A 109,262-nucleotide genomic window follows, 5' to 3' on the forward strand; every position below is an offset into this window, starting at 1 on the left:
GGTCGTCGACGTGGTCCGCGAGGTCACCGGGCAACCCCTGCCGGTCGAGGTGGCCCCACGCCGCGAGGGCGACCCCGCGGAGCTGGTCGCCTCCTCCGCGCTGGCCCGCGACGAACTGGGCTGGGTGCCGCAGAAGCCGACCCTGCACGACATGGTCGGCGACGCCTGGGCCTTCTACCGCGCGCACGTCCTGGAGCAGCCGCCAACCGAGGAGGCACCGTGACAAACCCCACCGGCGACGTCGCCGCACGGGCCGCCGAGGGCTTCACCAGCCGGTACGGCGGCAACGCGGCCGGCCGCTGGGCGGCCCCCGGCCGGGTCAACCTGATCGGCGAGCACACGGACTACAACGACGGGTTCGTGCTGCCCTTCGCGCTGCCGCTGCGGACCGTCGTCGCCGCCGACCGGCAGGACGGCGAGCAGTGGACGGTCTGGTCCGAGCTGTCCGACGAGACGATCACCTTCGGTGCCGACGACGTGGCCGAGCCGGGTCGGGTCACCGGCTGGGGCGCGTACGTGGCCGGGGTGGTCTGGGCGATGCGCGACGCCGGCCACGCCGTGCCCGGTGCCCGCCTGGCGATCGCGTCCGACGTGCCGCTGGGCTCGGGCCTGTCGTCCTCGGCCGCCCTGGAGTCGGCAGTCCTCACCGCCCTGCTCGACCTCGGTGGTCTGGACCTGCCCGCCGAACGACTGCCGCGGCTGGCGCAGCGGGCCGAGAACGTATACGTCGGCGCCCCGACCGGGATCATGGACCAGTCCGCGTCGATCCGCTGCCGGGCCGGGCACGCGCTCTTCCTCGACTGCCGCGACGAGTCCGTCGAGCAGATCCCCTTCGACCTGGACGCCGCCGGCCTGGCCGTGCTCGTCGTCGACAGTCGGGCGCCGCACCGGCACGCCGACGGCGAGTACGCGGCCCGCCGCCGGTCCTGCGAAGCGGGTGCGAAGGCGCTCGGCGTAGCCGCGCTGCGGGACGTGTCAGTCGACCAGCTCGACGCCGCGCTGGCCCGGATCGACGACGAGGAGACCCGACGCCGCGTCCGGCACGTGGTCACCGAGGACCAGCGGGTGCTGGACACTGTGGCGCTGCTGCGCGCCGGCCGCGTACGGGACATCGGCCCGCTGCTCACCGCCTCGCACGTCTCGATGCGCGACGACTTCGAGATCACCGTGCCCGAGATCGACACCGCGGTCGAGGCGGCGCTGGCGGCAGGCGCGCTCGGGGCCCGGATGACGGGCGGCGGCTTCGGCGGCTGCGTCCTGGCGCTGGTCGAGACCGATCGGTCCGACGCGGTGGCCGCAGCCGTCACGGCCGCCTACGCCGAGCAGGGCTTCACCGCCCCGAACACCCTGACGGTCCTCCCCGCCCCCGGCGCCACCCGCCTCGACTGACCCGGGTTGATCAAGAGGTTCGCGTCAGTCCGAGCCCGGATTCTGACGCGAACCTCTTGATCACCGGCGAGGTCGAGGGTGGGGAGCGGGAAGATCGTGCTTGTTCATGGAAGTAGTGGCCTCCCCGGAGGGGGAGGCCACTACTTCATGGATTGAGCGCGATCTTGGCGCAGCGCAGCGCAGCGCGGCGGGCGGGCGGCGCTAGCTGACTTCGACGATCATGGCGGCGCCCACCGTGCGGTTGGTGGTCTCGTCGATGATGACGAAGCCTCCAGTGGTGCGGTTGCGGCGGTACTCGTCGGCCAGCAGCGGCACAGTCGTGCGCAGCCGCACCCGACCGATCTCGTTGAGCCGCAACTCGTCCGCCGACTCGTCCCGGTGCAGCGAGTTGATGTCGAGCCGGTAGTGCAGCCCACGCACGATCGCCCGCGCCGAACGGGTGGTGTGCTTGATCGCGTACCTGCCGCCGACCCGCAACGGGGCTGTCTCGTCCATCCAGCACACCATCGCCTCGATGTCCTGGGCCACCGCCGGTGCGTTGTTCGGGCGGCAGATCAGGTCACCCCGGGAGATGTCGATCTCGTCGGCCAGTCGTACCGTCACCGACATCGGCGGGAACGCCTCAGCGACCGGCCCGTCGGCGGTCTCCACCGCGGCGATCCGGCTGGTGAAGCCGGACGGCAACACCATCACCTCGTCACCGGGCTTGAGCACGCCGGAGGCGACCTGGCCGGCGTAGCCGCGGTAGTCGGTCACAGTCGTGGACTGCGGACGGATCACGTACTGCACCGGGAACCGGACGTCGACGAGGTTGCGGTCGCTCGCGATGTGCACCCGCTCCAGGTGGTGCAGCAGCGACGGACCCTCGTACCACTGCATGTTCTCCGAGCGGGCCACGATGTTGTCGCCGCGCAGCGCGGAGATCGGCACCACTGTCAGGTCCGGTACGTCGAGCTTCGCGGCGAACGCGGTGAACTCGTCGGCGATGCGCTCGAAGACCTCCTGCGACCAGTCGACCAGGTCCATCTTGTTGACGCAGAGGACCAGGTGCGGCACCCGCAGCAGGGAGCACAGGAACGCGTGGCGGCGGGACTGCTCGACCAGACCCTTGCGCGCGTCCACCAGGATCAACGCCAGGTCGGCGGTGGACGCCCCGGTGACCATGTTGCGGGTGTACTGGATGTGCCCCGGAGTGTCGGCGATGATGAACTTGCGCCGCGGCGTGGCGAAGTACCGGTACGCCACGTCGATGGTGATGCCCTGCTCCCGCTCGGCGCGCAGGCCGTCGGTGAGCAGCGCCAGGTTGGTGTACTCGTCGCCGCGGGCCGCGCTCACCGCCTCCACCGCGGCCAACTGGTCGGTGAAGAGCGACTTGGTGTCGTAGAGCAGCCGGCCGATGAGTGTCGACTTGCCGTCGTCCACGCTGCCGGCGGTGGCGAAGCGCAGCAGGTCCATGGGCCGGGCCTCCGGCCCGGCTCCGGTAACAGCCCGGGCCTCCGCATTGGCGGACGCCGCGATCTCGGTGGTCATCAGAAGTAGCCCTCCCGCTTGCGGTCCTCCATGGCGGCCTCGCTGACCCGGTCGTCACCACGGGTCGCGCCCCGCTCGGTGATCCGGGTCGCCGCTACCTCCTCGATGACCTTCTCCACGGTGTCCGCGTCGGAGCGGACCGCCGCGGTGCAGGAGGCGTCGCCGACGGTGCGGTAGCGCACCTGCGCCTTGAACCGTTCCTCGCCCGCGCGGGGGCGGAAGAACTCGTTGACGGCGTAGTACATCCCGTCCCGTTCGATCACCTCGCGCTCGTGCGCGTAGTAGATCGACGGCAGCGGGATGCGTTCGCGGGCGATGTAGTGCCACACGTCCAGCTCGGTCCAGTTGGACAGCGGGAAGACCCGGATCGACTCGCCCGGGTGGTGCCGGCCGTTGTAGAGCGACCACAGCTCCGGCCGCTGGTTCTTCGGATCCCACTGGCCGAACTCGTCGCGGAAGCTGAACACCCGTTCCTTGGCGCGGGCCTTCTCCTCGTCCCGGCGGGCGCCGCCGAACAGCGCGTCGAAGCGGTGCTTCTCCACCGCGTCCAGCAGCACCGGCGTCTGGATCCGGTTACGCATCCCGTCGCCGGACTCGCGGACCATGCCGCTGGCCAGGGCCTCCGGCACGCTCGCCACCACGAGATGCAACCCCAGCTCGGCGACCCGCTGGTCGCGGTATTCGAGGACCTCGGGGAAGTTGTGCCCGGTGTCGACGTGCATGACCGGGAAGGGGATGTTGGCCGGGGCGAACGCCTTCTGCGCCAGGCGCAGCATGACGATCGAGTCCTTGCCGCCGGAGAAGAGCAGCACCGGGCGTTCCATCTCGGCGACCACCTCGCGCATCACGAAGATGCTCTCCGCCTCCAGGGTGTCCAGGTGGGAGACCCGGTAGGCGGCGGGCGTGGTCATGACACCGGCTCGATTCGCTCGCTCATCCGATTTCCAGACCTTTCCGGTCGGGCATGTCAAGAAAGTCCGCTCAGGCTACCCGGAATGTCTCTGCAGCGCTGCAAGCAACCGGGTGGCGAGATCCTTGCGACAGACCAGCAGGTCCGGCAGGCGTGGATCCGCCTCGTTGTATTTCAGCGCAGAACCATCGATCCGGGAAGCGTGTAGTCCGGTGGCCGTCGCCACAGCGACAGGCGCCGCCGAGTCCCACTCGTACTGACCGCCGGCGTGGATGTACGCGTCCACCTCACCGGTGACCACCGCGGCGATCTTCGCTCCGGCCGACCCCATCGGCACCAGCTTCGCCCCCACGTCCTCGGCGAGGTCGGTGAGGAACACCGGCGGCCGGCTCCGGCTCGCCGCCAACCGGATCACCCGCGTACCCGCCGTCGCCGCCTCCACTGTCATCGGCGGGTACGCCGGCGGGTAGTCAGTGCCCAGCACCCGGTGCTGCGCCGGCAGGCCCACAGCCCCGGCGACCAGCCCGTGCGGACTCGGCGCGTTGCGTGCCCAGAGCGCGATGTGCACGGCCCAGTCCGAGCGGCCCTCCTCGGCGAACTCCCGGGTGCCGTCCAACGGGTCGACGATCCACACCCGGTCGGCGGTCAGCCGCGACACCGCCCCGGCGTTGACCTCCGCCGCCCAGGCCAGCCGCGACCCCTCGTCCTCCTCGGAGAGCACCGCGTCGCCCGGCCGCCACTTCGCCAGCTCCGTACGGATCAGGTCGTGCGACACCTTGTCCCCGGCCGACTTGAGCGCGCCGGCGTCCGTGAAGCCCAACTCCGTACGCAGGTCGAGCAACGCCTGACCGGCCCGGGCCGCCAGCCACCGGGCGAACGCGCCGTCGATCATCGGAGGACTGCCCATCTGTGTCCGCTCCCGTCACCTCGCCGCGGTCCGTACCCGCACGGGCACCCACCGCGAGGCACTCGCCGGTCGCGGCCCGCCAAGAGGCGCAGACTACCGGCCCGGTGCGGCTGATCCGGTACGCCCCGCCCGGCTCAGGCCCCGTGGTAGAGGTTCTGGGTGGGTTCCACGCCCTTGAGGATCACCGACTCCACGACGTCGGCAGCACGGTCCACCAGGAAATCCAGCTCCTTGCGTTCCGCCGTGCCGAAATCCGACAGCACATAATCCGCCGGGTCCTGCCGCCCCGGTGGCCGGCCGACGCCGAACCGCACCCGGACGTAGTCCTTCGTACCCAACGACTTCGACATCGAGCGCAGGCCGTTGTGCCCGCCCTCGCCGCCGCCGCACTTGACCCGCACCTGGCCGAACCCGATGTCCAGCTCGTCGTGCACCGCGACCACCTGCGCCGGCGGCACCTTGTAGAACTGCGACAGCGCCGCCACCGGCCCACCTGAGAGGTTCATGTACGTCAGTGGCTTGGCCAGCACCAGCTTCGGCCCACCGAAACCCAGCCGTCCCTCGGCCACCTCGGCGACCGCCCGCTTGTGCCTACCGAACCGCGCGCTCACCCGAGCGGCCAGCAGGTCGGCCACCATGAACCCGACGTTGTGCCGGTTCCCGGCGTACTCCCGGCCCGGATTGCCCAGGCCGACGACCAGCCACGGCCCCGCCTCGTCCGTCACGACCCGTCCCTTCCGACGCCCGTCCCACCGACTCCCGATACGCCGACAGGCGCCCCCGATCCTCCGGGGACGCCTGTCGCACAGTACGAACCGATCAGGCTTCGGTGCGCGCCTCGGTCGTCTCGTCGCCCTCGGCGGCCGGGGCGTCCGCGCCCTCGGAGCCCTCGGTGGTCTCGCCGACCTCGGCCTCGGCCTCGTCGGTGGCAACCTCGACCTCGGGCAGCGTCGCCTCGAGCTGCTCCGCGGTCGGGGCGGCGGTCACCGAGGCGACGGTCAGCTCCGAGTCGGCGGCCAGCTCGACGCCGGCCGGCAGGTCGACATCGCCGGCGGTCACCAGGGTGCCCGCCTCCAGGCCCTCGATCGACGCCTCGAGGTGGTCCGGCACCTTGGTGGCGTCGGCGGTCACCGAGAGGGTGTCGTGGTCGTGCACGATCAGGGTGTCCCGTGCGGCCTCGCCGGTCAGCTGGACCGGAACCTCGACGGTGACCTTCTCGCCGCGGCGGACCAGCAGCAGGTCGACGTGCTCGAAGGTGTCCTTGATCGGGTCACGCTGGATCGCCTTCGGCAGCGCCAGCACCTGGGTGCCGTCGGTGATGTCGATCGCGAAGAGCTGGTTGGCGCCACCCTTGCGGATCGCGGCGGCGAACTCCCGCGACGGCAGCGCGATGTGCTTGGGCTTCTCGCCGTGGCCGTACAGCACGGCGGGCACCTTGCCGGCCCGGCGGGTACGGCGGGCACCACCCTTGCCGAACTCGGTACGGGGCTCGGCGCTGATCTTTACCTCGGACACGGGGAAACTCCTGATGCTTTTCGCTGCGGCGGCTTGTCGTCTGGCGGTGCTGGGGCGAGGGGCTCGCTGGGGCTCATGCGTCATGAACGACTGCCCGGAGCACCGCGTCGATGACGGTGCCTCCGTGCGGCGCTATTCAGCGGCCCGCCGGGCACCCTCGCCGTGGCAACCGCACCAGTCTACCCGAGCTGATTCCACGGTTTCCGGCAGTCCCCGATCACAGCTCCAGGCCGGCGCGTCGGCGGTGTTCCCGCCAGCGAGTCGGCCCCGTTTCGACCAGTTTGTCAGCCCGAACCCGTACCGGCACGGCGACTGGCGGAACCGGGGCCCGCACGCGCAGCTCAGCTCAGGCCACCGAAGAGGGTGGTCACCGAGCCGTCGTCGAACACCTCCCGGATCGCCCGTGCCAGCAGCGGCGCGATCGACAGCACTGTGAGCTTGTCCAGCTGCTTCTCCGGAGGCAACGGCAGCGTGTTGGTCACCACGATCTCGCTGATCGAGCTGTTCTTCAGCCGCTCGATCGCCGGATCGGACAGCAGCGCGTGGGTGGAGGCGACCACGATCTCCGCCGCGCCCGACTCCTTGAGGATGTCCGCCGCCTTGGCGATCGTGCCACCGGTGTCGATCATGTCGTCCACGATCAGGCAGACCCGGCCCTCCACCTCACCGACCACCCGGTTCGCCACCACCTGGTTCGGCTTCATCGGGTCGCGGGTCTTGTGGATGAACGCCAGCGGGCAGCCGCCCAGCCGGTCGGTCCACCGCTCGGCCACCCGCACCCGCCCCGAATCCGGTGCCACCACGGTCATCGGCCGGCCGGCGTACCGGTGCTCCACGTACTCCGCCAGGATGTCCATCGCGAAGAGGTGATCCACCGGGCCGTCGAAGAAGCCCTGGATCTGCGCGGTGTGCAGGTCGACGGTGAGGATCCGGTTCGCGCCTGCCGTCTTCAGCAGATCCGCCACGAGCCGGGCCGAGATCGGCTCCCGACCACGGTGCTTCTTGTCCTGCCTGGCGTACGGGTAGAACGGCAACACCACGGTGATCCGCTTGGCGGAACCCCGCTTCAGCGCGTCCACCATGATCAGGGTCTCCATGACCCAGGTGTTGACCCCGTGCGTCACGGACTGCACCACGAAGGCGTCCGATCCACGCACCGAGTCCTTGAAGCGTACGAAGATCTCGCCGTTGGCGAACTCGTACGCGTCGGCCGGCGTCGGCGCCACGCCGAGCACCTCGCCGATCTCCTTGGCCAGCTCCGGAAAACCCCGTCCGGAGAAGAGCATCAGGCTTTTGCGGTTTTCGGCGACGATGCTGCCCATGGGCCCGTCTGCTCCCGTTTGTCGGCGGTACCCGGCCCGGTGGTGGTGGGTCGGGGACTAGTCGGTTGCAGTATCTCCCGCGCCGGACGTACCGCCCACCGTCTCGGCCCGCCCGTGCATTGCCTCACTGTCGCTTGCGGCGGGTGCCACATCCGACGCACCCTTCGCGTCGCCGGCCCGCTGCGCGGCCTCGGCCGCCGCCGTACCGGCCCGCCGCTTCACCACCCAGCCCTCGATGTTGCGCTGGCGCGCCCGGGCGACACCCATCGCGCCCGCCGGCACGTCGTCCACGATCACCGAGCCGGCCGCCGTGTACGCGCCGTCGCCCACCTCGACCGGTGCCACGAACATGTTGTCCGCTCCCGTACGGGCGTGGCTGCCGATCACCGTGCGGTGCTTGTTGACCCCGTCGTAGTTCACGAAGACGGAGGCGGCCCCGATGTTTGTCTGCTCGCCGATCGTCGCGTCGCCGACGTACGTCAGGTGCGGCACCTTCGAGCCGGCGCCGATCTGCGAGTTCTTGACCTCGACGAAGGTGCCGACCTTCGCCTTGCCGGCCAGTCGAGCCGCCGGCCGCAGGTACGCGTACGGCCCCACGCTGGCGCCCTCGCCGACCTCGGCGCCGACGGCGTGGCTGCGGACCACCGACGCCCCCGGACCGACGATCGTGTCGACGAGCGTGACGTCCGGGCCGATCAGCGCGCCGGAGCCGACCACTGTGGCGCCGCGCAGTTGGGTGTTCTGGTCGACCACCGCGTCGCGGTCCAGCGCGACGGTCACGTCGATCCAGGTGGTCGCCGGGTCGAGCAGGCTCACCCCGGTGCGCATCCACGCCTCGTTGACCCGGTCGCGCAGCAGAGCCCGCAGCGACGCCAGCTCGACCCGGTCGTTGCAGCCCAACGTCTCGACGTGGTCGGCGGCCACGTGTACCGCGACCGGCTCCCCGGCCGAGCGCAGCAGGCCGAAGACGTCCGTCAGGTACTCCTCGCCCTGGTCGTTGTCGGTGGAGAGCTTGCCGAGCGCATCGCGCAACCGCGCCGCGTCGAACGCGTAGATCCCGGCGTTGATCTCCCGGATGGCGCGCTGCGTCGGGTCGGCGTCGCGCTCCTCGACGATCTGCTCCAGCCGCCCGTCGGCGTCCCTGACGATCCGCCCGAGGCCCGTCGGGTCGGGGACCTCGGCGGCCAGCACCGTCGCCGCGGCGGCCGCCTCCTCGTGTGCCGTCACCAGCGCGCCCACCGTCTCCGGGCGCAGCAGCGGCACGTCCCCGTTGATCACCACGACGGTGCCGGCGCCCTCCGGGACGGCCTCCAGCGCGATGCGTACGGCGTGACCGGTGCCGAGTTGCTCGGCCTGGAGCACGGGGGTGGCGTCCGGGGCGATCTCGCCCAGGTGGCTCCGGACCTGGTCGGCGCCGTGCCCCACCACCACGACGGTGCGGTCCGCGGCCAGCGGCGCGGCCGCGCTCAGCACGTGGCCGAGCAGCGTACGGCCGAGCAGGGGGTGCAGCACCTTGGGCAGTGTCGACTTCATCCGCTTGCCCTCACCGGCGGCGAGCACGACGACGGTACGACTGTGGGGCTGGGGCACGGTGTGGCTCCCGTCGGGACGGCGGACACTCTCGCGGCCATGCTAACCGCGGGGCCCGGCACGGTTCCCTCTTACCCCCAGTGGAGCCTAAAACGGACTTAGGGGGGCAGCTCGGCCGCCAGGGTTCGAACCTGAAATACGGGTACCAAAGACCCGGGTGTTGCCAATTACACCACGGCCGATCAGCGACATGAGGGTGTCGCATCAGGGGATGGGTATCCCGGGCTACACCTTAGCGCCCCGAGCGCCGGACGCCACCGCTCATTTCGTCCCGCCCAACCCGACCCGCGCCGGGAGCGTCCGGGAGAGTGGCCCGGACGAGACGAGACCCTGTCGGCCGCCCCACGCCAGAGGCTTCTGACCTGGTTATTTGGGCAGCTTGTCGAGGCCTGTTGGAACTTCCCCGTGCGATCTACGGTGCCGTAAGTTACGGTGACGTAGGCGTAGCTTCGTGATCGTTTCCGTCCCCCTCTGCGAGGTGCCATGACCACCGTGCTCGAACCCAACACCGCCGCCCCCGGCCCGAAACCGCTCACCGACGGCAGCCAGTCCTCCGGGATCCTGGCCGCCCTCTGGGCGTTCGTGGTGATCCCCTTCGTGGCCCTGCTGGTCGCCGTCCCGGTGGCCTGGGGTGGCTGGCTGGGCTGGACCGACGTGATCATCGCCCTGGTCTGGTACGTGGTGTCCGGGCTGGGCATCACGATCGGCTTCCACCGCTACTTCACCCACGGGTCGTTCAAGGCGAAGCGCTGGCTGCGCGCCTCGCTGGCAGTCGCGGGTTCGCTCGCGGTGCAGGGCGAGATCATCCAGTGGGTGGCCGACCACCGTCGGCACCACGCCTTCTCCGACCTGGAGGGTGACCCGCACTCGCCGTGGCGCTTCGGCACCAGCTTCTGGGCGCTGACCCGGGGCCTGTTCCACGCGCACGTGGGCTGGCTGTTCCGGCGCGAGTTGTCCAACCGGCAGCGGTTCGCACCGGACCTGATCGCCGACCGCGACATCAGCCGGGTGGACCGGCTCTTCCCGGTGCTGGTGGCCATCTCGCTGCTCGGCCCCGCGGTGATGGGCGGCCTGATCACCTGGTCGTGGCAGGGCGCGCTCACCGCGTTCTTCTGGGCCGGGTTGGTCCGGATCGGCCTGCTGCACCACGTCACCTGGGCGATCAACTCGGTCTGCCACGTGTACGGCGAGCGCCCGTTCGTGATGCGTCAGGGTGACCGCGCCTCGAACTTCTGGCCGTTGGCGATCCTGTCCTTCGGCGAGAGCTGGCACAACCTGCACCACGCGGACCCGACCTGCGCCCGGCACGGCGTGCTGCGCGGCCAGGTGGACATCTCCGCCCGGGTGATCTGGCTGTTCGAGAAGGTCGGCGCGGCCTCGCAGGTGCGCTGGCCGAAGCCGGAGCGCCTCGAGGCCAAGCTGGTGAAGCCTGTCGCACCCCGATAAACCGGGCGGTGCACCGGGAGACCGCCTGGCAGGATGGCCGGGTGACCGAGCGACGCGGGGGGACCGGACGGCTCGGCAGACGGGGAGCCGAGCCCGATCCGGGCACGGTCGGACGGCGTGGCGGGGCGGCTGGACCGCCCGCCGGTGAGGCGACGACGTGAACGGGCACGACGGAGGCACCATCCCACGGCAGGGCGTCACCAAGCGCCAGCGAGGCGGCGACATGTCCGAGGCGAGCGACGGTGTCGGCGGCCGGGCGACTCCGCCGGTCCCGGCACCGAAGCCCAAGCCCGCTTCCCGGGTCCGCATGTCGGCGGCCCAGCGGCGGGAGCAGCTGATCGCGACCGGCCGGCAGTTGTTCGCCGAGCGTGGTTTCGACGCCACCTCCATCGAGGAGGTGGCGGCCCGCGCCAAGGTCTCCAAGCCGGTCGTGTACGAGCACTTTGGCGGCAAGGAGGGCCTCTACGCGGTGGTGGTGGACCGGGAGGTCCGGGCCCTGTTGGACCGGATCACCACGGCGCTGACCGCAGGGCACCCCCGGGAGCTGTTGGAGCAGGCGGCGTTGGCCCTGCTGGGCTACATCGAGGAGGAGACCAGCGGGTTCCGGGTGCTGGTCCGCGAGTCGCCGTTGATGTCCGGCACCGCCAACTTCAGCAGCGTGATGAACGACGTGGCCCACCAGGTCGAGCACATCCTGGGCGCCGAGTTCAAGAGCCGCGGCTACGACCCGAAGCTCGCCGAGCTGTACTCGCAGGCGCTGGTGGGCATGGTGGCGTTGACCGGCCGCTGGTGGCTGGAGGTCCGCAAGCCGCGCAAGGAGACGGTGGCGGCGCATCTGGTCAACCTGGCGTGGAACGGGTTGTCGCACCTGGAGGCGAAGCCGACGTTGATCACCACTCGGCGCGGCTGACCCCGTTCAGCGGCGGTGGGAGTCGGCCACCGGGTGTTTGCGCAGTTCCAGTTCCGCCTCGGCGTGTTCCGGGGGGCCCACCTTGTCGTACAGGCCGGTGCCGAGCAGGACCAACCCGAACAGCATCGACACGACCACCGTCGACATCGAGAAGTTGAGGAAGTTCGCCTCGGTCTGGAGCACCGACATCATCAGGATGCTGGTCACCAGGAACACCACACCGGCGGTGAGGTTGATGTAGTGGCCGAGGTTGGTGCGCCGGGACGCCCCGATGATCAGGACCACCCCGAAGACCACCGAGGCGAGCGAGAAGGCCAGGTTGGTGCGCAGCCCGAGCGCCCAGTGGCTGCCCCTGTCGAAGAGCGGGTCGCCCAACGTCTCGGCGACACCCCAGACTCCGAAGACCAGGATGTAGACGCCGATCAGACCGGCGAGGACCCGGTAGATCGGCCGAGCCGGATGGTTCACCGGAAAGTGCGGCATGCCCCTGACCCCAATTTACCCGAGTTTGACCGTTTCAGGAGGATTGTCACCCGAGGCAGAGCCAGCTGTCCGATGAACCACAAAGCCGAAGGGTCCGCCGAATGGCTGGACCAGGTCAGGTTCGCGCCGGAGCCCGAGCTGCGCAGGGATCAAGCCTGACCGCCCGGAGCAGCTCGGACTCCGGCGAAAACCGCAACAGCAACCTCAGAGGACGAGCCGAGCCTTCTGGAAGGCCTCCGCCTCCTCGTCCGACCCGACCTTGCCGTACATGCCGACCATGAGCAGCACCAGGGCTGCCGAGAGCACCACGACCACAGTGGTGATGCTGAAGTTGAAGATGTTCGCGTCGGTCCGGATGAACGCGAGACCGGCCAGGCCGATCACCATGAGGGCGTACGCCAGCCACTGGTTGATCGCCACGTCGATGTTGCGGCCGAGACCGGTGCCGATCAGCACGACGACCCCGAGCAGCACGCTGAGCAGCGAGAAGCCGAGGTTGGTGCCCTGGCCGAGGACCTTCGTGTCATCCTGCGCGAGGATCTCGTTGCCGGCGCTCGCGATGATGCCGAGCACACCGAAGACCACCAGGTACAGACCGGTCAGCCCGCCGATCGCCCGGTAGATCGGCCGCGCGGGGTGGTTGACGGGGGTGTGGGCCATGTCTGAGTCTCCAACGCCGTGGGGTGAGGTGTCGCCGACGATTGTCCCGCATGTGGCGGTGTGACGCCGCACACGGCCCCCGGCCCGGCGCGCCCGGCCGAATCAGCTCTCGGGAAGCTCCTCGGCGAGCGTCATCCAGGTCTCCTCGATCCGCTCCCGCTCGGCCCGCAGGTCCTTGAGCTGGGTGTCCAGCTCGGCGACCCGGGCGTAGTCGGTGGCGTCGGCGGCGAGCTGGTCGAGCAGGGTGGCCTCACGCTGGTCGAGCTTGCCGAGCTGGCGTTCCAGGCGGGTCAGCTCCTTGCGGGCCTGACGCACCTCGGCGGCGGACATGCCGCCTCCCGAGGAGGCGGCGGGCTCGGAGGTCGAGGTGACGCCCGCCCGAGGAGAGCCGGCCCGTTCCGCGGTCCTGGCGAGGTATTCGTCGACGCCGCCCGGCAGGTGCACGAGCCGGCCGTCGCCGAACATCCCGTACGCCGTGTCGGTGACCCTCTCGATCAGGTACCTGTCGTGGCTGGCCACGATGATCGTGCCGGGCCACGAGTCGAGCAGGTCCTCCAGCGCGGCGAGGGTGTCGGTGTCCAGGTCGTTCGTGGGCTCGTCGAAGAGCAGCACGTTGGGTTCGCCGGCGAGCAGCCGCAGCATCTGCAACCGGCGACGTTCACCGCCGGAGAGGTCACTGACCGGGGTCCAGAGGCGGCGGTCGTCGAAGCCGAAGACCTCGGCGAGCTGGGCTGCGGAGACCTCCCGGTCGCCGAGCTGCACCCGGCGGGCGACCTCCTCGACGGCCTCCAGGACCCGCAGGTGCCCGGGCAGTTCGGCGAGTTCCTGGGAGAGGAACGCGGGCCGCACCGTGGAGCCGGTGTTGAGGCGGCCACCGTCCGGGCGGGTGATGCCGGCGAGCATCCGCAACAGGGTGGTCTTGCCGGCGCCGTTTGCGCCGAGAATGGCGATCCGGTCACCGGGGCCGACCAGCCAGGTGACGTCGCGCAGGATCTCCTTCGGGCCGGCGTGCAGCTCGACGTTCTCCATCTCGTACACCTGCTTGCCCAGGCGCGACACCGCCATCCGCTGCAACGACATGGTGTCGCGGGCCGGCGGCACGTCGGCGATCAGCGCGTTCGCGGCGTCGATGCGGAACTGGGGCTTGGAGGTACGGGCCGGCGGGCCGCGGCGCAGCCAGGCGATCTCCTTGCGGAGCAGGTTCTGCCGGCGGGCCTCCGTGGCGGCGGCGACGCGCTCACGTTCGGCGCGGGCGAGGGTCCAGGCGGCGAAGCCCCCCTCGTACGCGCGGACGGTCTGGTCGGCGACCTCCCAGGTGTTGGTGCAGACCGCGTCCAGGAACCACCTGTCGTGCGTGACCACGACCAGGGCGCCCCGGCGGCCGACCAGGTGCCGGGCCAGCCAGTCGACACCACCGACGTCGAGGTGGTTGGTGGGCTCGTCGAGGATGAGCAGGTCGGATTCGCGGACGAGCAGCGCGGCGAGCGCCACCCGCCGCCGTTCGCCACCGGACATCGGGCCGACTGGCTGGTCGAGGCCGAGGTGCGGCATGCCGAGGCCGTCGAGAATGTTGCGGACACCAGCGTCGCCGGCCCACTCGTGCTCGGCGCCCATGCCCTCGCCGAGCCAGGCGGTGCCGAGCACGACGTCCCGGACTGTGGCGTCGGGGGCGAGGGTGAGTTGCTGGGGCAGCCAGAGCACGCGCAGGTCACGGCGGTGGGTGACCCGCCCGTCATCGGGATCCTCCTGCTTGGTGAGCAGGCGCAGCAGGGTGGACTTGCCGGCGCCGTTGAGGCCGACCACACCGATCCGGTCGGCGTCGTCCAAGCCGAGCGAGACGTCCGTGAGCAGCCGCCCGGCGGCGCCGTACCCCTTGGACACCCGGTCCAGATTGACGATGTTGGCCACGTTCCACCCTTCAAGATCAAGGCGTCCGGGTGCCGGCGGGCACCTCGGGACGCCTGACCCAAGGGTACGCGGGCGTTCCGGTCACCCGCGCCGCGCGCCCGCGGCCCGCGCCGGGCTGGCGGGACCCGCCGTCAGCCGACCCGGGCGCCGGCGACCGGACCGTGCGCGACCCGGGCCTCCCGGCACACTCCTGCGCTGGTCAGCTCGGCGGCGATCCGTTCGGCGCTCGCCGCGTCGGCGGCGAGGAAGACGCACGTCGGGCCGGAGCCGGAGACGAGACCCGCGAGCGCGCCCGCCGCCTCACCCGCCTTGAGGGTGTCGGCCAGCGCCGGGCGCATGGCCAGCGCGGCGTCCTGAAGGTCGTTGCCGAGCGTACGGGCGAGCACCCGGGGATCCCGCTGACGCAGCGCACCCAGCAGCGCGTCGGTGCTGCCCAGCGGCACACCGGCGGTGCCCGCCTCACGCAGCCGGTCCAACTCGCGGTACGCGGCCGGGGTGGACAGGCCGGCGTCGGCGATGGCCACCACCCAGTGCCAGGACGTCGGGCGGACCAGCACCGGGCTGACCGCCTCGCCCCGACCGGTGCCCAGCGCGGTGCCCCCGTAGATCAGGAACGGCACGTCGGAGCCGAGGTCGGCGGCGATCCCGGCCAGTTCGTCCCGGGACAGGCCCGTCCCCCACAGCGCGTCGCAGGCCACCAGCGCGGCGGCCGCGTCGGCGCTGCCACCGGCCAGCCCACCGGCGAGGGGGATCTGCTTGCGCAGGTGCAGGCGGGCGTGCGGGAGCACCCCCGCGTACCCGGCGAGGGCGTGCGCGGCACGGATGATCAGGTTGGAGTCGTCGAGCGCCAGCTCGCCGGTGCCCTCCCCCTCCATGGTCAACGCCAACGTGTCGCCCCGCCGGGCGGTCAGCTCGTCGTAGATGGAGATGGCGTGGTAGACGGTGTTCAGCTCGTGGTAACCGTCACGGCGCAGCGGACCCACCCCGAGGTGCAGGTTGACCTTCGCGGGCACCCGTACCCGCACCGGGCCGGTGGCCCCGCGTCGCTCGTCCTCGCCGTCCGGTCGCCAGGCCTCGGTCACGGGGTGACATCCCGTACGGGCAGGCGGATGTCGAACGGCTTGGCCACGATCTGCTCCTCGGCGTCCTCGGCGGGCAACGGCGACAGCCTACTTCGCGGCCGGCGTACCGACCGGAGCCGACGCGGCGATGGCGGCGAACTGCGCGACGGTGAGCGACTCCCCCCGGGCGCCGGGGTCGACGCCGGCCGCGGTGAGCGCGGCGGCGGCCCGGTCCGCGCCGCCGGCCCAGCCGGCCAGCGCGGCGCGCAGGGTCTTGCGGCGCTGCGCGAACGCCGCGTCCACAACGGCGAAGACCCGCTCCCGGGGTACGTCGGCGCGGGGCGGCTCGTGACAGGTGAAGGCCACCAGGCCGGAGTCGACGTTCGGCACCGGCCAGAACACGTTCGGCGGCACCCGGCCGGCGCTGCGGGCCTGGGCGTACCAGGCGAGCTTGACCGACGGGATGCCGTACACCTTGGAGCCGGGACCTGCGACCAGCCGGTCGGCGACCTCCTTCTGCACCATCACCAGGCCATGCCGCAGGCTGGGCAGCGCGGCGAGCAGGTGCAGCACCACAGGCACTGCGACGTTGTACGGCAGGTTCGCGACGAGCGCGGTAGGTGCCGGGTCGGCCAGTTCGGCGGGGTCGATCCGCAGCGCGTCGGCGCGGTGCACGGTGAGCCGGCCGGCGTCCGCGCCGGCGTGCCGGGCGACGGTCTCCGGCAGCGCCCCGGCGAGCACCGGGTCGATCTCCACGGCGTGCACGTGCCCGGCGACGGGCAGCAGTCCCAGGGTCAGCGAGCCGAGGCCCGGGCCGACCTCCAGAGCGACGTCGTCGGGGGTCAGGCCGGCGGCCGTGACGATCCGACGCACGGTGTTGGGGTCGTGCACGAAGTTCTGGCCCAACTTCTTGGTGGGCGCGACGCCCAGACGGGCGGCGAGTTCCCGGATCTCCGCCGGGCCGAGCAGGCTCACCACGGGCCGAAGACCCGGTCGCCGGTCGCCGAGATCGCCGCGCACAGCTCGTCGAGGTCGGTGCCCGTGGTCTCGGCGAGCGACCGGACGGTCAGCGGGATCAGGTACGAGGCGTTCGGGCGGCCCCGGTGCGGCGTCGGCGTGAGGTAGGGGGCGTCGGTCTCCACCAGGAGCTGGTCCACCGGAGTGAGCGCGGCGGCCTCCCGCAGTGCGGTGGCGCTGGCGAAGGTGACGGTGCCGGCGAAGCTGAGCAGGTAGCCCCGGCGGACGCACTCGCTGGCGAACTCCGCGTCACCGGAGAAGCAGTGCAGCACCACCGTGTCCGGGGCGCCCTCGTCGTCGAGGATCCGCAGCACGTCCGCGTGCGCGTCCCGGTCGTGGATGACCAGGGCCTTGTCGTACCGCTTCGCGATGGCGATGTGCGCCCGGAAGCTCGCCTCCTGCGCGGCGCGGCCCTCGTCGCCGGTACGGAAGAAGTCCATCCCGGTCTCGCCGATCCCCCGGACCCGGTCGCGGGCGGCCAGCGACTCGATCTCCCGCAGCGCCTCGTCGAGGTCGGGCAGCCGGGGCGCCTCGTTGGGGTGCAGCGCCACGGTGGCCAGCACCGCCGGGTACGCGTCGGCGGTGTCCGCGCCCCACCCGGAGGAGGCGACGTCCACGCCCACCTGGACCAGCCGGTCCACGCCGACCTTTGCGGCCACCGCGACCGCAGCGGCGACCGGGTCGTCGGCCGGCCCACCGCCGGGCACACCGGCCTCGCTGACGGTGATGTCCAGGTGGGTGTGGCTGTCCAGCACCGGCCGGGGCAGCGGCTCGGGGGCGGGCGGGAACTCTCCGGCCCGCCGGGCGGCACGCTCACGGCGGGTTTCAGTCGGCTCGCTCATCAGCGACAGCATCACACACCGGGCCTGGCCATCCGCCCGCCACCCGGCGTTCACCTCGACTACGCCGCGCGACTCTAGCGTCGCCGCGTGAGCGAGCCCAGCAGTCCCGCCAGCGAGCGCACCGGGCTGCGCGTGGCGTTCGACGGCGGCGTGTACCCGGCCGAGGAGATCGCCCGGGGCGCCGCGTACGAGTTGTTCAGCGCCGACGAGGTGACCGGCTTCGAGTGGGCGCCCCGTCCGGGCAGCGCCCTGCCGTGGCGCAGGTTCGTGCACGTCACCGAGGTGTCCGCCGTACACGGGGCGACGCAGCCGGTCGAGGAGCCGGACACGCCGCTGATGATGCCGGCGCACCGGGAACGCGGGTGGGCGCACCTGCACCAGCTCAGCCAGCAGCCGTCCGCCTCCGGCGACCCGCTGCTGGTCGCGGCGCGCGCGTCGGCTGTCGTACGGCGGGGCACCCGGATGGTGAAGGTGCTCTCCGCCCGCCAGCTCGCCGGCTACGTACGGGGCTGGCTGCCGCACGGCTTCTGCTACCGGGAACACGACGTGGCGCACCTGCGTACGCCGTCGGCGACCACCGTGCTGCGCACCGACGGCGAGGTCGGTCGGGACGGCTCCGACGTGGCGTACGCGCTGCGGTGGCGGGCCGCCGACCCTGGCGACTACGACGTGCCGGTCGGCGAGGCGCACAGTGGCCTGACCGCGTTGGCGTCCCGGGACCGGCTGGGCCCCCCGGTGCTGGGTACGGGTTTCGTGCCGAGCAACGGTCAGCTCATCCCGGAGTTCATCACCCGGGACTTCGCGGACCTGCCGATGCCAGCGAACGCCGCCCTGCTCGCCTACCCGAGCGAGGGGGTGGAGGTGGTGCTGTACACCTACCAGGCGGAGCAGCGCGGCTGGCTGCGGATGGTGGGCCCGCAGTGGCGGCACCTGCTGTCCGCGGTGCCCGGCCTCTCTCCCGACCAGGAGTACGTGCCGACCGGGGACGCGCCGCGTTCCACGCAGCTCGTCGGCGTGCACGGCGACACCGAGTACGAGGCGGTGGCGGACCTGCCCGGCGGGTTCCGGGTGCTGGCCATGACCCGGGCGGCCCGCTACCCGGTGGACGCGGTGGCCCGCCGGCTCCGGTTCGCGCGGTGGCGGGGTGTGCCCTGCCTGGTGCTGCGCGAGGAGGCCGGCTGGCTGCGGCTGCGGCTGCGTTTCCCCGACCCGGACGCCGTTGTCGCCACCGGCGCACAGTGCCACGACCGTGGCGTCTACGAGACCTGGGCGCCCGGCGCCGAGGTGACCGACGACCAGGTGCTGGACGCCAGGTACGCGATGTGACGCCGCGCGGCGGGGCGATGTGCTCCCGCCGCGCGGCTCGTACGCTCAGCCGGCCAGCCGGGCCAGCTCCTCGTCGACGATCGACGGGTCGAGCTTGCGGAACACCGGCTTCGGCGCGGCCAGCGGCCGGCCCGCCTCGATCGGCACCGACTCCCAGCGCACGCCGACGGTGTAGTCCCCGGTCAGCACCGGGTACGACGGACCGCCGTCGAGGTCGTCGACCTGCTCGATGACCGGCATCGGCGCGTGCACGCCGGTGCCGCCGAGCAGCTCGTGCACCTGCTGCGCGGAGTGCGGCAGGAACGGGGTGAGCAGCGTGTTGGCGTCGCTGACCACCTGGAGGGCGACGTGCAGGATGGTGCCCTGGCGGGGCTTGTCGGCCTCGCCCTTGAGCTTCCACGGCGCCTGCTCGGACAGGTACCTGTTCGCCTCGGCCACCACCCTCATGGCCTCGCCGATCGCCTGCTTCTGCCGGTGCCTGCCGATCAGGTCACCGACCGTGCCGAACCCGGCGCGGGCCACCGCGAGCAGCGCCTCGTCGGCCTCGGTGAGCCCGGCCGGGTCGACCGGCGGGATCGCCCCGAAGTTCTTCGCCGCCATCGAGATCGACCGGTTGACCAGGTTGCCCCATCCGGCGACCAGCTCGTCGTTGTTGCGGCGCAGGAACTCGGCCCAGGTGAAGTCGGTGTCGTTGCTCTCCGGGCCGGCCGCGGCGATGAAGTAGCGCAGCGCGTCGGCGTCGTAGCGCTCCAGGAAGTCCCGGACGTAGATGACCACCTTGCGGGACGAGGAGAACTTGCGCCCCTCCATGGTCAGGTACTCGCTGGAGACGACCTCGGTGGGCAGGTTGAGCCGGCCCAGCCCACCCGGCTCACCGTCGCGGGAGCCCTCACCGGAGTAGCCGGAGAGCAGCGCCGGCCAGATCACCGAGTGGAAGACGATGTTGTCCTTGCCCATGAAGTAGTAGGACCGGGCGTCCTTACCCTGACCGTCGGCGGACCACCACTTCCGCCACGCGTCCGGGTCGCCGGAGCGGCGGGCCCACTCGATCGAGGCGGACAGGTAGCCGATCACCGCGTCGAACCAGACGTAGATCCGCTTGTCGGGGCGGTCCCGCCAGTCGTCCAGCGGGATCGGTACACCCCACTCCAGGTCACGGGTGATCGCCCGGGGCTGGAGGTCGTCGAGCAGGTTGCGGGAGAACCGCAGCACGTTGGGCCGCCACCCCTCCCGGGTGTCCAGCCACTGCCGCAACACGTCGGCCAGGGCCGGCAGGTCCAGGAAGAAGTGCTCGGTCTCGACGAACTTCGGGGTCTCCCCGTTGATCCGCGACTTCGGGTCGATCAGGTCGATCGGGTCGAGCTGGTTGCCGCAGTTGTCGCACTGGTCGCCGCGCGCGCTGTCGTACCCGCAGATCGGGCAGGTGCCCTCGATGTACCTGTCGGGCAGGGTGCGCCCGGTGGACGGCGAGATCGCGCCCATGGTGGTCTTCGGCACGATGTAGCCGTTGCGGTACATCCCCTCGAACAGCACCTGCACCACCGCGTAGTGGTTGCGGGTGGTGGTGCGGGTGAACAGGTCGTAGGACAGCCCGAGGCCGTGCAGGTCCTCGACGATCACCCTGTTGTACCTGTCGGCCAACTCGCGCGGGGTCACCCCGTCGGCGTCGGCCTGCACCTGGATGGGGGTGCCGTGCTCGTCGGTGCCGGAGACCATGAGCACGTCGTGGCCGGCCATCCGCATGTACCGGGCGAAGACGTCGGAGGGAACGCCGAAACCGGAGACGTGGCCGATGTGGCGGGGGCCGTTGGCGTACGGCCAGGCCACTGCCGCGAGAACGTGACTCATGAGCAGCAAGCCTAGTGACCCGTGCCGGGCGCCCGCGAACCAATAGGGGGTGCCGGGCCGGCGGACCGGGCCGACCACCCCGGCCGTTGGTCCGATTTGTCGCCGACACGCGTCCGAGCTGCCCGTTCCGCCTCCTTCGCAGGTGTGCAATGAACGTCGTGAGTGGCAGACGAGCGGCGCGGGACCAGGACGACAGGCACACCGGGTCGGCTGTCGACGACGACGCCGGCTCCGAGGTCGGCGGGTCCCGGGCCGCAGGCGTCCCGCCCCAACCGCGGCTGGTGCCGGTCACCGACCCGGGCGCCGGCGCACGTCCGGGCCCCGCTGGGGAACAGCGCCCGACACCGGCGGGGCGTGCGGCGGCGGGGCTCGACGCCACCCCGGCCCGTCCGGCGTCCGCCGCGCCGACACCCGCAGCCCGTTCCGGCCCGACGGCGCCGGTGCCCGGCCCGACCCGGCCCGCCGCGCCGACGACCCCCACCGGGCCGGACCGGGTGGAGGCCGTCGAGGTGGAGCCGACCACGGGTGCGCCGGTGGACGCGGTGCCCCGCCGCGTGCCGGTACGGCAGCAGAGCCGCTGGCACCGCGACGCCAGCCGCGCCGACGGCGACGTGCCGGCCGACGACGACAGCGCCTTCTGGGCGCCGATCGAGCAGGTGCACTGGGACGGCACACCGGTCCGGGAGGACGCCGCCGCGGAGCGGGAGCGCGGTTCCGGCCCGGCGGGACGCCGCTCGCCCGCGCGTACCCCCCGACCGCCGGACCCGCTGCCCGGCCTCACCGCGCTGGTCCTGCTGAGCCTGGTCGTGGCCTTCTTCGCCTGGGTGAGCGCCGGCCCGTTCTGGCTCGCGGTCGGGCACGCCCGGGTCGGCACGGTGGTGGTGGACGGCTGCTCCGGCGCCGGGCTCACCCAGCGCTGCCGGGGAATCTTCACCGCCGACGACGGACGGTTCGTGGCGCACGGGGTACGGGTCAGCGGCGTACCTGCCGGACGCGATACGCCGGGCACGTCGCTGCCGGCGCGGATGACCGGCCCGGACGCGGGCACCGCGTACGCCGACACCGGGTTGACCCGGCACCTGCGCTGGCTGCCCGGCCTGCTGGTGGTGCTCGGCTGCGCCGCAGGCATCGCCCGGTGGACCGGCTCGACCCGGCTGCCCGGGCGGCGGCACCGGCGCCTGGCGGTGGCCGCCGCGCTCGCCGGCCCCGCGCTGATCACCCTCGGGTTCCTCGCCGCCGCCTGGTGAACAGGCCGTCGGCGCGAGCCGCGGTCAGCTGTGCACGATCGTGTAGACGTCGCGGCGGCGCAGCGCGTACTCGGTGGCGACGTCGGTGATCGCGTCCCGGCGGGAGCGGCCGGCCGCCTCGCGCTCGGCGACCGCCGCGCGCAGGGTGTCGTCGTCGGGGCGTTCCCGCGGGATCGCCGGGGCGCCGGCCACCACCAGGGTGATCTCTCCGCGCGGATCACCCTCGGCGGCCCACCGGGCCAGGTCGCCGAGCGGACGGCGGAGCACCTCCTCGTACGTCTTGGTGAGCTCGCGGCAGAGCGCGGCGGGCCGGTCCGCGCCGAACGTGTCGGCCAGGTCGGTGAGCGCCGCGCCGATCCGGTGGGGCGCCTCGAAGAAGACGAGGGTGCGCTCCTCGGCGGCGAGGGCGCGCAGGCGGGTGCGGCGGGCGCCGGGGGTGCGCGGGAGGAAGCCCTCGAAGCAGAACCTGTCGCAGGGCAACCCGGAGACGGCCAGCGCGGTGGTCACCGCGCTGGGGCCGGGCGCGACGGTGACCGGCGCGCCGACGTCCAGCGCGGCACGGACCAGCCGGTAGCCGGGGTCGGAGACGCTCGGCATCCCACCGTCGGTGACAAGCGCGACCACGTACCCGCCGAGAATGACCTCGACCAGCTCGGGCGTGCGGCGCTCCTCGTTGCCCTCGAAGTACGAGACGATCCGGCCGCCGATGGTGATGTCGAGGTCACGGGCGAGCCGGGTGAGCCGCCTGGTGTCCTCGGCGGCCACCACGTCGGCGCTGGTCAGCACCTCCCGGAACCGGGTCGAGGCGTCGGCGGGGTTGCCGAGCGGGGCGCCGAGCAGGGTCAGGCGTCCAGCTTCGGACATTTCACCCACGAATTCGTCTCCTTCATTGACAGCGGATACCGGTATCAGGGACGACGGGCGCCACCGGACACCTTGGCAGCCTACGATCGCCGGGTGACGAGTGCGTCGACAGCGCAGAGCCCGAGCGCCGAGCCGGCAAAGATGGTCGAGGTGACGAGCGACCACAGCCCCGAGGCGGAGCCGACCCCCCCGAGTGCCGGTGGCGGCGGGGTGGCCGCCGTGGTCCGCCGACGGTTCGCCACGGTCGACAACCAACTGGACCGGTTCTCGTGGCTGGCCACCGCCGTGGTGGTGGCCATCGCGGGGATCCTGCGCTTCGTCGGCCTGTCCAGCCCCAAGGGCAAGATCTTCGACGAGACGTACTACGCCAAGGACGGCTACGGGCTGATCAGCCGCGGCGTCGAGTGGAACTACAAGGACAACGTCCCGTCGTACGTGGTGCACCCGCCGCTGGGCAAGTGGCTCATCGGCCTCGGCGAGTGGGCCTTCGGTTACCAGGACGCCGATTCGCGGGTCTCCGTGCCCGGGCACCTGTTCACCACCGCCCCGGAGTTCGGCTGGCGGTTCTCGGCTGCCGTCATCGGCACGCTGTCGGTGCTGCTGCTGGTCCGCATCGGCAGGCGGATGTTCCGCTCGACGGTGCTGGGCTGCGCGGCCGGCCTGCTGCTCGCGCTGGACGGCTTCCACCTGGTGCTGTCCCGCGCGGCGCTGCTCGACATCTTCCTGCTGTTCTTCGTGCTGGCCGCCTTCGGCGCCCTGGTGCTCGACCGGGACGCCAGCCGTCGCCGCTGGGCACGCGCGCTCGACGACGGGCTCGACCCGAGCCGACCGGGCCGCGCGGGCCGGCCGCCGACCGGGTGGCGCACCTGGCCGTGGTGGCGGCTGGCCGCCGGGGTGCTGATCGGCTGCGCCTGCGCGGTGAAGTGGAGCGCCCTGTACTTCGTTCCGGTCTTCGCGCTGCTGGTGATCCTCTGGGAGGTCGGCGTCCGCCGCTCGGCGGGGGTCCGCCGGCCCCTGCGGGACACGCTGCTCGACGAACTGCCCTGGCTGGTGCTCGCCGGTGTGCTCATCGTCGGCACCTACCTGGCCACCTGGTCGGGCTGGCTGCTCACCGACGACGGCTACTACCGGCTCGCGTCGTCCTACCCGAACGCCCCGCTCAGTGACCGCCCGGTGATCGGGCCGCTGATCAACCTCTTCGAGTACCACCGCGCGGCGTACGGCTTCCACGCCCAGCTCGACGACGCGCACAAGTACCAGTCGTGGCCGTGGCAGTGGCTGCTGCTCGGGCGCCCGGTGGCGTTCCACTGGTCCGGCGAGGGCGCCTGCGGCGCGCCGAGCTGCGCGTCGGAGATCCTGCTGCTCGGCACCCCGCTGCTGTGGTGGTCGTTCCTGCCCGCCCTGGTGGCGCTGGCCTGGCTCGGGGTGGCCCGCCGCGACTGGCGGGCCGGCGCGATCCTGCTGACCGTGGCGGCGGGGCTGCTGCCCTGGTTCTGGTTCGCTCTCCAGGGTCGGACGATGTTCTCGTTCTACGCCGCGCCGGCGCTGCCGTTCCTGGTGCTCGCCGTGGTGTACGTGCTGGGCGCGCTGATCGCCCCGGCGGGTGGTGAGGTAGGTGACGTGGCCCCGCTGGTCCCGGGTGACCCAGGTTACGAGAGGCGGCTCGTCGGCAGCATCGCGGCCGGGGCGTACGTGCTGCTGGTGGCGGCCTGCTTCGCGTACTTCTATCCGATCTTCGTGGGCAAGCTGATCCCGTACTCGGACTGGCTGTCCCGGATGTGGCTGGACGGCCGCTGGATATAGGCACCGGCAGGCGACGCGCCGCACAGCGCGACGGAAACGGGCCCCCACGCGTGCAGCGTGGGGGCCCGTTCGACAAAGACGCGCGCCCCGATCGCCTGCCACGGGGGAAGCGGGCGATTGGGGCGCGCATGAAGAGCTTAACCACGGCGCACCACCGGCACAACGGGTCGACTTGGGTCAGATTTCCGACGGATGGTGGCCGATCCGATATTCGTCCTCCGATAGTTGACCGAGGGTGACCTGGCGTGGACCCAGAGCGCGGGTCAGGTCGATCGAGAGCCTGGTCGGAGCGCCTCGGACGGACCGGGCACCCCGATGATCATCCAAAGTGGATCTCACTACACTGCGGGCCGTGATCAACTTCAGACGATCGGCGGCCGTCCTCTTCGGACTGCTGGCGACCACCGCGCTGACCGGGCCGGCCCCGGCGGCGGCCGGCGACGAGGAGCCGGTGGCCGAGCCGCCCCGGGTCGAACTGGTACTCGACGTCAGCGGCTCGATGCGGGCCGCCGACATCGACGGACGTAGCCGGATCTCGGTCGCGCAGCAGGCGTTCAACGAGGTGGTCGACGCACTGCCGGCGGAGACACAGCTCGGCATCCGGGTGCTCGGCGCGACGTACAAGGGCAAGGACAAGAAGGTCGGCTGCCAGGACACCCAGCAGATCGTCCCGGTCGGCCCGGTCGACAGGTCGGCGGCCAAGGCGGCCGTGGCGACCCTTCGACCGACCGGGTTCACACCGGTCGGGTTGGCGCTGCGCTCCGCCGCGCAGGACCTGGGCACCGGGGCCACCACCCGCCGGATCGTGCTTATCACCGACGGGGAGGACACCTGCGCCCCGCCGGACCCGTGCGAGGTGGCCCGGGAACTGGCCGCCCAGGGCACCAGCCTGGTGGTGGACACCCTGGGCCTGGCACCCGACGAGAAGGTCCGCCGGCAGCTGCTGTGCATCGCCGGGGCGACCGGCGGCACGTACACCGCCGCGCAGAGCGCCGAGGAGCTGACCGGCCGGATCAAACAACTTGTCGAACGCGCCGGCGACACCCACACCCGGGCGCCGACAGTCGTCGGCGGCGCGAACGCCTGCGCGTCGGCGCCGCTGCTCGCCCCCGGGGTGTACGCCGACCGGGAGGCGTTCTCCGAGCACCGCTGGTACCGGGTGCCGGTGCGCCCCGGCCAGGAGCTGCGCGCATCGGTGAGCATGGCGCTGGACCGGCCGGTGAACCGGGACTACGGCGTGCTGCTGCGGGCCACCGCCGCCGACGGCCGGGAACTGGTCCGCGGCGCGGACGCCGGCAGCGGACGGGCCGACGTGCTCTCCGCAGGGCTGCGCTGGTCGGCCACCGCCGACGACGAGGACGCCACCGAGGCCGAAGAGACGTCGGCGCCCGTCGTGGAGCCGACCACCGTGTGCCTCGTGGTGAGCAACTCGTTCGCCGCGCGCCCCGGCACCGCCGCCACCCCCGGCATGCCCGTGGAGCTGACCATCGACGTGGTCGCCGCCGCGCCCGCACCGAATGGACCGGACCTCGGCCGGGGCTGGATGCTGCTGGTCCTGCTCACCGTGGCCGGACTGCTCACCGGTCTGCTCGCCGGACTGCTCACCCGCTGGTGGGTCGCCACCTGGAGGGAGAACTGATGCGTACCGCACCGTTCCGGTCGATGGCGGCGTTGCTCGCCGCGGGTGCGGCCACGCTGCTGCCCGCCGCGGCCGCCGCCGCACCGACGCCCTCGCCCGGTGCCACGCCCGTCAACCGGGCCGGCACGTCGTTCCTCACCGCCACTCCGATCACCGCCGGCCAGCCGGTACGGGTGGACGCCTCGATCGGCGACCACCTCTACTGGTCGTTCCAGGCGACGGCCGGCCAGGTGCACGAGATCAACGCCACGGTCACCTTCCCCAAGGCACGCGGCGGCGCCTCCACCTGGACCGTCGACGTCTTCGACGGGCTGCGCCGGCGTCAGGCGTGTACCGCCGGGGCGCAGACCCCGACCGTGGACGCGCAGACGTCGAGCGTGGCGCTGGGCTGCACGCTGCGGGAGGTACGCCCCTGGGCGGAACCGTGGTCGGCCGACCCGCTGCCCGGCACGTACGTCATCCGGCTCTCCGTGATCGACCTGCCCGAGCCGGACCTGGGCGCGCCGATCGACGTCGACCTGCTGGTCGGCACCATCGCCGACCGGGGTGCCTCGGCCGACGACGGCGAACTGGCCGCGCCGCTGGTGCCGAACACGAAGGCGGGCACCGTGCTCAACGCCGTACCCCCGGTGGACCCGGAGGCCGACGACGACGGCGACTGGCCCGCGGACTGGCTGCCGGATCTCGGCTCGCGCTGGATCTGGACCGGCGTCGGCGGCGTGCTCGCCGCGGTGGCCGGAGTGGTGGGTTTCGCCCTGACCCGGCGGCCCCGGCGCGCCTGAGCCGACCCGCCCGCCCGGTGGCCCCGCCCGACGGCGGGGCCACAGGCGTCTTCAGGCGCGTCGCGTGCCGCGGGGCAGCCAACCGATGAACCGGTCCTGGAGCGACATCACCGGGGCGGCGCGCAGATCCTCCGTGGCGGCGGCGAGACAGGAGCCCAGATAGACGCTGAGCATCGCCCGGTCACCCCCGTACTCCGCCAGCAGCCGGCTGCGCTTCGTCGCGCACGGCCACTCCTCACCGCAGGAGCCGCAGCTCCAGCCGGGGGTCGTCGGGGCGTGATCGTCAACCCGCCCTCCCGGCCGTTCCGCACCATCGGTCATCGCATGTCCTCTCCAGATGTCCACGGACTGGCGGCTGCCGTGCCCGGCCAGTAATTGATGGTGGTCCCCCCGGAGCCATCAGGAGGGCGCGACGCGTCCCTCCGGTGATACATCTTTGCGGTACCTTCGGCGGTCGTGGGAGTCGGAAATTTGACGATTGAGCGATCGCCCCGCTACTACCCGTCAGTAGGGGGCAGCTGTGCGTGATCTCCTGCCGCCATCGGTCGCCGTGGCCGTCGCCACCGCCGACGACTGGACCGGCGAACTGCTCGCCGCCGAACAGGCAGGCCTCAGCGCGCAGGCAGTGCAGGCCCGCCGACGGGACTTCACGGCCGGGCGGGTCTGCGCCCGCCGGGCGATGGCCGTCCTGGGCCTCACGCCGACGGCCGTCCCGGCCGCCGCCGACCGCGCGCCCGTCTGGCCGGCCGGGGTGGTCGGCAGCATCACCCACACCACCGGCTACTGCGCCGCAGCCGCAGCGCGCAGCACCGACATCAGGTCCGTCGGGATGGACGCCGAGCAGCACCGCGAGATCAACCAGGGGGTACGCCGACTCGTGCTGCTGCCCGAGGAGGAGGAGGCCTGCGAACGGCTTCCCGCCGGCATCTCCTGGCCTGTCGTGTTCTTCAGCGCCAAGGAGACCGTCTACAAGGTCTGGCACCCGATCGTCGGGAGCTGGCTCGACTTCCACGACGCACGGCTGGAGGTGGACCCGGACGCCGGCACGTTCACGGCCCGCATCGCACCGGCCCGGGTGGACGCCGCCGACGTCGTCGACCCGCCCGCGACGATCAGCGGACGGTTCGTCGTCGCCGACGGGCTGGCCCGCACCGCCGCCGTCCTGCTGCCCCGCTGACCCTCCGGGTGTCCATCCTGGTCGGTTCCGATCGGATGTGGACGCGCTGCGGCGCGACGACAGGGCTGTCGACGACGCACGGTAGCGTCGGCGGGTTCCCGAACCGCACGTACCGAGGCGTCAAGGAGTACGGTGACCCACCCCCAGCCCCCCGTCGGGCCGCAGGACCCTCAGCAGCCGAACCCGGAGCCGCCGACGCAGGCGATCCCGGCGACACCGCAGCCGGGCACATCGGGCCAGTGGGCACCACCGACACCGCAGCCGCCGTTCGCAACCGCTGCCGCTCCCGACCAGACGTGGCCACCGCCGCCGTTCTCCGGGGGCGCGTACCCGGCGGCCGGTGGTCCCGGCCACCCGATCACCATGCCCCCGCCCGTGCCACCGAAGAACTCCAAGACGACAGTCGTGGCCGTCGCAGTCACGGCTGCCCTGCTCACCCTGCTCTGCTGCGCCGGAGGCATCGTGGCGGCGGTCATCGGCGCGAACCGTGCCGGGAACCAGGTGACCGAGGCGCTGCCCACGCCCCATGCGACCCGGGGCGTCGGCCAGCCACCGGCCGACCCGCCGAAGCCGACCCCACGGTCGGCCACCGGCGACACCCGGAACATGTCGGCCGGGGACACCCTGGTCATCGATGGTGACGACGGCACCGTCGAGATCACCGTGACGAAGTTCAGCACCGCCACCAAGCCCTGCAAGTCGTACGGCCTCAAGCCTGACGAGGGCATGTACGTGATCGCCGACGTGACGGTGACGGTGACCAGGGGCACCGGCTCGGCGAACCCGCTCTTCTTCCAGTGGGTCGCCGCCGACGGCACCGAGAAGAACGCGGTGGGTGGGGTGTTCTCCGGCTGCGGTAAGCCGATGCCCGCCGGCAGCGACCTCACGGCCGGCAGCAGGCGCACCGGCAGCGTGGTGTTCGACGTGCACGACACCTCGGGGGTGCTGGAGTACCAGCACCGGTTCGAGACCGCCGGCTCCTGGAAGCCCTGACGGACGGGCGTGGGGCCGGTCCGCAGGGCCGGCCCCACTGCGGTTCCGTACGAGGACTACCGCGCCCACGCCTCCTCGGCGGTGACGACCGGACGCCCGGTGCGTACCGACTCCTCGATGGCGAGGCTGACCAGGTGGTCCTGGCACGCCTCGGCCAGCGGGTAGGGCGCCGGCCCCTCGTCCCGTGCCCACGACCCGGTACGGGCGAGGATGTCGGCAACCGCGATGTCGTCGTCGGACATTCCACTGCCGACGAACGGATTGCGGTAGACGACGCGGCCGTCGAAGCTGATGTGCTTCAGGTCGAGCCCTTCGAGGTTCAGGTCGAGGCCGGTCTGCCGCCGGATCAGGGCCGACTCCACAGGCGTGCCCGGGTCGACCAGGCGGACGACCCGGTCGTCGACCAGCTCGCCGAGCGATCCCCGGACCACCAGCCGACGCGTACGCAGCGGGTTCCACCACTGGTTGTCGGTGAAGTCGTACAGACCCATCCGCCCGCCGAAGTCGATTGTCGCGAGGGTGGTGCTGAGCTGCTGCGGGGTGCTGTCGCCACTCCAGCCGCCGGGCGACAGCGGGTTGGCCAGCGGCGCGACGAACGCCCGCGCGCTGACCTCGGCGGCGTCGTACCCGACGCCGAGCAGGCCACGGATCAGCGACACGGCGTGGTAGAGGTGCGTCGAGGAGATCTGCACCGAGGTCGGCTCGCCGAGCACCCCGGCGCGGATCACCTCCAGGCGGGCCGCGTGCCCGGGCATCAGCAGGTACTGCTCGGCGACCTGCACCAGACCGCTGCCGCCGACGTCCGACCAGAGCGACCGCAACCCCTCCACGTCGGGGGCGGGCGGCGTCTCGGCGAGCACCGGCACACCTGCCGCGACCACCTCACGGGTCGCCTCGGGCGTCACCGACCAGGGCACCGACACGATGACGAAGTCCGGCCGTTCGTGGGCGAGCAGCTCCGCCGTCGTGCGGAAGGTCCGCACACCCCACCCGGCCGTCACCACGTCACCGCGCGACGCGGTACGCGTAACCACCCCGGTCGCCCGGAACCGCTCGGGTAGAAGTCGGGCCAGGCGCAGGAAGAACTCGCCCCGCCAGCCGCTGCCGACGAGGCCGAACCGGGTCTGGGTCGTGGCTGTCATCAGGGCTCCTCACGTCGGCATCCGGATGCTAGCCGCTCTCCCCGCTACGGTTACGACCGTGATCGCCACATCGCTGGGTACCGCCGCGCGGCCACTGGACTACTACCTCGTGCTGGCCGGACAGAGCGGGCCTGAGGTGCGGGGAATCGTCGTCGAGGAGTTCGTCCGGCACGCTGACCACACGACGGCGGGGTTGGACAGCGCCGGCTGGACCACGTCGGATGACGGCTGGTGGAGCTCCGCCTCCTTCAGCCGAGGCCTGCGCGGCGACCCGGAGTTGCGGGCGCGGGTGGTGCCCACCTCCCGTCAGGTGGCCGAGAGCGTTCACCGCACGCTCGGTGGGGGCGACCTGCCCGCGGAGGCGGTGCTGCGCACGTACTTCCGCGAGCGCCTGGATCTGGCGTCCGCTCCCCCGCTGCGGCTCCGCCCCGCGCGGCCACCGAGCGGGTTCCGCGAGCGGCGCGTGTACCGGGTTCTCTTCGCCGGCGACCTGCGGCCGGAACAGGTGACGCACCTCCGGTCGCGCTGGCGGACGGCAGAGGGCGGGGACGCCGGATCGCTCGCCGGCGGTCACCTGGACGAGGGCGGCACCCTTCTCAGCTGGGACCTGCGCCGAATTGGTCACGGCCTCGCCTGGTGTCTCGACCTGACCGTCCTGATGAGATCCGAGCCGACCGACGCAGCCGTGGGTGTGGCGCTGTCCGAGCTGACGAGCGTTCTGCGAGAGCAGGGCCTGATCCCCGTGACGACCGAACGCTTCGCCTGAGCGGGTCAGTGGGAATGGCGTTCACAGGCCGGGTGTCCGCTGACTAGCCTCGACCCTGTGCGGATTGGCGTGAACGTCCCGAACTTCGCCCCCGGCACCGACCCCGAGATGCTGCGGCAGTGGGCGCAGACAGTCGAGGGCCTCGGTTTCGACATGCTGATGGTCTCCGACCACATCGCGGTGACCCCGGACGTGGCCGAGCAGTATCCTGCGCCGTTCTACGAGCCGTTCACCACGCTGTCCTGGCTGGCCGGGTTGACCCACCGGATCCGGCTGGGCACCACGGTGCTCATCGTCCCGTACCGGCATCCGCTGCTCACCGCCCGGATGGCGGCCAACCTCAACCGGCTCAGCGGCGGCCGGCTCGTCCTCGGCGTCGGGGTCGGCTGGGCGCGGCAGGAGTTCGAGGCGCTCGGCGTGCCGTACCGGCGGCGCGGCGCGTTGACCGACGAGTACCTGCACGCCATGCGTGACGCCTGGCGCGACACCGACGACTACGACACGGAACCCATCCCGCTCTGGGTCGGCGGCAACAGCGACGCCGGAATGCGTCGCGCCGTACGCCTCGGCGACGCATGGCATCCGCTCCGGTTCACGCCGGGATGGCTGACCGAGGCGGCGGGACGACTCCAGGCCATCGCCGACGAACTGGGTCGCCCGGCACCCCCGATGACGCCGCGCATCGCGCTCCGCGAGACCCGTGAACCGGTCACCACGCCGGACCGGCTCGCCGGTGTCGGCACCATCGAGCAGATCCTCGCCGACCTCGACCAGATCCGACTGCTCGGCGCCGAGACGGTCGTACTCGACCCGTTCAACGGCGACCTCACCGAGATCCGTCAACCCGAACGCGCATGGCAGACCCTCGCGGCCGTGGCCGCGTACCACCGCACCTTCCAGGAGGACCGATGACGCCAGACGACGAGCAGTTCCTCCGCCGAGCCGTGGCCATCGCCGACGAGGCGGGGGCATCAGGCGAGCGGCCGTTCGGCTCGCTGCTCGTCGGCGCGGACGGCACGATCCTGATCGAGGACCACAACACGGTGGTCTCCGACTCGGACATCACCGCCCACCCGGAACTGAAACTCGCCCGCTGGGCCGCCCGGCAACTCGCCCCCGACGTGGCGGCCGGCACCACCATGTACACGAGCTGCCAGCCCTGCCCCATGTGCGCGACCGCGATCGACCGCTCCGGCCTCGGCCGGGTGGTGTACGCCCTGTCCAGCGAACAGTTCGAGCAGGTCAAGCCGGCCACACCGCCGCTGCCCCCGGTGCGGTACGAGGGCCCGGCGCTGTTCGACGAGGCCCGCCGGCCGATCGACGACCACTACTAGGGCCTTCGGTCCGCCGGAAGGGTTCGCGCGGCGGTCGGGGTGTGGCCGACCAACCGATGGGTACGGAATCGCCATGCTGAAGCGAGCGGTGTGGCAGGGGCTGGTGGCCGGGTTGGCGGGAGCCGCGGTGATGACCGCGGCGGAGAAGCTGGAGCAGCGGGTGACCGGACGCCCCGACTCGTACGTGCCGGCCCGCGTCCTGGCACGGATCACCGGCATGCCCGAGGCGCCGACCCGGCAGCCGCGGTGGCGGAACCTCGCGATGCACTACGGCCAGGGCGCACTCGTCGGCGTGCTGCGCAGCACGATGGCGCAGGTCGGCCTGCGGGGCGTCTGGGCGTCGAGCATGTTCACCGCCGCGCGGCTGACAAGCGACCAGATTCTCGAGAACGCCACAGGCGTGGGTGCCCCGCCGCTGACCTGGCCGCGCTCCGAACTCGCAGTCGATGTCCTGCACAAGTCCATCTACGGCTTCGTCACCGGCGCGGTCGCTGACACTCTCGCCGCCCGTGACGGCGCCGGCCCCGGCCAACGACACGCGGCCATGCGTCCCGGCCGCCACTCCGACGTCGGCCCACTGCCGCGAAGCGCCGCCTACGCCGTACGGGCCCGGCGGGGATGACCGGCACGCGGTTCTGAATCCGCTGAGCAGCCCAGCAGGGCAAGATCGAGAAAGGCCGTTTCCGCCTGGCGGAAACGGCCTTTGATCTGGGGTGGAGCTGAGGGGATTTGAACCCCTGACCCCCTCGATGCGAACGAGGTGCGCTACCAGTCTGCGCCACAGCCCCCCGCCGGCGAACCGGCTTCGGTCCCACCCGGCTTACACCGGGCGGGCCGGGAGCAAGGCTAACAGGTCGCCGACCCTCACCGCGAATCCGCCCCCGGCGCGGCGACGTCACGCTGTCGGAGATCCACTTGGGTGCGCGCCGACAAGGCACTCAGGCGCCCCGGCCGGCCTCGTAGGGGCGGCCGCGCAGGCCTCCCGCGCGCCGGTACGACACCGAACCGCCGTTGACTGCGGCCGGCAGGTCCCCGGGTCGGTCGAGGCCCATCGCGGCGCGGCGTACCCCCTCGCGTTGGGCGGCGAGGCGGCGCTGGGCCTCCCGGCGGGCGGCGGCGCGGCGGGCCTGTTCGCGGCGCACCTCGGCCTGCCGGGCGGCCAGCCAGGCCGCCTCGCGGGCGCGGGCGCGGCGGCGACGGCGTCCGGCGAGGGCCTGACCACGCAGGTGGACGACGTAGGCGGCCAGCAGCAGGAAGGTGACCCCGAAGCTGATCCAGAAGCCGGGGCTGACGAACAGCACGCCGATCAGTTCGACGACGTTGAGGAGCAGCAGGGCGGCGAGGACGCGGCGGCGTCGGTAGACAGCTGGCGTGTGGTGCCGGCGGGGTGGCCGTCGGCGGGGTCGCTTCGCGGCGGGTGGCACGGCGCGCAGCCGGCCGGAGCGGCGGGCCACCGGCGGCGCGGAGACCGGCACCACCAACGTCCCCGTAGTCGCATCCTCACTCAGGGTGACGACGAGTGAGCGTGGCGGCTGGACCGGTTTGCGGCCCGGCACAGTGCGACGCCGTCGACGGCGCTGGAGCACCCGCGCCGTCGACTGCGCCCGCTCCGCCACCAGCCGCTCGGTGGCGTCGTACCGGCGGACCAGCGCCGGGGCCAGGGCGAGCAGGCCGGCGGCGGCGAGGACGGCGAGGAGCACCGAGGTCGGCACCCTCACCCCTCCCGTCACCGAATTCGGAGCAACCGCCGCCGGACCGCAGGATCTTCCACCAATCGCGCTCGGGTGCGTGGATCGTCCGGACAGGCAGCGCTTGCCACAGCTTGCAGTTACTTGAGGTTACGGCGCACCGACCGTCATGCCACCGCGCCGCGCCGATCCCGTCCGTGGGACGGCTCACCGTGCGGCGGCGCGTACCCGGTGCCAGCGGGCCAGCAGTCCGCCCTCGGCGGCGATCTCCTCGCTGGTCATCGCGTATCCGATGTGGTCCCGCCAGGCGCCGTCGATGTGCATGTAGCGCACGTGGTACGACTCCTCGCGGAAGCCGAGCTTCTCCACCACCCGACGGGACGGCCGGTTCTCCGGACGGATGTTCACCTCCACCCGGTGCAGCCCACCCGGGCCGAACGCGTGGTCGACGGCGAGCGCGAGCGCCGTCGGGATCACTCCCTGGCCGGCGACGCGGGCGTCCACCCAGTAGCCGACGTACCCGGAGCAGAACGCCCGCCGCACGATGCTGCCCACGTTGAGGTGCCCGACCAGCCGGTCCCGGTCGGCTTCGCGCAGGCAGACCGCGAAGGGCATGCCCTCGCCCTCGCGCGCGGACCGGCGCTGGTCGCGGTGCACCCAGCGGAACGCGGCAGGTGAGTTCATCTCGTCCCAACTGCCCGGCAGCGACGACTCCCAGGGCGCCAGCCAGGCCCGGTTGGCCCGGCGTACCTCCGACCAGGCCGCCGCGTCGGAGCGCCGGTACGGCCGCAGCAGCACCGGACCGTCGACCAGCACCGCCGGCCATCCGGGCGCCCGGGCTGGTCCGAAGAGACTCACCCGCACAGTCTCCCGCGCGGGACCGGTTCGTGCGCAAGTGGACCCACGATGTGCCGGTGACACCGCGAAGCCGTCACCGGCGGCGGTCCAGCAGCAGGACGTCCACGGTGGAACCGGCGGCGGCGGTGGTGACCCGTTCGCCGAGCACCAGCAGACCGTTCGCCTCGGCGAGCCCGGACAGGGTGAACGGCCCACCGCGCAGCGGCTGCACCGTGTACCCGCCGCCGCGCCGCTCGGCGACGTGCGCGGGCCGGAACTCGCGCAGCCCGCCCGGCGACGACACGGTCTCCAGCAGGTGCGCCCGGACGCTGGGTCGGAACACCGGTTCGGCACCGGCGAGCAGTTGGATGGCGGGGCGGGCCAGCACCTCGAAGCCGATGAGCGCGGCGCCGGGGTCGCCGGGCAGGCAGACCACCGGCACCTCCTCGGCGCCGACCGTGCCGAACCCGAGCGCGGTGCCGGGATAGAGCGCCACGTCGGTGAACGTGACCGGGCCGGCACGGCCGCCCTCGCGGCGGGACAGGATGCGACGCACCATGTCGCCGGGGCCGGTGCCGGTGCCGCCGGTGGTGATGATCAGGTCGGCGCGCAGGGTCTGGTCCTCCAGCAGCCCGCGCAGCCCCTCCGGGTCGTCGTCGCAGATCCCCACCCGGTACGCCAGGGCGCCCACCTCGGCCGCGGCGGCGGTCAACGCGTGCGAGTTGGCGTCCACCACCTGCCCGGGCTGGCTGCCCCGGCCCACGTCGACCAACTCGTCGCCGGTCGCCACGATGACCACCCGTGGGCTGGGCCGGACCACCACGTGCCCGATGCCTGTGGCGGCGAAGACCGCGACCAGGGCCGGGGAGACGTACGTGCCGGCGCGGGCGAGCAGGGTGCCGGCGGGCAGTTCCTCACCGGCGCGGCGGACGCCGTACCCCCGCTTGGGGGTGCGGAAGATCTCCACGGCGGCCATGCCCTGGTCGGTCCACTCCACCGGGACCACCACGTCGGCGGCGACGGGCAGCGGCGCCCCGGCGGCCACCGAGAAGCACGAGCCCGGGGTGAGCCGGACGGGTCGCCAGCTGGCCGCGCCGAGGTCGCCGACCACGTTGAGGCGGATGGTCCGCCCGCCGGGCGTGCCGGAGGGGGCCGGGACGTAACTCGGGCCCCGACCCCCTCCGGAGATGTCCTCCCAGCGGGCCGCGTACCCGTCCACGGCCGCCTGGTCGAAGGCCGGGAACGCGTGCGGCGCGACCACGTCCTCGGCGAGGACGTTGCCGTGTGCCTGGGTGAGGTCGAGGTCGAGTGGCGGCAGCGCTCGTAACCTGCGCAGCACGCTGCCCAGGTAGTCGGCGAGCGGCGTCAACTCGTTCGCGGCCGCCTCGGCGTCGGCCGTCGCTGTCATGTACCAGTTCCGCCTGCCGCGTCGGCCTTGACGAACTCGGCCAGCCAGGAGCGGAACTCGGTGCCGAGGTCCTCGCGTTCGGCGGCGATCTGCACGACCGTCTGGAGGTAGCCCAGTGGCATACCCGTGTCGTAGCGGGTGCCCCGGTAGACGATCGCGTGCACAGGCACGCCCTCGGTGCGCAGCAGCTCCATGGCGTCGGTCAGCTGGATCTCGCCGCCGCTGCCCGGCTTGGTCCGCCGGATCGCGTCGAAGATCTTGCCGGGCAGCACGTACCGGCCGAGCACCGCGAGGTTGCTCGGCGCGTCCTCGGGCTGCGGCTTCTCCACCATCCCGGTCACCTTGACGACCTCGCCGATGTCGGTCAGCTCCGACTCGGCGGGCTCGACGGAGGCGATGCCGTACCGCTTGGTGTCGGCCGGGTCGACCTCGAAGAAGGCGAGCACCACACCGCCGGTGCGGGCCTGCAACTCCAGCATCGCCGGCAGCAGCGGCTCGGACGGCTTGACGAACTCGTCGCCGAGCAGCACCGCGAAGGGCTGGTCACCGACGTGCGACTCGGCGTACCCGACGGCGTGGCCGAGGCCGAGCTGCTCGGGCTGGCGGACCGTGTAGATCTCGGCCAGCTCGCTGGGCCGGCGCACGGCGGCCAGCCGCTCGGCGTCGCCCTTCTCCTCCAGCCTGGTTTCCAGGTCGGGGCGACGGTCAAAGTGGTCCACCATCGACGTCTTACCCCGACCGGTGATCAGCAACACGTCGCCGATGCCGGCCTGGGTGGCCTCCTCGACGATGTACTGCAGCACCGGCCGGTCCACCACCGGCAACAGCTCCTTGGGCACCGCCTTGGTGGCCGGCAGGAAGCGGGTGGCCAGTCCGGCGGCCGGGATTACGGCCTTGACCGCCAGGGGACGGCCGGTTGCGGCGACCGTCGATGAGGGGTTCGCTGAGTGCTCCGACATGCCGCGAGACTATCGGCCACGGCTCTGCCGCGGCGGGTGTGGCCCAGAAGACGCGCCGCCGCCCGGTCCCGGCCGTGCGGCGTCCGGACCGGCCCGGGCGCCCTCCGCGGCATCGGCCGCCGGGTCGTCGGCCACCTCCGGCCGGGCGTGCGCCGGCCCCGGCGGCGACGATTCGGGTACGCCCACCGCCGGCTCCGACCGGGCGTGGCCGCCCGGCTCCCGGTGGGCCTGCACCTGTCGGCCGGCACGCGGCAGCCCGTCCGGTGGGCTGAGGGCGCCGGCCAGCACCTGCAACTCCCGGGTCGGCACGTCGGGGCGTACCTCGGCGACCCGGTAGGTGTCCCGGCCGGCCGCCTTCGCGGCGTAGAGCGCGTCGTCGGCGGCCTCCAGCACCTCCCGTCCGGTGCTGCCGTGGTCCGGGTAGACGGCGATGCCCACCGACACGGTCACCATGACCGGCCCGGCGTACGCCTCGACGGCGATGGGTGCCTCCCGCACGGCGGCGCCCAGCCGCTCGGCCACTATCGCCGCGCCCCGGGCGTCGGTCTCCGGTAACAGCAGGACGAATTCCTCGCCGCCCTGCCGGAAGGCCAGGTCGACCTCGCGGATCTCGCCGCGTACCCGCCTGGCGAACTCGGCGAGCACGGTGTCCCCCGCGGCGTGCCCGTACGTGTCGTTGACGTCCTTGAACCGGTCCAGGTCCAACGCGAGGACGCTGAGCATCCGGCCGAACCGGCTGGCCCGCTCCACCTCCCGCCGGATCGACTCGCGCAGGTAGCGGTAGTTCCACAGGCCGGTGAGCGGGTCGGTGAGCGACAGCCGCTGGGCCTCCTCGTGCACCCGGACGTTCTCCACGGCCACGGCGGCGTGCCCGGCGAAGGTGCGCAGGGTGACCAGGTCGTCGTCGTCGAACTCGTCCGCGCCCACCCGGTCGTAGAGGGCCAGGACGCCTAGTGCCGCCGCCGGCGTACCTGCCTCGTCGGCGGTGGAGGTGCCGGTCGGCGCGGCGGGCCCGCCCGGGGTGGCGAACGGCACGGCGACGTACGTGCGGCAGCGCGGCTCACCTGCGGGGACCTCGGTCGGCTCCATCCGCCCCCGCTGCGGCTCGCCGGTGGCGGCCACCGCGCCGACCACGCCGACGCCCACCGGCACCCGCAGGGTCTGCGGTTCGTCCGGGTCGCCGTCCGGCCAGCGCCCGTCCAGCCCCTCGCTGCACTGCGCGGCGAGTACCCCGCCGGCCTCGACGAGCAGCACCGCGCCGGCCCGGGCGCCGGTGGCGGCGATGGCGCTGTGCAGGATCACCCGCAGGATGCGTTGCAGGTCGTGCGTGCTGGCCAGGGTGTCGCCGAGCACCGCGAGATGGCCGCGCAACTGGTCGCGGCTGCTGGTGAGCGCCGCGACGTACGACCCGGTCTCCCGGGTCATCCGGTTGAACGCGGCGGCCAGCCGGCCCAGTTCGTCGCGGCTGCGCACCGGCACCCGGGCGGTCAGGTCGCCGTACGCCACCCGGTCGACGGCGCTGGCCAACTCCACGAGCGGTCGGGTGGTCACCCGGGCCAGCCGCCAGGCGGTAAGCACGGCGAGCAGGCCGGCCAGCACGACCGCGCCGAGCAGCGTGACGTGCAGCCCGGGCGGACGTTCGCTGGGCACGGACAGGACCAGCGGCAGCGGCTGCCCGCTGGACGGGCCGATCCTGCGCACGTATCGGCCGTCGGTGGTCTCGGTGACCCGCTCGCTGTCGACGGCGCCGGCGGCGGCGAGCACCGCGTCGCGGACGTCCCGGGACTCGGTGGTGTGGGTGACCCGGTCGCTGCCCGCGCCGCCGAGCAGGGTGACCGCCACGCCGGTGACCGCCGCGAGCCGGGTCACGAACGCCGGGTCGACGAGTTGTGCGGCGGCCACAGTGCCGAGCAGGGCGCCGCCCCGGTCGCGCAGGTCCACCCGGGCGGCGAGCGCGTGCACCGGCCCGGGCTGCGTCTCCCCGGTGCCGGAGCAGTCCCGCCAGGGGATCGACGGCGCGCCGGCCGAGGCGTACGTGACCCGGCCTGTCACGTCGGTGATCAGTACGGCGGCGGCCAGGCCCCGGCTGACCAGTTGGTTGGCGGCGGCGGACGGGTCACCGTTGAGGGCCACCGCGTCGGCGGTGGCCCGGAGTTGCTGGCAGAGCGCGTCGACGGAGGTGCGCACTGTGGACGCCGCCACGGCGAGACGCTCGGTGGAGCGGCTGCGGTCCACCGCGGCGGCGGTGGACGCGACGAAGAGAGCGCCGAGCAGGACGGGGCCGAGCACCACCACGAGGAAGGCTGCCGTCAACCGCCCGCGTAGCGTCACTCGGTCCCCCCGGAAGTTCCGCCTCCGTTGCTTGCGATGCTGACACAGAGCGACCGTGGTGGAGGCGTTGCGTCAGGAGTGTTGCGTGCCGGATTTTTCTTATGAAGCGGAAGCGACAGCTGTGGCGAAGCGGGGCGCCCGCGCCGAGCTGCTCGCCCGCCGCCGAGCACTGTCCGCGCCGGCCCGGGCCGAAGCCGCCGGGCGCGTCCAGGCCGAGCTGGTAGCCCTGGTACGCCGGCTGCGACCGCACCGGGTGACGGCGTACGTGCCGGTCGGCTCCGAGCCGGGCGGCCCCGACCTGCCGGCGGTGCTGCGGGCGGCGCTGCCTGCCGACGCCGAGTTGCTGCTGCCGGTGCTCCTGCCCGACCTGGATCTGGACTGGGCCGCGTACACCGGGCCGGAGCGCCTGGTCGCCGCCGGCCGGGGTCTCCGGGAGCCGGACGGGCCCCGGCTCGGGGTGGAGGCGGTGGCCGACGCCGACCTGGTGGTCGTACCGGCGCTCGCCGTCGACAGGAACGGCCGGCGGTTGGGTCGCGGCGGCGGCTCGTACGACCGCGCGCTGGCCCGGGTGCCGGCCGGGACGCTGACAGTGGTCCCGCTGCACGACGGAGAGCTGGTCGAGGCGTTGCCCGCCGAACCACACGACCGTCAGGTCCGCGCGGTGCTCACCCCCTCCGACGGGATGCGTACGCTTGACGGCGGCCCGGATTCGTCGCGTGGTGTCGCGCCCCACACGTCCGCTGGACGAACCCGGGGCGAATGACGCACCATTGGCACTCGAATACGTCGAGTGCCAACTGGCCGAGCCCAGATCCGGAGGAGAACGTGCCCACGTACCAGTACGCCTGCACCGCGTGCGGTCACCAGCTCGAGGCGGTGCAGTCCTTCTCTGACGAGCCGTTGACCGAGTGCCCGGCGTGTCAGGGGCGGCTGCGCAAGGTCTTCAACTCGGTAGGCATCGTCTTCAAGGGCTCCGGCTTCTACCGCACCGACTCGCGCGCCTCCGGGTCCGAGACATCGGCCGGCGGCACGGCCAGCAAGCCAGCCAAGTCCGAGTCGTCATCGGGTGGGGATTCCGGGTCGTCCTCGACGTCCTCCTCGTCCGGGTCGTCCTCGACGTCCGGGTCGTCGTCGTCCTCGTCCGGCGGTTCGTCCTCGGGCGGGTCGAGCGGCGGCAAGGCGCCGGCGGCCAGTTCCACGTCCTGACCCGTCGGGCACCCCTGGTGCCGTGACGTCGGGTCGGCTGACAGTCGCCTCTTAGCAGGTCGAGCCTGCCGGTGGGCGGTTGTCCACAGGCCGGCCGGTTGTCCACAGGCACGCCCGGACGGCCGACCGACCGGTCTCCGACCGGCCTAACCTGCCGTCCACGGGCGTCGCCGCGACGCCCCGACGGGAGGCGGCGGGGCGATGGTCGATCCGGATTCGACGCGGGCGTTGCGACCGCTGCGCCGACCCTCCCTGCCCGGCGGTCGCACCCTGCTGCGGGCCGGCCTGGTCGCCGCACTGCTCGGCCTGGCCGCCGCCGTCCTGCACACCCCGACCGGCTGCCCTGCGGCCACCGGCAGCACGCCGTCCCCGGACCGCGCACCGACGGCAACGGACGGGCAGATGCCCGTCCCCGGCACGGGACCCACCGAGGCGGGCGACCGGAGCGGGCCGTCGTCCAGCCCCGGGCCGCTGCCGCTGCCCAGCGGGTCGGTAGGGGTGCCGGTCCGGTTGGCCGAGCCCGCCGCGCTGGCGGTGGTCCGCCCCGGCGCCCGGGTCGACCTGCTCGCGGCGCCCCCCGGTGAGGCGGGCACCGAGGCGACCCTGCTCGCCGCCGGAGCGCTGGTGCTCGACGTGCTGGGCGGCGGCGCGACCGACGGGTCGGCGGCGCTCTACCTGGCGCTCCGCCCCGACCAGGCACAACGGGCCGTCGGGCTGCCCGAGGGCAGCCGCTTCGCCATAGTCGTCCGCGGCTAGCGCGGGTCAGTCCCAGTGCGGGGGGCGCTGGGACAGCAGCCAGTCGTCGTTGCCGCCGGCCCGTTCGCCCCAACCGTGATCGGTGTCGTCGGACGTCTGCTCGGGCAGCACCACGAAGTCGTCGCTCAGGTCGACGGTACGGTCGTCGTCGCCGCGCGCTCCCCGCGTGCCGGGGTCCTCGGTGCTCACGAACGGCAAGACTAGCGCAGCCGAGGGCGGCCGCGCCGGCCAGAAGCGGCCGGGCGGACGACCTGATTGGTAGCGTCGGACGGCGTGACGACCCCCAGCGGTGCCAGCACCCCCGACGACTACTGGCGGCGGCCCGGCCCCGGCGACGGCGGCGCCGCGGAGCCCGCCGGGCCGGCCCCCACACCGACCGGTGGGTACGCGGGCCCTCCGCCGAGCACGCCGCCGCCGGCCGGCTGGCGTCCGCCCGTACACCTTGAGCCGACAGCGCCCCGCCGGCTGCCCGCGCAGGACAATGCCGCCCTGGACGCGGCCGAGCAGCGCTCGCAGCGGGTCACCTACGGTTTCGGCGCGGCGGCCGGTGTGGTGCTGGTGGTGCTGGTCTGCCTGCTCTGCTCGCGGATCATCTTCTGACCGCGACAGGTCAGAGGGTGGTGCCCCAGACCGCCTCGGCGCCGGAGTGACCGGTCAGGTAGACGTAGACCAGCGAGGCGATGGAGAGCGCGACGACGGCCACCGCCAGCACCGGGGTGACCAACGCCGGCAGCCGCGGCACCCGCGGATGCCCGCTGGTCGCCACCAGCAGCAGGATCGCCACGATCCCGAGCGGCACCACGATCCGGAACAGGATGTCGCCGTACCGGGAGTGCTCGAAGATCTGGTCGAGGATCGGCCCCTGGAAACCCTTGGCGACAAGCGCGTCGGTGAACGCCTCACCCGACTCGACGGCCACGAAGGTGGTCACCGGGGCGGCCACGGCGAGCAGACCCAGCGCCCAGTCCAGCCGGTGTCGCCACCGGGGCAGACCCACGTACGCGATGGCAAGCGCCGCCAGCAGCGGCACGAACAGGACCACCGCGTGGATCACCAGCACGTGGACCGGTAGACCCAGGATCTCCTCGAACATCGAACCTCCAGGTGGATCAACGGTCGCAGGACCGCCAGCCTACGGGCGGCCGGCCCGCCTCCGAGCTCTCGAACTCAGACACGCACGGCGGCGCGCTCGGGTTCATCGATCGGTTCGGCCCGTCGGCTGTGTCGGTGGCCACCGCGGCGGCATGCCGGTTGTCGATGCCTGTCGTCCGTGCTGTCATTGGCCCATGTCCGGTGCCGAGGAGCTGCTGCGATCGAGAGGGCTGCGGGTCACCCGACCGCGCCTCGCGGTGCTCGACGTGCTGGCCAGTGGTGGCCACCTGGAGGTCGACGAGATCACCAGGCGGGTCCGGGAACGCCTCGACTCGGTCTCCACCCAGGCGGTGTACGACGTGCTCGGCGCGCTGTCCCGGGCTGGGTTGTCCCGCCGTATCGAACCCGCCGGCAGTCCCGCCCGGTACGAGGCGCGGGTCGGCGACAACCACCACCACGTGGTCTGCCGGGGCTGTGGCGAGATCGCCGACATCGACTGCGCGGTCGGCAGCGCACCCTGCCTGGAGCCGAGCATCTCGCACGGCTTCGAGGTGGACGAGGCGGAAGTGACCTTCTGGGGTCTCTGCCCGGGCTGTCGGTCCCGCCGGTCCGCCGACCGCTGACCCACTGCGCCCGGCACCCGCCGGCGAGCGGCGAGGTCGGCACTGGCGTGGCACTCTTGGGCGGTGGACTCCGATGACCTCGGCCTCTTCGGTCCGGGTTCGGTCACGTGGAAGGTGCACGACGAGCCGATCCTGATCGTCGCCGGCCTGCGCTCGCTCTACCTCCAGGCGTTGCACCCCAGGGCGATGGCCGGGGTCGCGCAGAACAGCGACTACCGCACCGACGCCTGGGGGCGGCTGGTGCGCACCGCCACCTTCGTGGGGACCACCGTCTACGGCACCACCGCCGAGGCGGAGGCGGCCGGCGCCCGGCTGCGCCGGCTGCACGCCCGTCTGCGGGCCACCGATCCGCGCACCGGTGAGGAGTTCCGGATCGACGATCCCGACCTGCTGCGCTGGGTGCACGTCGCCGAGGTCGAGTCGTTCCTCGACACCGCCCGGCGGGCCGGCCTGCCGCTGACCGACGACGAGGTGGACCGCTACTACACCGAGCAGCGCCGCTCCGCCGCGCTCGTCGGCCTGGACCCGGCCACCGTCCCCGGCACCGCCGCCGAAGTGGACGACTACTACCGGGCCGTACGGCCCCGGCTGCGGATGACCCGGGAGGCCGCCGAGACGGCGCTGTTCCTCACCGCTCCGCCGCTGCCGTGGAAGCTCAGCCTGCCCGCCCGGCTCGGGCTCACCCTCGGCCCGCCACGCTGGGCGTACCTGGGAATCGCCGGCACCGCGCTCGGGCTGCTGCCGGCGTGGGCCCGCCGGATGTACGGCGGGCTCGGGCTGCCCACGACCGCGCTGACGGCGGACCTGAGCGTGCGCGCCCTGCGTCTCGCGCTCACCGCGGTGCCCCGCCGTTACCTGGAGGGCCCGTTGACGCAGGCCGCGAAGCAGCGGGCCGAACGGCACGCCGCCGCGCGGCAGGCAGCGACATCGCCGGCGGCGCAGGACGGGCGGCAGGAGGTCGCGGCGCTGCTGGCCGACTGACCAGGGCCGCGCCGGGCCCGGTCAGCCGTCGGCGGGACGGTCCATGGCAGCCCACGGCTCCTTGCCGGGAGTCTGGGAGCCGGTCGGGCAGTGCCGCCGGAAGTCGCACCAGCCGCAGCGCGGGCCGGGTGCCGTCGGGAACGCCTCATCCGCGTCGCCACCGTCGGCCACCGCCCGCTCGGCGGCCATGATGTCGCGGGCCGTCTCCTCGGCGCGGGTCACCTGCCGGGTCAGCGACTCGACGGTGTGGGCGTGACCGGCGACAGTGCCGGTCGGCAGGTGGTGCAGCTCCACCCGGCGACAGGGCCGGCGGAACACCCGCTCGGCCGCGTACGCGTAGAGCGCCAACGCCTGCGAACCCCGCGCGTCGTCGGTGTCCAGCCCCGTGCGGCCGGTCTTGTAGTCGACGATGACCAGCTCAGGCCCGTCCGGGCCGGGGCGGGAGTCGATGCGGTCGGCCCGACCGTTGAAGGCGAGCACCGCCGTCTTGACCGCGACCACCCGCTCCACACCCAGCGGGTCGGTGTCCGGATCCAGCGTCTCGACGTACGCCTCCAGCCAGCCCAACGCCCGCCGGAACGCGGCGCGCTCCTGCTCGTCGTCGCGGTAGCCCTCGCGCACCCAGGTGCCCTTGAGCAGGGTGGCCAGCGTCTCGGACCGGCGCCGCTCGGTGGGCAGCGCATACCAGTTCTTCAGGGCGGTGTGCACGCTGGCGCCGAGGGAGTTGTGCGCCCACGGCGGCCCCTTCGGCGGGGTCGGCCGGTCGACGTAGGAGTAGCGGTAGCGGCGTGGGCAGTCCGCGTACGCGCCGAGCTTGCTCGGGGTGCAGACGAACAGCCGCTCCGGCATGCCCTCGAAGCCGAGCTGCTCGGGGGCACCGGCGCGCTGGTGAGGCGGCCGGCCGCCGGCGGCGGGTCGTCCGGCTGGTGAGGCTCGTCGCACGCCTGCGATCCTGCCATCCACCCCCGACAACGCGGTGCCCCGGTCAGGCCATGTTCACGTACTGCGTCACGAAGGCGGCGACCGCGTCAGCGATGAGCTGCACGGCGATCGCGGCCAGCAGCAGCCCGGCGATCCGGGTCAGCACCTCGATGCCACCGGGCCGGAGGATCTTCACGATGCCGCCGGAGAAGCGCAGGACGATCCAGACGGCGACCATCACGGCGAGGATCGCCACGGCGATGGCGCTGAACTCGCCCAGCCCGTCGGCCTGCTGGACGAAGAGCATGGTGGCCACGATGGCGCCCGGGCCGGCGAGCAGCGGGGTGCCCAGCGGCACCAGCGCGATGTTCGAGGTGACCTGCTGACTCGGGTCGTCGGCCTTGCCGGTGAGCAGTTCCAGGGCGACAAGTACGAGCAGCAGTCCGCCTGCGGCCTGGAGGGCCGGCAGGTCGACGTGCAGGTAGTCGAGCAGGGTCTGGCCGGCCACCGCGAAGATCACGATGACGCCGAGCGCCAGCGCCACCGCCTGCCAGGCGGCACGGTTACGGTCCCGGGCCGGCAGCGGGCCGGTCAGCGCCAGAAAGATCGGCATCATGCCCGGCGGGTCGGTGATCACCAGCAGGGTCACGAAAACCTCGCCGAACAGCTTCAGATCCACGTGATCAACCTAGCTGTGGCACGGTGGACGAAATGCTCGGATCAGCCTGAAGCGACCTCGGTCACCCCGGCATCGACGATCCGCTCGTACGCCTCGACGCCCGTGGTGAACGCGCCGAGCTGGACGGTCTTGTGGGTGCCGTGGAAGTCGGACGAGCCGGTGACCAGCAGGCCCAGCTCGGCGGCGAGGGCGCGTACGTGCGCCTGCTCGGCCGGGCTGTGGTCCTCGTGGTCGGCTTCCAGCCCGGCCAACCCGACGGCGGCCAGGTCGGCGATCAGCTCGTCGGGCACCACGCGTCCGCGTCTGGTGGCCCGGGGATGGGCGAAGACCGGCACACCGCCGGCCGCCCGGACCAGCCGGACGGCCCGGAACACGTCGATGTCCTCCTTGGGTAGCCGGTACCGCTCGCCCAGCCAGTCGGGACCGAACGCCTCCCCGGTGCTGCCGACCAGACCCGCCCGGATCAGCGCCTGCGCGATGTGCGGTCGGCCCACCGTGCCACCGCCCGCGCCGGCCAGGATGTCCGGCCAGCTCACGTCGATGCCGTCGGCGCGCAGCAGCGCGACGATGCGTTCGCCGCGCTCCTCGCGGGCCGCGCGTACCCGGGCCAGCTCGGCCACGAGTTCCTGGTGGTCCGGGTCGAACAGGTACGCCAGCAGGTGCAGCGGCACCGCCGGGTCGGTGCCGGACCAGCGGCAGGACAGCTCCGCTCCCCGGATCAGGCGCAGCCCCGGCGGCAGCGCCCGCACCGCCGGCTCCCAGCCGGCGGTGGTGTCGTGATCGGTGATCGCCAGGACGTCCAGCCCGGCTCGGGAGGCCGCCCGGACCAGGTCGGCCGGGCTGAGCGTGCCGTCGCTTGCCGTCGAGTGGGTGTGCATGTCGATCCGTGCTGCGGGTCCGGTACGCGAGATCACGGCCCCGACGGTACCCAGGAGGTCGGCGCCACCGTCAGGAGCCGGTCACCAGGATTGGACGGTCCCCCGGTCGCAGGTCGGCGACGGGGGACGGCTCGGCCGGCTTCCCGGCCCGTACCTGGTCGACGTCGACCCGGACCAGCTGGCCGGTGCCGTCGACGTACGAGGCCGCCGATCCGGTCGTCCAGGCGACCGCGCCGGTCACCGGCGGGCCGGCCGGCAGGGCGCTCAGGGCCGGACCGAGCCGGCGCAGGTCGACAAGCAGGGACCGGTCGGCCTTGCCTGCCCTCCCGTTCACCAGGAGCCACCGCCCGTCGGGGGAGATCCCGCCGGCGCCGTCCGCGCTCAGTTCTGGGCCGCAGCCGGTGCCCACCGTCTTCAGCGCGGGCGTGGGGTCGAGCACGGCCAGGCAGGTGTCGCCCGGCTCGCCCGCGGCGACCTGACCGACCAGACGCCCGTCCGGCAGGGTGCCGTAGATGTTGAGGGTGTGCCGGCCGCCGTCCGGGGTCAGCTGCCCGGCACCCGGCCGCCACAGGGCGTGCCCCGGCGCGTCCGGATCGAGCCGGACCAGCACGCTGTCGCCGACGAACCGGACCGGCTCCGCCCCGGCCGGCACCGGCGTGCGCGCCGAGCCGATGAGCTGGGTGCCGATCACTCCCGCCACCACCAGGTCGGTGCCGTCGCGCCAGGCGACCTGTCGGCCGTCGGGTGCCACCGCGATCCCGCCCGCCCCGGCCAGCAGCACCTGCACCAGCCCGTCGTCCTGGGCGACCCAGAGGGATCGGCCGGCCGTGGTCTGCGCGCCGACCACAAGCAACCCTCCGCCGGCGGGCAGAGGTCGGGCGCTCTCGGCCGGCCCGACGCTGGGCAGTTCGAGTCGTTTCCCGTCGGCGCTGATCAACGTCCCGCCGACGAGCAGGTCGGCGGACATGCCGGGCGAGGGCAGGGGGGCGGGCACGGTGGCCGTGGGGATCGGTCGGGCCGACGGGTCGGGGTCACCGATGACGACGATGGGTGAGCCCTCCCGCCCGGAGTCCTGACCGAGTTGGGCCATGCCGGTGCTGACCAGGACTGTGGCGATCGCCGCGAGCGAGAGGCCAGCCGCGGTACGCCTGCGGCGGATCCGGTTCCCGCGGCGGATGGCCTGGCCGGCGGGGTCGGCGCTCAGCGGACGGGCGACAGCGACCTGGCGCGAGAGGGTCTCCCGCACCGCACCTTCGATCTCGTCGGGCCGCACGTCGTATGGACGCGCCGGCCGGCCCGTCAGGTTGTCGGACCGGCCCCGGTACCCGCTCACTTCTTCTCTCCGGGACCGGTGCCAACGGGCACGGCCGCCGGAGCGGAGGGCAGCTCGATCGACGGACCGATCGGGCGTGGGGTGGCCGGACGGGGAGCGGACGGGTCGGACACCGGCCGGGGTCGAGGCGTACCGCCGACGGCGGTGTCCCTCCGGCTCGGACTGCCCGCGCCGCCGGCGGTGGCAGCCCGGCGGGTGCGGTTCGCCCCGGCCGGCGTGGCGGCTTCGCCGTCCAGGTCCGGCAGGGCGGATCCCATCCGGCGGCGCAGGGTGGCAAGCGCCCGGGACGCCTGGCTCTTCACGGTGCCCGGGGAGATGTCCAGCATCGCGGCGGTCTGCGCCTCCGACATGTCTTCGTAGTAGCGCAGCACAAGCACCGCGCGCTGGCGCGTGGGCAGCTCTTTGAGATGCCGCCAGAGCAGGTCACGGTCCAGTTGTTGCTCGATCTCGTCGACACCGGCCCGTTCGGGAAGCACCTCGGTGGGGCGCTCCCCGTGCCAGCGCCGCCGCCACCAGCTCGTGGAGGTGTTGACCATCACCCGTCGGGCGTACGGCTCGACGGCCTCGATCCCGCCGAGGCGCTTCCATGCCAGGTAGGTCTTGGTGAGGGCCGTCTGGAGCAGATCCTCGGCCGTGGCCCAGTCACCGGTGAGCAGGTACGCGGTGCGCAGCAGCGCGGCGGAACGAGCCGCGACGAAGTCGCGAAACTCCTCCTCCAACGCGTCCCTGCTCGCCACCGCCCACCTCCCGCCACCCGGCCGTCCTGGCAGAGTGCCACGTCAGAGGCCGTCTGGTCCATGACGAAAGGTGCGCACTTGCTCCGATGTTCGGACGAAAACCTTCACGCCCCGTCGTCGGCCTTGGCCTCGTCGGCCTCCTTGCCCAGCCGGGCCTCCACCGCCTGCGGCTCGTACATCTCTTCCACCACTCGCAGGTAGAGCTCGTTCGGGTTGGGCAGGTTCTTGATCTCGCGGAGGGCCTGCTCCTGGCCGGCCGACTCCAGCACGAACGTGCCGTAGTTGAGCGCCCGGCCGGTCGGAGTCTGCTCGTACTTCATGTCGGTGACCCGGACCAGCGGCATCATGGCCACCTTGCGGGTGACGATGCCGTTGACCACCATGACCCGCTTGTTGGTCAGGATGAACCGGTCATACCACCAGTCGGCGACCTTCCACGCCACCCAGCCCATCACGGCGAACCAGAGCAGCACGGCGATGGTCGTCAACGCGCCCACGTTCTGCCCGGCGAGGAAGCCGGAGAGGTAGCCGAGCACGAAGGTCGCCGCGACGCCGATCAGCAGCGGGGTGGTGAGGTGGACCCAGTGCCGCTTCCACTCGCCCCGGTAGCGCTCGGTGGGGAAGAGGTAACGGGCGACGAGTGAGCTGGGCTCGTCCTCCAGTGGCAGCACCCGCCGAGGGGCCGCGCCTGTCGCGTCCGCGCGCAGCCCGGCCAGCTCGTCCTCGGAGATCTGCGGCGGCTGGTAGCTGGCCTCCGGATCACGGATCCAGGCGCGCCCGGAACGACCCTCACCGGCGTAGCCGGGCCCGTCGCCGTAGCCGACATCGTCCGACAGGGACGGCCCGTCGGACAGGCCGGGGCCGGCACCGTAGCCCGGGCCGTCATCCGGCCCGATCCGTGGAATCGGCTCGGTGTCCCGCTCGCGACGTTCCCGGTCGGGGTCGTCCGGGTCGAAGGGTGGACCGGAGGGGCTACCCATCGGCGGCTAGGCGACGAGGCTGGTGAAGAAGTCACCGAAGCCCTGGGCGATGTCAACGATGCCACCGCCGAGCGACTTGAACACATCCGCCGCCGAGTTTGGCCGGTAGGCGACGAAGAAGATCAAGAATGCGATTCCGGCCCAGGTGAGGACCTTCTTGACCATGGCGGGCCATCCTCTCGCGCGGCGCCGGGTCCCATTACCGCAGCGGCACCCAGAGTATCAGTGTGGTGTCGTACAGTGAATATCTGCGTCCGTTCTCCGTCAATCAGGGAGGGTTGTCAAGCCTTACCTGATAGGTGCGGAGATGGTGCGCCGTACACGAGTTCGGGCGGAGTCCACTCGGTCAGGTCGTGCAGCACGACGTCTTCCGCGAGCAGGTGTCCCGCACTCGCCGGCCAGGCTATCGCATGCAGCCACATTCCCCGAGCCTCGCCGGCGTACGCGCTTCGATCCGTTCGTGAATTCACCAACCACAGTGGAGTCGGGTGACCGCCGACCCTGATCCGGGCCTGCCCCACGTGCTCCGGATGACCCGGGCCGGGGTCGGTGAGCGCGTCGACCAACTGCGGTCCCGGGTCCGGACCGGACAGTCCGGCGAGTCGCGTACCCAGGCCGACACCGGGCTCCTCGGCCACGAAGACCAGGTCGGCCGGGCCTCCACCGAGCGGCGCCGGGCCCGCACAGGCCACGGCGGTCGCCCGCACGCCGGTCCGCTCGTCCCCCGCGTACGCCACGCCGGTGAGGGTCCAGCCGGGCGGCAGCGGCCACGGACACCAGAGCGGCGTCACAGGCGCGTCCGCGGTCGCGGTGATGCGGTCCACCACGCTCGCCACGATCTCCGGTCCGATGTGTTCGGGCACGTGCAGCGGCGGGACCGGCCCGCAAGCCAGGCACCTCGACTCGGTGTGCATCAGATCCGGCGCCCGTACCGGGCCCCCGCATCTCGGACAACTCACCGCGACACTCACATCCCCACCGTCGCCCCGCACCGCCCGCGCGTCAAGCCGGACCGTCCGATCGCGCCGGCGCGGCGCGGGTTCAGTCCGGCGGCGGACCGGCGTGGGTACGGATCCACGCGTGCATGGCGATCCCGCTGGCAACGCCCGCGTTGATCGACCTGGTGGAGCCGTACTGGGCGATGGAGTAGAGCTGGTCGCAGGCCGCGCGGGCCGGCTCGGAGAGACCGGGCCCCTCCTGGCCGAACAGCAGCACGCAGTCCCGAGGCAGGGTGCCGGTCTCCAGCGGGAGCGAGCCGGGCAGATTGTCGATACCGAAGACCGGCAGCCCCCGCCCGGCAGCCCAGTCGACGAACTCCTCGATCGTCTCGTGGTGACGGACGTGCTGGTACCGGTCGGTCACCATGGCGCCGCGCCGGTTCCACCGCCGACGTCCGACGATGTGCACCTCGGCGGCCATGAACGCGTTGGCGTTGCGGACCACCGTGCCGATGTTGAAGTCGTGCTGCCAGTTCTCGATGGCGACGTGGAAGCCGTGCCGGCGCCGGTCCAGGTCGGCGACGATCGCCTCGTGCCGCCAGTAGCGGTAGCGGTCGACCACGTTGCGCCTGTCACCCTCGGCCAGCAACCGCGGGTCGTAGCGGCTGTCGTCCGGCGGGTCCCCCGGCCAGGGGCCCACACCCACCTCAAGCTGGTCGTCGGTCACGGTCATCAGAGGGTACGGACCACCGCGGCGCCCGCCGCGACGGCCCGCCGATGTCAGCCCAATCCGAGCGCGCGGCCGAGCCGGTCCAGGAAACGCCTGTCGGCCGGGCTCGGCGGCTGACCGGCAGCGCCCGGTGCCGCCCGGCAGACCCGGGCCGCGACCGACTGCACCCACTGGCGGTACGCGGCAGAGTCGGCGGGGTCGGCGCGTCGGCGCAGGACCCGGACCGCCGCCCGGCAGGCGGCCAGCAGATCCACCAGGTCGGTGAGTCGCTCGCCGGGCTGTGGGGCGCCGTCGTGGCGGGCGTAGATCGCGGCGACGACGGCACGGACGAGGTCACTGTCGAAGGCCCGACCGGCCGCCACCGCGTCCAGGCCGGCGAGGCCCGCCGGGACGCCCCGCTCGGGACGGCCCGGCCCGGGAGCGGCGGCAGCAACGAGCACCCGACCGGGAAGGCTCGTGAGCAGGTCCCATTCGGCGGCGGAGTAGGCAGCGGTGGTCAGCGGTGCGGCACGGCGGCCGGCAGAGGACGGCTCTCCGGCGACGGAGTGGCTCATCGGAACCTCCGGCGTCAGCATATGCCCCGAAACGGGACCAGGGCCCGACCCCGGCAGAACCTGCTGAGGGGAAGGAGCCCTGGTGGTGCGGCGTTCGGGACGCCACGTGCGTTCAGCGCGGGGTGGGGAAGCTCGGGCGCTCCGGGTCCACCCCGTCGGGGACGGCGCTTGCCGCGTACTCCCGCTTGGGGACCATGACCTTGCGACGGAAGACGCAGACCATGGTGCCGTCCTGGTTGTAGCCGCGGGTCTCCACCGACACCACGCCCCGGTCCGGCTTGGAGCCGGACTCCCGCTTGTCCAGCACCGTGGTCTCGCCGTAGATGGTGTCGCCGTGGAAGGTGGGCGCCACGTGCCGCAGCGACTCGACCTCCAGGTTGGCGATCGCCTTGCCGCTGACGTCCGGCACGGACATGCCGAGCAGCAGCGAGTAGATGTAGTTGCCGACCACGACGTTGCGCTTGAACTGGCTGGCCGACTCGGCGTAGTGCGCGTCCATGTGCAACGGGTGGTGGTTCATGGTGAGCAGACAGAAGAGGTGGTCGTCGTACTCGGTGACGGTCTTGCCCGGCCAGTGCCGGTAGACCGCGCCGACCTCGAACTCCTCGTAGTAGCGGCCGAACTGCATCCTGGTCCCCTTCGACGGGCGGCGATGGAGTTCGGCACAGCATGCCTTACCGGTGGTTAAGGCGATCGGTGGGGCGTGACCACGGCGGAAATGTCACACCTGTCACTCGCACGGGGGGAGACGCAATGAGCGGCGGGGCCCTCCCCGGCACCCGCCGCCCACGCTCTGATGCGAGGAATTCTGCCCTACGGCAGCGTAGGTTCGACAGAGATCGAGGTCACATTTATCTTTTTGTAACACTACTGTGCGTGACGAAACATGAGTTGATCGGCGATCTCCGCAGGCCGGATACCTCCTTGTCAAGGCTCAAGTTACCGATTCGTAGTGCTCAATCGCGTGGATCTCCCTGGAAACGCTCCCATCACGGCTGGTCACGCAAGTGCGTCGTGCACTTGCGTTCCGCACGACCGGCACGGACAGACGCGGATCGATGACTCGCGGGGGCCCCGGGCAGCCCGGGGCACGTTTCGCGCCCCACCGGCCGGGAATTCGATACGGTCAGCCCTGGTTCTACGGGACGTAGGTAAACCGCGGTGATCGGAGAGTGCAATGGCAACCGTTGAGCTGACCTCGGCGAACTTCGACGAGGTGACCGGCAACGACGGCATCGTCCTGGTCGACTTCTGGGCCGACTGGTGTGGCCCGTGCAAGCGGTTCGCCCCGGTCTACGAGCGCTCCTCGGAGAAGCACCAGAACATCGTCTTCGGCAAGGTCGACACCGAGGCCCAGCAGGAGTTGGGCGCCAAGTTCGACATCCGGTCGATCCCGACGATCATGGCGATCCGCGACGGCGTCATCGTCTTCGCCCAGCCGGGCGCGCTTCCCGAGTCCGCCCTGGAGAACCTGATCGAGCAGGTCGAGGCACTGGACATGGACGACGTCCGCAAGCAGCTGGCCGAGCACAACCACTGAGTCGTCCCCACGACGACATGCGCAGGCCGGGCCCGGTACGGGCCCGGCCTTCGTCGTACCCGGAGGAAATGCGCATGATCAGCTTCCCGGGCAGACCGAAGTGACCGTCGGTGGGACCCGACACGGTCGGTACATCCCGTATCGTCACGACCCGATGGAGACCCTGACCACCCGCGGGCGCGTGACCCGGCTCGGCGCGACCGCACTCGGCCTCGCCCTGCTGGTCGTCGGCACCTTCTGGGGCAGCGACGACGACTTCCCGTTCGGCCCGTTCCGGATGTACTCCACCTCGAACCCGCCGAACGCACCCGCGCCGGACACCCGGGTCGAGGGCGTGAACACCGCCGGGGCCGTGATCGACCTCGATCAGAACGCGACAGGCATCCGCCGCGCCGAGATCGAGGGCCAGCAGGCCCGGTACGCCGCCGACCCGGCGCTGCTCACCGAGGTCGCCGACGCGTACGCCGAACGCCACCCGGACGCCCCCGCGCTGGTCGAGGTCCGCATCGTGATCCGCTGGCACGGCATCCGCGCCGGCCGGCCGACCGGGCAGCACACCGACGAGACGGTCGTCCGTTGGCAGGCATCCCGATGACCCGCTGGCTGACCGAGGCCGTGCCCCGGGGGCGGGTGGCCGCGTTCCGGACCGTGATCTACCTCTTCGTGGCCGCCGACCTGGTGATCTTCACCCCCTGGGTACGCACCCGGGTCAGCGTGCCCGGCGACCTCTACCAACCACTGCTGATCGGCCGCCTGCTCCACCTGCCGACGCCTACCGCGGCGGTGGTCGCGGTGATCTTCTGGTCCCTGCTGGTGCTCGCGCTCCTCGCCGCCACCGGACGGGCACCGCGACTGCTCGGCTGGGCGGTCTGCGCGCTGTACCTGGAGTGGATGATCATCGCGATGAGCTACGGGAAGGTCGACCACGACCGGTTCGGGCTGCTCGTCGCGCTTGCCGTACTGCCCACCGCCGGTCGGGCCCGGCACGGCGACACCACACGCACCGAGGCCGGCGGCTGGGCCCTGCGCGTCACCCAGATAGCGGTGATCTGCACGTACTTCCTGGCCGCCTTCGCCAAACTGCGCTTCGGCGGGCTGGACTGGCTGACCGGCTCCGTGCTGGCCCGGGCGATCATCAGGCGCGGCACCGACCTGGCCGACCTTGTCGCTCAGGTGCCCTACCTGCTGATCGTCGCCCAGTTCGGCATCGTGGCGTTCGAGCTGCTCAGCCCTGTGGTCTTCTTCCTGCCACCCCGCTGGCGACTCGCCATGGTCGGCTTCTTCTACTCGTTCCACGCGGTCACCATCGCGACCATCACCATCTCGTTCGCGCCGCACCTGGCCGCGATGACCAGCTTCCTGCCGCTGGAGCGGGTCCGCCCGATCGTCTGGGCCCGCCGCCTCGCCGGCCGCCCCGCGCCCGGGCCCGTGACGGGCGCGGTCGACGACCCGGCCGAGCCCGGCACGGAGCCGGACCCGGCATCCGTGTCGCTCGGCGATCAGGCCCCGGTGGTCGGGCGACCGGCCGGGCCGTAGAGCCGCTCCCGGGCTTCCTGCGGCAGCGAGCAGGCGGCCGTACCGCCCGGCAGGCGATGCCTGTTGCGCGCCACCCAGCGGTACAGAGGCCAGGCCGCCGCGCGGGCCGGTGGAAACCGCAGGCCGGCCCCGGCGACCCGCCACAACGGGCCGCTCGCGGCGAGCAGCTTCGCGATGGCGTCCGGTCCGGCGGCGCGGGAGCCGTCAGCACCGACCCACTGCACGGCCTCCTCGCACTCGGCCGTCGTGAGGCCGAGCGCGTCGAGGTCGGCGAACTGCCAGGGCACCACCCGCGCGGTGGTGGGGATCCGGCGTTCGATGAACTCCGCGCAGGTCGTGCAGAACGCGCAGTCACCGTCGTAGACGAAGGTCGACGTCTCCATGCCGTCCATCCTCCCCCGCCGCACCGTGGATCAGTCACCGGTGTCCGGCGGGTCACTTGCGTCGATCTCGTACACGTGTTCGAATAGTGCCCATGCGCTGGGACAACCTCACCGCTCCCCCGGTTGAGGGAGACCCCGAGCGGGCAGCGCCAGCGACGCCACCCCTGCCGCTGGCGCTGCCCGGCGCCGTCGCCCGCACCTTCGACACCCCCGAGTTCGCCGGGATGACCTTCTACGAGGTGCAGGCCAAGTCCATCCTCAACCGGGTGCCCGGGCAGTCCCGCGTGCCGTTCGAGTGGACGATCAACCCGTACCGAGGCTGTTCCCATGCCTGCGTTTACTGTTTCGCGAGAAATACTCACACTTATCTCGATCTTGATGCCGGTGTCGACTTCGACCGGAAGGTGATCGTCAAGGTCAACGCCGGCGAGCTGGTGCGGCGGGAGCTGGCCGCCCCGAGGTGGCGGGGCGCGCACGTGGCGATGGGCACGAACGTGGACTGCTACCAGCGCGCCGAGGGGCGCTACCGGCTGATGCCGCAGATCATCGCGGTCCTGCGCGACTTCGCCAACCCGTTCTCGATCCTGACCAAGGGCACGCTGATCCTGCGGGACCTGCCCCTGCTGCGCGAGGCCGCCCAGGTGACCAGGGTCGGCATCTCCTTCTCGGTGGGGTTCGTCGACGAGCAGCTGTGGCGCAGCGTCGAGCCGGGCACACCGCACCCGCGCCGCCGACTGGACGCGGTCCGGGCGCTCGCCGACGCCGGCTTCTCGGTCGGGGTGCTGATGGCACCGATCCTGCCCGGCCTCAGTGACAGCGACGAGTCCATCGACGCGACCGTGTCGGCGATCGCCGCCGCCGGGGCGAGCAGTGTGACCCCGCTGGCCCTGCACCTGCGTCACGGCGCCCGCGAGTGGTACGCGCACTGGCTGGGCCGGGAGTATCCGCACCTCGTGCCCCGCTACCGCGAGCTGTACCGGGCCGGCTCCTACGCGCCGCAGGCGTACCAGCGGGAGTTGACCGCGCGGGTGCGCATCGCGGCCCGCCGCCACGGCCTGCACCGCGCCGAGACGGGTGACAACCGCAGCCTGCCCGAGCCGCCACCACCGCCGGACGCCGAGCAGCTCACCCTGCTCTAGGCCGAGGCCGGAGCTACAGTCGGCGGGTGCGTACCGCTCAGCAGATCCTCGCCGACTCCGCCGTGATCGCCGTCGTGGGCGCGTCCCGCGACCCGCGCAAGGCCGCGCACAGCGTGCCGTTGCAGATGCAGCGGTACGGGTGGCGCATCATTCCGGTCAACCCGACTGTCGACGAACTCTTCGGCGAGCGGGCGTACAAGACGCTTGCCGACATCCCGCACCCCGTCGACCTGGTGGACGTGTTCCGGCCGGCCGCCGACGCCGTACAGGTGGTCCGGGACGCGGCGGCGATCGGCGCCCCGGCCGTCTGGTTGCAGCTGGGCATCGTTTCGGCGGAGGCGCGGCGGATCGCCGAGGAGGCGGGAATGGACTACGTCGAGGACCGCTGCCTCATCGTCGAACGCGCCGCCGCCGGCCTGACCCGCCTCCGCTGAGCAGCCGCCCGCCTCGCCCGCTACGACTCACGCATCCAGTCGTGTGACTCGATCCCCAGGAAGGCGTCCCAAGCACGACAGTAGGCCTGTGATCGTGGTCCGAGATCGCTCCATATCTGCCGCAGGTCGAACCCGGCATCCGCGGCGGTCACGAGGGATTCGAGGAAACCCGTGGCAACGGCGTCTGCCTGATGCTGGTCACCGGATTCGAGGACCTCGTCCAGGATGTGGAGGACGTTCCTGCGTTGCTGTGGCGTCAGATCCCGCACCCGTTCAGCGAACACCTGGGCCAGGTGCGTCAGGCGCAGAAGTAGGGGCAGGTCGTACCCGGGCTCCCCAGGCTCCACGTCTTCCCGCCACCGGTCGGCCTCGGTTTCGTCCTCGGCGGCGAGCAGGTCACTGATCGCCATCAGGTCCGCCCACCAGGGCGGGGTGGGCCTCACGGTCGGGCCGGAGCACTGGGCATGTCGCGGACGATAGTGGGGTGAGCGTGATACCTCAGAGTCATTTTCATACCTCTGAGTCATCACGTTCGAGGCCATCAGTTGCTCGACGGGCGGCGGACGGGCCGCGCGGACATTAGAGCTTGTACTCCTTGAGCAGGCCGCGGGAGATGATTGTCTTCTGGATCTCGGAGGTGCCCTCGCCGATGAGCAGGAACGGTGCCTCGCGCATCAGCCGCTCGATCTCGTACTCCTTGGAGTAGCCGTAGCCGCCGTGGATGCGGAACGCCTCCTGCACGACCTCGGCGCAGTACTCGGACGCGAGCAGCTTGGCCATGCCTGCCTCGACGTCGTTGCGCTGGCCGGCGTCCTTGAGCCGGGCGGCGTTGACCATCAGGGCGTGCGCGGCCTCGATCTTCGTACCCATCTCGGCGAGCTTGAAGGCGATCGCCTGGTGCTTGGCGAGCGGCTGGCCGAAGGTCTTGCGCTGCTGGGCGTACTGCACGGCCAGCTCGAAGGCGCGGATGGAGATGCCGCAGGCACGGGCAGCCACGTTGACGCGGCCGACCTCGATGCCGTCCATCATCTGGTAGAAGCCGCGGCCCACCTTGTCGGCGCCGCCGAGGATGGCCGAGTCGGGCACCGTCACGCCGTCGAGCACCATCTCGGTGGTCTCGACGCCCTTGTAGCCCATCTTGTCGATCTTGCCGGGGATGGTGAGGCCGGGGGCGGTCTCGCCGAAGCCCGGCTCCTTCTCCAGCAGGAAGGTGCTCATGTTGCCGTACACCGACTCGGCGCCGGTGTCGGTCTTGACCAGCGTGGCCACCACCGAGGAGTACGCCCCGTTGGTCAGCCACATCTTCTGCCCGTTGAGCACGTAGCTGTCGCCGTCGCGGACCGCGCGGGACTTGATCGCGGAGACGTCGGAACCGGTCTCCGGCTCGGACATCGAGAAGGCGCCGCGCACCTCGCCGGTGGCCATCCTGGGCAGCAGGCGGGACTTCTGCTCGGCGGAGCCGTGCTGGGAGATCAGGTACGCCACGATGAAGTGCGTGTTGACGATGCCGGAGATCGACATCCAGCCCCGGGACAGCTGCTCCACCACTAGCGCGTAGGTGAGCAGCGACTCGCCGAGCCCGCCGTACTCCTCGTCGATGGTGAGGCCGAACAGCCCCATCTCGCGCATCCCGTCGAGGATGTCGGTGGGGTACTCGTCGGCGTGCTCCAGCCGCTGGGCGTGCGGGATGATCTCCTTGTCGGCGAACTCCCGGACGGTCTCCAGAATCGACTGCTGCACGTCGGTCAGGCCGGGTGTCTGGGCGAGTCGAGCCATCTCAGCCTCCGGGGATCAGCGCACTACTCATGGGTAACTGAACGCTCGGTCAGTATCGGCTCCCGGACCGGCGAGGCCAAGGTGACCAGTCCACACAACCGCTGTGAAAAGGTTCACCGCTGCGGGTAGCGTCCGGCAAGAGGGACGTTTCCGACACCGGCAGGAGGACGACGCCGTGAGCCACCCGCCGCCGTCGGGACCTGGCGACGAGCCACCGCCGTCACCCTACGAGCCACCCCGGGACCAGTCGCCGTACGCGCCGGGCCAGCCGTCCCACGAGCCGCCCCCGGAGCGCTCGCCGTACGGGCCGCCGGCGGACGAACCGTCGCCGTACGGGCAGCCCGGGCCGCACCAGGCGGGGCACTGGGGCCAACAGCCGCCGTACGGCGCGCAGGGCCCCTACGGCCAGTACGGCCCACAGTCGGCCGGTCCGGGGCGGGGCACGAACGTGCTGGCGATCCTGTCCCTGGTGTTCGCCTTCGTGTTCCCCCCGGCCGGCGCAGTCCTCGGCCACGTGGCCAAGCGGCAGATCCGTACCAGCGGCGAGGAGGGCGACCAGCTCGCCACGTGGGGGCTGATCCTCGGGTACGTCTTCACCGGACTCACAGTGCTGGCCTGCTGTGGCTGGCTGGCCCTGGTGATCTTCAGCAACACCGGCGACAGCGGCGGCTACTGATCGGCCACGCCGGTCAGCGGAAGCGGGCCTCCCGGACGCTGTTGCCCCCGTCCACCACGAGCATCTGACCTGTGATGTACGAGGCGGCCGGTGAGCAGAGGAAACTGATAGCCGCGGCGACCTCGTCCGGAGTGCCCGGTCGACCCACTGGTGTGCCAAGCCCCTGCTTGATCTCGGCCATCGTGGACGCCGCTGTGTAGATGGTGCCGGGCGCCACCGCGTTCACCGTCACCCCGTCGGCGATCATTTCCATGGCCAGCGCCCGGGTCAGCCCGACCACCCCTGCCTTCGCCGCCGCGTACGCGGCCTCGGTGGGCAGCGCGTTGACCGGACCGGCCGTGGCCGACAGGTTGACGATCCGGCCCCAGCCGCGCTCCGCCATCCCGCCGATGAACGCCCTGCTGCACAAGAAGGCGGTGGTCAGGTTGCGGTCGATCTCGCCGCGCCACTCGTCGTAGGTCAACTGCGCGACCGGCCGCAGCACCTCCGGGCTGGCCCGGCTCGCCAGGCCGGCGTTGTTGACCAACACCTCCACGTCGCCCAACTGCTCGGCGACCGCGTCGGCCAGAGCGCCGACCTCGGACTCGTCGGTCAGGTCGGCGACGAAGCCGGTCACGCCCAGCTCACCGGCCCGGTCGTGGATGCGCCGCGTGGTCGAGACGATAGCCACCCGGGCGCCCAGGTCGGCGAGACGGCGGGCCGTGGCGTACCCGATGCCGTCCGCGCTGCCCGCCCCCGTCACGAGGGCGACCCGCCCGTCGAGCCGCATGGTCACCGGGTCGGCGAGCGCGACAGGCTCGTCAGGGCCGGGACCGCCGGCCGGCGTGGCCGCACGGGCCCGTCGCGCCATGCCGGGCCGGCTGACGTCCCGTCTCGGTCGGCTGCCGGAGCGGTCCGCAGCGCGCGCGTCTATTGCCATGCCAGGGATCCTGCCCGTTGCGACCGGCCCGAGCAACGCGGCACCCGGTAGCGGGGGCGTCGTGTTTACCCGACGCTGGCTACCCTGACGGCGCACCCCGACCTGACGGAGACTTCGCATGACCAATTCCCCACCGCCCGGCGGCTGGACCGACCCCACGTGGTCGGCGCAGCCGTCCAGCGCGCCGCCGGACCCGACCCTCGTGGCCGGTCAGCCGGTGCCCACCCAGCCCGGCCCGGCGGACCCGTACGCGCCGATCGACCCGTACGCCGGCGCGCAGCCCCCACCGGGCCAGCCGGTGCCCGGATATCCCCCGCCCGGGTACGGCCCGGCTGGGTATCCACCGCAGTACCCCGGCTACGGCTACCCGCCGGCCCCGAAGACCAACGGGATGGCCATCGCGGCGCTGGTGCTGGCCCTGGTCGGCTTCGCGTCCTGCATCACCGCGCCGGTCGGCGCGATCCTCGGCCACGTGGCTCAGAAGCAGATCCGGCTCACCGGTGAGGGCGGCGAGGGGATGGCGAAGGCGGCCATCATCATCGGCTGGATCCTCACCGCGCTCCTGGTGCTGCTCATCATCTTCTACATCGTGGTGATCGTCCTCGCGATCACGACCGGCGCCAGCAGCGACAGCGGCTACTGACGGCGCACCGCCGAGGGTCGGGGTGATCACCAGTGGTGCCCACCCCGACCCCGCCTGTCACTCCGGTGGGGTGAAGGACGACGTACGGCTCATTCCGGCGGCCCGGCCCTTGGCGGCGATCACGAGCGCCATCTTGCGGGACGCCTCGTCGATCATCTCGTCGCCGAGCATCACCGCGCCCAGCTTGCCGCCAGCCTCCGAGGTGTAGTGCTCGTACGCGTCGAGGATCAGCTCGGCGTGGTCGTAGTCGGCCTGCGCCGGCTGGTACACCTCGTTGGCGGCGTCGATCTGGCCCGGGTGCAGCACCCACTTGCCGTCGAAGCCCAGCGCCGCCGAACGCTTCGCCACCTCGCGGAACCCGTCCACGTCGCGGATCTGCAGGAACGGGCCGTCGATGGCCTGCTTGTCGTGCATCCGGGCGGCCATCAGGATCCGCATGAGGATGTAGTGGTACGGGTCGCCCGGATAGTCGGGGATGAGCGCGCCCACCACCAGCGACCTCATGTTGATCGAGGCCATGAAGTCGGCGGGGCCGAAGATGATGGTCTCCACCCGAGGCGAGGCACCCGCGATGGCGTCCACGTTGACCAGGCCGGCGGCGTTCTCGATCTGCGCCTCGATGCCGATCCGGCCGACCTCCAGGCCGAGCGACTTCTCGATCTGGGTGAGCAGCAGGTCCAGCCAGTGCACCTGCTCGGCGTTCTGCACCTTGGGCAGCATGATGCAGTCCAGGTTCGCGCCGGCGCCCTCGACGACCTCGATGACGTCCCGGTAGGTCCACGGGGTGGTCAGGTCGTTGACCCGGACCACCCGGGTCTTGCCGGCCCAGTCGCCCTCGTTGAGAGCGGCAACGATGTTTTTGCGCGCGTCCGGCTTGGCCAGCGGGGCGACGGCGTCCTCCAGGTCGAGGAAGACCTGGTCGGCCGGGAGGCCCTGCGCCTTGCCGAGCATCTTGACGCTGGAACCGGGTACGGCGAGGCAGGACCGGCGGGGACGACCGACTGCGGCCATGGGTGCACTCCTTCCAGCGTCCGGCGGGCACGCCGACGCCAGCTGACGACAGATCCGAGAAACTTAACGATCCCAAAGGGCGTAGTGACGCCACGGTAACCTCGCGCCATGACCGGGGTGAATGCACCTGTGGAAGATCTCACTGGGCGTCGACTGGTGGTGGTGACCGGAGCCAGCTCCGGCATCGGGCTGGCCGCCGCCGAGCACCTGGCGTGCCGTGGTGACCAGGTGGTGCTGGTCGGGCGCGACCCGGCCCGCCTCCAGGCCGCCGCGGAACGCGTGCGGGAAGCCTCGGGTGAGCGTCCGGAGCTGTTCCGGGCCGACTTCGCGGTGCTCGACGACGTACGCGGGCTCGCCGAGCGGCTGCGCGACACGTACGACCGCATCGACGTGCTCGCCAACAACGCGGGCGCGATCGCGCTGCAACCGCTCACCACCGTCGACGGCTTCGAGATGTCGATCCAGGCCAACCACCTGGCCCCGTTCCTGCTGACCAACATGCTCGCCGACCGGATCGGCCGGATCGTGGTCACCGCCTCCGGCGCGCACCGCTTCGGCAGGCTCAACCCGGACGACCTGAACAGCCCGCTGCGCCGCTACCGGCCGATGGGCGCGTACGGCACCAGCAAGCAGGCGAACATCCTGTTCACCGCCGAGGCGGCCCGCCGCTGGCCGCACATCCCGGCGTACAGCTTCCACCCGGGGGTGGTGCGCACCCGGTTCGCCAACGACAGCAGGCTTGTCGCGTTCGGCATGCGGGTCCTGCCGTTCCGCAGCCCGGAGAGCGCCGCCGGAACGCTGGTCTGGCTGGCCAACCAGGACCCGGCCCGGCTGGTGCACGGCGGCTACTACTACAACCGCCGACCCCGCCGGCCGTACCGCAAGGCCGCCGACCCCGGACTCGCGGCCCGGCTCTGGTCGGCCAGCGCCGAGGCGGTCGGCATCCCCGCGTAGTCGGGCCTCCACAGGGGGTGTGTTCACAGTGGACTTACTGATACGGTCGATGCGGTCCAGTGATCAACGCCGATTAGTGAGGGAGACCCGCATGACCGAGCAGGTTGAGGCCTTCGAGCCCGTGGCATCGGACGACTACGACCAGGAGCTGACCTGCCTGGAGCCGCCGGTCGAGTCCTGACCAGTCGTGCGTGTCCGTGTGTCGCGGCTGGTCGTCTTTCTGTGGCGTGATGGTCAGCTCGTCTGTGACGATCCGCTGCGGCACCGGCAGTTCGCGCTGACTGTTGAGGCGGAGCGGCTGCTGCGCGACTACGCCGACTGGGCCGAGCCCACCGGCAAGCTCGCGCAGCAGCTCCTCGCCGCGCACGTCCTCGTCGCCGAGGGTTCGTCGGAACACGCCCAGGAGGAACGTCTCGCCGCCTGGCGCGACCTGGGCCCGGCGGCCACCTACTACCACCTGGCCAGCCGCACCCTCGGCAAGGACGTCTTCCGCTCCGCCGCCGAGGACGCCGCCGTGCTGCGTGCCAAGACCACCCAGCCGGATCCGGTCAAGGAATACGAGGGGCCCCGCACCGCCCTGCCCCGCACCGACCCGCCGGCCGTCGACTTCACAAGGGTCCTCGACGCCCGGCGGTCGACGCGATGGTTCGATCCCGAGACCCCGGTGCCGCTGTCGGCGTTCGCCGCCCTCCTGCGGTGGACGGCCGGGGTCAGGCGCGAGGTGGATGTCGCGGGAGTCGGGACGGCGTTGATGAAGACAGTGCCGTCCGGCGGATCCCGCCATCCGGTCGAGGTCTACCCGGTGATCCGCGACGTGGCGGGGGTGGAGCCCGGCGTCTACCACTACTCCGTGCGCCGCCACGAGCTGGTGCGGCTCACCGACGCGAGCGGCGAGGAGCGGCTGCGCGAGTGGTGCGGTGGGCAGCCACACGCCGCCCAGGCCGGCTTCCTGCTGATGTACGCGGCGGTCCTCGACCGGACCGTGTGGAAATATCCGGCGGCGCGGGCGTACCGGGCGCTCCTGCTCGACGTCGGCCACCTGAGTCAGACCGTCTACCTCACCGCGACCGCGCTCGGTCTCGGGACGTTCTTCACCGCCGCCACCCGGGACGAGCCCGTCGAGGACACCCTCGGCCTGTCCTGGTCGGAGGAGATCTTCCTCGGGGTGTCAGGCGTCGGCGTGCCGCATCCCGCCGAACGGGACCGGCAGGCGGCGATGCTCGACGGTGGCGAGGCCGCCTTCTCCTTCCCCCCGGACGCCTGGCACGGACGGGGCGAATGACGCCGAGGATCACCGTCGACCTGGCCCGGCTCGACGCGAACATCGCGCGGTACGGCGCCCTCGCCGACGAGGCAGGCGTCGCACTGCGCGCACACGTCAAGGGGCACCGTACGCCCGAGATCGCCGCCCGGCAGGTGGCCGCGGGCGCGGTGGGCGTCGCCGTCCACTCCGCGGCCGAGGCCGAGGCCTACCTGGCGGTGGGCGTGACCGACGTCGTGGTGGCGTGGCCGTGGCGCGACCCGTGGCGGTGGGACAGGTTCGCCCGGCTGGCGCGGCGCTGCGCGGTGACTGTGCACGTCGACCACCCCGACACGGTGGCCGGCCTCGGCGCGTCCGCCGTGGCGTACGGAGTCGCACTCGACGTGCGGATCGAGGTCGACACCGGCCTGCACCGGGGCGGCGTCGACCCGGAGGCGGCCGGGAAGCTTGCCGAGTCGATCGCGGGGACCGACGGGCTGCGCCTGACGGGCGTGACCGGGTACGTGGGGATCACCGATCCCGTTGCCGCCCGCGACCGCTTCGAAATGGGCCGCCACCAGGCGCAACTGCTGGTGTCGGTCGCGCGGCGCATCCGGGCCACCGGAGCGGCCTGCCCGACGGTGAGCGTCGGCGGCACACCGACCCTTCTCGGCGCGCTTGACGTCGCCGGCGTGACCGAGGTCTGCGCCGGCGCGTACGCCCTGCTCGACGGCGGGCTCGCCCGGCTGGGCGAGTGCGACAGCGAGGCGGTCGCGATAGCCGTCACCGCGACCGTCACCGGTACCGACGGACCGGTGCCGCGCACCGACGCCGACGAGCTGCTCACGGGCGCCGACCAGACCTGGATGAGCGGTGTCGTGATGACGGGCCTCGACGGCACGCCGGTCCACGCCGACTCGGTGAGCGTGGGCGACGAGGTGCGGGTCCTGCCCGGGCACGTCTGCCCGGTGGTGGCCCGCCAGCCGCTGCTGCACGTGCTCGACTCGGGCGAGCCGGTGGCGCGGTGGCAGGCGCTGGTCCGCCCGGACCGGGCATGACCGACACGGTGGCGGGCGCCGGTCCGCCGGCACCGGACGTGACCGACACGGTGGCGGGCGCCGGTCCGCCGGCACCGGACGTGACCGACACGGTGGAGGTCACGGATCCCCTGCGCGAGCGCCGGTTCGTCCAGTTCGCCGCCGCCCGGACGATCTCCGTCTTCGGCAACGCCATGGGCCCGCTCGCGCTGACCTTCGCCGTGCTCGACCTGCCCGACGGGTCGGCTCCGGCGCTGTCCCTCGTGCTCGCCGCGATCTCGGTGCCCAGGATCGCGTTGATGCTGTTCGGCGGCGTCATCGGCGACCGGCTGCCGCGCCACCTCGTACTCGTGGCGGCGGAGCTGATGTGCGGCACGGCGTACGCCGCGATGACTGTCCTCGTCCTGACCGGGCGGGCGGGCGTCGCCATCCTCGCCCTCTGCGCGGCCGTCGCCGGCACCGCCTCGGCGCTGCTGCTGCCCTCCCTGAACGGGCTGACCGCCGAACTGGTCGCGCCCGGGGCACGGCAACGTGGCAACGCCGTGCTGCGGCTGGGCACGAACACCGCGACGGTGGCGGGCTTCGCCGCCGGCGGCACGCTGATCGCCTGGCTGGGGCCGGGCTGGGCGCTGGCCCTGGACACCGCGACGTTCGCCGTCGCCGCCGGTCTCCTCGCGCGGCTCCGCCTCGACCGGGCCCGCCGGACGACCGGCCGGAACCTGCCCGCCCAACTCCGGGAGGGTTGGCGCGAGTTCGTCAGGCGGCGCTGGCTGTGGCAGATCGTGCTCGCCGCGGCGGTGGTCAACGCCGCCGTCGGGGTCACCTTCGGGCTCGCGGGCCCGCTGGTCGCCCGGACCCACCTCGGTGGCGCGGGCGCGTGGTCGGCAGTCCTCGCCGGGTACGCGGTGGGCATGTTCGCCGGGGTGCTTGTCGCGATGCGGGTCCGGACGACCCGGCCGCTGCGCGTGGCAGTGCTTGCCGTGTCGATGCTGGGACTGCCGGCGCTGTTGCTCGGCTCCGGTGCCGCGCTGCCAGCCGTGGTGCTCGCCGCAGTACTGGCCGGCGTGGCGTTCGACGTCTTCGGGGTGCTGTGGGAGACGACAGTCCAGTCCGAGGTGCCGGTCGAGGCGATGTCCCGCGTGAGCGCGTACGAGTGGCTGGGGGCGGTGGGTCTCGGGCCACCGGTCATGATCGCCGCCGGCTTCGTCGTACCCGAGATCGGCGTACGGCCGGCCCTGCTCTGCCTGGCCGGGGTGATCTTCGTAGCCGCGCTCGTCCCGTTGGCCAGTTCCTCCGTCCGGCACTACGAAAGGCAACCCGATGGCCGAATACATTGACGCCTTCGCCACGGCGTACGACCGCTTCTGGGCGCCGTACCCGGAGCGGATGGGCGAGGCGTGGCTGCGCCTGCACGCGCACCTGGCACCGGGAGCCGAACGGAGCCTGCTCGACGTCGGCTGCGGCACGGGCATCGTGGCCGCCCGGTTCGCCGCCGCCGGCTACCGGGTCGTCGGGGTCGACGTGTCGGCGGCCATGATCGCCCGCGCCCGCGAGCGGCTGACCGGCACCGACGCGGTGCTGCTGACCGCGGACGCCACGGACTTCGAGGTGCCGCGCCCCTGCGCGTTCGCGCTCTCCACGTACGACATCGTCAACCACGTGGGTGAGCTCGACCGGGTGAGCGCCTACCTGCGTCGCGTCCACGCGGCGGTCACCCCGGGCGGCTGGTTCGGCTTCGACATGTCCACGATCAGAGGGCTCAGCGCCGACGTCCCACCTGTCAGTCGGGAGGATGGCACGGCATCCGTCGTGGCGGCCCGTGGCCCGCTCGACGGCGAGCGCCGCCCGCTGCACATCACAGGTGAGCTGCGCACCGACGACGGGCGTACGACCCCCTTCGCCACGACGATCACCAACACGGCACACCGGGTCGCCGACGTGCTCGCCGCGCTGACGGACGCCGGCTGGGTGCCGAAGCACGTCACCGCCGTCGACGACCTGCTCACCGACGTGCCGGATCCGGAGGCGCTGCCCCGGGTGGCGGTGATGGCCCAGCGCGCCTGACGCCCCGTCCCCGCCGCCACCGGCAAGGCCCGTCACCAGCACCACGGCCGTCGGCATCGATGGGTAGCGTGACCGCCATGCTCACTCTCGTCGCAGTCGTGGAGTATCCCACCGGGGCCGAGGCCGCCGGGCAACGCTACGAGGACACGGTGCTGGCCCTGCTCGGCCGGCACGGCGGCGGGTTGGAGCGGCGGCTGCGTAGCGTCGACGGGCAGTGCGAGGTGCACGTGATCCGTTTCGCGGACCGGGCCGGGTACGAGTCGTTCCTCGTCGACCCGGAGCGGGCCGCCCTGCGTGCCGCCCTCGGAGAAGCCGCGCCGAACACCAGGGTCATCGAGGCGCACGAGGTCTAGGCACTTGTCGAGGTCGCCTCTCTTCCCCTACTTCATCACGGCCCACCAGCAGAAACAAGACTTGATCTTGGCGTGTCCGGAGGCCAGGGTCGGTGCATGGAATTCGATGCGACAGCCACCGCCCGGCGGGCCCTGTGGATCGGCGGCGGACAGTGGGCCGGCAAGTCGACTGTCGCCGTCACGCTCGCCCTGCGGCACGGGCTCACCGCGTACCTCTACGACAGGCACGACGCGCGCGGCCACGACGACAGGCGCATCGCCGACCGGGTCCGGCGGGGCGAACCGCCAGCAGGGCCCGACCCGGAGACCACCTGGGTCCGCACCGATCCGGCCCGGATGGCGGCCGACACCCTGGCCGCCTTCCCCCGTCGCTTCGCCTGGGTGCTTGACGACCTGAGCGCGCTGGTGCCCGGCCGCCGCGTGGTGGCCGAGGGGTGGGGGCTACGGCCGGAGCTGGTGGCACCCGTCGTCGATTCGGTACGGCAGATGGTGGTGCTGACACCCACCGCCGAGTTCCGCGCCCACCAGATGGCACGGCTGCCACGGGCCAGCTTCGCCGTACCGGGCCTCAGTGATCCCGAACGGGCCCTGCGTAACCGCTGGGCGCGGGACGAACTGGTGACGGCCGACGCGGTCGCCCAGGCCGAGCGGCTGGACGTACGGGTGATCCGGGTCGACGGGACGTTCGACGGCGACCAGTTGACCGACCTGGTCGCCGAACACTTCGCCGCGTACCTCTGAACGTCGTCAGCCGTCCAGCGGGGCCGGGTCGGCCGGTAGCGGGGTGGGTGGTGTGACGCGACGGCCGGCCCGGGCGCCACCCAGCACCACCACCGCCACCCCGACCAGCAGCAGCGCCATCCCCAGCAGCGCGTACGGGCGGGGCGACTGGCCCAGCCACGCCCAGCCGAGCAGCGCCGCGCCGGGCACCTCCAGCAGGATCAGCACGCTCACGGTGGTCGCCGAGATCTTGTGCAGGGCGTAGTTGAACATCGAATGCCCGAGCAGTTGGGCGCCGGCCACCAGGGCCAGGATGGCCAGCCAGGTGCGCGGGTCGAAGCCGACCAGTCGTACGCCACCGAGAAGGCAGACCACCAGCAGGATGAGCGCGCAGATGCCGTAGCAGATGGTGGTGTACGTGGTGGTGCTGATGCTCGCCCGGGCGCGTTCACCGAAGGCGGTGTAGACGGCGGCGAAGATGCCACCGGTCACCGCCAGCAGGTCACCGACGACGGCCCTGCCGGACACGCCCACGTCGGCGCCGGTGGCGATCACCGCGCCGCCGGCCGCCACCGCGACGCCGATCCACACGACCAGCGGCAGCCGCCGCCCCTGGGCGCGGGCGATCAACCCCTGCCAGATGGGCTGGGTGGCACCCAGGGCGGTGGCCGCGGCGACCGAGGTGAGCTGCGCGCTCGGCACCCAGGTGGCGAAGTGCCCGGCCAGCGCGACACCGGACAGGACACAGAACAGGCCCTCGCGCCGGCCGGCGCCGACGGTCAGCCTGCGGAACTCGGCCCGGCGCCGGGCCAGGGAGAAGGGGCTCAGCACGGCGACCGCGAGCAGGTTGCGCCAGAACGCGATGGCAAGCGCGGGAGCGGCGGCGTACGCGATCAGGGGCCCGGACGACGACACAGCGACGACGGCCAGGCCGACCGCGCCTGTGGTCAGCGGGTCCAGGGACGGGCGGGATGACTGTGGGGCCACGGGGAGCAATCCTCACACGTATGACGGCCAACACGGACGGTCAGCACTCCGTTACGATCACGCGGTCCCGTCGGCGACCCCTGACCGCCCGGAGGCGTTCCCACATGCCCAGCTACCAGGCGGTTCTGTTCGACTTCTTCGGCACGCTCACCCGTTCGGTGCAGCGCGGGGTGGCCCACCTCGGCACCGCCGAACTGCTCGGATGCCCCACCGACACCTTGACCGAGGTGCTGGACCGCACCTACTACGAGCGGGCCACCGGCCGGCTCGGCGACGCGGAGGCGACCCTACGGTGGGTGTGCGCCCAGGTGGGCGTACACCCCAGCGACCATGCGCTGCGCGCGGCCGTGGCGTCCCGGCACCGGGCCGTCCGCGCGGACACCCGGCTGCGCCCCGACGCGGTGCCGGTGCTCACGGCCCTGCGCGGGCGCGGCCTGGGCACCGGGGTGATCAGCGACTGTACGCACGAACTGCCGGCGTTCTTCCCGCATCTCGCGGTCGCCCCGCTTGTCGACGTGCGGGTCTTCTCCGTGCAGGTCGGACAGTGCAAGCCGGACCCGGCGCTCTACCTGACCGCCTGTCGCCGGCTCGGGCTGGCGCCGGCGGACTGCCTCTACGTCGGCGACGGCGGCAGTCAGGAGCTGACCGGGGCCGAGCGGGCCGGGATGACGGCCGTCCGGCTCGCCGCGCCCGACCTCGGCGAACACATGGTGTTCAACGCCGACCGGGACTGGCGCGGGCCGGTGCTCGGCACCCTGCGCGAGGTGCTCGACCTCGTCGACTCCGACGTCGAGGTGGTGGGTGTGGCCTGACGGCCCGGCCACCGGTCTCAGCGGCGGCGGACCCGGTGCAGGCGGAACGGTTTGCGGGTGGCCCGCACCGCAGGGGTGGCGCGGGGCGACTCGGACTGCGCGTCGGACGGCAGGTCGGCGCCGGCAAGCGGCGTACCGGCCGGGGCGAGCCGGTTCACGGCGCAGCCGTCGGCGGCCCACCGTGCGACCAGGTCAGCGGTCGGGCCCGGAGCGTTCAGGCGCTTGGCCGCCACCAGCGGCGCGGTGGTGTCCCACGCCTCGGTGCCCGGGCGCACCCGGGAAACCCGGGCCGGCCACGTGACGATCCGGCCACCGTGGTCACCGCGCAGCGTGACCTGCGCCTCGGTCGCGTCGGCAAGGCCCGGCGCGGCCTGCTCACCGGGACCGCTCACCACGAAGAGCGCCCCCTCCAGCGGGGCGCACCAGAGCGCCAGCGCCGGCCCACCGGCCACGCTGACCCAGGCCACGGCGGCCTTCTTCATCGCCTCGTCGACCAGCGGCGTGCCGCCGCGGGCATCCTCGTCCGTCACACAGGCATTCTCCCGCATGGACGGCTGCCCGCCGGTCAGCCCACGAAGGGCGGCACGGCGATCTCGCCACGGGCCACGGGCATCACCTGGCCGGAGACCGTCGCGCCGACCACCACACCACCCGCGGCGGTGACCGTGCAGGCCAGCGCGGACGGACGGTTCATCTCCACACCCTGGCGGACGGCGTACTCCGACATGCCCTCACCGGGCAGCAGGCCACTCGCCACCAACCAGACACCGAGCCCGAGCGCCGCCGAACCGGTCGCCGGATCCTCCGGTACGCCGAGCCCCGGCACGAAGACCCGGGCGTGCGCGGTTTGCGCGGCGGCGTCCCAGGAGAAGACGCTGACGTGTGCCACCCCGTACCGCTCCGCCGCAGCCGGGTTCACCCGTGCCCGGGCCAGCGCCTCCGGCCGCACCGGCAGATAGGGGAACTCCAACCCGCAGCCGGCCACCCGGGGTGCCGGTCCGGCGTGGTCGTCGGCGTCCAGGCCGGCGATCTCCAGCAACGGCTCGGCGTCCAACTCGGGGCCGAGGGTGGGGGTGCCACCGGTGAGCGTCGCACCGGACGCCGTCACCTCGATCGGCAGCACCCCGGCACCGCACTCCTGGGTGATCCGCCCCACACCGAACATTCCGCGCCGGCTCGCGGTCACCGCCGCGCCGACGCTGGGATGCCCGGCGAACGGCAACTCCTCGACAGGGGTGAAGATCCGGGCCCGGTAGGTGGCGCCGACCTGCGTCGGGGGCAGCACGAACACCGTCTCGGAAAGGTTGAACTCCAGCGCCAGCGCCTGCATCTGCTCCGTCGCCAGCGCCTCCGCGCCGAACACCACGGCCAGCGGGTTGCCGGCGAAGGGGCGGTCGGTGAAGACGTCCACGATCTCGTACGCCAAGGTCGACATGTTGATAAACACTAGGCGCTTAGGCTGGTGCCCGTGAGCACGCCGACCCGGGTCTACATCGCCCGCCTCGCCGGAGTCGCCGTCTTCGATCCGAACGGTGACCAGGTGGGCCGGATTCGTGACGCCGTGGCCCGGCTCCGGGCGACCAAACGTCCTCCGGAGGTGGTGGGTCTCGTCGCCGAGATGCCGATGCGTCGACGGATCTTCCTGTCCATCAACCGGATCACGTCCATCGACGCGGACGCCGTGGTGCTCGGCTCCGGCACCCTCAACCTGCGCCGGTTCGAGAAGCGTCCCAACGAGCTGCTCGTGCTCCAGGAGCTGCTGGACCGGCGGGTGAACCTCGATCCGGGCGGCCAGCCCGGCGCGGTGGTGGACGTCGCGATGGAGTGCACCCGGGGCGGCGAGTGGTCGCTGAGCCGGGTCGCCGTCCGCGAGCAGACCAGCCGACTCAGCCGCAGAGGCCACCTGCACCAGGTCGAGTGGGACCGGGTGCGCGGCCTCAGCGGCATCGCCGACAACAGGGGTACGGCGAACCTGCTCGCCGTCCTGGAGGACATGCGCCCGGCCGACCTGGCCAACGCCCTTCAGGACCTGCCCGACTCGCGACGAAACGAGGTCGCGGCAGCCCTCAACGACGAGCGGCTGGCAGACGTGCTCAGCGAGCTGCCGGAACACGACCAGGTGGAGATTCTCGCCGCGCTGGACCGGGAACGGGCCGCCGACGTCCTGGAGGAGATGGACCCGGACGACGCGGCGGACCTGCTCAACGAACTGCCCCCGCCGGAGCAGGACGTCCTGCTGGACCTGATGGAGCCGGACGAGGCCGACCCGGTGCGTCAGCTGCTCAAGTACACGCCTGGCACGGCGGGCAGCGTGATGACCTCGGAACCGGTCATCATGCCGCCGGACGCCACAGTCGCCGAGGCGCTCGCCCGGATCCGGGAACCGCAGCTCTCCCCCGCCGTCGCCGCGCAGGTGTTCGTGACCCGCGCCCCGCAGAACACTCCTACCGGCCGCTACCTGGGCATGGTGCACTTCCAGGCGCTGCTGCGCGAACCCCCTGCCGACCTGCTCGGCAAGGTGGTGGTCAACGACATCGACCCGCTGCGGCCCACCACCCCACTGCCGGAGATCACCCGCCGGATGGCCACGTACGACCTGGTCGCCATGCCGGTGATCGACAGGAACAACCGGCTGGTCGGCGCCGTGACCGTGGACGACGTGCTGGACCACTCGCTGCCCCGGGACTGGCGCGACCGGGACGCCCTGACCGCGCCGGGTGTCACCGACGCGGCGTTGGACGGCGCGGATGGCTGAGCAGCGGCGGGCCGAGCGGCTCGACCAGCCGCGCGAGCCCCGGGGAGTCAAGCTGCCCCGGTTCGACGCGGAGGCGTTCGGCAGGTGGTCGGAGGGCATCGCCCGGGGCATGGGCACCGCGAACTTCATCGTGATCATGACGGTGGTCATCACGATCTGGTTCCTGTGGAACACGCTGGCCCCGGCGGATCTGCGCTTCGACCCGTACACCTTCACGTTCCTCACCCTGGTGCTGTCGTTGCAGGCCAGCTACGCGGCGCCGCTGATCCTGCTGGCCCAGAACCGGCAGGCCGACCGGGACCGGCTGGCGTCGGAGGAGGACCGGCGGCGGGCCACCGCGCAGAAGGCGGACACCGAGTACCTGGCCCGGGAGATCGCCGCGCTGCGGATCGCGCTCGGCGAGGTCGCCACCCGCGACTTCCTGCGCTCCGAGCTGACCCGGCTCGCCGAGGAGCTGGACGAGGCGGGGCAGCGCCGGCAGCGGCTGGAGCGCCGCCAGCAGGAGAGGGACAGCCGGCAGGAGCGGCGTGCCCAGCGGGCGGACGACGGCGTGGGGCTGGACGAGCCGCGCGACGACCTGGACGGCGACTTCGCCCGTGGCACCCGGCCGGACGGCACCGGCCCGCGCCGGTCGGAGGGCTGACCGGCAGGTAATCGATTGGCTCACACCGCGCCGGGCAGAGGCGGCAGCGGATGCCCCTCGACGTAGCATTGCGGGCATGTCAGCACCCGTCAGCACCGTCGAGGACGCGATCCAGGCCGCCCTGGCCACCGTCAACGACCCGGAGATCCGCCGGCCCATCACCGAGCTGGGCATGGTCCGCTCGGCCACGATCGCCGACAGCGGGGTCGTACGGGTCGAGTTGCTGCTCACCGTCGCCGGCTGCCCGCTGAAGGACAAGCTGCGTACGGACATCACCGCCGCGGTCGCCGCGGTGCCCGGGGTGACCGGTGTGGAGATCGACTTCGGTGTGATGACCCCGGAGCAGCGGCAGTCGTTGCAGTCGCAGCTGCGCGGCGGCGGTGCCAGCGAGGAGCCGGTCATCCCGTTCGCCCAGCCCGGCTCACGGACCAGGGTGTACGCGGTGGCCAGCGGCAAGGGCGGCGTCGGCAAGTCCAGCGTGACTGTCAACCTGGCCGCTGCGCTCGCCGCCCGCGGGCTCTCCGTGGGTGTGGTCGACGCCGACATCTACGGCCACTCGGTGCCCCGGATGCTGGGCGCGGACGCCCGACCGACACGCGTCGAAGACATGATCATGCCGCCGCAGTCGCACGGCGTGAAGGTGATCTCGATCGGCATGTTCACCTCCGGCAACGCGGCTGTGGTGTGGCGTGGCCCGATGCTGCACCGGGCGTTGCAGCAGTTCCTGGCCGACGTCTACTGGGGCGACCTGGACGTGCTCCTGCTCGACCTGCCGCCGGGCACCGGTGACGTGGCCATCTCGCTGGCCCAGCTGCTGCCCAACTCGGAGATCCTGATCGTCACCACCCCACAGACCGCCGCCGCCGAGGTGGCCGAGCGGGCCGGTGCGATCGCCCTGCAGACCCACCAGCGGGTGGTCGGCGTCATCGAGAACATGTCCTGGCTGGAGCTGCCGGACGGCTCCCGGATGGAGATCTTCGGTGCCGGGGGTGGCACGGCCGTCGCCGAGTCGCTGACCAAGACCATCGGCGCCCAGGTGCCGCTGCTCGGGCAGATCCCGCTGGACACCCGGGTGCGGGAGGCCGGCGACGCGGGCAACCCGATCGTGCTTGCCGAGCCGGAGTCGCCTGCCGCGCAGGCACTGGGCACGATCGCTGACCGGTTGGCGCTGCGCCGCGAGTCGCTGCTCGGCAAGCCGCTCGGCCTCAAGCCCGCCGGGCGCTGAGCACCCCCTGATCGACGACGCCCCGCCGGCCACTCGGGCCTGCGGGGCGCGTTCATCGAGGTGCCCTGTCGGTCAGGTGGCGTCGTCGTAACTGACCCGGGGGGCCGGCGCCGAGGGGGTGCCGGTGGCCGTGCCGGGACGCGTGCCGGTGGACCTGATGTCTGCGGCGTTCGCCACGTCCTTCAGGTCGTTGTGCACGCCGCTGACGTCCGCGCGCAGGTTGTCGTAGACGCCCTGCAACGGCTTGCGGATCGCCGCCTCGTCCTCCTCGCTGAGGAGGTGCTTGCGGATGAACGCCTTGGGATGCAGGTCTTCCAGCTGGATGTCGGTGCCCAGCTCGCGACTGAGGTCGCCGGTGGCGTTGCGGGCCATGTTGCGCAGGTTACGCACCAACCGCAGGCCGTCGGTGATCACGGCGGGCAGCCGGTCACCGAAGATCAACAGCGCCAGGAGCAGCAGCGCACCGATCTCCCACCAGTTCAGGTTGTCGAGCATCCTGCGGGCCTCCTCTCGGCGTCAGCAGCAAGACTACGCACGTGAGGCCGCTTTCGGGCAGGGGGTGCGCCGCTGTTCACTTGGCGTCCGCGGCGAGGGTGACCGACGTGTTCTGCCGATCGGACCCACGCCTGAACTCGACAGTCACCACCGAACCGGGCGCGAACTTGCGGACCAGGGCGATCAGATCGGTCGGCTCGGTCATCGGCCGGCCGTTGAGCTTCAGGATCACGTCACCGACCCGCAGCCCGGCGCCGGCCGCCGGCCCGGACGGCTCGACCGCCGCCAGCCGTACGCCGCCGCCGGCACCCGCGCCCGGGCCACCCACCTGGGCGCCGATCACCGTACGCCGGGCCTTGCCGGTGCCGATGATGTCCTGGGTCACCCGCTTGGCCTGGTTGATCGGGATGGCGAACGCGAGGCCGATGTTGCCGGCCTCCTGCCCCTCGGCGACCAACGACTTGATCGTCGAGTTCACCCCGACCACCCGCCCGGCCCCGTCGACAAGCGGGCCACCCGAGTTGCCGTGGTTGACCGCCGCGTCGGTCTGGATCGCCGCGTAGTAGCGCACCGGCCCACCCGGCTCCCCGGCCTGCATCGTGCGGTCCAGGGCGCTCACGATGCCCGCGGTGACCGTGTTGGCCAACGAGAGCGGCGAGCCGACGGCGAGCACCGGGTCGCCGACGGCGAGCGCGTCGGAGTTGCCGAACTCCACAGGCCGCAGTCCCGTCCGACTCACCTTGATCACCGCGATGTCCGATTCCGGGTCCTGACCGACCACTGTCGCCGGCGCGGTGCTGCCGTCGTTGAAGACCACCGAGGCCTTGCCGCTGCCTCCGGCCAGCACGTGGTCGTTGGTGATCACGTGACCGTCGGCGCTGGCGATGAACCCGGAACCCTCACTCGTGCCGCCGAGGCTGCTCACCCGCACCGTCACCACGCTGGGCAGCACCCGTTCGGCGACCCCGGCCAGCGACTCCGGCTTGCGCTGGGCCAGCGCGGGCGGCTGCGCCGCCTCCTGACCGAGGACCGTCGCGCCCGCCCCGCCACGCACCGCGAACGCGTACCCCAGGGCGCCGCCGAGGGCGCCCGCGAGCAGAGCGGTGATCAGCGGGATGAGCAGCAGATGACGCAGCGCCGGGCGGCCCGGCGACGCGTCCGGATCGGTGACCGGCTCCGGTTCGGTGCCGGCGGCCACCACGGCGGGCACCACCACCGCGGCAGGTGCCGCCGGATCCCGCCACGGATCGGCGAGCGCGTCCGACCACCAGGGCGACGGGCCGACGCCGGACCCGCCAGGTGGCGGCGACCCGGCGTACGGGGCAGCCACCGGTGGCGGGCCCCCTGCCGCCGGTACGCCGCCCGGCGCCGCCACAGGGGCGCTGCCGGCCCCCGGCGCGCCCGGTGGCCCCACAGGCGGGACCCCTGCCCCGGTCGGTCGCACCGGCGCCGGAGTCTCACCGCCCCGGCGCCAGTCCCAGCCGTCGGTCACGTCGGTGCCTCCCAGTCCGTCCCCGGATCCCGCGCCGCGTCGCCCGGCCACGGTCCGGTGTGGGCGCGGCTGACGGGATACCGCCTCCAGGATTGCACGGATGCGCGCGGTGGAGTCAGCGGTTGCCCCCGGTGATCGCGTACGACGGAAGCCGCGGCTGCGTCCCGGAACGGTCGCCTCTACGCTCACAGTGCCAACCCGCCCCCGCACCACGCACCGCCCCCGGAGGTGCCCCATCGCCACGGTCGCCGGTTCCGGCAATTCGACGACCCAGGCTCAGCAGTTCGCCGAGTCGTACGTCACCGAGGATCTCGTCCTGCGTACCGCCCGCAGCCTGGCCCACGAGGTGGGCCTCGACGCGGTCACCCCCGGCGCCGGCGCGGCGCTGCGGCTGCTCGCCGCCGCCGGCAACGCCCGGGCGGTGGTGGAGATCGGCACCGGCACCGGGGTGAGCGGTGTGTGGTTGCTGCGCGGCATGCGCGCCGACGGTGTGCTCACCACCATCGACCTGGAGGTGGAGCATCAGCGGATCGCCAGGCGGATCTTCGCCGAGGCGGGCTTCGCCGCCGGCCGTACCCGGATCATCACCGGTCGCGCGCTGGACGTGCTCCCCCGGCTCGCCGACGGCGCGTACGACCTGGTCTTCGTGGACGCCGAGGCGACGGGATTCCACGCCTGCGTGGAGGCCGCCTTGCGACTGCTGCGCCCGGGTGGCGTGCTCGCGCTCAACGGCATGCTGGCCGGCGGCCGGATCGGTGACCCGGCCGCCCGGGACGCCGAGACGGTGACGGTCCGCGAGACGATCAAGGCGGTCCGGGAGTCGGAGCACTGGATTCCGGCGCTGCTCCCGGTCGGGCACGGGGTGCTCGCCGCGGTGAAGTGCTGACCGTCAGGCGACGCTGGCCAGCCAGCGCAGCAGCGAGCGCACACCCCAGCCGGTGGCGCCGCGGCTGACCTCGGCCTGGTCGGCGTCCGCCCAGGACGGCGCCGACATGTCCAGGTGCAGCCAGCGGTCCCGCAGGTCGCCTGTGAACTCGCGCAGGTAGAGCGCGGCAAGTACCGACCCGGCGCCCTGGGCGGGCGCGCTGTACAGGTCGGCGATCTCGCTGCCCAGGTACTCGACGTAGTCGGTGTGCAGCGGCATCCGCCACGCGGACTCGCCGGCCGCCTCCACGGCCGCCAGCACGTCGGCGGCCAGCTCGTCGTTGTCGCTGTAGAGGGCTGCGGTGCGCTTGCCCAACGCCACGGCGTTGGCGCCGGTGAGCGTCGCCAGGTCGAGCAGCAGGTCGGGCTTGAGCTGCTGCACCGCGTACGCCATCGCGTCGGCCAGGACGAGCCGGCCCTCCGCGTCGGAGTTGGTCGTCTCGCTGGTGATGCCGCCGTAGTGCCGGACGATGTCGCCGGGGCGGAACGCCGAGCCGCTGACCATGTTCTCCGCGAGCGGGGCCAGCGTGGTGATCCGGATCGGCAGTCCCAGCTCGGCGGCGCCGAGGGTGGCCGCGACGACGGCAGCCGCGCCCGCCATGTCCTTGCGCATGAGCTTCATCGCCGGGACCGGCTTGATCGAGATGCCGCCGGTGTCGAACGTGATGCCCTTGCCGATCAGCACCACGTGGGTGCGCGCGCCGGCGGGGTGCCAGTCCAGCTCGACGAGGCGGGGACCGCTCGCCGAGCCGCCGCCCACGGCGAGGATCCCACCGAAGCCCTCGGCGGCCAGCTCGGCCGGACCACGGACCCGCAGTCCCAGGCCCGGAAGGTCGGCTGCGGCGGCCGCCACCTGCTCGGCGAACCACTGCGGGTTCTTCTCCGAGGACGGCATGTTGGTCAGGTCGCGGGCGAGGCGGGTCATCGCCGCTGTGGTCCGGGCGGTGGCGACCGTCGACTCGTACGCGGCCGGGTCGGTGAGCAGCAGGTCGACGCCGCCGAGCGCGGGTGTGTCGCCGGCCTCGGTGAGCCGGAACCGGTACGAGGCGAGCAGCAGGCCCTCGGACAGGCCACGGACGACCGCCGGGGTCACCTCGGTCGGCAGCGCGATGGTGATGTGCGTCTCATCGGCGCAGGAGCGCGCCAGAGCGGCCCCGGCGGTACGCCAGGCCGCCTCGTCGCCGTCGCCGATGCCGAGCAGCAGCAGTCGTCCGGGGGTACGCCCGGGTCGGAGCTGGGTGCGGATCTCGCCGGCCCGACCGGTCAGCCGGGCCACAGGCGTCAGTGCGTCCGCCTCGTCGGCGGTGCCGTCCGGGGGTGCCACGGCGGTCGGCGCCGGCACTGCCGACGCCTCACCCCCGGTGGCCTGACCGGCCGGACGGACGGGCAGGACGAGGACGTCGAGCCGATCGGACTCGGCGACGAGACGGATGTCGAGCACGCGGAACCGCACCTCCAGGAACTGTCGCGGAGCGGGACCGGACCTGCCGGCCCGCACCGATGAAGACCCTGAGCCACCGGTGGTACCGGTGGCTCAGGGTCTGGGGAACGATCCGGGCGGCGTGCACCGCCCGGGCCACTCCTCACTCAGCCGGCGGCTGCCTTCAACGCGTCACCGAGCGCGTTGGCCTCGTCGGGAGTCATCTCGACGACGAGCCGGCCACCGCCCTCCAGCGGGACCCGCATGACGATGCCCCGACCCTCCTTGGTGACTTCCAGCGGACCGTCGCCCGTCCGCGGCTTCATCGCCGCCATGTTGTCTCCCCTCAGACCTACACCAGGGTCGGTGGGTTGCCCCACAGCCACTTCGTCTCGACCGCCCGCAACCGTCGCGGAGGTGTCGACCAACGATTTTCCCTGATAAACACCGCCGGACCCAAACCGGAGCAGCATTGATGTAACAGCATCTAGCTTATCTTGAGAAGGCCTGTCACAATGTGCGGTCATGCAGGCACGGTCGGCACTCTTCGACCTGTACGGCGACCACCTCCGGCCCCGGGGTGGCCGGGCACCCGTCGCCGCCCTGGTCAAGCTACTGGCACCGTTGGGAATCGCACCGCCGGCAGTTCGCACCGCCGTGTCCCGGATGGTGCGTCAGGGCTGGCTCGACCCGCTCCGTCTGGCATCCGGACCGGGATATTCGATCACGCCAAAAGCCGCCCGCCGACTCGACGAGGCGGCCGCCCGGATCTACCGGACCGGCCGGGTCACGTGGGACGGACGGTTCGATCTGCTCGTCCTGGAGGCGCCCGGCTCCCGCCGGGACCGGCAGCGGCTCGCCGCCACCCTGAGCTTCCTCGGCTACGGCACCCTCGACGAGCAGACCTGGGTGGCCACCCGACCCGGTGAGGACGTCGACCTGCTGCTCGCCGAGGCCGGCATCCGGTTCGAGCGGTTCACCGCCTCGCACTACTCAGGCACGCCCGGGGCGATGGGCGTGGTCCGCCGGGCGTGGGACCTCACCGAGATCGGCCACGCGTACGAACGCTTCGTCGCCGACCAGCGCCCCCTGCTCGCCGCGGTCACCGTGCGCAGCAGCGACGAGGAGGCGTACGCGGCCCGGTTCCGGCTCGTGCACGCGTGGCGTACCTTCCTGTTCCGGGACCCGCAGCTGCCCCCGGCGCTGCTGCCCGAGCGCTGGCCCGGAACCGCCGCGGCCAGTTTCTTCGACCGGCACGCGGCCCGCCTGCGTCCGGCCGCCGACCGGTACGTCGAGCACTGCCTCGACGCCGGCAACCGCATCGTCAGACAGAAGGGTCGTTAGACACGTGACCGAGCCGTTGCTCGTCGACCGGACCGACGCCGTCGTCACCCTCACGCTGAACCGGCCGAACGCGATGAACGCGCTCGACGTGGCGCTGAAGGAGGCGCTGCGGGACACCCTGGCGGATTTGGAGACCGACAGGTCCTGCCGGGCGGTCGTGCTGGCCGGGGCGGGCGGGTCGTTCAGCGCCGGCCAGGACCTGCGCGAGCACGTGTCGACCCTGGAGAACAGCTCCGCCGACCCGCTGGGCACCGTCCGGGCGCACTACAACCCGATCGCCGCGCGGCTGGCCAACCTGCCCAAGCCTGTCGTCGCCGCCGTCCGGGGGATGGCCGCCGGAGCCGGGGCCTCCCTGGCGTTCCTCGCCGACATCCGGATCGGCGGCCCGAGCACCAGCTTCCTGATGGCCTTCGCCAAGGTCGGCCTCGCCGCCGACACCGGCGCGTCGTGGACGCTGCCCCGGCTCGTCGGCCACGCCAAGGCCGTGGAGCTGCTGATGCTCGCCGAGCCGGTACGCGCCCAGGAGGCCTGCCAGCTGGGCCTGCTCAACCGGCTGACGGACGACGACGAGCAGGTGCTGCCGGTCGCGCAGGAGCTGGCCGCCCGACTGGCGGCCGGCCCCACGGTCGCGTACGGGGCGATCAAGCGGCAGCTCTCCATCGCCGACGCCGGCACCCTCGCCGACGCCCTCGCGGCCGAGGCGCAGGCGCAGGCGATCTGCGGTGCCACCGACGACCACCGGGCGGCCACCCTCGCCTTCGTCGCCAAGCAGAAACCGGTCTTCGAGGGACACTGAACGCGATTCGCACCTCGGCCTTACCGTCCTCGAACACCTGCCGCCTAGCGTCGGCTCCCATGAGCGATCGTGAAGCGGTGGCGCACCTGCTGCGCCGGGCGACCTTCGGGCCGACCGCCGACGAGGTGGACGCGGCCGAGCGGGCCGGACCGGCGGCGACGCTGGATCGGCTGCTCGCCCCGGGCCGGGCCGACCGGGGCGCGGCGGCCACCCCGCCGCCGGCGCTGCCCGCCGACCCGTACGCCGCGCTGACCAGGGAGTCCACCCGCGAGCAGCGGCAGAAGGCCAACGCGGAGCGCCGCAGGCAGCTCCAGCAGGTCACCGAGTGGTGGCTGGACCGGATGGTGGCCGCCGAGGACGGGCTGAGCGAGAAGCTGCTCTTCTTCTGGCACGGGCACTGGGCCACGAGCGCGCAGAAGGTCCGCTCGGCCTCGATGATGCTCGGGCAGTTGGCCACGCTGCGCCGGCACGGCCGGGGGCCGCTCGGTCCACTGGTCGCCGCGATGGTGCGCGACCCGGCCCTGATCATCTGGTTGGACGGGCAGAAGAACACCCGAAAGGCGCCGAACGAGAACCTGGCCCGCGAGCTGATGGAGCTGTTCACCCTCGGCATCGGCGGCTACACCGAGGCCGACGTGAAGGCCGGCGCGCGGGCGCTGACCGGCTGGGTGGTGGACCGGCGGGCCGGCACCGCCCGATTCGAGGCGCGCCGGCACGACCCCGGGGAGAAGACGATCCTCGGGCGCAGCGGCCGCTTCGACGCCGAGGCGTACGCCGAACTGCTGGCCGCCCAGCCCGCGGCCGCGACGTTCGTGGCCGGGCGGCTGTGGTTCCGCTACGCCGGCGCGGACGTCCCGGCGCCGGACGGCCTGGCCGGCGCGGACACCGCCGCGACCCTGCGCGCGGTCCTGTCCGCGCCGGCCTTCGCGCAGAGCCGGGGCACGCTTGTGAAGCAGCCGGTGGAGTGGCTGGTCGGCGCGCTGCGCCAGCTCGGCATCCGCCCGTCGGCGCTGCCCGAGCAGCAGCGCAAACAACTGCTGGGCGGGCTGAACGCACTGGACCAGGTGCCACTGCGCCCGCCCAGCGTGGGCGGCTGGCCGGCCGGGGCGGCCTGGCTGACCACCTCGTCGTTGCAGGCCCGACTCCGGCTGGCCGGGATGCTTGCCGCCGCCACGGCACCGGTGGTGCTGGACCGGCTGACCGCCGCGCCCGCCGCCGGCCGACCCGACGCGCTGGCCCGGCTGCTCGTCGTCGACGGCTGGGGCGCCCGCACCCGGGCCGCCCTGACCCCACTGGCCGGCGAGCCCCGCAAGCTGCTGGCCGCCGGCCTGGTCAGCCCCGAGTACACAGTCAGCTGAGCGGAGGAGTCGAGAGATGGACACCCTGACCCGACGGAGGTTCCTGCTCACCAGCGGAGTGGTGGGCGCGGGCGCGCTGGCCGCCGGGGCCGGCGCGTACAGCCTGCGGGACCTGCTGGACACGGCGGGCGACCGCGACCCGCAGTCACACACGCTGGTGCTGGTCACCCTGTACGGCGGCAACGACGGCCTGAACACGGTCATCCCGTACGGCGACCCGGCCTACCGGGCGGCCCGCCCGGAGCTGGCGTACCCGGACTCGGAGGTGCGGCGCCTGGACGACGACTTCGGCCTGAACCCGGCCCTGGAGGGCCTGCACCGGCGCTGGTCCGACGGTGGGCTGGCGATCGTGCGCGGCGTCGGCTACCCGAAGCCGGACCGCAGCCACTTCCGCTCGATGGACATCTGGCACACGGCGCAACCGGACCGGCCGGGCACCACCGGTTGGCTGGGCCGTTGGCTGGACCGGGCGGGTGGCGACCCCCGGCTGGCGGTCTCCTTCGAGCCGGCGCTGCCGCCGCTGCTGGCCGGGGAGCGTAGCGCCGGCGCCGCGGTGCCGGTGACCGACCGCAAGGCCGCCAAGGGGTTGTCGGCGGAGACGCTTGCCGCGTTCGCCGCCCCCGAGGCGGGCGAGTCGGCGGCCCGGGGACGCGCCGCCGCCTGCTTCGCCGACCTGCGCTCGGTGGACGAGATGATCCGCCAGGTACGCGACTCGGCCGACCCGGACGCGGCGGACCCGGACGGCGAGCAGGCGCCCGCCACCGCCACCGGCGGTGCCCGCACACCGCTCGACGCGCAGCTGGACCTGGTGGCCCGGTGCGTCGAGGCGGGGGTGTCCACCCGGGTCTTCTCGGTGTCGCTTGGCGGCTTCGACACGCACGCCGACGAGAAGCAGTTGCAGGCCGTCCTGCTGGGACAGGTGGACCGGGCGTTGACCGGGTTCGCCGACCGGATGGCCCGCACCGAGGCCGGCCGCAGGGTGGTGGTGGCGGTCTACTCCGAGTTCGGTCGCCGGGTGAAGGCCAACGCCTCGGACGGCACCGACCACGGCACCGCGTCGGACATGCTGCTGCTCGGCGCCGGGGTACGCGGCGGTTGGCACGGCGAGGCGCCCAGCCTCACCGACCTCGACGACGGCGACCTGAAATACACAACCGACTTCCGGGACGTCTACGCGACGCTTCTGGAACGGGTGCTGGGCGCCGACCCGGGCCCGGTGCTCGCCGACTGGCGGGGACGCCTGGACGAGCTCTTCTAGTCGTCCTCTTCCGGGTCCTGGTTGGCCTCGGCGCCCAGCACGAACGCCTGCATGGCCAGCTCGTCGCCGGACGGTGACACGAACGCGGGCAGCTCGCGCGGGCCCAGCTCCTGCACGTAGGACCAGAACAGGCGGACCGCCTCGGCCGGGGTGTCGGCCTCGATGGGCAGGTCGAGGCTGACCAGCCAGGTGCGTCGCGCCGGTGGCGGGCCGAGCTGGTCGGCAAGCGCCCGGAAGGCCGCCGGCTCCAGGGCGGTGACCGGCCCGTCGAGGGTGAGCAGGTCGGCCGGCACCGGCTCGTCGAAGGCCCGCCGGGTGTACGCGACGACGAGCGTCGCCGGCTCCAGCGTGGCCTGCGGGTCGTCCGGGTCCTCCGAGTGCCGCTGCGCCGGCATGCTGACCCGCCCGAGCGCGACAAGCCGGGGTGGCGCGTCGGCGAGCACGGCCACCCGGTCACCCGGCCTCGGCCGGCAGACGTCGGTCAGCCCGGTCAGCTCCAGCGTGTCGTGGTGCACGAGCCGCTCGGCCTCGTACCGCTCGGCGGGCAGCAGCACGGCCCAGGTGCCCGTCCCGTCGGCGTTGCCGGCCGCACCGGCCCGCTGTGCGGTCTCGGTCGTCATGCCTGCCATCTCATCACGCCGCCGGGCCGAGGGTGACGTGACAGCCGACGATGTGATCGTCGACCATTCCGGTGGCCTGCATGAGCGCGTACGCGGTGGTGGGGCCGACGAACCGGAAGCCCCGCTTCTTGAGTGCCTTGGCCATCGCCGTCGACTCCGGGGTGATCGGCGCCAGCTCGGCGAACGAGGAGGGACGGGCCGGCCGCTGCTCCGGGGCGAACGACCAGAGCAGCGTGGACAGCCCCTCGGGCAGCTCCAACGCGGCGCGGGCGTTGGCGACCGCCGCCTCGATCTTGGCCCGGTTGCGGACGATGCCTGCGTCGGCGAGCAGGCGGGTCACGTCGGCGTCGTCGTACCGGGCGACGGTCGGGATGTGGAAGTCGTCGAAGGCGAGCCGGAACGCCTGACGCTTGCGCAGGATGGTCAGCCAGGACAGGCCGGACTGGAACGCCTCAAGTGTCATCCGCTCGTAGAGGGCGTCGTCGCCGCGCAGCGGCCGCCCCCACTCGGTGTCGTGGTAGACGGCGTAGTCCGGGGTGCTCGCCCCCCAGGCGCAGCGGGCCAGCCCGTCGGCGCCGATCACCAGGTCAGTCACCTCGACCACGCTAGGGCATCGCACCGACAGCCCATTGCCACCGGCCGCCCGGCTGCCTATGGTGCTTGTTACCGACCGGTAGGACGGGGTCACCCACCGGTGCTCCCCCACCGCCGACGGCACTGGAGGTGGCGCGATGAAGGAGTTCCCGGACGTCATCGCCTGGTCGATCCCGGCCTTCCTGCTGCTCATCGTGCTGGAGCGGGTGTCCTACCTGCTGCACCGCGACGACGACGAGGTCGGCTACGGCGGCGCGGACACCGCCACCAGCCTCGCCATGGGGCTCGGCAGCGTCTTCACCGACCTGCTCTGGAAGGTGCCGATCGCCGCCGCGTACGCGCTGCTCTACGCGCTCACCCCGCTGCGGGTGGCCGAGGTCTGGTGGACCTGGCCACTGGTCCTGCTCGCGCAGGACTTCTTCTACTACTGGTCGCACCGGGGCCACCACGTGATCCGGATCCTCTGGGCGTCGCACGTGGTGCACCACTCGTCGCAGCGGTTCAACCTCTCCACCGCGCTGCGCCAACCGTGGACCGGCCTGACCAGCTGGATCTTCTACATCCCGCTGGTCCTGGCCGGCGTACACCCGGCGGTGGTGGCGTTCTGCGGGTCGGTCAACCTGCTCTACCAGTTCTGGATCCACACCGAGCGCATCGACAAGATGCCGCGCTGGTACGAGTTCGTGTTCAACACCCCGTCGCACCATCGGGTGCACCACGCCTCGCAGGGCGGCTACCTGGACCGCAACTTCGGTGGCATCCTGATCGTCTGGGACCGGCTGTTCGGCTCGTTCGCGCCGGAGCGGGAACGCTGCGTGTACGGGCTCACCAAGAACGTCGGCAGCTACAACCCGGTCCGGGTGGCCTTCCACGAGTACGCGTCGATCGGCCGGGACGTGCGTTCCGCGGCGAGTTGGCGGCACCGCGCCGGCCACCTGTTCCGGGCGCCGGGATGGCAGCCGACGCCGGGCGTGCTCAGGGCAGCCGGCCCTGCTCGACCAGACGGGCGAACCTCTTCAGCGCCTGGGTGAGGCCGAGCTTGGAACCGGGCCACAGCACCGGCCACGCCAGCCGGCCGGCCCGGCCGCCCGGCAGGTGGAACCACTCGTGCCAGACGACCTGGGTACGGGCCCGGTCCAGTTGGGTGCAGCGCAGCACACCCGGGCCGCGCAGCAACTGGCCGTAGTGCACCACGCCGATCTCGTACGGCTCGTCGACCCGGACGACCCGCATCTCGTCCCGCAGGGTCGCCCGGCCGATCGCGGTCACCGCCTCGATCCGGCTGCCCTCGCGACCGTCGCCCTCGACGACGCGCACCCGGGTGAAGGGGATCCAGTCGGACTGGCGCTCCCAGGCCAGCAACGCGGCGAAGACCCGTTCCGCCGGGGCGTCGACGATCACGGTGGCGGTCACCTCGCCGGCGCCGGGTTGGGCCGCCTCCCGCAGATCGTCGCCGCCCTCCGGGCCGGTCACGCCGACTCCGACCGGACCACCGCGTCGTTCCTGCTGGTGTCGTCGGCGGCGGGGGCCACGCCGTCCGCGTCCGCGGCCGAGGAGCTGGCGTCGGCCCGCTCGTCGGCGTCGGTCGAGCCGAGCGGGGCCGCCCGCTCGGCGTCATCGGCAGAAGTCGCCGCGTCGACGGGAGCCACGCCGTCGGCGTCCGCCGGGGAGGAGGTGGCGTCCGGCTGCTCAGCCGCGCTCGCCGACTGTTCGCGGGCCTTGCGCAGCACGTCCGCGTCGGCGGTACGGCCCTCACGCAACGCGATGACCTCCGACTCCAGTACGCCGATCAGCTCCGACTTGTAGCCGATGTCGTACGCCGCGCGGCGCATCGCCTGGTCGACCTGGGCCATCCGGTACCCGCGCAGGCCTGTGTCGAAACGGACAGCCGCCACATCGGATTCGCGCAGTGGCCGGGTGCCGGGCAGCGGCACGGCCTGGGAATCCGGCTCGACCGGCACCAGGCCGGGGTCGCGACCGCTGACCAGCACCGTCACACCGAAGACGACAGCCGCGACGGTCAACGCGACGACCAGGAGGAGCAGAAGCTGACCCATGCACTGATCGTGGCACGACGGCCGGCCGGTAGCGACCCCACCACCCCGATCACGATCGGCGCCCACGGCCGCACTGCGGCGCGGCAGTCCGACCGGCTAGCGTCGGGACGCACCGACGCGGCGGCGCCGGGTGCGGATCCTCAGGAGGCGGGCATGGCCGGGGCGCTTCGGCTGGGCGGGCGGACGTTCGCCCCGGACGAGCTGGTGGTGATGGCGATCGTCAACCGCACACCGGACTCGTTCTTCGACAGGGGTGCCACCTTCGCCGCCGACAGCGCGCTGCGCGCGGTCGAGCGAGCGGTGGACGAGGGCGCGGCCATCATCGACATCGGCGGGGTGAAGGCCGGCCCCGGCGCCGAGGTGGATGTCGCCGAGGAGATCAGGCGCACGGTGGACACCATCGCCGCCGTCCGGGCCGCGTTCCCGGAGGTGGTGATCTCCATCGACACCTGGCGCGCCGAGGTGGCGACGGAGGCCGTGGCCGCCGGCGCGGACCTGCTCAACGACACCTGGTCGGGCGCCGACCCCGCGCTGGCCCGGGTGGCCGCGCAGACCGGCGCGGGCCTGGTCTGCTCACACGCGGGCGGGCTGGTCCCGCGGACCCGTCCGCACCGGGCCGCGTTCGACGACGTGGTGGCCGACGTGGTCGCGACGGTGACCGGGCTCGCCGAGGGCGCGGTGGCGGCGGGGGTACGCCCCGACGGCATCCTCATCGACCCGGCGCACGACTTCGGCAAGAACACCAGGCACTCGTTGGAGATCACCCGTCGGCTGGACGAGCTGACCGGGACGGGTTGGCCGGTGCTGGTGGCGCTCTCCAACAAGGACTTCATCGGCGAGACACTCGACCTGCCGGTGACCGAGCGGCTGGAGGGGACGCTCGCCGCCACTGCGGTCTCCGCCTGGCTGGGTGCCCGGGTGTTCCGGGCCCATCAGGTGGCGCCCACCCGTCGGGTGCTGGACATGGTGGCCTCGATCCGCGGTGACCGCCCGCCCGCCGCGACCCGTCGGGGTCTGGCCTGACCGGTCGTCGCCGTAGCCGGCCGCGAACGGTCGGGCGGACCGGCACGATCGCCGGTGCCCTCGGCGGTCACGTCCAGCGCAGGATGTTCCTACGCCAGGCGTAGAGGATGCCCAGCGCCAGCACCGCCACGAACACCGCCATCTCCACCACCGTCACCAGGCCGAACCCCGGGCGGTCGAAGACCACAGCCCACGGGAAGAGGAACACCGCCTCCACCGCGAACAGCACGTACAGATACGCGTACACGTAGTAGCGGATCTGCATCTGCGCCCAGTCCGCGCCGACCGGGTCGAGCCCGCACTCGTAGCTGGTCCGCTTGCCGGGCGGGTCGGCCGGACGCGCGGGACGTAACACCCGGTTGGCCGAGAACGCCACTACGAAGAACAGGACGCTCGCGAGCAGGAGAAGCCCGAGCGTCGCGTAAGAGCCCAGGTAACCGGTCACATGGGCAGCCTAGCGCCCAAGCGGGGCGGCCGATCCGAACACGTTACGGATTTGTTTCCGGACGGGACTAGTGCACTGGGGCAACTGTTACCGAATATTGGAATCCCACTCATGTCACCGGAGGACAGATGGCCCGCGTGAAGGTCTCGCCCGATCGCCGGGCCGCAGGGCCACGCCCGACAGCTCTGCTGGTGACCTCGCTGGCACTCGGCCTGGCGGCGGCGCTCGCCGTGGCCCCGACGTTCGCCAGCGCGGCGGTGCCGCACGCGTACCCGGTGGCCGCCGCGGCGACCGACCCGGCGACCGAACCGGAGACGGACCCCGAGACCACGCCGGCGCAGGAGCCCACCCCGACCGAGGACCCGGGAGGCGACCCGTCGCCCACCGAACCGGCCCCGGAGACCACCGCGCCGCCGCCCGAGACGACCCCGCCGGCACCGGTGACCACCGCCCCGGAGGTGCCCCCGGCGCAGACGACCACCGCCCCCGCGCCGGGCGGCACGACCGGGCCGTCCACCCCCCGGCCGCCGGCCCCACCGGCACCCCCGGGAACGCCGCCGAGCCCGCTGGGCGTACAGGTCACCACCGGGGACATCACCCTGACCAGGGCGTACTGGAACGCGGCGAGCACGACCGCGACGCTGCGCGTCACGGTGACAAACACCGGCACCACCGCGCAGCGGGTACGGCTCTCCTACACCGTGCCCCCCGGCCTGAGCGACGCCGGGACGAAGGGATGCACCGCAGTCGGCGGCGGCACCTACCGGTGCGGGGCCTGGACGGCAGGCGTGGGCGCGCGGTTCAGCAGCCTCCTGCGGCTCCGGGTGACCGGCGACGCGTGGAAGCAGATGCCGCTGAGCGGGACCGTTCGGGTCACCGCGAGCGCGCCGGGGGTGACCGGCGAGGTGACCGACAACCAGGGCTTCGCGGTGCTCTTCCCGCCCGGCCCGCCGGTCCCCGGGATCTCGCTCGACGCCGACGAGGTGACCTTCGACATCAGTGGCGCGGCGAGCACCCTCGCGGTCCAGCTCGGCAACACCGGCACGGTGGACGCCGCCGGCCGGATCGAGGTGGTCCTGCCGGCCGGGGTGAGCGTTCCGGCCCCACCTGCCGGTTGCGTGGCAGTCGGCCCCACGCGGGTCCGCTGCGACGCCGGCACGGTGCCGGCGGACGGGACCACCGAGCTGCAGCTCCCGGTGGAGGCGACGCCCGAGGCCCAGCGCGAGGCGCCGCTGTCCGGCGCGGTGATCGGCCAGCTCGACCCGCGCAGCGGCCCGACGCGGCAGGTGCAGATGAGCTTCCGGATCACGGCCGCGGCGGCCCTGGCCACCCCCGTGGTGTCGCCGCCCGCGCCGACCGGTTCGCAGGGCGTACTCCCAGCCGACGGGGCCGCCGGTGGCAGCGGGATGTCGTCGGTGCAGCGCACCGCGATCATCCTGATCGCGGTCTCGGCGTTGCTGGTGGTGCTGGCCCTCACTCTCGCCACCACCTCGCTGCGGCGCCGGCTGCGCGACCCGGCGCCGGATCCCAGCCCCACGCCCACGGACTGACGGGCGTCGCTCGACCTGGGATCCGGGTGATCTGGATTACGGCGTGCCGGGCGAAACGTCGCAATACTGCGCAAATCATGGCCCATTCCGGTCCCAGTCGGCGGACCTCCGGGGAAGCTCGGGGGTCTGTTCGACGTAGGCTCTCAGGTGAGGAACGACAGCGACCGGACCACCTGGGGCGGTGCGGTGCAACGTTGCGTCAAGGAGGTCCCGTGGCCGGGCAAGGCGAGGTCACCATCATGTTCAGCCGCCCGCGCGACCGCGCGCAGCGAAGCGAGGTGCAGGCACAGTGACCAAGCAGATCCGTCAACTCGACCGGGTGGTCATCCGGTTCGCCGGTGACTCCGGCGACGGCATGCAGCTGACCGGCGACCGGTTCACCTCGGAGACGGCGCAACTCGGCAACGACATCTCCACGCTGCCCAACTTCCCCGCCGAGATCCGGGCCCCCGCCGGGACCCTGCCCGGCGTGTCCAGCTTCCAGGTGCACTTCGCCGACTACGACATCCTCACCCCTGGCGACTCGCCGAACGTGCTGGTGGCGATGAACCCGGCGGCGCTCAAGGCCAACCTGGCCGACCTGCCGCGCGGCGCGGACATCATCGTCAACACTGACGAGTTCACCAAGCGCAACCTGGCGAAGGTCGGCTACCAGACCAGCCCGCTCGACGACGACTCGCTGGCCGGCTACGTCGTGCACCCGGTGGCGCTGACCTCGATGACCGTCGGCGCGCTGGCCGCGTACCAGGTGTCCAAGAAGGACGCCGAGCGGTCGAAGAACATGTTCGCGCTCGGCCTGCTCTCCTGGATGTACTCCCGTCCGTACGAGTCGACGCTTCGCTTCCTGGAGCGCAAGTTCGCGTCCCGTCCGGAACTCGTCGCGGCGAACGTGGCCGCGTTCAAGGCCGGCTGGAACTTCGGCGAGACCACCGAGGACTTCGCGGTCCGCTACGAGGTCAAGCCGGCGAAGATGCACCCGGGCACCTACCGCAACATCACCGGGAACGCGGCGCTCTCGCTGGGTCTGGTGGCCGCCGGGGTCCGCTCCGGCCTGCCGGTCTTCCTCGGGGCGTACCCGATCACGCCGGCATCGGACATCCTGCACGAGCTGAGCAAGCACAAGCGGTTCGGCGTGCTCACCATGCAGGCCGAGGACGAGATCGCGGCCGTCGGCGCGGCCCTTGGCGCGTCGTACGGCGGTTCGCTGGGCGTGACCACCACCAGCGGCCCGGGCGTCGCGCTCAAGAGCGAGACGATCTCCCTCGCGGTGGCCCTGGAGCTGCCGCTGGTGATCGTGGACGTGCAGCGCGCCGGCCCGTCGACAGGTATGCCGACCAAGACCGAGCAGGCCGACCTCAACATGGCGCTCTACGGCCGCCACGGCGAGGCTCCGGTCGCGGTGATCGCGCCCCGGTCACCGTCGGACTGCTTCTTCGCCGCACTGGAGGCGGCGCGGATCGCGCTCACCTACCGCACGCCGGTGATCCTGCTGTCCGACAACTACGTCGCCAACGGCTCCGAGCCGTGGCTGCTGCCGGACGTGGAGTCGCTGCCCGACCTGCGGGTCGAGTTCGCCACCAGGCCCAACGGCGACGACGGAACCACCTTCCTGCCGTACCTGCGGGACCCGGAGACCCTGGCCCGTCCGTGGGCGATCCCCGGCACGGCGGGGCTGGAGCACCGGATCGGCGGTCTGGAGAAGGCCGACAAGACGGGTGACATCTCGTACGACCCGGCCAACCACGACTTCATGGTGCGTACCCGGGCCGCCCGCATCGAGACGATCCCGGTGCCGGACATCGAGGTGGAGGACCCGGACGGTGACGCCCGGGTGCTGGTGCTCGGCTGGGGCTCGACGTACGGGCCGATCGGCGCGGCCTGCCGGCAGCTGCGCCAGCGGGGCCTGTCCATCGCCCAGGCGCACCTGCGGCACCTGGCCCCGATGCCTGCCAACCTCGGCGAGGTGCTGCGCTCCTACGACAGGGTGGTCATCCCGGAGATGAACCTGGGCCAGCTCGCCCACGTCATCCGGGCCCGCTACCTGGTCGACGCGATCAGCTACAACCAGGTCCGCGGCCTGCCGTTCACGTCCGCCGAGCTGGAGACGACGCTGGAAGAGGTCCTGAAGAATGTCTGAGCCCGTCGCCCTCAAGCTCACCGCGAAGGACTTCAAGTCCGACCAGGAGGTGCGCTGGTGCCCCGGCTGCGGTGACTACGCGATCCTGGCGGCGATCCAGCAGTTCATGCCGGAGCTGAACATCCCCCGCGAGCGGACCGTCTTCGTCTCCGGGATCGGCTGCTCGTCGCGCTTCCCGTACTACATGAACACGTACGGGATGCACTCGATCCACGGGCGTGCCCCGGCGATCGCGACAGGCCTGTCGGTGTCCCGTCCGGACCTGTCGGTCTGGGTGGTCACCGGCGACGGCGACGCCCTCTCCATCGGTGGCAACCACCTGATCCACGCGCTGCGACGCAACGTCAACCTCAAGATCCTGCTGTTCAACAACCGGATCTACGGTCTGACCAAGGGTCAGTACTCGCCCACCTCCGAGGTCGGCAAGATCACCAAGTCGACCCCGGTGGGCTCGGCGGACGCCCCGTTCAACCCGCTCTCCCTCGCCCTCGGCGCGGAGGCAAGCTTCGTCGGTCGGACCATCGACTCCGACCGCAAGCACCTCCAGTCGGTGCTGCGGGCCGCCGCCGAGCACCAGGGCTCGGCGTTCGTGGAGATCTACCAGAACTGCAACATCTTCAACGATGGCGCGTTCGACCAGCTCAAGGACCCGACCACCCGGGACGACTACCTGATCCGCCTGGAGCACGGCCAGCCGATCACCTTCGGTGCCGACGGGCGGTTCTGCGTGGTGCACCCGCCCGGTGGCTTCGGCCTGGAGGTCCGGGAGACCAGCTCGGTCCGTCCGGAGGAGATCGTCGTGCACGACGCGACGGTCACCGACCCGGCGTACGCGTTCGCGCTGTCCCGGCTGCCGGGTCTGGACCTGCGCAACACCCCGATCGGGGTGTTCCGCTCGGTGGACCGGCCGTCCTACGACAGCGTGGTGCAGAGCCAGCTGGCCGCCGCGAAGGCGGAGGTCACCGAGACTCCCGAGCAGCAGCTCGCCGGCCTGCTGGGCAGCGGCGACACCTGGACCATCCTCTGACCCGCCCGACCTGACGAGAGCGGCCGTCCCCCGACCCGGGGGACGGCCGCTCTCGTTCTGGCGGGCGCGCCGCCTCAGCGCTGGGCCGAGGCCGGCACCCAGAGGTCGTCGATCTCCTTCTCGGCCGCCGCGAGGCTCGCCTCGTGCAGCGGGATCAGCTCGGCCATCGCCGGCACCGAGGGCGCCAGGGTCAGCTCGGCGTGGATGAAACGCGGCTCCAGGCCGGTCATCGAGAGGCCGTGCGGGAGCCACTGCTCCGCGTGGTCCCAGCCGTGGCGCGGAGTGCCCTGGCCGTAGCCGCCGCCCCGGCTTGCCAGCACCACGAACTCGCGTCCGCCGAGCAGGCCCTCCTGTGTCGTGGGGTCGTAGCTGAGGCCGGCGACGATCAGGTGGTCGACCCAGGACTTGACGCTGCTGGGCGCGCCGTAGTTGTAGAGCGGCAGGCCGAGCAGCACCACGTCGGCCCGCTTCACCTCGTCGACCAGCCGCTCGCTGAGCGCCCAGGACTCGCGCTGGGCCGGGGTGTGCTGGTCCGGTGGCGTCATCCGAGCCAGTCCGCCGTCCGCGTCCAAATGCGGAAGCGGTTCGGCGCCGAGGTCCCGGTAGTCCACCGTGCCGTCCGGGTGGGCCGCACGCCATGCGGCGACCGCGCGGGCGGTGAGCCGCCGGCTGATCGACCACTCACCGCGGATGCTCGAATCGATATGCAGCAGATGCATGGTTCCCCCTCCAGGGATCGTCTGTGTAGCGCCAACTATTTATAGCAGGCAGATGTTCCAATCCATCGGTAGACTGGGTCACATGTCGGCCCTGGCCCCAGATCCCTCGGAACACCGCTCGGGCGCGCTGCTGGACCACCTAGCCCGGCGGATGCGACTGCGATCCGAGTCGGTGCTGGCGCCACTGGGCCTGCGACCACGGCATCTGGTCGCGCTCACCGTGCTGCGCGAGGGCGGCGGCAGCAGTCAGCAGGCGCTCGCCAGCACCCTGGAAATGGACAGCACGAACATCGTCGGGCTGCTCAACGATCTGGAAGCAAAGCACCTGATCGAGCGGCGACGCTCACCCGAGGACCGCCGACGACACGTCGTCGAGTTGACCGAAGATGGTGCGAAACACCTCAAAGAGGCCGAATGCGCCCTGGCCAGCGCCGAGGACGAGGTGCTCGCCGCACTGGCCCCCGCCGAACGGGAGACGCTCTACGAGCTGCTCCGGCGGGCCGCCTCCACGACACCTGTCATCTGCACCGAAGCGCTCCGCGCGGACGTCGACAACTGCTGACGCCCCGGAAGGGGGTCAGACCGTCGCGGTCGACTGCGGGCGGTCGTCGCGTACGTGCACCAGCATGTCGCCGGTCTCGATCACCGCACCGGCCCGGTCGGCGAGGGTGACCACCTTGCCCCGGCGTACCAGGGCGATCACCAGCGACTCCAGCTCGCGGGGGGAACGACCCACCTCGTCCCGCTCCGCCGAGCGCATCGCCAACGCCATGCCCTGACCGGGGGTGAGCAGGTCCTCCACCACGTCGATAAGCGGCGGCGCCGAGGTGGACAGGCCGAGCAGGCGACCTGCGGTGGCCGAGGAGACGATCACGTGGTGCGCGCCGCTCTGCTTGAGCAGCGGCGCGTTCTCCGCCTCACGGGCCGCCGCGATGATCCGGACCTGCCCGGCGGTGAGCTGCCGTACGGTAAGCGCCACAAGCACCGACGCGTCGTCACTGTCGGTCGCGATGATCACGGCCTTCGCGGTGCGGACGTGCGCCTCGTTCAGCACCGACGACCGGGTCGCCGACCCCTCGATCGCCACCAGACCGGCCGAGGTGGCCTGCCGCAGGGCGGCTGCGCTGCGCTCCACCACGACGATGCGGGAGCGGTCCAGGCCGTTCTCCAGCAGGGCGGAGACCGCGCTACGCCCCTTGGTGCCGTAGCCACAGATGATGACGTGGTCCTTCACGGTTCTCCTCCACCGCGACAGGCGACGGCCGGTCCGGTACTGCTCGGTCAGGACTTCAAGGGTGGTGCCGACCAGGATGATCAGGAAGAGCACCCGGGCGGGCGTGACGAAGAGGACGTTGACCATCCGGGCCGACTGGGAGGCCGGCGTGATGTCGCCGTAGCCGGTGGTGGAGAGCGACACGACCGCGTAGTAGAAGCAGTCGAGCAGGGTCAGCCCGTCCTCGTTGACGTCACGGTAGCCGTCCCGGCCCACATAGACCGCGGCGACCACGGCGAAGACCAGGCCCAGGGCAGCGGCGAGCCGGAGGCTCAGCGCACTCAGTGGGCCCCGGCGTTGCGCGGGAAAATGGATCACCGTCGAACCTGCTCCCCCGCCGTCGCCTGCACGCCCACAACATAGCGGGTACGCCGAACATCGCACGCCGGGGCCGCAGGGGTCGGTCCGGAACGCCCGGGACGGGCATGATGGGGGTGTTCCCCGACGACGACCGCGAAAGTGAGGCCGGCATGTCGTTGCTGCGACGAGTGATCGGCGGAGTGCTCCGCCGACTACGCCAGAGCCAGGGCCGCACCCTTCGTGAGGTGGCCGCGTCCGCCGGGGTCTCCGTGCCCTACCTGTCCGAGATCGAGCGGGGCCGCAAGGAGGCCTCCTCAGAGGTGCTCGCGGCGATCTGCCGGGCGCTCGGCATCCGCCTCTCCGACCTGCTCGAACAGGCCCGCGACGACCTGCGCCGGGTCGAGCCGCGCACTCCCGCCGCGCCCCGGACGGCGCTGGCCCGGCTGGAGCGGGTGCCGTCGGCGCGCACCGAGACCGGTTCGGCCTTCCGGATCGGCTTCCGGCCGAGTGGGTCGACGCCACCCGTGGCCGCCGTCCCGGCCCCCGTCCGGCAGCCGGCCGGGCCGGTACTGCGGCTGGGCGGGCCGATCCTGCACGTCGGCGGTCCGGCATCGCCGGTCGGGTCGACCGTCGGCGGGGCAGGGCTGTGGGTCCGGCTGATCGCCTCCGCGCCGGCCGGGCGCCCCGGCCCGCGTACCTCCAAGATGCTGGCCTGCCGTCAGGCCCGGGCGGGCCGACGGCGGCTAACCCTGGTGTAGGTCGGCCGGGTTCTGCCGTCGGCGGATCTGCCGGCGGCAGAATCCCTGGCCGGGCGCCGGCCGCCGCCGGAGGCTGGAGGAGCCGGTCCCCGGGCGGTTCCCCCGCCCGCCGGCACGGTGGAGGGCGGCGACAATGATCGGGTACGGCGTGCGGATGCTGGACGGCGGGCAGCCGTCCTTCGGTGATCAGGTGTTCGAGCGGCTGCTGCGGGAGCGGATCGTCTTCCTCGGCACCGAGGTGACCGAGGAGTCGGCCAACCAGATCTGCGCGCAGATCCTGCTGCTCGCCGCCGAGGACGCCGATCGGGACATCTACCTCTACATCAACTCGCCTGGCGGTTCGGTGAGCGCGGGGATGGCCGTCTACGACACGATGCGCTACGTCCGCAACGACGTGGCCACGCTGGCGCTCGGGTTCGCCGGCTCGATGGGGCAGTTCCTGCTGTGCGCGGGAGCGGCAGGCAAGCGGTACGCGCTGCCGCACTCGCGGATCATGATGCACCAGCCGTCCGGCGGGATGGGCGGCACCGCCTCGGACATCACCATCCAGGCCGAGAACATGCTGCACGTGAAACGGACCATGCAGGAGCTGATCGCCCAGCACAGTGGACGGACGCTTGACGAGATCCAGCGGGACTGGGACCGGGACCGCTGGTTCACGGCCGAGCAGGCCCGGGAGTACGGGCTCATCGACCAGGTGCTCGCCCGGGCCGAACAGTTGCCGGGGGTCTGACGTGTCGATCCGGCGGGCAAAATAAGTGGCGGCAGCCCGTTAGGGTCACCTCCATGCGTCGATTGATCCCTGTCCTGTCGATAGCCCTCGCCGCTCTCGTAGCCGGCTGTGGCACCACCACCTCGGGCGACTCCGCAGCGACCGCACCCAACGCGACCCCGTCCAAGCTCGACCCGGTCGCCACCATCCAGCAGGCCATGAACCGCAGCTTCGCCGGCACTGTCACGATGGACGCCTCGGTCAAGGCCGGCACCAAGTCCCTCACCCTCAGCGGCAAGATGGACCCGGCAGCCAAGGCGCTCCAGGTCACCGGCGAGGCACCGGAGCCGATGGAGGCCCGGCTGATCGGCGACACCGCCTACATCAAGATGGACTCGGGCGACGGCGGGAAGCCGTGGCAGAAGCTCGACCTCACCAAACTCAAGCCGGGCAGTTCCCTGCGGCAGTCCTTCGACCTGAAGACGCAGACCGGCATCGTCGGCGGCATCGTCTCCGCCGAGGAGACCGGCGACGGCCGCTACAAGGGCACCGCCGACCTCAACAAGGCAGCCACGGCCGCCGGCACCGACGGCGGAATGCGCGAGGGCCTCGAGTCGACCGCGAAGCTCGCGAAGGATCCGGCGGCGATCCCGTTCGAGGCCACTGTCGACGCCGACGGCCGCCTCACCAAGCTCTCCTACACGATCGCCACGAAGAGCCTCGGCGACCTGGTCAGCGACATGAAGATGAGCGGCTTCGGCGAACCAGTCACCGTGACCGCCCCGCCCGCCAAGGACACCGAGGCGGCCGCCGAGGAGATGTACAAGTACTTCTGACGCCGCTCGCCGCGTCTTGCGAGATCCGCGCGGTTCGGGGAAGGTGCCGCCTCCGGCAATGGTGAGGCGGCACCTTCCCTGACCTTGTGCGGATCTTGTCTGCTTTCAGCTAGGCCGTCGTGCGTGACAGGTCGTCGGACCAGCCGGAATCCCGCACGCCACCGCCTCAGCCGCGCAGCTGGGACCAGTCCAGGACGCCCTCGCCCAGGTCGCGGATGGAGGCGAGCAGACCGAGCCGGGCCGCCCGGAGCTGCGGCGCGTCGGCCATAACGAACACCTCGTCGAAGAAGGCGTTCACCGGTACGACCAGGCGGCCGGCGACGCGCCGGAACGTGTCCAGGTCGGCCGCCGGGTCCAGCTCGGAGCGGACCTGGGTCACGGCCCGGTGCAGGTCGAGCTCGACCGGCTCGACCAGATCATCGGGCTGGTATCCGGCGGGGTGACCGGCCGGAACGATGCGGCTGCACCGCCCGAGGGCTGTCGCCAGGGCCTGGAAGTCCTCGTCGATCATGGCCGCCCCGAGCTGCCTCAGGGTGAGGTCGGCCAGCCATGGGCGCCCGGCCCGTACGGCGACGGCTCGGGCCAGGTGGGTCGGGGTGCCCGCCTCGGTGAGGCTCTGCTCGTAACGCCGGCTGATGAATTCGAGCACCTCATCGAGCTTCTCCGGCGCGACCGGTACCGGTTGCTGCTCGGCCGCCAGGGCGAGGACCGCGCGGAGGTCCAGAGCGGCAAGCGCGGACTGGGAACGCAGCACGGCGAGCACGCCGAGCACGGCACGCCGGACGGCGAACGGGTCGCTGGACCCGGTGGGCAGTCCCGCGGTGGCGGCCAGGCCGACTATCAGGTCGAGCCGGTCGGCCACGGAGAGCAGAGCGCCGGGAAGTGACGCGGGCAGCGCATCGCCCGAGGCCCGTGGCATCTCCGCCTCGGCGATCGCGACGGCGACCTCTTCCGATTCGCCGCCGTGCCTGGCGTAGTCCTCCGCCATGATGCCGGCCAGGCTGGTCAGCTCGGTGACGAGCTGCGAGCCCTGGTCGAACTTCACCAGGCCGGCCGCGCGTTCCAGTGTCTTGCGCTCGTCGTCGGCCATGGTGACCAGGCCGGCCAGCCGCGTACCCAACGCGCCGACCCGGGACGCCCGGTCCGCCATCGAGCCGAGTTCCTCGGTGAAGGTGAGGTTCTCCAGACGGTCACGCAGCGCGGGCAGCGGCGTACCGCGGTCCGCACGGTAGAAGAACGCCGCGTCCTCGTACCGTGCGCGCAGGACCGCCTCGTTGCCGGCGCGGACCAGATCGACGTCGATCGGGCCGTTGGCCACCGCGACGAACGAGGGCAGCAGGCCGCCGCTGGCGTCCCGGACGGGCAGGTAGCGCTGGTGTTTGCGCATCACCGTGGTGAGCACCGCCTCGGGCAGTTCCAGGTAGCCCTCGGAGAACGCCCCCAGCAGTGGCGTCGGCTGCTCGACGAGGTAGGTGATCTGGTCCAGCAGCCGTGACTCGCCGGCCAGGTCGACGGTACCGCCGACGGCGGCGGCCAACTCGGCGCACTGCTCACCGATGATCCGCCGGCGCTCGGCCGGATCCACCACGATCCCGGCGGCGGCCACCACGTCCAGGTACTCCTCGGCGGTGGCGACAGACACGACCGGCTGTTCGCTCGTCCGGAGCAGGCGGGTCCGCCGGTCCGAGGCGAGACCGGACGCGGTCATCGGCACCACGTCGGGCCCCCAGAGCGCGAGCAGCCAGCGGATCGGGCGGCTGAAGGCCAGGGCGGGGTCGTTCCATCGCATGTTCTTGGCGGACCGCAGGGTGCCGACCGCACGGCCGGTGACCTCGGCCAACACCTCAAGGGCGGTGCGGCCCTGCTCCTGGCGGGTGACCGCCACGTAGGTGACACCGTCGAGATCCATCCGGTCCAGCTCGGCTACCTCACGGCCCTGAGAGCGGGCGAAGCCCTTCGCGGCGCCGGTCGGCTCACCGTTCTTGTCGTACGCGGCGGCCAGCTTGGGCCCCTTCACCGAACGGGTGAAGTCCTCCTCCCGGGCGGCGACGTCATCGACCACGACGACGAGCCGGCGGGGCGTCGCGTACACACGCGTCGCGCCGTGGGCGAGCCGGGTGGCATCGAGTCGGGCCTCCACCTCGCGACCCAGGGCGGCGGCCGCGGCGGGCGCCTCGGCGGGAGGCAGTTCCTCGCAGCCGACCTCCAGCACGAGCCGGCGGGCCCCGGACGTCTCGGTCTGCTCCGTCGCGACCGGGACGGCGGCGGTGACCACCGGGGCGACGCCGAGCGGGTAGCCGAGCTCCTCACGGCGGCTGATCCACAGGTCGGCGATGCGCCGGGAGAGCCGGCGCATCCGACCGAACGCGGCAGCCCGGTCGGCGGTGGCCACCGCGCCACGCGCGTCCAGCACGTTGAACGCGTGCGAGCTCTTGAGCAGGTAGCCGTGGGCGGGCACGGGCAGCCCGACGTCGAGCATCCGGTTGGCCTCGGCCGTGTACAGCTCGAACAGCGAACGGTTGGTCTCGATGTCGGCGTCGTCCAGGTAGTACCGCGACATCTCGTACTCGGCCTGGCCGATCATCTCGCCGTACCTGACGCCGGGGGCGTACTCGATGTCCTTGAAGGAGGTCACCCCCTGCAGGGCCATGATGATCCGCTCGACGCCGTAGGTGATCTCCACCGCGGACTGCTCGAGGTTGATGCCACCGGCCTGCTGGAAGTAGGTGAACTGGGTGATCTCCAGGCCGTCCAGCCAGACCTCCCAGCCCAGGCCCCACATGCCGAGCGCCGGCGAGGTCCAGTTGTCCTCGACGAAACGGACGTCGTGGGCGGCGACGTCGATACCGAGCGCGGCGAGGCTGTCCAGGTAGAGCTGCTGGGCGTTGCCCGGCTCGGGCTTGAGCACGACCTGGAACTGGGTGTGGGTCTGCAGGCGGTTCGGGTTGTCACCGTAGCGGGAGTCATCTGGCCGTACCGACGGTTCCACGTACGCGACCCGCCACGGCTCGGGACCGAGAGAACGCAGGAAGGTGGCCGCGTTCCAGGTGCCGGCTCCGACCTCCGTGTTCATCGGCTGGACGCTCAGGCAGCCCTGCCCCGCCCAGTACTCAGAGAGCCGCGCGAGCGCGTCTTGCATGGTCAACATCGATGTACTCCGTCCGAATGACAACAGCCCCCGAGCCTATCCGCCGCGCACCCGGTGACACATTTCGCCCGATCCAGATCCTACGGACGTCCATGCCCTCACCAGCTCGCCGTAGGGCTATTGATGACCGGTGAAGCACCCGCTGCCAGCTTCGTACGGATCTCGGTGACGTCGCGGCTCCGTCTGATCGACGTGGCCCGGACGGCACAGTTCATGTTTCGCCGGTCAGGGCGAGCAGGGCTCACCGGCCATGGGCAGGGTGACACCTGGGAATTACGCTGACCGGCATGCCCGTTGGTTTCGGCGTGAGCCTGTTCGCGAAGGACGAGGCGATCGACCCCGGAGATCTCCTCTCTGCCGTGGCACCCTTGGTGCGGACGCGCGGCATCGAGGTGCATCGGTCGGAAAACGTCGTGTGGTTTACCGGCCCACAACTGGCGGCCCTCATCGAACTCGCCGCCCCACTCGCAACGTGGTGGCAGGACGCGGTCGCGGCCGTAGACCACCAGGTGGACTTCCGATTCGTGGGTCCTGGCGGAGTTAACATCACTTCTTACTGCCGGCCCGACGTCGCTCCCGAACTTGTCCGCCACATGATCGAGCACGACAGCGCCTCGAAGATCCGGTCCGGGCGGTCCGAGCGACGCAGCCGTTCCCGCATGTCGACCAGCACCGTCTGGGCGGACCCACCCGACCCGCGCCGTCCCAGCCGCCCACCCCGGCGGCGTAACGCCAGCGGGCGTCGAACATGAACCGGTCCACCGCCTTCCGGTCCGACAGCCCCTCGAGGCGTTGCAGCACCATCACGCCCTCGAGGCGTTGCAGCACCATCACGGTGGCCACCACCGACGGCGGCACCGCCCGGCGACCACCGCCGCGAACAGGTCGATGTCCGGATTAACAGCGCCTCACGATGCTCGTGCAGGAACGCGAAGATCGAATTGGCCGGTATCGCCTCGTCGCAGAACCGGCTCACCGGATCCAGCAAGTCCAACTGCTGTGAAGCCACACCCAACGCCACCAGCAAACTACCCGAAATAGATATAAAACGGTGGCCACCACGCCAGTGGCAGCCACCGTTTAACACCAGTCACCTAATAGATCATTTCGAAAGTGACGTTGGTGTAGTTAGATGGGTGGATGCGCTTGCCTCCGCTTGTGGTGAGTGACGAGGACCGCGTGGTGTTGGAGGGTCTGACCCGATCGCGGACCGCGGCCGCTCGTGACGTGCAGCGGGCGTGGATCGTGTTGCTGGCCGCGCGGGGCTGGCCGAACCGGGACATCGGCTCCCGGGTGGGGTCGCACTACAACCAGGTCGCGGTGTGGCGGGGCCGTTATCGGGACGAGGGAATGGTCGGCCTGGTCGACACGGACCGGCCGGGCCGGCCGCCGGTCTACGGCGCCAATGATGTGATCCTGCTGGTCAAGACCGCCACCGAGACGCCGCCGGCGCCGCCGGCGGTGGACAATGGAAGCCCTGGCCCGGCGGTTGAACGAGGCGGGGGTGACGATCTCGGCCTCGCAGGTGTGGCGGATCTGCCAGGGCCTCGATCTGAAGCCGTGGCAGTACGAGTCCTGGATGACCAGTCACGACCCGGACTTCTGGGTCAAGGCCGCCGACGTGTGCGGGCTGTATGTCGATCCGCCGGTCAACGCGGTGGTGTGGTCGGTGGACGAGAAGACTGGGATGCGGGCCAGAAGCCGGGTCAACCCGACCAGACCCGCCCAGCCCGCCGCCGGGAGCAGGCCAGGTCGCTGCGCTCGGCGGGAGTTCGAGTACCGGCGACACGGCACCGCCGTGCTCTACGCCGGCCTGAACGTTCACAACGGGCAGTTCGCCGCCTGGGTCACCGACTCCACCCGGGCCGACAACTTCATCGCCTTCCTCACTACCCGAACTGCAAGTTGCTGACCAAACCGAGCAACGACGCGGCGCGACGGATCCGCAAGCGCCTGTCCCTGGAAGTGCGGGCCCTTCGTGGCTCGAACGCCGACGCGGTGATCAGCCAGCTCAACCCGATCATCAACGGATGGTGCGCCTGCTACCGGATCGGGGCGTCCAAAAGTGTGTTCAACGCGCTGGACGCCCACGCGTGGAAGCTGGTCTACAAGTGGGCCCGGTTTACCCACGCGAACAAGTCGAGGCGCTGGGTGCGAGCCCGGTACTTCGGCGAGTTCAGCCCGTCCCGGCGTGACAGGTGGGTATTCAGGAGCCGGGAAACCGGCTGTCACCTGAGCAAGTTCGCTTGGACGCCGGTCGTCCGGCACCGCTTGGTCGCAGGAACGGCGTCACACGACGACCCGTCCCTGACCGACTCCTGGACCCAGCGGCGTCGCCGCAGCAACCTACCGATCGACACCACTACGTGGCGGCTCTTAAGAGCCCAGCACAGCCGGTGCCCGATCTGCCGGGCCTGCTGCTGCACGCCGTCCACGAGCCACAGAGCCCATCACCGAAGAAATTCGCAGTAAAGTTCCAATAACGGGGAGTAACTGATGGTGATTCGTATCGCCGTTGTCGACGATTATCCGATAGTGCTGCTTGGAGTGAAGCAGGTCTTCGATGCCGTTGCTGACATGAAGGTGACCTGCCTGGAGCGCTCGATCGATGACATTGACCTGACATCCGTGGACGTACTTCTGATAGGCGTCCAGGAAACGGGTGTCGACGCACGGGTCGCAATGGTCGAACAGTGGTCGACCACGACGTCAATCATTGTCATGTGTGACGATCAGCGATTCGGTGGCCGCTGCACGGCGGCTGGCGCGGTCGCCGTCATCAGCAAGAACGCGCCGCCGGAGACGTACGAAAAATGCACCCGGCTAGTCGCACAGAGACAGCCCGCAGCCGAGCTGGACGTTGCCAGGATGCCCCTTTCCCCGCGCGAGCGGTCCGTGCTCAGCGAGATCATCCGAGGCATGACCCACGACCAGGTGGCCCGGCGACTCGGCATCAGCCGTCACACGGTGGACACGTATGTCAAGCGCATACGGGGCAAGTTGCAGGTGGGCAACAAGGCCGAACTGACCAGGGTCGGCATGTCGCTCGGGCTGTGAGTAGCCCGCTCCGGCCCGTCGGGCGTAGCCTCGTCAGGCCGGAGCGGCGTTCGCCGACAACCAGTCAAGAGTGGCGAACCGCGCGGCATCCGTCGTGAGCAGCGTGACCCGGGAGTCGTCGACCTGCACCAGATAGGTCGTCGGGGCGCCCGGCCAGGAATCCCGGCACGAGTGGCCACCCGACATGACGTGCAGCACCGGCCCGGCAAGGGGCCGGTGCGACGACCGCGCGGCGGCGGCCAGGTGTATGACCCACCGCAGGTGATGATGGCTCTTCGAGGTTGAGCGGGGTTCGCGGCTGATCACCGGCCGTGGACTGCCACCTTGTCCGCTCAGTAGAGCCCGACACCGTCCCGCTCGTAGGTGTGCCGCACGATGTCGTCGAGAAAACTGCCCAGGCTGCGCTCCAGCACCAGGCCGTTGCCCGGTTCGTAGCGGAACAGGCCGGGGCAGATGCTCTCGTCGAGGCTGCTGTCGACGAAGAGCGCGTAGGAGTACCTGTCAGGACGTGCGTCGTCTGACCTCGGCTGCTGCCGGACGCGGTGCGCCACCGCCGCCACCTTGCGGTCAGTGCGACGGGTGAGGATCTCCATGGCGCACCCGAAGTTGACGATGAACCAGCCCGGCTCCGGGTCGATCGGTTCCCATGCGCCGTCGCGATCGACCTCCAGACCCGGTTCGTGCGACCGCAGGAGGGTCACCCATCCGGAGTCCTTGTGAACGTTCAGGCCTCGGGCATTGACCTCGGAGCGAAAGTGGTTGAACGTCAGATGGTAGGTCCCCCGGAGCGACAGCGCCCGTCCGGTCGCCTCATCCCAGAGCTCTGGCGGCAGGTCCAGGTGGATGAGTACCCCTCGGAAGATATCCAGGACAAAGTCGCGCATGGCTTCCGCCTGCGACATCAACTCCGGCGGGAACCACGTGGCCCAGTACCGGCTTTCCAGGAAAAACTGCTCGGTCTGGTCCGCTTCACGGCAGAAGTACCCCTGTCGCGCGGCGATGCGGTCCGTCGTGAAGTCCTTGAACCCCCGGTACGGATCCGCGGCGCCGGGCAGCGACGGCAGGTAGAAGTTCCTCGCGAATCTGTCGCCTGCCTCAAGTGTCAGGTCGGCTGGCTGCCGCACGAAGAAGAAGCCGTCGTCCAATGCCTGGGCCAGCCCGTTCGGCTGTTCGAATACCAGTCCGTCGGGTCGCAGCGTCGCCCGCTGCCATGCTCGGGGTTGAGCGTCCCCCATCAGATAACCTCCGTGTCGTTCATGTCCGGTCAGCTCCCAGTTCCCATGCCGGCGCTAAAGGCGGGGGTGGAACTCATAACCCTGATGCTTGGCCTTTTCCACCGAGAAGTCCCTGAAGCCCATGTACTCCTGCAGGACTCCGTCGGACGAGTACTGGTAGATGTTCATGTCGTACCGCGGTCCCATGAAGACCGTGAACGAGGAGCGGTCACCAAGATCGTCGTCGGCCGGGATCTCAGGCACGCGGTGGATGACCGCGGTCATCGGGAGGGGGAGCTTGTCGGTGAGAATGCCGGCTGTGGCACCGAAGTTCACCGTGAAGTGGTCCGGGCGGTAGGTCACGCGGCGCCACTGCCCCTCGTTCAGCACTTCCAGGCCACCCCGGTCGGCGTAGATGACAGTGATGAATCCGCTGTCGGTGTGCTGGACGATGCCGTGGCGACCACTGAAGTCCCCCCGGTAGTGGTTGACCGTGGTATGGCACCATCCGGTGCCCTCGCGTAGCCCGCCCGTGATGATCGGCAGGTCCTTGCTCGGCACTCCCACTCTGTCGAAGGCGCTGTAGAGGATGTCGAGGGTTAGCTGCTGCATCCGGCGCAGCAGGGCGGTCACGTCCTCCGGCAGGTACTTGTCCCAGTAGACGCTCTCGATCTGGAGCTGCTCCACCTGGTCCGGCCGGTCGGCGTAGCCCAGGTTAGAGTCAGGGTGCTGCTCCTCGCGGTGCCCCCGGTACCGGTCTCCCGGATGGCGTGCCGGCTTGTAGTAGTTACGGCACAGTTCCAGGCCGGGGGTGACGTCCCAGCCGTCCGGGATGGCGACGAAGAACGCGCCGATCCGCATCGCCTCGTCGAAATCGCCGGGTGTGTCGAAGGACAGCGCGCCCTCGACCACCCGTGCGGCCGGCAGGTCGATCTCCAGGGCGGCCTGCTGCATCTGGTCAGTCATCCGGTCCTCATCTCGTCGATGCTCGTCAGCGGTCTCTAAAGGCCGGCGTTGTGGTCGTCGTAGGTCCTGCTCACCTCTTGGACCGCAAAGTCAGCTACGGATTGCACGCCGCGCGCCTGGCCATCCTCGTAGCGGTAGATCGTGCCGTCGAGGCTGGAGTCGAGGAACACGACGTACGAGGTGCGGTGGCCCTCCCCCGGCTCGCGCTCGGTGCGCACGACCCCGTGCACGTTCGCCCGCACCGGCGTCGGCAGGCACGCGGTCAACACCTCGATCGAGCTGCCGAAGTTGGCCACGAAGTAGCCCGGTTCCGGGTTGACCGCCCAGAGCGTGTCGCCGATCAGAACGAGCAATCCGGGTTCCACCGACCGGAGGACCGTCACCCAGCCGGAGTCGCGGTGGAACTTCGATCCGCGGACCTTCTTCTCCGGCCGGAAATGGTTGAAGGCCAGCATCTGGTGGCCCTGCCGCTCGCTGAGCCCGCTGGTCACCCGGCACCAGTCCTCTTCAGGTAGGTGGAGATGGGCGAGGACCGATCGGAGGATGCTGATGCCGAGGTCGGTCATCTGATGGCCCAGACGGGCGACGCCGGGCGGCAGCAGAGACCAGTTCGCCATCTCGATGTAGAAGTTCTCCCACTGGTCGTGCTCGCGATCGAAGTAACCCTGGTAGTCACCGGGTACCGTGACGTCGCGAAAGCCGCGAAAGCGATCGAGCTCGTCACCCTGCGGCGCCTCGAAAAAGTGCTCCGCGAAGTGGTCGCCCTCGGTGGTGTCCACCCCGTCGGGGACCTTCACGAGGAAGAACCCCTGCTCCAGCGCGCGGTCGAAGCCGGCCGGGTTGTCGAAGACGAGCTCGTCGTCGACTATTGCGGAGCGTTCCAGCGTGATCGGCCGATAGGACTGTGCCGCCTCCCGCTCCCCGGGCATTTCCGGAAGCCGTACGGGAGCTCGAAACGTCACCGGATCGGTTTGAACGTCCATTTACTGCGCTTCTCCCTCAGTGTTCTGTTGGACCAGAGGACGGATGATCAACTTTCCGGGGTCGGCTGGACGGGGCATCGAGGTGTGCTTTCGCAGGCCGAGGTCGATACCGGTCACCGTCACCTCGTACTGCGCGTACAGCTCCGTGAGGATGATTGACTGCATCCGGACGGCGAAGAGTCGGCCGGGACACTTCCGTGGATTGCGATCGGCGTTGACCATGCTGAAGGAGTTAATCTCATATCGGTTTCGGGACAGCAGGGACGAGACCGTTTCCCGGTCCGACTGCACAATTGCCCGGATGTTGTCGAAATCGAACTTCTCCGGGTTGGCGAAAAGCGCCCGGTCCTGGTTCGCCTGCCGACGGTCGAGCCACATCATGGTGCCGACGGGGATCTCGATCGTCTGGCCGTCATGCTCGATCGCCACCGGTCGCTTGGTCCGGCGCCAGAGCGCCGTCGGGTTGCCACCGCTGAGCCGGACGCCCTCCAGCACCGCCAGGTCGACCACAGACAGGCCCTCGTCCGAGGGACGCTGCCGTGCGCACGCCACCACCTCTGCCTTGTGGTCGGCGGACGTCTCAAGGAACCCGAGCACCCAGGTCAGAGTCAGCGCCGTGGTGTCGTAGACGGCCACGATAACGGTGCCAAGCTCCTTGGCCTTCTCCGGCTCGAGCTCGGCGATCGTCTCCCGAGTGAAGGGACGGTCCCACATCGCGAAGTACCGCCGGATCAGATTGGACTGCGGTGCGGCCGACAGCGACCTGAAGTTGGCCAGCAAGAGATCACGTACGAAAGGCACGATGACGTCGAACTCGCGCATCGCGTCCGGGTTGACCTTGCTGATCACCTCTGAGGCGATCTCGAAAAATCCACGCAGCACGTCGCCGTACTTCTGTGTGGCGAGGTAGTCGTTGACCGGCCGCTGAGTCAGGTCCAGCACCCCAGGCACCATGCTGTCGACGTACGCCACCAGGCCGATGACGAATTCGTTGACGGGCAATTCCCGGCCGGCGACCTGTCGCAGGTACTCGTTCACGTACTTGCGCACGTCCGGGGCGATTGAGTCGATGAACTTGCTGTTGCCGAGCGACCGCTCGATGGCGGCCCGTTTGGCCGGCCGCTGCGGATGCTCGTTGGGTAGCGATCCCATGAACTCACCGAAGAGTTCGCCGGCGGCCCGGGTCGTCGGCATCAGGTCGTCGTCCTGCACCAGCGGCTTGTTCGTGACCTGGTAGACCGCGAGATCCTCGCCCATCCGGAAGGTGCAGATGCCGCCGTTCTCGCGCGCCAACGCGCTGACGCCGGACTGAGCGAAGTACGTCGAGGCGTGCTCACCGTCGGCGACGGTGGCCTGGTGGAACGTCCCGTCATGGTCGTCGGCGGCGACGTGCGGGCAGTGGTGGGCGATTACGTCCGGAAAGGGGGCAGCTGTCTGATCAGCCACGATCCGCTCCGCTCGTCGAAGTTGTGATGCCGAAGTCGGCATGCTGGTCGTTCCAGGTTTCCTGGTTGAAGTCGCGGAGGAACTCCTCCACGCTGCGTACCACCAGTGCCGTTCCGTCCGGGCTCATCTGATAAAGATCGCCGGTGGCGGGCGGGTTGGCGAAGGCGGCGAACGAGAGTCGGTCGTCCTGCCCAGCCACGGGGAGACACTGACGGACCCGGTGCAGGATCGCCTTCACCGGCTGCGGCAGCCGCGCGGTCAACAGCTCGAATGAGCCACCGAAGTTGACGACGAAGTACCCGGGTGCCGGGTCAATCGACACCCAGCGCCCGTCGACCGACGCCTCCAGTCCTTCCTGGTCTATGTAGAGAACGGTGGTGAAGCCGGTGTCTTTGTGGGGCGCGCAGCCGAGCTGGTCCCG

Annotated in this window: 117 protein-coding genes, 2 tRNA genes and 3 pseudogenes (2 of these 122 cut by a window edge); 58 read left to right on the forward strand and 64 right to left on the reverse strand. The window is 71.8% G+C overall.

Annotated elements, in window-relative coordinates; translation table 11 throughout:
• Together galE and galK are read left to right on the forward strand one after the other, a co-directional pair.
• Positions 1-223: the end of a UDP-glucose 4-epimerase GalE gene (gene galE / locus ACZ6N8_RS03240; protein ID WP_466007309.1), read on the forward strand. It extends 725 nt beyond the left edge of the window; the window shows 223 of its 948 coding nt (coding positions 726-948); its start codon lies beyond the left edge, outside the window; its stop codon occupies positions 221-223.
• Positions 220-1,389 carry a galactokinase gene (gene galK, locus ACZ6N8_RS03245; protein WP_466007138.1) on the forward strand — a complete coding sequence of 390 codons (1,170 nt, stop codon included), beginning with the start codon at positions 220-222 and terminating at the stop codon, positions 1,387-1,389. Before galE ends, galK begins: the two co-directional genes overlap by 4 nt.
• Positions 1,390-1,590: 201 nt before the next feature.
• Here galK and ACZ6N8_RS03250 read toward each other — a convergent pair whose 3' ends face one another.
• The 8 genes from ACZ6N8_RS03250 to ACZ6N8_RS03285 all read right to left on the reverse strand — a co-directional run bounded on the left by ACZ6N8_RS03250 (position 1,591) and on the right by ACZ6N8_RS03285 (position 9,345).
• Entirely contained in the window at positions 1,591-2,844 is a 1,254-nt protein-coding gene (locus ACZ6N8_RS03250) for a sulfate adenylyltransferase subunit 1 (RefSeq protein ID WP_466007311.1), read from the reverse strand.
• A 74-nt stretch (positions 2,845-2,918) separates the two neighbouring features.
• Positions 2,919-3,830: a sulfate adenylyltransferase subunit CysD gene (cysD, locus tag ACZ6N8_RS03255; RefSeq protein ID WP_364368323.1), complete on the reverse strand. Its 912-nt coding sequence runs from the start codon at positions 3,828-3,830 to the stop codon at positions 2,919-2,921.
• 75 nt (positions 3,831-3,905) lie between these two features.
• Positions 3,906-4,736 carry an inositol monophosphatase family protein gene (locus ACZ6N8_RS03260; RefSeq protein ID WP_466007139.1) on the reverse strand — a complete coding sequence of 277 codons (831 nt, stop codon included), beginning with the start codon at positions 4,734-4,736 and terminating at the stop codon, positions 3,906-3,908.
• A 134-nt stretch (positions 4,737-4,870) separates the two neighbouring features.
• Positions 4,871-5,461, reverse strand: a complete 591-nt coding sequence (gene pth, locus ACZ6N8_RS03265; protein ID WP_466007141.1) for an aminoacyl-tRNA hydrolase — start codon at positions 5,459-5,461, stop codon at positions 4,871-4,873.
• Between the two features lie 94 nt (positions 5,462-5,555).
• Positions 5,556-6,251: a 50S ribosomal protein L25/general stress protein Ctc gene (locus ACZ6N8_RS03270; RefSeq protein ID WP_466007143.1), complete on the reverse strand. Its 696-nt coding sequence runs from the start codon at positions 6,249-6,251 to the stop codon at positions 5,556-5,558.
• Positions 6,252-6,592: 341 nt separating this feature from the next.
• Positions 6,593-7,573 carry a ribose-phosphate diphosphokinase gene (locus ACZ6N8_RS03275; RefSeq protein WP_139584190.1) on the reverse strand — a complete coding sequence of 327 codons (981 nt, stop codon included), beginning with the start codon at positions 7,571-7,573 and terminating at the stop codon, positions 6,593-6,595.
• 57 nt (positions 7,574-7,630) lie between these two features.
• Complete coding sequence (glmU, locus tag ACZ6N8_RS03280; protein ID WP_466007144.1) at positions 7,631-9,163, reverse strand: bifunctional UDP-N-acetylglucosamine diphosphorylase/glucosamine-1-phosphate N-acetyltransferase GlmU; 1,533 nt, start codon at positions 9,161-9,163, stop codon at positions 7,631-7,633.
• A gap of 110 nt (positions 9,164-9,273) precedes the next feature.
• Positions 9,274-9,345, reverse strand: a tRNA-Gln gene (locus ACZ6N8_RS03285).
• A 301-nt stretch (positions 9,346-9,646) separates the two neighbouring features.
• Here ACZ6N8_RS03285 and ACZ6N8_RS03290 point away from each other — a divergent pair.
• Together ACZ6N8_RS03290 and ACZ6N8_RS03295 are read left to right on the forward strand one after the other, a co-directional pair.
• Positions 9,647-10,609 carry an acyl-CoA desaturase gene (locus ACZ6N8_RS03290; protein WP_466007146.1) on the forward strand — a complete coding sequence of 321 codons (963 nt, stop codon included), beginning with the start codon at positions 9,647-9,649 and terminating at the stop codon, positions 10,607-10,609.
• Positions 10,610-10,832: 223 nt separating this feature from the next.
• Positions 10,833-11,519, forward strand: a complete 687-nt coding sequence (locus ACZ6N8_RS03295; protein ID WP_466007148.1) for a TetR family transcriptional regulator — start codon at positions 10,833-10,835, stop codon at positions 11,517-11,519.
• A 6-nt stretch (positions 11,520-11,525) separates the two neighbouring features.
• On the opposite strand, the gene ACZ6N8_RS03300 is transcribed toward ACZ6N8_RS03295, so the two are convergent.
• The 6 genes from ACZ6N8_RS03300 to ACZ6N8_RS03325 form a co-directional block, all read right to left on the reverse strand.
• The gene (locus ACZ6N8_RS03300) at positions 11,526-12,002 is read right to left on the reverse strand and encodes a DUF4383 domain-containing protein (protein WP_387111528.1); all 477 of its coding nucleotides are present in this window, start codon (positions 12,000-12,002) and stop codon (positions 11,526-11,528) included.
• Between the two features lie 204 nt (positions 12,003-12,206).
• Positions 12,207-12,662: a DUF4383 domain-containing protein gene (locus tag ACZ6N8_RS03305; protein WP_364368344.1), complete on the reverse strand. Its 456-nt coding sequence runs from the start codon at positions 12,660-12,662 to the stop codon at positions 12,207-12,209.
• A 102-nt stretch (positions 12,663-12,764) separates the two neighbouring features.
• Positions 12,765-14,570 (reverse strand): ABC-F family ATP-binding cassette domain-containing protein, encoded by a 1,806-nt coding sequence (locus ACZ6N8_RS03310; RefSeq protein ID WP_466007150.1) that lies wholly within the window; start codon positions 14,568-14,570, stop codon positions 12,765-12,767.
• A 131-nt stretch (positions 14,571-14,701) separates the two neighbouring features.
• Entirely contained in the window at positions 14,702-15,652 is a 951-nt protein-coding gene (locus ACZ6N8_RS03315; RefSeq protein WP_387111522.1) for a 4-(cytidine 5'-diphospho)-2-C-methyl-D-erythritol kinase, read from the reverse strand.
• An 87-nt stretch (positions 15,653-15,739) separates the two neighbouring features.
• Positions 15,740-16,609, reverse strand: a complete 870-nt coding sequence (gene rsmA / locus ACZ6N8_RS03320) for a 16S rRNA (adenine(1518)-N(6)/adenine(1519)-N(6))-dimethyltransferase RsmA (protein ID WP_364368353.1) — start codon at positions 16,607-16,609, stop codon at positions 15,740-15,742.
• Positions 16,603-17,502 carry a TatD family hydrolase gene (locus ACZ6N8_RS03325; RefSeq protein ID WP_466007152.1) on the reverse strand — a complete coding sequence of 300 codons (900 nt, stop codon included), beginning with the start codon at positions 17,500-17,502 and terminating at the stop codon, positions 16,603-16,605. Before ACZ6N8_RS03325 ends, rsmA begins: the two co-directional genes overlap by 7 nt.
• A 75-nt stretch (positions 17,503-17,577) precedes the next feature.
• On the opposite strand from ACZ6N8_RS03325, the gene ACZ6N8_RS03330 reads away from it, so the two are divergent.
• A complete protein-coding gene (locus ACZ6N8_RS03330; protein WP_466007153.1) occupies positions 17,578-18,816 on the forward strand; it encodes a hypothetical protein in 1,239 nt (412 codons plus the stop codon).
• 45 nt (positions 18,817-18,861) lie between these two features.
• On the opposite strand, the gene metG is transcribed toward ACZ6N8_RS03330, so the two are convergent.
• On the reverse strand, positions 18,862-20,664 hold the full coding sequence (gene metG, locus ACZ6N8_RS03335) for a methionine--tRNA ligase (RefSeq protein ID WP_466007155.1): 1,803 nt from the start codon (positions 20,662-20,664) through the stop codon (positions 18,862-18,864).
• A 149-nt stretch (positions 20,665-20,813) separates the two neighbouring features.
• Between metG and ACZ6N8_RS03340 the strand changes: the two genes are divergently transcribed.
• Complete coding sequence (locus tag ACZ6N8_RS03340) at positions 20,814-21,911, forward strand: hypothetical protein (RefSeq protein WP_466007157.1); 1,098 nt, start codon at positions 20,814-20,816, stop codon at positions 21,909-21,911.
• Positions 21,912-21,935: 24 nt separating this feature from the next.
• Here ACZ6N8_RS03340 and rsmI read toward each other — a convergent pair whose 3' ends face one another.
• Positions 21,936-22,775: a 16S rRNA (cytidine(1402)-2'-O)-methyltransferase gene (gene rsmI / locus ACZ6N8_RS03345; protein WP_466007312.1), complete on the reverse strand. Its 840-nt coding sequence runs from the start codon at positions 22,773-22,775 to the stop codon at positions 21,936-21,938.
• Between the two features lie 141 nt (positions 22,776-22,916).
• Between rsmI and ACZ6N8_RS03350 the strand changes: the two genes are divergently transcribed.
• The 3 genes from ACZ6N8_RS03350 to ACZ6N8_RS03360 all read left to right on the forward strand — a co-directional run bounded on the left by ACZ6N8_RS03350 (position 22,917) and on the right by ACZ6N8_RS03360 (position 26,999).
• On the forward strand, positions 22,917-24,578 hold the full coding sequence (locus ACZ6N8_RS03350) for a dolichyl-phosphate-mannose--protein mannosyltransferase (protein WP_466007314.1): 1,662 nt from the start codon (positions 22,917-22,919) through the stop codon (positions 24,576-24,578).
• Positions 24,579-24,930: 352 nt separating this feature from the next.
• Positions 24,931-26,217: a VWA domain-containing protein gene (locus ACZ6N8_RS03355; RefSeq protein ID WP_466007159.1), complete on the forward strand. Its 1,287-nt coding sequence runs from the start codon at positions 24,931-24,933 to the stop codon at positions 26,215-26,217.
• The gene (locus tag ACZ6N8_RS03360; protein ID WP_466007160.1) at positions 26,217-26,999 is read left to right on the forward strand and encodes a peptidase; all 783 of its coding nucleotides are present in this window, start codon (positions 26,217-26,219) and stop codon (positions 26,997-26,999) included. The genes ACZ6N8_RS03355 and ACZ6N8_RS03360 overlap by 1 nt, the downstream gene beginning before the upstream one ends.
• A 51-nt stretch (positions 27,000-27,050) precedes the next feature.
• Here the strand turns inward: ACZ6N8_RS03360 and ACZ6N8_RS03365 are convergent, their stop codons facing one another.
• The gene (locus ACZ6N8_RS03365; RefSeq protein WP_364368375.1) at positions 27,051-27,320 is read right to left on the reverse strand and encodes a hypothetical protein; all 270 of its coding nucleotides are present in this window, start codon (positions 27,318-27,320) and stop codon (positions 27,051-27,053) included.
• A 199-nt stretch (positions 27,321-27,519) separates the two neighbouring features.
• Here ACZ6N8_RS03365 and ACZ6N8_RS03370 point away from each other — a divergent pair, with 199 nt between their 5' ends.
• Positions 27,520-28,176, forward strand: a complete 657-nt coding sequence (locus ACZ6N8_RS03370) for a 4'-phosphopantetheinyl transferase family protein (RefSeq protein ID WP_466007162.1) — start codon at positions 27,520-27,522, stop codon at positions 28,174-28,176.
• Between the two features lie 132 nt (positions 28,177-28,308).
• Positions 28,309-29,169: a DUF4352 domain-containing protein gene (locus ACZ6N8_RS03375; RefSeq protein ID WP_466007164.1), complete on the forward strand. Its 861-nt coding sequence runs from the start codon at positions 28,309-28,311 to the stop codon at positions 29,167-29,169.
• A 56-nt stretch (positions 29,170-29,225) separates the two neighbouring features.
• Here the strand turns inward: ACZ6N8_RS03375 and ACZ6N8_RS03380 are convergent, their stop codons facing one another.
• Positions 29,226-30,311 (reverse strand): Gfo/Idh/MocA family protein, encoded by a 1,086-nt coding sequence (locus ACZ6N8_RS03380; RefSeq protein ID WP_466007166.1) that lies wholly within the window; start codon positions 30,309-30,311, stop codon positions 29,226-29,228.
• 58 nt (positions 30,312-30,369) lie between these two features.
• Here ACZ6N8_RS03380 and ACZ6N8_RS03385 point away from each other — a divergent pair, with 58 nt between their 5' ends.
• The 4 genes from ACZ6N8_RS03385 to ACZ6N8_RS03400 all read left to right on the forward strand — a co-directional run bounded on the left by ACZ6N8_RS03385 (position 30,370) and on the right by ACZ6N8_RS03400 (position 33,033).
• The gene (locus tag ACZ6N8_RS03385) at positions 30,370-31,077 is read left to right on the forward strand and encodes a hypothetical protein (RefSeq protein ID WP_466007168.1); all 708 of its coding nucleotides are present in this window, start codon (positions 30,370-30,372) and stop codon (positions 31,075-31,077) included.
• A 57-nt stretch (positions 31,078-31,134) separates the two neighbouring features.
• Positions 31,135-31,989, forward strand: a complete 855-nt coding sequence (locus ACZ6N8_RS03390) for a TIGR03619 family F420-dependent LLM class oxidoreductase (RefSeq protein WP_466007169.1) — start codon at positions 31,135-31,137, stop codon at positions 31,987-31,989.
• On the forward strand, positions 31,986-32,411 hold the full coding sequence (locus ACZ6N8_RS03395; RefSeq protein WP_364368393.1) for a nucleoside deaminase: 426 nt from the start codon (positions 31,986-31,988) through the stop codon (positions 32,409-32,411). The genes ACZ6N8_RS03390 and ACZ6N8_RS03395 overlap by 4 nt, the downstream gene beginning before the upstream one ends.
• A 73-nt stretch (positions 32,412-32,484) precedes the next feature.
• The gene (locus ACZ6N8_RS03400; protein ID WP_364368396.1) at positions 32,485-33,033 is read left to right on the forward strand and encodes a hypothetical protein; all 549 of its coding nucleotides are present in this window, start codon (positions 32,485-32,487) and stop codon (positions 33,031-33,033) included.
• A 92-nt stretch (positions 33,034-33,125) separates the two neighbouring features.
• Here the strand turns inward: ACZ6N8_RS03400 and ACZ6N8_RS03405 are convergent.
• The 6 genes from ACZ6N8_RS03405 to ACZ6N8_RS03430 form a co-directional block, all read right to left on the reverse strand.
• Positions 33,126-33,199 (reverse strand) — tRNA-Ala (locus tag ACZ6N8_RS03405).
• A gap of 150 nt (positions 33,200-33,349) precedes the next feature.
• A complete protein-coding gene (gene sepX, locus ACZ6N8_RS03410) occupies positions 33,350-34,129 on the reverse strand; it encodes a divisome protein SepX/GlpR (protein WP_364368411.1) in 780 nt (259 codons plus the stop codon).
• A 177-nt stretch (positions 34,130-34,306) separates the two neighbouring features.
• Positions 34,307-34,957: a GNAT family N-acetyltransferase gene (locus ACZ6N8_RS03415; RefSeq protein ID WP_139582490.1), complete on the reverse strand. Its 651-nt coding sequence runs from the start codon at positions 34,955-34,957 to the stop codon at positions 34,307-34,309.
• A gap of 73 nt (positions 34,958-35,030) precedes the next feature.
• Positions 35,031-36,344 carry a molybdopterin molybdotransferase MoeA gene (locus ACZ6N8_RS03420; protein ID WP_139582488.1) on the reverse strand — a complete coding sequence of 438 codons (1,314 nt, stop codon included), beginning with the start codon at positions 36,342-36,344 and terminating at the stop codon, positions 35,031-35,033.
• Positions 36,341-37,303, reverse strand: coding sequence for a UTP--glucose-1-phosphate uridylyltransferase (locus ACZ6N8_RS03425; protein WP_466007172.1), 963 nt, complete (start codon positions 37,301-37,303; stop codon positions 36,341-36,343). Before ACZ6N8_RS03425 ends, ACZ6N8_RS03420 begins: the two co-directional genes overlap by 4 nt.
• A gap of 9 nt (positions 37,304-37,312) precedes the next feature.
• Positions 37,313-39,634: a GGDEF domain-containing protein gene (locus tag ACZ6N8_RS03430; protein ID WP_466007174.1), complete on the reverse strand. Its 2,322-nt coding sequence runs from the start codon at positions 39,632-39,634 to the stop codon at positions 37,313-37,315.
• An 85-nt stretch (positions 39,635-39,719) separates the two neighbouring features.
• Between ACZ6N8_RS03430 and ACZ6N8_RS03435 the strand changes: the two genes are divergently transcribed.
• Both ACZ6N8_RS03435 and ACZ6N8_RS03440 read left to right on the forward strand, forming a co-directional pair.
• A complete protein-coding gene (locus ACZ6N8_RS03435; protein ID WP_466007176.1) occupies positions 39,720-40,397 on the forward strand; it encodes a 5-formyltetrahydrofolate cyclo-ligase in 678 nt (225 codons plus the stop codon).
• A pseudogene (locus tag ACZ6N8_RS03440) lies at positions 40,394-40,552 on the forward strand (FmdB family zinc ribbon protein); the annotation flags it as partial. The gene ACZ6N8_RS03435 and the pseudogene ACZ6N8_RS03440, both read left to right, overlap by 4 nt.
• Positions 40,553-40,614: 62 nt before the next feature.
• Here the strand turns inward: ACZ6N8_RS03440 and ACZ6N8_RS03445 are convergent.
• Positions 40,615-40,833, reverse strand: a complete 219-nt coding sequence (locus ACZ6N8_RS03445; RefSeq protein WP_466007327.1) for a hypothetical protein — start codon at positions 40,831-40,833, stop codon at positions 40,615-40,617.
• Positions 40,834-41,041: 208 nt separating this feature from the next.
• On the opposite strand from ACZ6N8_RS03445, the gene ACZ6N8_RS03450 reads away from it, so the two are divergent.
• A complete protein-coding gene (locus tag ACZ6N8_RS03450; RefSeq protein WP_466007177.1) occupies positions 41,042-41,596 on the forward strand; it encodes a flagellar biosynthesis protein FlgA in 555 nt (184 codons plus the stop codon).
• Positions 41,597-41,602: 6 nt separating this feature from the next.
• Here ACZ6N8_RS03450 and ACZ6N8_RS03455 read toward each other — a convergent pair whose 3' ends face one another.
• The gene (locus tag ACZ6N8_RS03455; protein ID WP_387111464.1) at positions 41,603-41,785 is read right to left on the reverse strand and encodes a hypothetical protein; all 183 of its coding nucleotides are present in this window, start codon (positions 41,783-41,785) and stop codon (positions 41,603-41,605) included.
• Between the two features lie 84 nt (positions 41,786-41,869).
• Here ACZ6N8_RS03455 and ACZ6N8_RS03460 point away from each other — a divergent pair, with 84 nt between their 5' ends.
• The gene (locus ACZ6N8_RS03460) at positions 41,870-42,196 is read left to right on the forward strand and encodes a hypothetical protein (RefSeq protein WP_466007179.1); all 327 of its coding nucleotides are present in this window, start codon (positions 41,870-41,872) and stop codon (positions 42,194-42,196) included.
• Positions 42,197-42,206: 10 nt separating this feature from the next.
• Here the strand turns inward: ACZ6N8_RS03460 and ACZ6N8_RS03465 are convergent, their stop codons facing one another.
• A complete protein-coding gene (locus tag ACZ6N8_RS03465; protein WP_466007181.1) occupies positions 42,207-42,689 on the reverse strand; it encodes a DUF2231 domain-containing protein in 483 nt (160 codons plus the stop codon).
• Between the two features lie 193 nt (positions 42,690-42,882).
• On the opposite strand from ACZ6N8_RS03465, the gene ACZ6N8_RS03470 reads away from it, so the two are divergent.
• The gene (locus tag ACZ6N8_RS03470) at positions 42,883-43,311 is read left to right on the forward strand and encodes a Fur family transcriptional regulator (RefSeq protein ID WP_466007183.1); all 429 of its coding nucleotides are present in this window, start codon (positions 42,883-42,885) and stop codon (positions 43,309-43,311) included.
• A gap of 63 nt (positions 43,312-43,374) precedes the next feature.
• Positions 43,375-44,292: an oxygenase MpaB family protein gene (locus tag ACZ6N8_RS03475; RefSeq protein WP_466007185.1), complete on the forward strand. Its 918-nt coding sequence runs from the start codon at positions 43,375-43,377 to the stop codon at positions 44,290-44,292.
• Positions 44,293-44,313: 21 nt separating this feature from the next.
• On the opposite strand, the gene ACZ6N8_RS03480 is transcribed toward ACZ6N8_RS03475, so the two are convergent.
• The 11 genes from ACZ6N8_RS03480 to ACZ6N8_RS03530 all read right to left on the reverse strand — a co-directional run bounded on the left by ACZ6N8_RS03480 (position 44,314) and on the right by ACZ6N8_RS03530 (position 52,670).
• Positions 44,314-45,141: a RecB family exonuclease gene (locus ACZ6N8_RS03480; RefSeq protein WP_466007316.1), complete on the reverse strand. Its 828-nt coding sequence runs from the start codon at positions 45,139-45,141 to the stop codon at positions 44,314-44,316.
• 136 nt (positions 45,142-45,277) lie between these two features.
• Positions 45,278-45,892 (reverse strand): MarC family protein, encoded by a 615-nt coding sequence (locus tag ACZ6N8_RS03485; protein WP_091394729.1) that lies wholly within the window; start codon positions 45,890-45,892, stop codon positions 45,278-45,280.
• A 41-nt stretch (positions 45,893-45,933) separates the two neighbouring features.
• Positions 45,934-46,770 (reverse strand): PHP domain-containing protein, encoded by an 837-nt coding sequence (locus ACZ6N8_RS03490; protein ID WP_466007318.1) that lies wholly within the window; start codon positions 46,768-46,770, stop codon positions 45,934-45,936.
• 70 nt (positions 46,771-46,840) lie between these two features.
• Positions 46,841-48,103, reverse strand: coding sequence for a hypothetical protein (locus ACZ6N8_RS03495; RefSeq protein WP_466007187.1), 1,263 nt, complete (start codon positions 48,101-48,103; stop codon positions 46,841-46,843).
• A complete protein-coding gene (locus tag ACZ6N8_RS03500; protein ID WP_466007189.1) occupies positions 48,100-48,840 on the reverse strand; it encodes a SigE family RNA polymerase sigma factor in 741 nt (246 codons plus the stop codon). Before ACZ6N8_RS03500 ends, ACZ6N8_RS03495 begins: the two co-directional genes overlap by 4 nt.
• Positions 48,841-48,944: 104 nt before the next feature.
• Complete coding sequence (locus tag ACZ6N8_RS03505) at positions 48,945-49,820, reverse strand: PH domain-containing protein (RefSeq protein WP_354816927.1); 876 nt, start codon at positions 49,818-49,820, stop codon at positions 48,945-48,947.
• Positions 49,821-49,826: 6 nt separating this feature from the next.
• Positions 49,827-49,985, reverse strand: a complete 159-nt coding sequence (locus ACZ6N8_RS03510; protein WP_165942702.1) for a hypothetical protein — start codon at positions 49,983-49,985, stop codon at positions 49,827-49,829.
• Between the two features lie 116 nt (positions 49,986-50,101).
• Positions 50,102-50,812 carry a DUF6758 family protein gene (locus ACZ6N8_RS03515; protein ID WP_466007191.1) on the reverse strand — a complete coding sequence of 237 codons (711 nt, stop codon included), beginning with the start codon at positions 50,810-50,812 and terminating at the stop codon, positions 50,102-50,104.
• Positions 50,813-50,861: 49 nt separating this feature from the next.
• Positions 50,862-51,485 (reverse strand): TrmH family RNA methyltransferase, encoded by a 624-nt coding sequence (locus ACZ6N8_RS03520; RefSeq protein ID WP_387111440.1) that lies wholly within the window; start codon positions 51,483-51,485, stop codon positions 50,862-50,864.
• 53 nt (positions 51,486-51,538) lie between these two features.
• Positions 51,539-52,063 carry a hypothetical protein gene (locus ACZ6N8_RS03525; RefSeq protein ID WP_387111437.1) on the reverse strand — a complete coding sequence of 175 codons (525 nt, stop codon included), beginning with the start codon at positions 52,061-52,063 and terminating at the stop codon, positions 51,539-51,541.
• Between the two features lie 91 nt (positions 52,064-52,154).
• Positions 52,155-52,670: a MaoC family dehydratase gene (locus ACZ6N8_RS03530; RefSeq protein WP_139582462.1), complete on the reverse strand. Its 516-nt coding sequence runs from the start codon at positions 52,668-52,670 to the stop codon at positions 52,155-52,157.
• A 549-nt stretch (positions 52,671-53,219) separates the two neighbouring features.
• On the opposite strand from ACZ6N8_RS03530, the gene trxA reads away from it, so the two are divergent.
• The 3 genes from trxA (at position 53,220) to ACZ6N8_RS03545 (ending at position 55,118) form a co-directional block, all read left to right on the forward strand.
• A complete protein-coding gene (gene trxA / locus ACZ6N8_RS03535) occupies positions 53,220-53,582 on the forward strand; it encodes a thioredoxin (RefSeq protein ID WP_030329190.1) in 363 nt (120 codons plus the stop codon).
• A gap of 154 nt (positions 53,583-53,736) precedes the next feature.
• Entirely contained in the window at positions 53,737-54,177 is a 441-nt protein-coding gene (locus ACZ6N8_RS03540; RefSeq protein WP_466007193.1) for a hypothetical protein, read from the forward strand.
• The gene (locus ACZ6N8_RS03545) at positions 54,174-55,118 is read left to right on the forward strand and encodes an MFS transporter permease (protein ID WP_466007319.1); all 945 of its coding nucleotides are present in this window, start codon (positions 54,174-54,176) and stop codon (positions 55,116-55,118) included. Before ACZ6N8_RS03540 ends, ACZ6N8_RS03545 begins: the two co-directional genes overlap by 4 nt.
• Here ACZ6N8_RS03545 and ACZ6N8_RS03550 read toward each other — a convergent pair.
• A complete protein-coding gene (locus ACZ6N8_RS03550) occupies positions 55,082-55,501 on the reverse strand; it encodes a thiol-disulfide oxidoreductase DCC family protein (RefSeq protein WP_364368474.1) in 420 nt (139 codons plus the stop codon). The two genes, ACZ6N8_RS03545 and ACZ6N8_RS03550, sit on opposite strands and share 37 nt — an antisense overlap.
• A gap of 92 nt (positions 55,502-55,593) precedes the next feature.
• On the opposite strand from ACZ6N8_RS03550, the gene ACZ6N8_RS03555 reads away from it, so the two are divergent.
• Positions 55,594-56,640, forward strand: a complete 1,047-nt coding sequence (locus ACZ6N8_RS03555) for an Rv2578c family radical SAM protein (RefSeq protein ID WP_466007195.1) — start codon at positions 55,594-55,596, stop codon at positions 56,638-56,640.
• 26 nt (positions 56,641-56,666) lie between these two features.
• Entirely contained in the window at positions 56,667-57,074 is a 408-nt protein-coding gene (locus ACZ6N8_RS03560) for a CoA-binding protein (protein ID WP_466007197.1), read from the forward strand.
• A gap of 20 nt (positions 57,075-57,094) precedes the next feature.
• On the opposite strand, the gene ACZ6N8_RS03565 is transcribed toward ACZ6N8_RS03560, so the two are convergent.
• Positions 57,095-57,484, reverse strand: coding sequence for a DUF7674 family protein (locus ACZ6N8_RS03565; protein ID WP_466007199.1), 390 nt, complete (start codon positions 57,482-57,484; stop codon positions 57,095-57,097).
• Between the two features lie 169 nt (positions 57,485-57,653).
• On the reverse strand, positions 57,654-58,850 hold the full coding sequence (locus ACZ6N8_RS03570; protein WP_400305871.1) for an acyl-CoA dehydrogenase family protein: 1,197 nt from the start codon (positions 58,848-58,850) through the stop codon (positions 57,654-57,656).
• A gap of 175 nt (positions 58,851-59,025) precedes the next feature.
• Here ACZ6N8_RS03570 and ACZ6N8_RS03575 point away from each other — a divergent pair, with 175 nt between their 5' ends.
• The gene (locus tag ACZ6N8_RS03575) at positions 59,026-59,526 is read left to right on the forward strand and encodes a DUF4190 domain-containing protein (RefSeq protein WP_466007201.1); all 501 of its coding nucleotides are present in this window, start codon (positions 59,026-59,028) and stop codon (positions 59,524-59,526) included.
• Positions 59,527-59,539: 13 nt separating this feature from the next.
• Here the strand turns inward: ACZ6N8_RS03575 and ACZ6N8_RS03580 are convergent, their stop codons facing one another.
• The gene (locus ACZ6N8_RS03580) at positions 59,540-60,376 is read right to left on the reverse strand and encodes an SDR family NAD(P)-dependent oxidoreductase (RefSeq protein ID WP_208760839.1); all 837 of its coding nucleotides are present in this window, start codon (positions 60,374-60,376) and stop codon (positions 59,540-59,542) included.
• Between the two features lie 187 nt (positions 60,377-60,563).
• Here ACZ6N8_RS03580 and ACZ6N8_RS03585 point away from each other — a divergent pair, with 187 nt between their 5' ends.
• The gene (locus ACZ6N8_RS03585) at positions 60,564-61,088 is read left to right on the forward strand and encodes a DUF4190 domain-containing protein (protein ID WP_466007203.1); all 525 of its coding nucleotides are present in this window, start codon (positions 60,564-60,566) and stop codon (positions 61,086-61,088) included.
• Positions 61,089-61,145: 57 nt separating this feature from the next.
• Here the strand turns inward: ACZ6N8_RS03585 and ACZ6N8_RS03590 are convergent, their stop codons facing one another.
• On the reverse strand, positions 61,146-62,099 hold the full coding sequence (locus ACZ6N8_RS03590) for an HpcH/HpaI aldolase/citrate lyase family protein (protein WP_466007204.1): 954 nt from the start codon (positions 62,097-62,099) through the stop codon (positions 61,146-61,148).
• A gap of 129 nt (positions 62,100-62,228) precedes the next feature.
• Between ACZ6N8_RS03590 and ACZ6N8_RS03595 the strand changes: the two genes are divergently transcribed.
• From ACZ6N8_RS03595 to ACZ6N8_RS03625, 7 genes are all read left to right on the forward strand, one after another.
• Positions 62,229-63,053: an SDR family NAD(P)-dependent oxidoreductase gene (locus ACZ6N8_RS03595; protein ID WP_466007322.1), complete on the forward strand. Its 825-nt coding sequence runs from the start codon at positions 62,229-62,231 to the stop codon at positions 63,051-63,053.
• Positions 63,054-63,240: 187 nt separating this feature from the next.
• Complete coding sequence (locus tag ACZ6N8_RS03600) at positions 63,241-64,335, forward strand: SagB/ThcOx family dehydrogenase (RefSeq protein ID WP_466007206.1); 1,095 nt, start codon at positions 63,241-63,243, stop codon at positions 64,333-64,335.
• Complete coding sequence (locus ACZ6N8_RS03605) at positions 64,332-65,351, forward strand: alanine racemase (RefSeq protein WP_466007208.1); 1,020 nt, start codon at positions 64,332-64,334, stop codon at positions 65,349-65,351. The genes ACZ6N8_RS03600 and ACZ6N8_RS03605 overlap by 4 nt, the downstream gene beginning before the upstream one ends.
• Complete coding sequence (locus tag ACZ6N8_RS03610; RefSeq protein WP_466007210.1) at positions 65,348-66,667, forward strand: MFS transporter; 1,320 nt, start codon at positions 65,348-65,350, stop codon at positions 66,665-66,667. Before ACZ6N8_RS03605 ends, ACZ6N8_RS03610 begins: the two co-directional genes overlap by 4 nt.
• The gene (locus tag ACZ6N8_RS03615) at positions 66,651-67,394 is read left to right on the forward strand and encodes a class I SAM-dependent DNA methyltransferase (RefSeq protein WP_466007212.1); all 744 of its coding nucleotides are present in this window, start codon (positions 66,651-66,653) and stop codon (positions 67,392-67,394) included. Before ACZ6N8_RS03610 ends, ACZ6N8_RS03615 begins: the two co-directional genes overlap by 17 nt.
• 77 nt (positions 67,395-67,471) lie before the next feature.
• Complete coding sequence (locus tag ACZ6N8_RS03620) at positions 67,472-67,747, forward strand: hypothetical protein (protein WP_364368507.1); 276 nt, start codon at positions 67,472-67,474, stop codon at positions 67,745-67,747.
• Between the two features lie 96 nt (positions 67,748-67,843).
• Complete coding sequence (locus ACZ6N8_RS03625; protein ID WP_466007214.1) at positions 67,844-68,488, forward strand: hypothetical protein; 645 nt, start codon at positions 67,844-67,846, stop codon at positions 68,486-68,488.
• Positions 68,489-68,494: 6 nt separating this feature from the next.
• Here the strand turns inward: ACZ6N8_RS03625 and ACZ6N8_RS03630 are convergent, their stop codons facing one another.
• Entirely contained in the window at positions 68,495-69,463 is a 969-nt protein-coding gene (locus ACZ6N8_RS03630; RefSeq protein WP_364368513.1) for a DMT family transporter, read from the reverse strand.
• Positions 69,464-69,558: 95 nt separating this feature from the next.
• Between ACZ6N8_RS03630 and ACZ6N8_RS03635 the strand changes: the two genes are divergently transcribed.
• On the forward strand, positions 69,559-70,266 hold the full coding sequence (locus tag ACZ6N8_RS03635; RefSeq protein ID WP_466007216.1) for an HAD family hydrolase: 708 nt from the start codon (positions 69,559-69,561) through the stop codon (positions 70,264-70,266).
• Positions 70,267-70,283: 17 nt separating this feature from the next.
• Here the strand turns inward: ACZ6N8_RS03635 and ACZ6N8_RS03640 are convergent, their stop codons facing one another.
• Positions 70,284-70,814: a hypothetical protein gene (locus ACZ6N8_RS03640; RefSeq protein WP_466007218.1), complete on the reverse strand. Its 531-nt coding sequence runs from the start codon at positions 70,812-70,814 to the stop codon at positions 70,284-70,286.
• A 17-nt stretch (positions 70,815-70,831) separates the two neighbouring features.
• Positions 70,832-71,701 carry a PhzF family phenazine biosynthesis protein gene (locus ACZ6N8_RS03645; RefSeq protein ID WP_139587002.1) on the reverse strand — a complete coding sequence of 290 codons (870 nt, stop codon included), beginning with the start codon at positions 71,699-71,701 and terminating at the stop codon, positions 70,832-70,834.
• Between the two features lie 33 nt (positions 71,702-71,734).
• On the opposite strand from ACZ6N8_RS03645, the gene ACZ6N8_RS03650 reads away from it, so the two are divergent.
• The 3 genes from ACZ6N8_RS03650 (at position 71,735) to ACZ6N8_RS03660 (ending at position 74,889) form a co-directional block, all read left to right on the forward strand.
• Positions 71,735-73,021 carry a magnesium transporter MgtE N-terminal domain-containing protein gene (locus ACZ6N8_RS03650; protein WP_466007219.1) on the forward strand — a complete coding sequence of 429 codons (1,287 nt, stop codon included), beginning with the start codon at positions 71,735-71,737 and terminating at the stop codon, positions 73,019-73,021.
• Positions 73,014-73,664 (forward strand): DUF1003 domain-containing protein, encoded by a 651-nt coding sequence (locus ACZ6N8_RS03655; RefSeq protein ID WP_466007221.1) that lies wholly within the window; start codon positions 73,014-73,016, stop codon positions 73,662-73,664. The genes ACZ6N8_RS03650 and ACZ6N8_RS03655 overlap by 8 nt, the downstream gene beginning before the upstream one ends.
• Before the next feature lie 76 nt (positions 73,665-73,740).
• The gene (locus ACZ6N8_RS03660; RefSeq protein WP_466007223.1) at positions 73,741-74,889 is read left to right on the forward strand and encodes an Mrp/NBP35 family ATP-binding protein; all 1,149 of its coding nucleotides are present in this window, start codon (positions 73,741-73,743) and stop codon (positions 74,887-74,889) included.
• Positions 74,890-74,961: 72 nt separating this feature from the next.
• On the opposite strand, the gene ACZ6N8_RS03665 is transcribed toward ACZ6N8_RS03660, so the two are convergent.
• Together ACZ6N8_RS03665 and ACZ6N8_RS03670 are read right to left on the reverse strand one after the other, a co-directional pair.
• On the reverse strand, positions 74,962-75,384 hold the full coding sequence (locus tag ACZ6N8_RS03665) for a twin-arginine translocase TatA/TatE family subunit (protein WP_364368532.1): 423 nt from the start codon (positions 75,382-75,384) through the stop codon (positions 74,962-74,964).
• 76 nt (positions 75,385-75,460) lie between these two features.
• Positions 75,461-76,891 (reverse strand): S1C family serine protease, encoded by a 1,431-nt coding sequence (locus ACZ6N8_RS03670; RefSeq protein ID WP_466007323.1) that lies wholly within the window; start codon positions 76,889-76,891, stop codon positions 75,461-75,463.
• Between the two features lie 301 nt (positions 76,892-77,192).
• Here ACZ6N8_RS03670 and ACZ6N8_RS03675 point away from each other — a divergent pair, with 301 nt between their 5' ends.
• Positions 77,193-77,762 carry an O-methyltransferase gene (locus ACZ6N8_RS03675; RefSeq protein WP_387114185.1) on the forward strand — a complete coding sequence of 190 codons (570 nt, stop codon included), beginning with the start codon at positions 77,193-77,195 and terminating at the stop codon, positions 77,760-77,762.
• A 3-nt stretch (positions 77,763-77,765) separates the two neighbouring features.
• On the opposite strand, the gene ACZ6N8_RS03680 is transcribed toward ACZ6N8_RS03675, so the two are convergent.
• On the reverse strand, positions 77,766-79,241 hold the full coding sequence (locus tag ACZ6N8_RS03680; protein WP_466007225.1) for a leucyl aminopeptidase family protein: 1,476 nt from the start codon (positions 79,239-79,241) through the stop codon (positions 77,766-77,768).
• Between the two features lie 146 nt (positions 79,242-79,387).
• Positions 79,388-79,555 carry a DUF3117 domain-containing protein gene (locus ACZ6N8_RS03685; protein ID WP_007455245.1) on the reverse strand — a complete coding sequence of 56 codons (168 nt, stop codon included), beginning with the start codon at positions 79,553-79,555 and terminating at the stop codon, positions 79,388-79,390.
• A 190-nt stretch (positions 79,556-79,745) separates the two neighbouring features.
• Between ACZ6N8_RS03685 and ACZ6N8_RS03690 the strand changes: the two genes are divergently transcribed.
• Genes ACZ6N8_RS03690 through ACZ6N8_RS03705 form a run of 4 tightly spaced genes read left to right on the forward strand, consistent with a single transcriptional unit; the run spans position 79,746 to position 83,976 of the window.
• Entirely contained in the window at positions 79,746-80,564 is an 819-nt protein-coding gene (locus tag ACZ6N8_RS03690; RefSeq protein ID WP_364368541.1) for a PaaX family transcriptional regulator, read from the forward strand.
• Between the two features lie 4 nt (positions 80,565-80,568).
• Positions 80,569-81,360, forward strand: a complete 792-nt coding sequence (locus tag ACZ6N8_RS03695) for an enoyl-CoA hydratase/isomerase family protein (protein ID WP_466007227.1) — start codon at positions 80,569-80,571, stop codon at positions 81,358-81,360.
• 59 nt (positions 81,361-81,419) lie between these two features.
• Positions 81,420-82,718, forward strand: coding sequence for a DUF1800 domain-containing protein (locus ACZ6N8_RS03700; protein ID WP_466007229.1), 1,299 nt, complete (start codon positions 81,420-81,422; stop codon positions 82,716-82,718).
• Positions 82,719-82,734: 16 nt separating this feature from the next.
• On the forward strand, positions 82,735-83,976 hold the full coding sequence (locus tag ACZ6N8_RS03705; RefSeq protein WP_466007230.1) for a DUF1501 domain-containing protein: 1,242 nt from the start codon (positions 82,735-82,737) through the stop codon (positions 83,974-83,976).
• On the opposite strand, the gene ACZ6N8_RS03710 is transcribed toward ACZ6N8_RS03705, so the two are convergent.
• Both ACZ6N8_RS03710 and ACZ6N8_RS03715 read right to left on the reverse strand, forming a co-directional pair.
• Complete coding sequence (locus ACZ6N8_RS03710) at positions 83,973-84,596, reverse strand: hypothetical protein (protein ID WP_466007231.1); 624 nt, start codon at positions 84,594-84,596, stop codon at positions 83,973-83,975. The genes ACZ6N8_RS03705 and ACZ6N8_RS03710 overlap by 4 nt on opposite strands.
• A 13-nt stretch (positions 84,597-84,609) precedes the next feature.
• Positions 84,610-85,191, reverse strand: a complete 582-nt coding sequence (locus tag ACZ6N8_RS03715) for a DNA-3-methyladenine glycosylase I (protein WP_466007233.1) — start codon at positions 85,189-85,191, stop codon at positions 84,610-84,612.
• Positions 85,192-85,327: 136 nt separating this feature from the next.
• Here ACZ6N8_RS03715 and ACZ6N8_RS03720 point away from each other — a divergent pair, with 136 nt between their 5' ends.
• Entirely contained in the window at positions 85,328-86,221 is an 894-nt protein-coding gene (locus tag ACZ6N8_RS03720; protein WP_364368559.1) for a sterol desaturase family protein, read from the forward strand.
• Here the strand turns inward: ACZ6N8_RS03720 and ACZ6N8_RS03725 are convergent.
• Together ACZ6N8_RS03725 and ACZ6N8_RS03730 are read right to left on the reverse strand one after the other, a co-directional pair.
• Entirely contained in the window at positions 86,166-86,663 is a 498-nt protein-coding gene (locus ACZ6N8_RS03725; RefSeq protein ID WP_466007235.1) for an SRPBCC family protein, read from the reverse strand. The genes ACZ6N8_RS03720 and ACZ6N8_RS03725 overlap by 56 nt on opposite strands.
• Positions 86,660-87,247: a DivIVA domain-containing protein gene (locus ACZ6N8_RS03730; RefSeq protein ID WP_466007237.1), complete on the reverse strand. Its 588-nt coding sequence runs from the start codon at positions 87,245-87,247 to the stop codon at positions 86,660-86,662. The genes ACZ6N8_RS03725 and ACZ6N8_RS03730 overlap by 4 nt, the downstream gene beginning before the upstream one ends.
• A 153-nt stretch (positions 87,248-87,400) precedes the next feature.
• Here ACZ6N8_RS03730 and folP point away from each other — a divergent pair, with 153 nt between their 5' ends.
• The gene (gene folP, locus ACZ6N8_RS03735) at positions 87,401-88,270 is read left to right on the forward strand and encodes a dihydropteroate synthase (protein WP_466007239.1); all 870 of its coding nucleotides are present in this window, start codon (positions 87,401-87,403) and stop codon (positions 88,268-88,270) included.
• A gap of 67 nt (positions 88,271-88,337) precedes the next feature.
• Here the strand turns inward: folP and ndhC are convergent, their stop codons facing one another.
• Positions 88,338-88,715 carry an NADH-quinone oxidoreductase subunit A gene (gene ndhC / locus ACZ6N8_RS03740; RefSeq protein ID WP_139587019.1) on the reverse strand — a complete coding sequence of 126 codons (378 nt, stop codon included), beginning with the start codon at positions 88,713-88,715 and terminating at the stop codon, positions 88,338-88,340.
• A gap of 128 nt (positions 88,716-88,843) precedes the next feature.
• Between ndhC and ACZ6N8_RS03745 the strand changes: the two genes are divergently transcribed.
• The 3 genes from ACZ6N8_RS03745 (at position 88,844) to ACZ6N8_RS03755 (ending at position 93,429) form a co-directional block, all read left to right on the forward strand.
• Positions 88,844-90,265 carry a hypothetical protein gene (locus ACZ6N8_RS03745; protein ID WP_466007242.1) on the forward strand — a complete coding sequence of 474 codons (1,422 nt, stop codon included), beginning with the start codon at positions 88,844-88,846 and terminating at the stop codon, positions 90,263-90,265.
• Between the two features lie 289 nt (positions 90,266-90,554).
• Positions 90,555-92,402, forward strand: a complete 1,848-nt coding sequence (locus ACZ6N8_RS03750; protein WP_466007243.1) for a 2-oxoacid:acceptor oxidoreductase subunit alpha — start codon at positions 90,555-90,557, stop codon at positions 92,400-92,402.
• On the forward strand, positions 92,395-93,429 hold the full coding sequence (locus ACZ6N8_RS03755; RefSeq protein WP_357984008.1) for a 2-oxoacid:ferredoxin oxidoreductase subunit beta: 1,035 nt from the start codon (positions 92,395-92,397) through the stop codon (positions 93,427-93,429). The genes ACZ6N8_RS03750 and ACZ6N8_RS03755 overlap by 8 nt, the downstream gene beginning before the upstream one ends.
• Before the next feature lie 74 nt (positions 93,430-93,503).
• Here the strand turns inward: ACZ6N8_RS03755 and ACZ6N8_RS03760 are convergent, their stop codons facing one another.
• Entirely contained in the window at positions 93,504-94,148 is a 645-nt protein-coding gene (locus ACZ6N8_RS03760; RefSeq protein WP_387111339.1) for an FMN-dependent NADH-azoreductase, read from the reverse strand.
• An 82-nt stretch (positions 94,149-94,230) separates the two neighbouring features.
• On the opposite strand from ACZ6N8_RS03760, the gene ACZ6N8_RS03765 reads away from it, so the two are divergent.
• On the forward strand, positions 94,231-94,710 hold the full coding sequence (locus tag ACZ6N8_RS03765; RefSeq protein ID WP_387111337.1) for a MarR family winged helix-turn-helix transcriptional regulator: 480 nt from the start codon (positions 94,231-94,233) through the stop codon (positions 94,708-94,710).
• Between the two features lie 15 nt (positions 94,711-94,725).
• Here ACZ6N8_RS03765 and ACZ6N8_RS03770 read toward each other — a convergent pair whose 3' ends face one another.
• On the reverse strand, positions 94,726-95,739 hold the full coding sequence (locus tag ACZ6N8_RS03770; RefSeq protein ID WP_357984000.1) for a potassium channel family protein: 1,014 nt from the start codon (positions 95,737-95,739) through the stop codon (positions 94,726-94,728).
• Between the two features lie 152 nt (positions 95,740-95,891).
• Between ACZ6N8_RS03770 and ACZ6N8_RS03775 the strand changes: the two genes are divergently transcribed.
• The 3 genes from ACZ6N8_RS03775 (at position 95,892) to ACZ6N8_RS03785 (ending at position 98,027) form a co-directional block, all read left to right on the forward strand.
• A complete protein-coding gene (locus ACZ6N8_RS03775; RefSeq protein WP_466007325.1) occupies positions 95,892-96,479 on the forward strand; it encodes a helix-turn-helix domain-containing protein in 588 nt (195 codons plus the stop codon).
• A 133-nt stretch (positions 96,480-96,612) separates the two neighbouring features.
• The gene (locus tag ACZ6N8_RS03780; RefSeq protein ID WP_466007245.1) at positions 96,613-97,212 is read left to right on the forward strand and encodes a ClpP family protease; all 600 of its coding nucleotides are present in this window, start codon (positions 96,613-96,615) and stop codon (positions 97,210-97,212) included.
• Between the two features lie 53 nt (positions 97,213-97,265).
• Positions 97,266-98,027 (forward strand): hypothetical protein, encoded by a 762-nt coding sequence (locus ACZ6N8_RS03785; protein WP_466007247.1) that lies wholly within the window; start codon positions 97,266-97,268, stop codon positions 98,025-98,027.
• 166 nt (positions 98,028-98,193) lie between these two features.
• Here the strand turns inward: ACZ6N8_RS03785 and ACZ6N8_RS03790 are convergent, their stop codons facing one another.
• Complete coding sequence (locus ACZ6N8_RS03790; RefSeq protein WP_466007249.1) at positions 98,194-101,175, reverse strand: glycine--tRNA ligase; 2,982 nt, start codon at positions 101,173-101,175, stop codon at positions 98,194-98,196.
• A gap of 287 nt (positions 101,176-101,462) precedes the next feature.
• On the opposite strand from ACZ6N8_RS03790, the gene ACZ6N8_RS03795 reads away from it, so the two are divergent.
• The 5 genes and pseudogenes from ACZ6N8_RS03795 to ACZ6N8_RS03815 all read left to right on the forward strand — a co-directional run bounded on the left by ACZ6N8_RS03795 (position 101,463) and on the right by ACZ6N8_RS03815 (position 104,232).
• Positions 101,463-101,927, forward strand: coding sequence for a hypothetical protein (locus tag ACZ6N8_RS03795; protein WP_466007251.1), 465 nt, complete (start codon positions 101,463-101,465; stop codon positions 101,925-101,927).
• A 388-nt stretch (positions 101,928-102,315) separates the two neighbouring features.
• A pseudogene (locus tag ACZ6N8_RS03800) lies at positions 102,316-102,552 on the forward strand (helix-turn-helix domain-containing protein); the annotation flags it as partial.
• A gap of 127 nt (positions 102,553-102,679) precedes the next feature.
• Entirely contained in the window at positions 102,680-103,087 is a 408-nt protein-coding gene (locus tag ACZ6N8_RS03805; protein WP_466007328.1) for a transposase, read from the forward strand.
• 38 nt (positions 103,088-103,125) lie between these two features.
• Positions 103,126-103,647: pseudogene (locus tag ACZ6N8_RS03810) on the forward strand (group II intron maturase-specific domain-containing protein); the annotation flags it as partial.
• Positions 103,648-103,671: 24 nt separating this feature from the next.
• Positions 103,672-104,232: a response regulator transcription factor gene (locus tag ACZ6N8_RS03815; protein ID WP_466007253.1), complete on the forward strand. Its 561-nt coding sequence runs from the start codon at positions 103,672-103,674 to the stop codon at positions 104,230-104,232.
• Positions 104,233-104,265: 33 nt separating this feature from the next.
• On the opposite strand, the gene ACZ6N8_RS03820 is transcribed toward ACZ6N8_RS03815, so the two are convergent.
• The 6 genes in view from ACZ6N8_RS03820 to ACZ6N8_RS03845 are tightly spaced (at most 54 nt apart) and all read right to left on the reverse strand, a layout consistent with a single transcriptional unit that may run on beyond the window.
• Complete coding sequence (locus ACZ6N8_RS03820; RefSeq protein ID WP_466007255.1) at positions 104,266-104,538, reverse strand: hypothetical protein; 273 nt, start codon at positions 104,536-104,538, stop codon at positions 104,266-104,268.
• Positions 104,539-104,564: 26 nt separating this feature from the next.
• The gene (locus tag ACZ6N8_RS03825; protein WP_466007256.1) at positions 104,565-105,467 is read right to left on the reverse strand and encodes a 2OG-Fe(II) oxygenase family protein; all 903 of its coding nucleotides are present in this window, start codon (positions 105,465-105,467) and stop codon (positions 104,565-104,567) included.
• 54 nt (positions 105,468-105,521) lie between these two features.
• On the reverse strand, positions 105,522-106,412 hold the full coding sequence (locus ACZ6N8_RS03830) for a 2OG-Fe(II) oxygenase family protein (protein WP_466007258.1): 891 nt from the start codon (positions 106,410-106,412) through the stop codon (positions 105,522-105,524).
• A 35-nt stretch (positions 106,413-106,447) separates the two neighbouring features.
• Positions 106,448-107,395 carry a 2OG-Fe(II) oxygenase family protein gene (locus ACZ6N8_RS03835; protein WP_466007260.1) on the reverse strand — a complete coding sequence of 316 codons (948 nt, stop codon included), beginning with the start codon at positions 107,393-107,395 and terminating at the stop codon, positions 106,448-106,450.
• Entirely contained in the window at positions 107,396-108,841 is a 1,446-nt protein-coding gene (locus tag ACZ6N8_RS03840; RefSeq protein WP_466007262.1) for a cytochrome P450, read from the reverse strand.
• A protein-coding gene (locus tag ACZ6N8_RS03845) for a 2OG-Fe(II) oxygenase family protein (RefSeq protein WP_466007263.1) crosses the window boundary here: on the reverse strand, positions 108,834-109,262 show its 3' end. Its footprint extends 456 nt past the window's final position; only the last 429 of its 885 coding nucleotides appear in the window; its start codon lies beyond the right edge, outside the window; the stop codon is at positions 108,834-108,836. The genes ACZ6N8_RS03840 and ACZ6N8_RS03845 overlap by 8 nt, the downstream gene beginning before the upstream one ends.

Source organism: Micromonospora sp. NPDC047521, from assembly GCF_055587305.1.

What these genes read in the sequence shown, in the direction of transcription:
- ACZ6N8_RS03425 (WP_466007172.1), bottom strand. Translation starts at nt 37,303, where the DNA reads ATGTCGGAGCACTCAGCGAACCCCTCATCGACGGTCGCCGCAACCGGC.
- ACZ6N8_RS03780 (WP_466007245.1), top strand. Translation starts at nt 96,613, where the DNA reads ATGATCGGGTACGGCGTGCGGATGCTGGACGGCGGGCAGCCGTCCTTC.
- folP (WP_466007239.1), top strand. Translation starts at nt 87,401, where the DNA reads ATGGCCGGGGCGCTTCGGCTGGGCGGGCGGACGTTCGCCCCGGACGAG.
- ACZ6N8_RS03615 (WP_466007212.1), top strand. Translation starts at nt 66,651, where the DNA reads ATGGCCGAATACATTGACGCCTTCGCCACGGCGTACGACCGCTTCTGG.
- ACZ6N8_RS03540 (WP_466007193.1), top strand. Translation starts at nt 53,737, where the DNA reads ATGGAGACCCTGACCACCCGCGGGCGCGTGACCCGGCTCGGCGCGACC.
- ACZ6N8_RS03525 (WP_387111437.1), bottom strand. Translation starts at nt 52,063, where the DNA reads ATGCTGACGCCGGAGGTTCCGATGAGCCACTCCGTCGCCGGAGAGCCG.
- ACZ6N8_RS03360 (WP_466007160.1), top strand. Translation starts at nt 26,217, where the DNA reads ATGCGTACCGCACCGTTCCGGTCGATGGCGGCGTTGCTCGCCGCGGGT.
- ACZ6N8_RS03510 (WP_165942702.1), bottom strand. Translation starts at nt 49,985, where the DNA reads ATGGTCAAGAAGGTCCTCACCTGGGCCGGAATCGCATTCTTGATCTTC.
- ACZ6N8_RS03570 (WP_400305871.1), bottom strand. Translation starts at nt 58,850, where the DNA reads ATGGCTCGACTCGCCCAGACACCCGGCCTGACCGACGTGCAGCAGTCG.
- ACZ6N8_RS03635 (WP_466007216.1), top strand. Translation starts at nt 69,559, where the DNA reads ATGCCCAGCTACCAGGCGGTTCTGTTCGACTTCTTCGGCACGCTCACC.
- ACZ6N8_RS03610 (WP_466007210.1), top strand. Translation starts at nt 65,348, where the DNA reads ATGACCGACACGGTGGCGGGCGCCGGTCCGCCGGCACCGGACGTGACC.
- ACZ6N8_RS03305 (WP_364368344.1), bottom strand. Translation starts at nt 12,662, where the DNA reads ATGGCCCACACCCCCGTCAACCACCCCGCGCGGCCGATCTACCGGGCG.
- ACZ6N8_RS03465 (WP_466007181.1), bottom strand. Translation starts at nt 42,689, where the DNA reads ATGTTCGAGGAGATCCTGGGTCTACCGGTCCACGTGCTGGTGATCCAC.
- ACZ6N8_RS03420 (WP_139582488.1), bottom strand. Translation starts at nt 36,344, where the DNA reads ATGACAGCGACGGCCGACGCCGAGGCGGCCGCGAACGAGTTGACGCCG.
- ACZ6N8_RS03655 (WP_466007221.1), top strand. Translation starts at nt 73,014, where the DNA reads ATGGCTGAGCAGCGGCGGGCCGAGCGGCTCGACCAGCCGCGCGAGCCC.
- ACZ6N8_RS03260 (WP_466007139.1), bottom strand. Translation starts at nt 4,736, where the DNA reads ATGGGCAGTCCTCCGATGATCGACGGCGCGTTCGCCCGGTGGCTGGCG.
- ACZ6N8_RS03530 (WP_139582462.1), bottom strand. Translation starts at nt 52,670, where the DNA reads ATGCAGTTCGGCCGCTACTACGAGGAGTTCGAGGTCGGCGCGGTCTAC.
- ACZ6N8_RS03565 (WP_466007199.1), bottom strand. Translation starts at nt 57,484, where the DNA reads ATGGCGATCAGTGACCTGCTCGCCGCCGAGGACGAAACCGAGGCCGAC.
- ACZ6N8_RS03785 (WP_466007247.1), top strand. Translation starts at nt 97,266, where the DNA reads ATGCGTCGATTGATCCCTGTCCTGTCGATAGCCCTCGCCGCTCTCGTA.
- ACZ6N8_RS03760 (WP_387111339.1), bottom strand. Translation starts at nt 94,148, where the DNA reads ATGCATCTGCTGCATATCGATTCGAGCATCCGCGGTGAGTGGTCGATC.
- ACZ6N8_RS03755 (WP_357984008.1), top strand. Translation starts at nt 92,395, where the DNA reads ATGTCTGAGCCCGTCGCCCTCAAGCTCACCGCGAAGGACTTCAAGTCC.
- ACZ6N8_RS03585 (WP_466007203.1), top strand. Translation starts at nt 60,564, where the DNA reads ATGACCAATTCCCCACCGCCCGGCGGCTGGACCGACCCCACGTGGTCG.
- ACZ6N8_RS03720 (WP_364368559.1), top strand. Translation starts at nt 85,328, where the DNA reads ATGAAGGAGTTCCCGGACGTCATCGCCTGGTCGATCCCGGCCTTCCTG.
- ACZ6N8_RS03665 (WP_364368532.1), bottom strand. Translation starts at nt 75,384, where the DNA reads ATGCTCGACAACCTGAACTGGTGGGAGATCGGTGCGCTGCTGCTCCTG.
- ACZ6N8_RS03490 (WP_466007318.1), bottom strand. Translation starts at nt 46,770, where the DNA reads ATGCACACCCACTCGACGGCAAGCGACGGCACGCTCAGCCCGGCCGAC.
- ACZ6N8_RS03300 (WP_387111528.1), bottom strand. Translation starts at nt 12,002, where the DNA reads ATGCCGCACTTTCCGGTGAACCATCCGGCTCGGCCGATCTACCGGGTC.
- rsmI (WP_466007312.1), bottom strand. Translation starts at nt 22,775, where the DNA reads ATGTCCGAAGCTGGACGCCTGACCCTGCTCGGCGCCCCGCTCGGCAAC.
- ACZ6N8_RS03710 (WP_466007231.1), bottom strand. Translation starts at nt 84,596, where the DNA reads ATGACGACCGAGACCGCACAGCGGGCCGGTGCGGCCGGCAACGCCGAC.
- ACZ6N8_RS03790 (WP_466007249.1), bottom strand. Translation starts at nt 101,175, where the DNA reads ATGTTGACCATGCAAGACGCGCTCGCGCGGCTCTCTGAGTACTGGGCG.
- ACZ6N8_RS03705 (WP_466007230.1), top strand. Translation starts at nt 82,735, where the DNA reads ATGGACACCCTGACCCGACGGAGGTTCCTGCTCACCAGCGGAGTGGTG.
- ACZ6N8_RS03550 (WP_364368474.1), bottom strand. Translation starts at nt 55,501, where the DNA reads ATGGAGACGTCGACCTTCGTCTACGACGGTGACTGCGCGTTCTGCACG.
- ACZ6N8_RS03545 (WP_466007319.1), top strand. Translation starts at nt 54,174, where the DNA reads ATGACCCGCTGGCTGACCGAGGCCGTGCCCCGGGGGCGGGTGGCCGCG.
- ACZ6N8_RS03700 (WP_466007229.1), top strand. Translation starts at nt 81,420, where the DNA reads ATGAGCGATCGTGAAGCGGTGGCGCACCTGCTGCGCCGGGCGACCTTC.
- ACZ6N8_RS03690 (WP_364368541.1), top strand. Translation starts at nt 79,746, where the DNA reads ATGCAGGCACGGTCGGCACTCTTCGACCTGTACGGCGACCACCTCCGG.
- ACZ6N8_RS03645 (WP_139587002.1), bottom strand. Translation starts at nt 71,701, where the DNA reads ATGTCGACCTTGGCGTACGAGATCGTGGACGTCTTCACCGACCGCCCC.
- ACZ6N8_RS03605 (WP_466007208.1), top strand. Translation starts at nt 64,332, where the DNA reads ATGACGCCGAGGATCACCGTCGACCTGGCCCGGCTCGACGCGAACATC.
- ACZ6N8_RS03620 (WP_364368507.1), top strand. Translation starts at nt 67,472, where the DNA reads ATGCTCACTCTCGTCGCAGTCGTGGAGTATCCCACCGGGGCCGAGGCC.
- ACZ6N8_RS03275 (WP_139584190.1), bottom strand. Translation starts at nt 7,573, where the DNA reads ATGGGCAGCATCGTCGCCGAAAACCGCAAAAGCCTGATGCTCTTCTCC.
- ACZ6N8_RS03290 (WP_466007146.1), top strand. Translation starts at nt 9,647, where the DNA reads ATGACCACCGTGCTCGAACCCAACACCGCCGCCCCCGGCCCGAAACCG.
- ACZ6N8_RS03450 (WP_466007177.1), top strand. Translation starts at nt 41,042, where the DNA reads ATGGTCGATCCGGATTCGACGCGGGCGTTGCGACCGCTGCGCCGACCC.
- ACZ6N8_RS03775 (WP_466007325.1), top strand. Translation starts at nt 95,892, where the DNA reads ATGTCGTTGCTGCGACGAGTGATCGGCGGAGTGCTCCGCCGACTACGC.
- ACZ6N8_RS03795 (WP_466007251.1), top strand. Translation starts at nt 101,463, where the DNA reads ATGCCCGTTGGTTTCGGCGTGAGCCTGTTCGCGAAGGACGAGGCGATC.
- trxA (WP_030329190.1), top strand. Translation starts at nt 53,220, where the DNA reads ATGGCAACCGTTGAGCTGACCTCGGCGAACTTCGACGAGGTGACCGGC.
- ACZ6N8_RS03825 (WP_466007256.1), bottom strand. Translation starts at nt 105,467, where the DNA reads ATGGGGGACGCTCAACCCCGAGCATGGCAGCGGGCGACGCTGCGACCC.
- ACZ6N8_RS03745 (WP_466007242.1), top strand. Translation starts at nt 88,844, where the DNA reads ATGGCCCGCGTGAAGGTCTCGCCCGATCGCCGGGCCGCAGGGCCACGC.
- ACZ6N8_RS03470 (WP_466007183.1), top strand. Translation starts at nt 42,883, where the DNA reads ATGTCCGGTGCCGAGGAGCTGCTGCGATCGAGAGGGCTGCGGGTCACC.
- ACZ6N8_RS03480 (WP_466007316.1), bottom strand. Translation starts at nt 45,141, where the DNA reads ATGCCGGAGCGGCTGTTCGTCTGCACCCCGAGCAAGCTCGGCGCGTAC.
- ACZ6N8_RS03830 (WP_466007258.1), bottom strand. Translation starts at nt 106,412, where the DNA reads ATGACTGACCAGATGCAGCAGGCCGCCCTGGAGATCGACCTGCCGGCC.
- ACZ6N8_RS03295 (WP_466007148.1), top strand. Translation starts at nt 10,833, where the DNA reads ATGTCCGAGGCGAGCGACGGTGTCGGCGGCCGGGCGACTCCGCCGGTC.
- ACZ6N8_RS03815 (WP_466007253.1), top strand. Translation starts at nt 103,672, where the DNA reads ATGGTGATTCGTATCGCCGTTGTCGACGATTATCCGATAGTGCTGCTT.
- metG (WP_466007155.1), bottom strand. Translation starts at nt 20,664, where the DNA reads ATGAGTCACGTTCTCGCGGCAGTGGCCTGGCCGTACGCCAACGGCCCC.
- ACZ6N8_RS03660 (WP_466007223.1), top strand. Translation starts at nt 73,741, where the DNA reads ATGTCAGCACCCGTCAGCACCGTCGAGGACGCGATCCAGGCCGCCCTG.
- ACZ6N8_RS03640 (WP_466007218.1), bottom strand. Translation starts at nt 70,814, where the DNA reads ATGCGGGAGAATGCCTGTGTGACGGACGAGGATGCCCGCGGCGGCACG.
- ACZ6N8_RS03555 (WP_466007195.1), top strand. Translation starts at nt 55,594, where the DNA reads ATGCGCTGGGACAACCTCACCGCTCCCCCGGTTGAGGGAGACCCCGAG.
- ACZ6N8_RS03365 (WP_364368375.1), bottom strand. Translation starts at nt 27,320, where the DNA reads ATGACCGATGGTGCGGAACGGCCGGGAGGGCGGGTTGACGATCACGCC.
- ACZ6N8_RS03350 (WP_466007314.1), top strand. Translation starts at nt 22,917, where the DNA reads ATGGTCGAGGTGACGAGCGACCACAGCCCCGAGGCGGAGCCGACCCCC.
- ACZ6N8_RS03400 (WP_364368396.1), top strand. Translation starts at nt 32,485, where the DNA reads ATGCTGAAGCGAGCGGTGTGGCAGGGGCTGGTGGCCGGGTTGGCGGGA.
- ACZ6N8_RS03505 (WP_354816927.1), bottom strand. Translation starts at nt 49,820, where the DNA reads ATGGGTAGCCCCTCCGGTCCACCCTTCGACCCGGACGACCCCGACCGG.
- ACZ6N8_RS03765 (WP_387111337.1), top strand. Translation starts at nt 94,231, where the DNA reads ATGTCGGCCCTGGCCCCAGATCCCTCGGAACACCGCTCGGGCGCGCTG.
- ACZ6N8_RS03395 (WP_364368393.1), top strand. Translation starts at nt 31,986, where the DNA reads ATGACGCCAGACGACGAGCAGTTCCTCCGCCGAGCCGTGGCCATCGCC.
- ACZ6N8_RS03835 (WP_466007260.1), bottom strand. Translation starts at nt 107,395, where the DNA reads ATGGACGTTCAAACCGATCCGGTGACGTTTCGAGCTCCCGTACGGCTT.
- ACZ6N8_RS03625 (WP_466007214.1), top strand. Translation starts at nt 67,844, where the DNA reads ATGGAATTCGATGCGACAGCCACCGCCCGGCGGGCCCTGTGGATCGGC.
- ACZ6N8_RS03250 (WP_466007311.1), bottom strand. Translation starts at nt 2,844, where the DNA reads ATGGACCTGCTGCGCTTCGCCACCGCCGGCAGCGTGGACGACGGCAAG.
- ACZ6N8_RS03380 (WP_466007166.1), bottom strand. Translation starts at nt 30,311, where the DNA reads ATGACAGCCACGACCCAGACCCGGTTCGGCCTCGTCGGCAGCGGCTGG.
- ACZ6N8_RS03590 (WP_466007204.1), bottom strand. Translation starts at nt 62,099, where the DNA reads ATGGCCGCAGTCGGTCGTCCCCGCCGGTCCTGCCTCGCCGTACCCGGT.
- ACZ6N8_RS03580 (WP_208760839.1), bottom strand. Translation starts at nt 60,376, where the DNA reads ATGGCGCGACGGGCCCGTGCGGCCACGCCGGCCGGCGGTCCCGGCCCT.
- ACZ6N8_RS03685 (WP_007455245.1), bottom strand. Translation starts at nt 79,555, where the DNA reads ATGGCGGCGATGAAGCCGCGGACGGGCGACGGTCCGCTGGAAGTCACC.
- ACZ6N8_RS03730 (WP_466007237.1), bottom strand. Translation starts at nt 87,247, where the DNA reads ATGGGTCAGCTTCTGCTCCTCCTGGTCGTCGCGTTGACCGTCGCGGCT.
- cysD (WP_364368323.1), bottom strand. Translation starts at nt 3,830, where the DNA reads ATGACCACGCCCGCCGCCTACCGGGTCTCCCACCTGGACACCCTGGAG.
- ACZ6N8_RS03340 (WP_466007157.1), top strand. Translation starts at nt 20,814, where the DNA reads ATGAACGTCGTGAGTGGCAGACGAGCGGCGCGGGACCAGGACGACAGG.
- ACZ6N8_RS03325 (WP_466007152.1), bottom strand. Translation starts at nt 17,502, where the DNA reads ATGCTGTCGCTGATGAGCGAGCCGACTGAAACCCGCCGTGAGCGTGCC.